This is a genomic window from Arthrobacter sp. YA7-1 (assembly GCF_025960325.1).
In the GTDB taxonomy this organism is placed as follows: Bacteria; Actinomycetota; Actinomycetes; order Actinomycetales; family Micrococcaceae; genus Arthrobacter; species Arthrobacter bambusae_A.
The window spans coordinates 4,001,269-4,112,455 of the sequence record NZ_CP110114.1 but is presented as its reverse complement, the minus strand read 5'-3'; the positions used below and the strand labels follow the sequence as shown (position 1 = coordinate 4,112,455).

Annotated in this window: 112 protein-coding genes, 1 pseudogene and 1 riboswitch (2 of these 114 running past the window's edge); of the genes and pseudogenes, 61 read left to right on the top strand and 52 right to left on the bottom strand. The window is 64.3% G+C overall.

All coding sequences use genetic code 11. From position 1 onward, the window contains the following. On the bottom strand, positions 1-1,118 hold the 5' portion of the coding sequence (locus OIT41_RS19250) for an ABC transporter ATP-binding protein (protein WP_241709768.1). 754 nt of this gene lie to the left of the window's left edge; the window shows 1,118 of its 1,872 coding nt (coding positions 1-1,118); its start codon is at positions 1,116-1,118; the stop codon falls past the left edge of the window. Between the two features lie 100 nt (positions 1,119-1,218). On the opposite strand from OIT41_RS19250, the gene OIT41_RS19245 reads away from it, so the two are divergent. The 5 genes from OIT41_RS19245 (at position 1,219) to OIT41_RS19225 (ending at position 4,338) form a co-directional block, all read left to right on the top strand. After that, positions 1,219-1,650, top strand: a complete 432-nt coding sequence (locus tag OIT41_RS19245; RefSeq protein WP_241709767.1) for a MarR family winged helix-turn-helix transcriptional regulator — start codon at positions 1,219-1,221, stop codon at positions 1,648-1,650. A 52-nt stretch (positions 1,651-1,702) separates the two neighbouring features. After that, the gene (locus tag OIT41_RS19240; RefSeq protein ID WP_264637100.1) at positions 1,703-2,245 is read left to right on the top strand and encodes a hypothetical protein; all 543 of its coding nucleotides are present in this window, start codon (positions 1,703-1,705) and stop codon (positions 2,243-2,245) included. A 113-nt stretch (positions 2,246-2,358) separates the two neighbouring features. Then, positions 2,359-3,084, top strand: a complete 726-nt coding sequence (locus OIT41_RS19235) for an SDR family oxidoreductase (RefSeq protein ID WP_264637099.1) — start codon at positions 2,359-2,361, stop codon at positions 3,082-3,084. A gap of 43 nt (positions 3,085-3,127) precedes the next feature. After that, on the top strand, positions 3,128-4,027 hold the full coding sequence (locus OIT41_RS19230; RefSeq protein ID WP_264637098.1) for a helix-turn-helix transcriptional regulator: 900 nt from the start codon (positions 3,128-3,130) through the stop codon (positions 4,025-4,027). Further along, the gene (locus OIT41_RS19225) at positions 4,024-4,338 is read left to right on the top strand and encodes a carboxymuconolactone decarboxylase family protein (RefSeq protein WP_078107180.1); all 315 of its coding nucleotides are present in this window, start codon (positions 4,024-4,026) and stop codon (positions 4,336-4,338) included. The genes OIT41_RS19230 and OIT41_RS19225 overlap by 4 nt, the downstream gene beginning before the upstream one ends. A 53-nt stretch (positions 4,339-4,391) precedes the next feature. Here the strand turns inward: OIT41_RS19225 and OIT41_RS19220 are convergent, their stop codons facing one another. From OIT41_RS19220 to OIT41_RS19205, 4 genes are all read right to left on the bottom strand, one after another. Beyond that, positions 4,392-4,529: a hypothetical protein gene (locus tag OIT41_RS19220; protein WP_264637097.1), complete on the bottom strand. Its 138-nt coding sequence runs from the start codon at positions 4,527-4,529 to the stop codon at positions 4,392-4,394. Between the two features lie 56 nt (positions 4,530-4,585). Further along, the gene (locus tag OIT41_RS19215) at positions 4,586-5,680 is read right to left on the bottom strand and encodes a hypothetical protein (protein WP_264637096.1); all 1,095 of its coding nucleotides are present in this window, start codon (positions 5,678-5,680) and stop codon (positions 4,586-4,588) included. Positions 5,681-5,861: 181 nt separating this feature from the next. After that, positions 5,862-6,566 carry an alpha/beta fold hydrolase gene (locus tag OIT41_RS19210; RefSeq protein WP_264637095.1) on the bottom strand — a complete coding sequence of 235 codons (705 nt, stop codon included), beginning with the start codon at positions 6,564-6,566 and terminating at the stop codon, positions 5,862-5,864. Positions 6,567-6,638: 72 nt separating this feature from the next. After that, complete coding sequence (locus tag OIT41_RS19205; protein ID WP_264637094.1) at positions 6,639-8,558, bottom strand: FAD-binding monooxygenase; 1,920 nt, start codon at positions 8,556-8,558, stop codon at positions 6,639-6,641. A 197-nt stretch (positions 8,559-8,755) separates the two neighbouring features. On the opposite strand from OIT41_RS19205, the gene OIT41_RS19200 reads away from it, so the two are divergent. From OIT41_RS19200 to OIT41_RS19175, 6 genes are all read left to right on the top strand, one after another. Next, complete coding sequence (locus OIT41_RS19200; RefSeq protein ID WP_264637093.1) at positions 8,756-10,228, top strand: fumarylacetoacetate hydrolase family protein; 1,473 nt, start codon at positions 8,756-8,758, stop codon at positions 10,226-10,228. After that, on the top strand, positions 10,221-10,880 hold the full coding sequence (locus tag OIT41_RS19195) for a GntR family transcriptional regulator (protein ID WP_078107194.1): 660 nt from the start codon (positions 10,221-10,223) through the stop codon (positions 10,878-10,880). Before OIT41_RS19200 ends, OIT41_RS19195 begins: the two co-directional genes overlap by 8 nt. A gap of 32 nt (positions 10,881-10,912) precedes the next feature. After that, positions 10,913-12,427, top strand: a complete 1,515-nt coding sequence (hpaE, locus tag OIT41_RS19190; protein ID WP_264637092.1) for a 5-carboxymethyl-2-hydroxymuconate semialdehyde dehydrogenase — start codon at positions 10,913-10,915, stop codon at positions 12,425-12,427. A gap of 114 nt (positions 12,428-12,541) precedes the next feature. Next, positions 12,542-13,630, top strand: a complete 1,089-nt coding sequence (gene hpaD / locus OIT41_RS19185; RefSeq protein WP_241709758.1) for a 3,4-dihydroxyphenylacetate 2,3-dioxygenase — start codon at positions 12,542-12,544, stop codon at positions 13,628-13,630. Positions 13,631-13,684: 54 nt separating this feature from the next. Continuing rightward, positions 13,685-14,470, top strand: coding sequence for a 2-oxo-hept-4-ene-1,7-dioate hydratase (gene hpaH, locus OIT41_RS19180; protein WP_241709757.1), 786 nt, complete (start codon positions 13,685-13,687; stop codon positions 14,468-14,470). After that, complete coding sequence (locus OIT41_RS19175; protein WP_241709756.1) at positions 14,455-15,303, top strand: HpcH/HpaI aldolase family protein; 849 nt, start codon at positions 14,455-14,457, stop codon at positions 15,301-15,303. The genes hpaH and OIT41_RS19175 overlap by 16 nt, the downstream gene beginning before the upstream one ends. A 655-nt stretch (positions 15,304-15,958) precedes the next feature. On the opposite strand, the gene OIT41_RS19170 is transcribed toward OIT41_RS19175, so the two are convergent. Continuing rightward, entirely contained in the window at positions 15,959-16,495 is a 537-nt protein-coding gene (locus tag OIT41_RS19170; protein WP_241709754.1) for a hypothetical protein, read from the bottom strand. 307 nt (positions 16,496-16,802) lie between these two features. Here OIT41_RS19170 and OIT41_RS19165 point away from each other — a divergent pair, with 307 nt between their 5' ends. Next, positions 16,803-18,011 (top strand): aspartate transaminase, encoded by a 1,209-nt coding sequence (locus OIT41_RS19165; protein WP_241709753.1) that lies wholly within the window; start codon positions 16,803-16,805, stop codon positions 18,009-18,011. Positions 18,012-18,055: 44 nt separating this feature from the next. Then, positions 18,056-18,730 (top strand): 4-carboxy-4-hydroxy-2-oxoadipate aldolase/oxaloacetate decarboxylase, encoded by a 675-nt coding sequence (locus OIT41_RS19160; protein ID WP_059388748.1) that lies wholly within the window; start codon positions 18,056-18,058, stop codon positions 18,728-18,730. 112 nt (positions 18,731-18,842) lie between these two features. Here the strand turns inward: OIT41_RS19160 and OIT41_RS19155 are convergent, their stop codons facing one another. Together OIT41_RS19155 and OIT41_RS19150 are read right to left on the bottom strand one after the other, a co-directional pair. Then, positions 18,843-19,064, bottom strand: coding sequence for a hypothetical protein (locus OIT41_RS19155; RefSeq protein WP_241709752.1), 222 nt, complete (start codon positions 19,062-19,064; stop codon positions 18,843-18,845). Between the two features lie 134 nt (positions 19,065-19,198). After that, positions 19,199-20,131, bottom strand: a complete 933-nt coding sequence (locus tag OIT41_RS19150) for a LysR substrate-binding domain-containing protein (protein ID WP_241709751.1) — start codon at positions 20,129-20,131, stop codon at positions 19,199-19,201. Between the two features lie 537 nt (positions 20,132-20,668). Between OIT41_RS19150 and OIT41_RS19145 the strand changes: the two genes are divergently transcribed. Genes OIT41_RS19145 through OIT41_RS19125 form a run of 5 tightly spaced genes read left to right on the top strand, consistent with a single transcriptional unit; the run spans position 20,669 to position 25,396 of the window. Next, a complete protein-coding gene (locus OIT41_RS19145) occupies positions 20,669-21,457 on the top strand; it encodes a LamB/YcsF family protein (protein ID WP_264637091.1) in 789 nt (262 codons plus the stop codon). Position 21,458: 1 nt separating this feature from the next. After that, positions 21,459-22,181 (top strand): 5-oxoprolinase subunit B family protein, encoded by a 723-nt coding sequence (locus tag OIT41_RS19140; RefSeq protein ID WP_241709749.1) that lies wholly within the window; start codon positions 21,459-21,461, stop codon positions 22,179-22,181. After that, on the top strand, positions 22,178-23,191 hold the full coding sequence (locus tag OIT41_RS19135) for a biotin-dependent carboxyltransferase family protein (protein WP_241709748.1): 1,014 nt from the start codon (positions 22,178-22,180) through the stop codon (positions 23,189-23,191). The genes OIT41_RS19140 and OIT41_RS19135 overlap by 4 nt, the downstream gene beginning before the upstream one ends. A 57-nt stretch (positions 23,192-23,248) precedes the next feature. After that, positions 23,249-24,589 carry an MFS transporter gene (locus OIT41_RS19130; RefSeq protein WP_241709747.1) on the top strand — a complete coding sequence of 447 codons (1,341 nt, stop codon included), beginning with the start codon at positions 23,249-23,251 and terminating at the stop codon, positions 24,587-24,589. 57 nt (positions 24,590-24,646) lie between these two features. Further along, on the top strand, positions 24,647-25,396 hold the full coding sequence (locus OIT41_RS19125) for an SDR family oxidoreductase (protein ID WP_078107213.1): 750 nt from the start codon (positions 24,647-24,649) through the stop codon (positions 25,394-25,396). 40 nt (positions 25,397-25,436) lie between these two features. Here OIT41_RS19125 and OIT41_RS19120 read toward each other — a convergent pair whose 3' ends face one another. Further along, positions 25,437-25,871 (bottom strand): acyl-CoA thioesterase, encoded by a 435-nt coding sequence (locus OIT41_RS19120; RefSeq protein WP_078107214.1) that lies wholly within the window; start codon positions 25,869-25,871, stop codon positions 25,437-25,439. Between the two features lie 226 nt (positions 25,872-26,097). On the opposite strand from OIT41_RS19120, the gene OIT41_RS19115 reads away from it, so the two are divergent. Continuing rightward, positions 26,098-26,991 carry a cytochrome c oxidase assembly protein gene (locus OIT41_RS19115; RefSeq protein ID WP_241709746.1) on the top strand — a complete coding sequence of 298 codons (894 nt, stop codon included), beginning with the start codon at positions 26,098-26,100 and terminating at the stop codon, positions 26,989-26,991. A 47-nt stretch (positions 26,992-27,038) separates the two neighbouring features. Here OIT41_RS19115 and OIT41_RS19110 read toward each other — a convergent pair whose 3' ends face one another. The 3 genes from OIT41_RS19110 to purB form a co-directional block, all read right to left on the bottom strand. Continuing rightward, positions 27,039-27,542, bottom strand: a complete 504-nt coding sequence (locus OIT41_RS19110) for a GNAT family N-acetyltransferase (protein WP_241709745.1) — start codon at positions 27,540-27,542, stop codon at positions 27,039-27,041. Positions 27,543-27,665: 123 nt separating this feature from the next. After that, entirely contained in the window at positions 27,666-28,325 is a 660-nt protein-coding gene (locus tag OIT41_RS19105) for a histidine phosphatase family protein (protein ID WP_241709744.1), read from the bottom strand. A 50-nt stretch (positions 28,326-28,375) separates the two neighbouring features. Continuing rightward, positions 28,376-29,818: an adenylosuccinate lyase gene (gene purB, locus OIT41_RS19100; RefSeq protein WP_241709743.1), complete on the bottom strand. Its 1,443-nt coding sequence runs from the start codon at positions 29,816-29,818 to the stop codon at positions 28,376-28,378. Between the two features lie 192 nt (positions 29,819-30,010). On the opposite strand from purB, the gene OIT41_RS19095 reads away from it, so the two are divergent. Both OIT41_RS19095 and OIT41_RS19090 read left to right on the top strand, forming a co-directional pair. Beyond that, complete coding sequence (locus OIT41_RS19095) at positions 30,011-30,319, top strand: hypothetical protein (protein ID WP_241709742.1); 309 nt, start codon at positions 30,011-30,013, stop codon at positions 30,317-30,319. Continuing rightward, positions 30,319-31,689, top strand: a complete 1,371-nt coding sequence (locus OIT41_RS19090; RefSeq protein ID WP_241709741.1) for a hypothetical protein — start codon at positions 30,319-30,321, stop codon at positions 31,687-31,689. The genes OIT41_RS19095 and OIT41_RS19090 overlap by 1 nt, the downstream gene beginning before the upstream one ends. A gap of 32 nt (positions 31,690-31,721) precedes the next feature. On the opposite strand, the gene OIT41_RS19085 is transcribed toward OIT41_RS19090, so the two are convergent. Beyond that, entirely contained in the window at positions 31,722-32,150 is a 429-nt protein-coding gene (locus tag OIT41_RS19085; protein WP_241709740.1) for a phage holin family protein, read from the bottom strand. A 90-nt stretch (positions 32,151-32,240) separates the two neighbouring features. Between OIT41_RS19085 and OIT41_RS19080 the strand changes: the two genes are divergently transcribed. The 5 genes from OIT41_RS19080 (at position 32,241) to OIT41_RS19060 (ending at position 37,925) form a co-directional block, all read left to right on the top strand. Next, entirely contained in the window at positions 32,241-33,359 is a 1,119-nt protein-coding gene (locus OIT41_RS19080; RefSeq protein ID WP_241709739.1) for a histidinol-phosphate transaminase, read from the top strand. 144 nt (positions 33,360-33,503) lie between these two features. Continuing rightward, positions 33,504-34,712, top strand: coding sequence for a pyruvate dehydrogenase (acetyl-transferring) E1 component subunit alpha (gene pdhA, locus OIT41_RS19075; protein ID WP_241709738.1), 1,209 nt, complete (start codon positions 33,504-33,506; stop codon positions 34,710-34,712). Further along, the gene (locus OIT41_RS19070) at positions 34,712-35,692 is read left to right on the top strand and encodes an alpha-ketoacid dehydrogenase subunit beta (protein WP_241709737.1); all 981 of its coding nucleotides are present in this window, start codon (positions 34,712-34,714) and stop codon (positions 35,690-35,692) included. Before pdhA ends, OIT41_RS19070 begins: the two co-directional genes overlap by 1 nt. Before the next feature lie 57 nt (positions 35,693-35,749). Further along, positions 35,750-37,297 (top strand): dihydrolipoamide acetyltransferase family protein, encoded by a 1,548-nt coding sequence (locus OIT41_RS19065; protein ID WP_241709736.1) that lies wholly within the window; start codon positions 35,750-35,752, stop codon positions 37,295-37,297. After that, positions 37,290-37,925 (top strand): phosphatase PAP2 family protein, encoded by a 636-nt coding sequence (locus OIT41_RS19060; protein WP_241709735.1) that lies wholly within the window; start codon positions 37,290-37,292, stop codon positions 37,923-37,925. Before OIT41_RS19065 ends, OIT41_RS19060 begins: the two co-directional genes overlap by 8 nt. Here OIT41_RS19060 and OIT41_RS19055 read toward each other — a convergent pair. The 3 genes from OIT41_RS19055 to OIT41_RS19045 form a co-directional block, all read right to left on the bottom strand. Beyond that, positions 37,922-38,260, bottom strand: a complete 339-nt coding sequence (locus tag OIT41_RS19055; RefSeq protein ID WP_078107232.1) for a hypothetical protein — start codon at positions 38,258-38,260, stop codon at positions 37,922-37,924. The two genes, OIT41_RS19060 and OIT41_RS19055, sit on opposite strands and share 4 nt — an antisense overlap. Before the next feature lie 133 nt (positions 38,261-38,393). Then, positions 38,394-38,822: a universal stress protein gene (locus OIT41_RS19050; RefSeq protein ID WP_241709734.1), complete on the bottom strand. Its 429-nt coding sequence runs from the start codon at positions 38,820-38,822 to the stop codon at positions 38,394-38,396. Further along, positions 38,819-40,126, bottom strand: coding sequence for a PLP-dependent aminotransferase family protein (locus OIT41_RS19045; RefSeq protein ID WP_241709733.1), 1,308 nt, complete (start codon positions 40,124-40,126; stop codon positions 38,819-38,821). Before OIT41_RS19045 ends, OIT41_RS19050 begins: the two co-directional genes overlap by 4 nt. A gap of 114 nt (positions 40,127-40,240) precedes the next feature. On the opposite strand from OIT41_RS19045, the gene OIT41_RS19040 reads away from it, so the two are divergent. Continuing rightward, entirely contained in the window at positions 40,241-41,068 is an 828-nt protein-coding gene (locus tag OIT41_RS19040) for an isocitrate lyase/PEP mutase family protein (protein WP_241709732.1), read from the top strand. Here the strand turns inward: OIT41_RS19040 and OIT41_RS19035 are convergent. From OIT41_RS19035 to OIT41_RS19025, 3 genes are all read right to left on the bottom strand, one after another. After that, a complete protein-coding gene (locus tag OIT41_RS19035; RefSeq protein WP_241709731.1) occupies positions 41,057-41,788 on the bottom strand; it encodes a GerMN domain-containing protein in 732 nt (243 codons plus the stop codon). The genes OIT41_RS19040 and OIT41_RS19035 overlap by 12 nt on opposite strands. 163 nt (positions 41,789-41,951) lie before the next feature. Next, positions 41,952-42,350, bottom strand: coding sequence for a DUF1801 domain-containing protein (locus tag OIT41_RS19030; RefSeq protein WP_241709730.1), 399 nt, complete (start codon positions 42,348-42,350; stop codon positions 41,952-41,954). 77 nt (positions 42,351-42,427) lie between these two features. Then, positions 42,428-42,991 (bottom strand): NAD(P)H-dependent oxidoreductase, encoded by a 564-nt coding sequence (locus tag OIT41_RS19025; RefSeq protein WP_078107237.1) that lies wholly within the window; start codon positions 42,989-42,991, stop codon positions 42,428-42,430. Positions 42,992-43,114: 123 nt separating this feature from the next. Between OIT41_RS19025 and OIT41_RS19020 the strand changes: the two genes are divergently transcribed. From OIT41_RS19020 to OIT41_RS19000, 5 genes are all read left to right on the top strand, one after another. Continuing rightward, positions 43,115-43,726 carry a TetR/AcrR family transcriptional regulator gene (locus OIT41_RS19020; protein WP_241709729.1) on the top strand — a complete coding sequence of 204 codons (612 nt, stop codon included), beginning with the start codon at positions 43,115-43,117 and terminating at the stop codon, positions 43,724-43,726. 42 nt (positions 43,727-43,768) lie between these two features. Then, on the top strand, positions 43,769-44,815 hold the full coding sequence (locus OIT41_RS19015) for a Gfo/Idh/MocA family oxidoreductase (protein WP_241709728.1): 1,047 nt from the start codon (positions 43,769-43,771) through the stop codon (positions 44,813-44,815). Between the two features lie 136 nt (positions 44,816-44,951). After that, the gene (locus tag OIT41_RS19010; RefSeq protein WP_241709727.1) at positions 44,952-45,623 is read left to right on the top strand and encodes a hypothetical protein; all 672 of its coding nucleotides are present in this window, start codon (positions 44,952-44,954) and stop codon (positions 45,621-45,623) included. A 133-nt stretch (positions 45,624-45,756) separates the two neighbouring features. Beyond that, a complete protein-coding gene (locus OIT41_RS19005; RefSeq protein ID WP_241709781.1) occupies positions 45,757-46,308 on the top strand; it encodes an RNA polymerase sigma factor in 552 nt (183 codons plus the stop codon). Beyond that, on the top strand, positions 46,305-47,063 hold the full coding sequence (locus tag OIT41_RS19000) for a hypothetical protein (RefSeq protein ID WP_241709726.1): 759 nt from the start codon (positions 46,305-46,307) through the stop codon (positions 47,061-47,063). Before OIT41_RS19005 ends, OIT41_RS19000 begins: the two co-directional genes overlap by 4 nt. Before the next feature lie 54 nt (positions 47,064-47,117). Here OIT41_RS19000 and OIT41_RS18995 read toward each other — a convergent pair whose 3' ends face one another. From OIT41_RS18995 to ald, 3 genes are all read right to left on the bottom strand, one after another. After that, positions 47,118-48,347, bottom strand: coding sequence for an IS256 family transposase (locus OIT41_RS18995; protein ID WP_241709780.1), 1,230 nt, complete (start codon positions 48,345-48,347; stop codon positions 47,118-47,120). 84 nt (positions 48,348-48,431) lie between these two features. Next, positions 48,432-49,934, bottom strand: a complete 1,503-nt coding sequence (locus OIT41_RS18990) for an HNH endonuclease (RefSeq protein WP_264637090.1) — start codon at positions 49,932-49,934, stop codon at positions 48,432-48,434. 477 nt (positions 49,935-50,411) lie between these two features. Further along, positions 50,412-51,530 (bottom strand): alanine dehydrogenase, encoded by a 1,119-nt coding sequence (gene ald / locus OIT41_RS18985; RefSeq protein ID WP_241709724.1) that lies wholly within the window; start codon positions 51,528-51,530, stop codon positions 50,412-50,414. 220 nt (positions 51,531-51,750) lie between these two features. Between ald and OIT41_RS18980 the strand changes: the two genes are divergently transcribed. Together OIT41_RS18980 and OIT41_RS18975 are read left to right on the top strand one after the other, a co-directional pair. Beyond that, positions 51,751-52,965, top strand: a complete 1,215-nt coding sequence (locus OIT41_RS18980; RefSeq protein WP_241709723.1) for a PucR family transcriptional regulator — start codon at positions 51,751-51,753, stop codon at positions 52,963-52,965. 228 nt (positions 52,966-53,193) lie between these two features. Continuing rightward, complete coding sequence (locus OIT41_RS18975; protein ID WP_241709722.1) at positions 53,194-54,165, top strand: hypothetical protein; 972 nt, start codon at positions 53,194-53,196, stop codon at positions 54,163-54,165. Between the two features lie 19 nt (positions 54,166-54,184). Then, a riboswitch (cyclic di-AMP (ydaO/yuaA leader) is annotated at positions 54,185-54,335 on the bottom strand. Between the two features lie 262 nt (positions 54,336-54,597). Here the strand turns inward: OIT41_RS18975 and OIT41_RS18970 are convergent. After that, positions 54,598-54,993 carry a helix-turn-helix domain-containing protein gene (locus tag OIT41_RS18970; RefSeq protein WP_241709721.1) on the bottom strand — a complete coding sequence of 132 codons (396 nt, stop codon included), beginning with the start codon at positions 54,991-54,993 and terminating at the stop codon, positions 54,598-54,600. Between the two features lie 60 nt (positions 54,994-55,053). Here OIT41_RS18970 and OIT41_RS18965 point away from each other — a divergent pair, with 60 nt between their 5' ends. Next, positions 55,054-55,830 (top strand): TetR/AcrR family transcriptional regulator, encoded by a 777-nt coding sequence (locus tag OIT41_RS18965; protein ID WP_241709720.1) that lies wholly within the window; start codon positions 55,054-55,056, stop codon positions 55,828-55,830. Positions 55,831-55,929: 99 nt separating this feature from the next. Then, complete coding sequence (locus OIT41_RS18960) at positions 55,930-57,171, top strand: acyl-CoA dehydrogenase family protein (protein ID WP_372489685.1); 1,242 nt, start codon at positions 55,930-55,932, stop codon at positions 57,169-57,171. 108 nt (positions 57,172-57,279) lie between these two features. Here the strand turns inward: OIT41_RS18960 and OIT41_RS18955 are convergent, their stop codons facing one another. The 3 genes from OIT41_RS18955 to ptsP form a co-directional block, all read right to left on the bottom strand. Next, a complete protein-coding gene (locus OIT41_RS18955; protein WP_264637089.1) occupies positions 57,280-58,245 on the bottom strand; it encodes a class I SAM-dependent methyltransferase in 966 nt (321 codons plus the stop codon). Positions 58,246-58,330: 85 nt separating this feature from the next. Continuing rightward, positions 58,331-58,609: an HPr family phosphocarrier protein gene (locus OIT41_RS18950; protein ID WP_264637088.1), complete on the bottom strand. Its 279-nt coding sequence runs from the start codon at positions 58,607-58,609 to the stop codon at positions 58,331-58,333. Between the two features lie 39 nt (positions 58,610-58,648). After that, positions 58,649-60,337 (bottom strand): phosphoenolpyruvate--protein phosphotransferase, encoded by a 1,689-nt coding sequence (gene ptsP, locus OIT41_RS18945; RefSeq protein ID WP_264637087.1) that lies wholly within the window; start codon positions 60,335-60,337, stop codon positions 58,649-58,651. A 117-nt stretch (positions 60,338-60,454) separates the two neighbouring features. On the opposite strand from ptsP, the gene OIT41_RS18940 reads away from it, so the two are divergent. The 3 genes from OIT41_RS18940 (at position 60,455) to OIT41_RS18930 (ending at position 64,350) form a co-directional block, all read left to right on the top strand. After that, positions 60,455-61,177 carry a TetR/AcrR family transcriptional regulator gene (locus OIT41_RS18940; RefSeq protein ID WP_241709717.1) on the top strand — a complete coding sequence of 241 codons (723 nt, stop codon included), beginning with the start codon at positions 60,455-60,457 and terminating at the stop codon, positions 61,175-61,177. A 69-nt stretch (positions 61,178-61,246) separates the two neighbouring features. Then, the gene (locus OIT41_RS18935) at positions 61,247-63,202 is read left to right on the top strand and encodes a PTS mannitol transporter subunit IICBA (RefSeq protein WP_241709716.1); all 1,956 of its coding nucleotides are present in this window, start codon (positions 61,247-61,249) and stop codon (positions 63,200-63,202) included. Beyond that, positions 63,202-64,350 (top strand): mannitol-1-phosphate 5-dehydrogenase, encoded by a 1,149-nt coding sequence (locus OIT41_RS18930; protein WP_241709715.1) that lies wholly within the window; start codon positions 63,202-63,204, stop codon positions 64,348-64,350. The genes OIT41_RS18935 and OIT41_RS18930 overlap by 1 nt, the downstream gene beginning before the upstream one ends. 87 nt (positions 64,351-64,437) lie before the next feature. On the opposite strand, the gene OIT41_RS18925 is transcribed toward OIT41_RS18930, so the two are convergent. Continuing rightward, a complete protein-coding gene (locus OIT41_RS18925) occupies positions 64,438-65,910 on the bottom strand; it encodes an amino acid permease (protein WP_078107267.1) in 1,473 nt (490 codons plus the stop codon). A gap of 158 nt (positions 65,911-66,068) precedes the next feature. Between OIT41_RS18925 and OIT41_RS18920 the strand changes: the two genes are divergently transcribed. The 3 genes from OIT41_RS18920 to OIT41_RS18910 all read left to right on the top strand — a co-directional run bounded on the left by OIT41_RS18920 (position 66,069) and on the right by OIT41_RS18910 (position 68,357). After that, positions 66,069-66,572 (top strand): GNAT family N-acetyltransferase, encoded by a 504-nt coding sequence (locus tag OIT41_RS18920; protein WP_078107268.1) that lies wholly within the window; start codon positions 66,069-66,071, stop codon positions 66,570-66,572. Between the two features lie 69 nt (positions 66,573-66,641). Next, positions 66,642-67,088 carry a MarR family winged helix-turn-helix transcriptional regulator gene (locus OIT41_RS18915; protein WP_241709713.1) on the top strand — a complete coding sequence of 149 codons (447 nt, stop codon included), beginning with the start codon at positions 66,642-66,644 and terminating at the stop codon, positions 67,086-67,088. A 42-nt stretch (positions 67,089-67,130) separates the two neighbouring features. Continuing rightward, a complete protein-coding gene (locus OIT41_RS18910; RefSeq protein ID WP_241709712.1) occupies positions 67,131-68,357 on the top strand; it encodes an MFS transporter in 1,227 nt (408 codons plus the stop codon). 80 nt (positions 68,358-68,437) lie between these two features. Here OIT41_RS18910 and OIT41_RS18905 read toward each other — a convergent pair whose 3' ends face one another. The 3 genes from OIT41_RS18905 to rraA all read right to left on the bottom strand — a co-directional run bounded on the left by OIT41_RS18905 (position 68,438) and on the right by rraA (position 72,405). Next, positions 68,438-69,901 carry a sugar porter family MFS transporter gene (locus tag OIT41_RS18905; protein WP_241709711.1) on the bottom strand — a complete coding sequence of 488 codons (1,464 nt, stop codon included), beginning with the start codon at positions 69,899-69,901 and terminating at the stop codon, positions 68,438-68,440. A 261-nt stretch (positions 69,902-70,162) separates the two neighbouring features. Beyond that, positions 70,163-71,815: an MDR family MFS transporter gene (locus OIT41_RS18900; protein WP_241709710.1), complete on the bottom strand. Its 1,653-nt coding sequence runs from the start codon at positions 71,813-71,815 to the stop codon at positions 70,163-70,165. A 107-nt stretch (positions 71,816-71,922) separates the two neighbouring features. Then, positions 71,923-72,405, bottom strand: coding sequence for a ribonuclease E activity regulator RraA (gene rraA, locus OIT41_RS18895; protein WP_241709709.1), 483 nt, complete (start codon positions 72,403-72,405; stop codon positions 71,923-71,925). 99 nt (positions 72,406-72,504) lie between these two features. Between rraA and OIT41_RS18890 the strand changes: the two genes are divergently transcribed. The 5 genes from OIT41_RS18890 (at position 72,505) to OIT41_RS18870 (ending at position 78,336) form a co-directional block, all read left to right on the top strand. Continuing rightward, positions 72,505-73,833 (top strand): MFS transporter, encoded by a 1,329-nt coding sequence (locus OIT41_RS18890; protein WP_241709708.1) that lies wholly within the window; start codon positions 72,505-72,507, stop codon positions 73,831-73,833. 122 nt (positions 73,834-73,955) lie between these two features. After that, positions 73,956-74,558 (top strand): TetR/AcrR family transcriptional regulator, encoded by a 603-nt coding sequence (locus tag OIT41_RS18885; protein ID WP_241709707.1) that lies wholly within the window; start codon positions 73,956-73,958, stop codon positions 74,556-74,558. Positions 74,559-74,797: 239 nt separating this feature from the next. Then, positions 74,798-75,991 (top strand): NADP-dependent malic enzyme, encoded by a 1,194-nt coding sequence (locus tag OIT41_RS18880; protein WP_241709706.1) that lies wholly within the window; start codon positions 74,798-74,800, stop codon positions 75,989-75,991. A 298-nt stretch (positions 75,992-76,289) separates the two neighbouring features. Next, positions 76,290-77,669, top strand: coding sequence for a sensor histidine kinase (locus OIT41_RS18875; protein WP_264637086.1), 1,380 nt, complete (start codon positions 76,290-76,292; stop codon positions 77,667-77,669). Between the two features lie 58 nt (positions 77,670-77,727). Further along, positions 77,728-78,336 (top strand): response regulator transcription factor, encoded by a 609-nt coding sequence (locus OIT41_RS18870; RefSeq protein WP_242599085.1) that lies wholly within the window; start codon positions 77,728-77,730, stop codon positions 78,334-78,336. Positions 78,337-78,443: 107 nt separating this feature from the next. Here the strand turns inward: OIT41_RS18870 and OIT41_RS18865 are convergent, their stop codons facing one another. Then, complete coding sequence (locus tag OIT41_RS18865; RefSeq protein ID WP_078107278.1) at positions 78,444-78,914, bottom strand: DUF4383 domain-containing protein; 471 nt, start codon at positions 78,912-78,914, stop codon at positions 78,444-78,446. Positions 78,915-79,112: 198 nt separating this feature from the next. On the opposite strand from OIT41_RS18865, the gene OIT41_RS18860 reads away from it, so the two are divergent. Then, positions 79,113-80,111 (top strand): hypothetical protein, encoded by a 999-nt coding sequence (locus tag OIT41_RS18860; RefSeq protein ID WP_264637085.1) that lies wholly within the window; start codon positions 79,113-79,115, stop codon positions 80,109-80,111. Positions 80,112-80,124: 13 nt separating this feature from the next. On the opposite strand, the gene OIT41_RS18855 is transcribed toward OIT41_RS18860, so the two are convergent. Continuing rightward, complete coding sequence (locus tag OIT41_RS18855) at positions 80,125-80,760, bottom strand: LysE family translocator (protein ID WP_264637084.1); 636 nt, start codon at positions 80,758-80,760, stop codon at positions 80,125-80,127. A 103-nt stretch (positions 80,761-80,863) separates the two neighbouring features. Between OIT41_RS18855 and OIT41_RS18850 the strand changes: the two genes are divergently transcribed. Both OIT41_RS18850 and OIT41_RS18845 read left to right on the top strand, forming a co-directional pair. Further along, complete coding sequence (locus OIT41_RS18850; RefSeq protein WP_078107280.1) at positions 80,864-81,319, top strand: Lrp/AsnC family transcriptional regulator; 456 nt, start codon at positions 80,864-80,866, stop codon at positions 81,317-81,319. 39 nt (positions 81,320-81,358) lie between these two features. Then, complete coding sequence (locus OIT41_RS18845) at positions 81,359-83,203, top strand: HNH endonuclease signature motif containing protein (protein WP_264637083.1); 1,845 nt, start codon at positions 81,359-81,361, stop codon at positions 83,201-83,203. On the opposite strand, the gene OIT41_RS18840 is transcribed toward OIT41_RS18845, so the two are convergent. Both OIT41_RS18840 and OIT41_RS18835 read right to left on the bottom strand, forming a co-directional pair. Beyond that, on the bottom strand, positions 83,112-83,570 hold the full coding sequence (locus OIT41_RS18840) for an Lrp/AsnC family transcriptional regulator (RefSeq protein WP_078107285.1): 459 nt from the start codon (positions 83,568-83,570) through the stop codon (positions 83,112-83,114). The two genes, OIT41_RS18845 and OIT41_RS18840, sit on opposite strands and share 92 nt — an antisense overlap. 421 nt (positions 83,571-83,991) lie before the next feature. Beyond that, complete coding sequence (locus OIT41_RS18835; RefSeq protein WP_264637082.1) at positions 83,992-84,201, bottom strand: hypothetical protein; 210 nt, start codon at positions 84,199-84,201, stop codon at positions 83,992-83,994. A 117-nt stretch (positions 84,202-84,318) separates the two neighbouring features. Between OIT41_RS18835 and gluQRS the strand changes: the two genes are divergently transcribed. From gluQRS to OIT41_RS18815, 4 genes are all read left to right on the top strand, one after another. Then, entirely contained in the window at positions 84,319-85,227 is a 909-nt protein-coding gene (gene gluQRS, locus OIT41_RS18830) for a tRNA glutamyl-Q(34) synthetase GluQRS (protein WP_264637081.1), read from the top strand. After that, entirely contained in the window at positions 85,228-86,241 is a 1,014-nt protein-coding gene (locus tag OIT41_RS18825) for an NADP-dependent oxidoreductase (protein WP_264637080.1), read from the top strand. A gap of 67 nt (positions 86,242-86,308) precedes the next feature. Further along, on the top strand, positions 86,309-87,436 hold the full coding sequence (locus OIT41_RS18820; RefSeq protein ID WP_241710313.1) for a serine hydrolase domain-containing protein: 1,128 nt from the start codon (positions 86,309-86,311) through the stop codon (positions 87,434-87,436). 8 nt (positions 87,437-87,444) lie between these two features. After that, a complete protein-coding gene (locus OIT41_RS18815) occupies positions 87,445-87,978 on the top strand; it encodes a phosphohydrolase (protein WP_241710314.1) in 534 nt (177 codons plus the stop codon). Between the two features lie 27 nt (positions 87,979-88,005). Here the strand turns inward: OIT41_RS18815 and OIT41_RS18810 are convergent, their stop codons facing one another. The 11 genes from OIT41_RS18810 to OIT41_RS18760 all read right to left on the bottom strand — a co-directional run bounded on the left by OIT41_RS18810 (position 88,006) and on the right by OIT41_RS18760 (position 98,928). Further along, positions 88,006-88,548: a DUF1003 domain-containing protein gene (locus tag OIT41_RS18810; protein ID WP_264637079.1), complete on the bottom strand. Its 543-nt coding sequence runs from the start codon at positions 88,546-88,548 to the stop codon at positions 88,006-88,008. 182 nt (positions 88,549-88,730) lie between these two features. Continuing rightward, positions 88,731-88,880, bottom strand: coding sequence for a lmo0937 family membrane protein (locus OIT41_RS18805; RefSeq protein WP_139359636.1), 150 nt, complete (start codon positions 88,878-88,880; stop codon positions 88,731-88,733). 171 nt (positions 88,881-89,051) lie between these two features. Continuing rightward, positions 89,052-90,263 (bottom strand): type II toxin-antitoxin system HipA family toxin, encoded by a 1,212-nt coding sequence (locus tag OIT41_RS18800; RefSeq protein WP_241710316.1) that lies wholly within the window; start codon positions 90,261-90,263, stop codon positions 89,052-89,054. Next, positions 90,260-90,493 carry a helix-turn-helix transcriptional regulator gene (locus OIT41_RS18795; RefSeq protein WP_241710317.1) on the bottom strand — a complete coding sequence of 78 codons (234 nt, stop codon included), beginning with the start codon at positions 90,491-90,493 and terminating at the stop codon, positions 90,260-90,262. Before OIT41_RS18795 ends, OIT41_RS18800 begins: the two co-directional genes overlap by 4 nt. Before the next feature lie 276 nt (positions 90,494-90,769). Next, positions 90,770-91,429: a hypothetical protein gene (locus tag OIT41_RS18790; RefSeq protein ID WP_264637078.1), complete on the bottom strand. Its 660-nt coding sequence runs from the start codon at positions 91,427-91,429 to the stop codon at positions 90,770-90,772. Positions 91,430-91,509: 80 nt separating this feature from the next. After that, the gene (locus OIT41_RS18785) at positions 91,510-92,832 is read right to left on the bottom strand and encodes an ATP-binding protein (RefSeq protein ID WP_078107294.1); all 1,323 of its coding nucleotides are present in this window, start codon (positions 92,830-92,832) and stop codon (positions 91,510-91,512) included. Between the two features lie 86 nt (positions 92,833-92,918). Next, a complete protein-coding gene (locus OIT41_RS18780) occupies positions 92,919-93,788 on the bottom strand; it encodes a fumarylacetoacetate hydrolase family protein (RefSeq protein ID WP_264637077.1) in 870 nt (289 codons plus the stop codon). A gap of 194 nt (positions 93,789-93,982) precedes the next feature. Continuing rightward, positions 93,983-95,500 (bottom strand): amino acid permease, encoded by a 1,518-nt coding sequence (locus OIT41_RS18775; RefSeq protein WP_241710320.1) that lies wholly within the window; start codon positions 95,498-95,500, stop codon positions 93,983-93,985. A gap of 124 nt (positions 95,501-95,624) precedes the next feature. Next, positions 95,625-97,049 (bottom strand): aspartate ammonia-lyase, encoded by a 1,425-nt coding sequence (gene aspA, locus OIT41_RS18770; protein WP_264637076.1) that lies wholly within the window; start codon positions 97,047-97,049, stop codon positions 95,625-95,627. Positions 97,050-97,084: 35 nt separating this feature from the next. Beyond that, positions 97,085-98,101, bottom strand: coding sequence for an asparaginase (locus OIT41_RS18765; protein ID WP_264637991.1), 1,017 nt, complete (start codon positions 98,099-98,101; stop codon positions 97,085-97,087). Positions 98,102-98,121: 20 nt separating this feature from the next. After that, on the bottom strand, positions 98,122-98,928 hold the full coding sequence (locus tag OIT41_RS18760; protein WP_264637075.1) for a FadR/GntR family transcriptional regulator: 807 nt from the start codon (positions 98,926-98,928) through the stop codon (positions 98,122-98,124). A gap of 58 nt (positions 98,929-98,986) precedes the next feature. On the opposite strand from OIT41_RS18760, the gene OIT41_RS18755 reads away from it, so the two are divergent. Next, positions 98,987-99,604 (top strand): hypothetical protein, encoded by a 618-nt coding sequence (locus OIT41_RS18755; protein ID WP_264637074.1) that lies wholly within the window; start codon positions 98,987-98,989, stop codon positions 99,602-99,604. A 69-nt stretch (positions 99,605-99,673) separates the two neighbouring features. Here the strand turns inward: OIT41_RS18755 and OIT41_RS18750 are convergent, their stop codons facing one another. Continuing rightward, entirely contained in the window at positions 99,674-100,180 is a 507-nt protein-coding gene (locus tag OIT41_RS18750) for a hypothetical protein (protein ID WP_241710324.1), read from the bottom strand. Positions 100,181-100,291: 111 nt separating this feature from the next. Between OIT41_RS18750 and OIT41_RS18745 the strand changes: the two genes are divergently transcribed. Continuing rightward, on the top strand, positions 100,292-101,329 hold the full coding sequence (locus OIT41_RS18745; protein ID WP_264637073.1) for a glycosyltransferase family 4 protein: 1,038 nt from the start codon (positions 100,292-100,294) through the stop codon (positions 101,327-101,329). Between the two features lie 13 nt (positions 101,330-101,342). Here OIT41_RS18745 and OIT41_RS18740 read toward each other — a convergent pair whose 3' ends face one another. From OIT41_RS18740 to OIT41_RS18730, 3 genes are all read right to left on the bottom strand, one after another. Then, positions 101,343-101,960: a uracil-DNA glycosylase gene (locus tag OIT41_RS18740; RefSeq protein WP_078107301.1), complete on the bottom strand. Its 618-nt coding sequence runs from the start codon at positions 101,958-101,960 to the stop codon at positions 101,343-101,345. 157 nt (positions 101,961-102,117) lie between these two features. Next, complete coding sequence (locus OIT41_RS18735) at positions 102,118-102,513, bottom strand: RNA-binding S4 domain-containing protein (protein ID WP_078107302.1); 396 nt, start codon at positions 102,511-102,513, stop codon at positions 102,118-102,120. Between the two features lie 54 nt (positions 102,514-102,567). Then, positions 102,568-103,602 (bottom strand): aldo/keto reductase, encoded by a 1,035-nt coding sequence (locus tag OIT41_RS18730; protein WP_264637072.1) that lies wholly within the window; start codon positions 103,600-103,602, stop codon positions 102,568-102,570. Positions 103,603-103,847: 245 nt separating this feature from the next. On the opposite strand from OIT41_RS18730, the gene OIT41_RS18725 reads away from it, so the two are divergent. Next, positions 103,848-104,339 carry a flavin reductase family protein gene (locus OIT41_RS18725; RefSeq protein WP_078107304.1) on the top strand — a complete coding sequence of 164 codons (492 nt, stop codon included), beginning with the start codon at positions 103,848-103,850 and terminating at the stop codon, positions 104,337-104,339. A gap of 90 nt (positions 104,340-104,429) precedes the next feature. Here OIT41_RS18725 and OIT41_RS18720 read toward each other — a convergent pair whose 3' ends face one another. Next, the gene (locus OIT41_RS18720; RefSeq protein ID WP_264637071.1) at positions 104,430-105,167 is read right to left on the bottom strand and encodes a hypothetical protein; all 738 of its coding nucleotides are present in this window, start codon (positions 105,165-105,167) and stop codon (positions 104,430-104,432) included. A 192-nt stretch (positions 105,168-105,359) separates the two neighbouring features. Between OIT41_RS18720 and OIT41_RS18715 the strand changes: the two genes are divergently transcribed. Beyond that, positions 105,360-105,764 carry a YchJ family protein gene (locus OIT41_RS18715; protein WP_264637070.1) on the top strand — a complete coding sequence of 135 codons (405 nt, stop codon included), beginning with the start codon at positions 105,360-105,362 and terminating at the stop codon, positions 105,762-105,764. On the opposite strand, the gene OIT41_RS18710 is transcribed toward OIT41_RS18715, so the two are convergent. Together OIT41_RS18710 and OIT41_RS18705 are read right to left on the bottom strand one after the other, a co-directional pair. Further along, the gene (locus OIT41_RS18710) at positions 105,761-107,713 is read right to left on the bottom strand and encodes an acyl-CoA dehydrogenase family protein (RefSeq protein WP_241710329.1); all 1,953 of its coding nucleotides are present in this window, start codon (positions 107,711-107,713) and stop codon (positions 105,761-105,763) included. The two genes, OIT41_RS18715 and OIT41_RS18710, sit on opposite strands and share 4 nt — an antisense overlap. Positions 107,714-107,778: 65 nt before the next feature. After that, positions 107,779-108,081 carry a hypothetical protein gene (locus OIT41_RS18705; protein WP_078107308.1) on the bottom strand — a complete coding sequence of 101 codons (303 nt, stop codon included), beginning with the start codon at positions 108,079-108,081 and terminating at the stop codon, positions 107,779-107,781. A 245-nt stretch (positions 108,082-108,326) separates the two neighbouring features. Between OIT41_RS18705 and OIT41_RS18700 the strand changes: the two genes are divergently transcribed. The 3 genes and pseudogenes from OIT41_RS18700 to OIT41_RS18690 form a co-directional block, all read left to right on the top strand. After that, the gene (locus OIT41_RS18700; protein WP_264637069.1) at positions 108,327-109,784 is read left to right on the top strand and encodes a DUF3375 domain-containing protein; all 1,458 of its coding nucleotides are present in this window, start codon (positions 108,327-108,329) and stop codon (positions 109,782-109,784) included. After that, positions 109,777-110,679, top strand: a pseudogene (locus OIT41_RS18695) (DUF4194 domain-containing protein); the annotation flags it as partial. The gene OIT41_RS18700 and the pseudogene OIT41_RS18695, both read left to right, overlap by 8 nt. Positions 110,680-110,876: 197 nt before the next feature. Then, on the top strand, positions 110,877-111,187 hold the 5' portion of the coding sequence (locus OIT41_RS18690) for an ATP-binding protein (RefSeq protein ID WP_241710331.1). The gene runs 3,154 nt beyond the window's last position; 311 of the gene's 3,465 nt are visible here — the first part of the coding sequence; the start codon lies at positions 110,877-110,879; its stop codon lies off the right edge, out of view.

Genomic DNA, 111,187 nt, shown 5'->3' with positions numbered 1-111,187 from the left:
ACTGCGGCCGGGTCCAGCGGGACGGGCCGCGCAGGGGGAGTGATTTCCGGAGACAGGTCCAGGTACTCAAAGATGCGGCTGAACAGGGCCATCGCCGTGACCCATTGGACGCCGAGATCCAGCAAGCTCATGACCGGGCGGAAGATGGCACCCTGCAGGGCGGTGAACGCCACGAGCGTGCCGATGGTCATGCCTCCGCTGGTGACGGGCAGCCCGGCGGCGAGGTAGATCAGCGCCGGGATGGCCGAGAAGATGATGCCCATGGTGGACATCCGCCAGCGGCCTGCCAGTTGGGAGCGCATCTCCAGGCCGATCAGCCGTTTGGAGCTTTCCGTGTAGCGGTGTGCGTCGCGCTTGGTGGTACCGAGGGTTTTGGAGAGCCGGACGCCGGAGACCGACAGCCCTTCCTCGACCTGCGTGTTCATGGTGGCCAGTTCGCTCTGCAGCGTGGACGTGATGTTGCGCCGGAGCAGGGCCACCCGGCGGGTGAACCAAACGGCTGGCGGGATCACTATCAGGGACAGGAGCGAGAGCCCGGGCGAAATGGCCACCATGGCGATGGCGGTGGCGACGGCCGTCGTCAGGTTGGAGGCAACACCGGTCGCGGTTGAGGTGATGACTTGCTGCAGGCCGGAAATGTCGTTGTTCAACCGCGACTGTACCTCGCCGCTGCGGGTCCGGGTAAAGAATCCCAGTGATTGCTGCTGCAGGTGCGTGAACAAGCGAGTGCGCAGGGTGTGCATGATCTTCTGGCCCATGCCCGTGGTCATCCAGGTCTGCAGCACGCCAATCAGCGCGGTCGCGGCGGCCACGGCGATCAATCCGGCGGCGAGCCACGCGAGAAGCGGCAGATCCTTGCCGGGCAGCGCGACGTCGATGATGTGGCGGACCAGGAACGGCTGCGCCAGGCCGATGATGCTGGAAGCGCTGATGAGAAGTACGACGACGGCGATAGTCGCCTTGTGCGGGGTGAACAGCGCCGCGATCCGCTTGAGGCTCACGGGATGCTGTTGTAGCTGGGTGCGGTCCGCAGGATTGAGGCGGGCGGGGCCGCGGCCGGGACTTCGTGCTCCAGCGCCCGGTCGATGGGGATTTTGGGTGAGGATGTTCTCCGTCATAAGCACCACCTCCAGTGGCGAGCGGGGCGCGGGAGTCGCGCCTACTAATACAGAGGTTACCTCACTATGTGGTTACTGGTCAAATTGTTAGACTGACGGCATGCACTCACAGCCCCCTGATTCGGCCGACCTTGGCGATCTCTTCCATGCCGCTTTCCGGGGGTTGCGCCGGACCTGGGCTGAGCAGCTGTCGCCGTGGGAGCTGACGCCGCACCAATGGCGGGCGCTCATGACACTGATGCGCCCCGCGCCGGGGGATCCGATGCGGTTGAAGGACCTGGCGGAACGGTTGCGCATTGCGCCACGTTCGGCCACGGAAGTGGTGGACCAGCTCGAGGTCAAAGGCCTCGTGCGTCGCGATCCGGACCCCACAGACCGGCGGGCCACCCTTGTCGCCGCCACGGCGGACGGGCAGCAGCTCTTCGCGAAGATCAGCGCCGAACGGCGTGGCAAGTCCTCCGAGTACTTTGCCCGGCTCAGCGCAGAAGATCGCGCCGAACTGGCCCGGATTCTGGGGCAGCTCCGGGATTGAGGCCAACGCCGGCTGCCTGCCAAGTTGCCGCAGAGTAGGTAGAGTCGAAGCCATGACTCGCCGGAAGGTTCCAGTTGCCCTCGTCGCGCTCCCTTTCGCGTTGTGCCTGATGGCACTTGCGCCCGCGGAGACCGCAGGGGCCGAATCCTGCAGTTCGCAGGGCCTCTTAGGTGTGGTTGGCATGTGTTCTCCCAATAGCTCCCAGTCTCCACGGCCGTCGGTCAAACCCACACCGTCCGCCACGGCCAGCCCACCGGTACAACCGCAACCCCAACCGGATCCCGGCGTCGTAGTTCCTCCCGGTGGCGCGTCACCGCCCTCGCTCGCGGTGACCGCGCAGCCGAGCCCCACGCAGGTTGCGCCACCCGCTACAACGGTGGCAACAGTCCCGCCCCCGACCGTTTCCAACCCGGGCCCCTCGGTGCAAACTTCAACCTCGGCGGCGGTCGCGTCCCGGATTGACCCCGGCACCCCGGCCCAGGGCGACCATCCCATCGCTCCAAGCGTCTCGGTCGCTGGAATCCTGTTGGCCTTCGGCGGAACCCTGATTGCCGCGGGCGGAGTGGTTGGCCTCAGAAGATATCCACGGCTCTAACCCGGTCCCCCGAACCATCGGGAAACAGGTAATGGCCGACCCTGCCTCATTCCGAGGTGCGTTCCTAGGATGGAAAGCAAGTCGACAAGCTTTCACTGGAAGAGGGACAAACCATGGCTACTGGACAAGGACGGGTCGCCGTCATCACCGGAGCGTCGTCAGGAATCGGCGCCGCCACGGCGCGGGCCCTGGCCGCCGATGGGTACCGGGTCGCGCTGCTCGCACGGAGGGCCGATCGGATCCGGGCGTTGGCTGAAGAGCTCGGGGATGGTGCTATCGCCATTGAGGCGGATGTCACCGATCGCGGCTCACTAGTGGCCGCTGCGGAGCGGGTCAAGGCCGAGTTCGGCGGGACCGACGTCTTGGTGAACAACGCGGGGATCATGCTGCTCGGTCCGTTCTCTTCGGATCAGCAGGAGGACTACCGCCAGATGATCGAGGTGAACCTCATCGGGGCTATCACCGCGACGGAGGTCTTTTTGGACCAGCTCCGCGACGGCGGCGGGGACCTGGTGAACATCTCTTCCGTCGCGGGCAGGACGGCCCGGCCCGGCAACGGCGTCTATGCCGCGACGAAGTGGGGCATCAACGGCTGGTCGGAATCGCTGCGGCAGGAACTTCAACCGGGGATCCGCGTCACGGTCATCGAACCCGGAGCGGTTGCCACCGAGCTGCCGAGCCACATCACGCATGAGCAGACCAGGGCGGGCGCCGAGGCGATGTACAGCCAAGTGACCGTCACGGCCGAGGACATCGCCGAAGTGATCGCGTTCGCCGTCAGCCGCCCCTCGCGCCTGACCATCAACGAGATCCTGCTCCGTCCCGCCGGCCAGGCCTGAAACACATAGCCGTGTGTCGCCGTCGTCGAAACTAAGGTATGGAATGGACAACAGGACCGAGGTGCAGGACTTCCTGACATCGCGTCGCGCCCGGGTCACCCCGGAACAGGCCGGGATTCCCGTCTACGGGCGTAACCGGCGCGTCAAGGGCCTTCGTCGCGAGGAAGTTGCGATGTTGGCAGGCGTGAGCGTGGATTACTACGTGCGCATGGAGCGTGGCAATCTCTCCGGCGTCTCGGAGAGTATTCTCGACGCGGTTGCGCGCACGCTCCAGCTAAGCGAGGTTGAGCACGCCCATCTCTACGATCTCGCCAACACAGCCAACAGCAACGGGGCCCGCCGCGCGCGCCCGGCGACTCTCCACGTGCGCCCGGCTGTGCAGCGCATACTCGATTCGATCGGCGCACCGGCGTGGGTCAGGAACGGCAAAGCCGATTTCCTTGCCGGCAACCGCCTGGGACGGGCGCTCTATGCGCCGATATTCGTCGATCCCAGACGGCCGGGAAACACCGCCCGGTTCCTCTTCCTGGATCCCCGCGCCGCGGACTTCTATCCCGACTGGCCGGAAATGGCCCGCGGCATGGTCGCAACGCTTCGCACCGAGGCAGGCAAACACCCCTACGACAAAGGCCTTACCGACCTCGTCGGTGAGCTCGCGACCCACAGTGGACCCTTCCGGCAGCTCTGGGCCTCACACGAGGTCCTCGTCCACCGCAACGGCACCAAGCGCCTTCGGCATCCCGTTGTCGGTGATCTGGAGCTCACCTATGAGGCCATGCAGCTGACCACGGATGAAGGCCTGACCTTGCTCATCTATGCCGCCGATCCAGGCTCCCGGTCCGAGGAGGGGCTCCGGCTGCTCAACAGCTGGGCACCCGAGGAGGCCGCTGAAGCCGGACCTTCCGCACCCCTGAACGAATCACTAACGAGGAGAACCCCATGACCGAACAATCCCGTGCCCAGCAACTCGTCGGAGACATCTCACCAAAACTGGCCTCACTTACCGACGACGTCCTCTTCGCTGACGTCTGGGAACGGCCCGAGTTGGCCAAACGGGACCGGAGCCTGATTACCGTTGCCTGTCTCGTGGCAAGCGGCAGCACCGAGCAGCTTTTTGGACACTTGCGGCTTGCGAAGGCCAACGGACTCAGCGAAACCGAATTGAGCGAGGCTATTACGCACCTGGCGTTCTACGCGGGCTGGCCGAAGGCGATGTCCGCCATGGCGGTCGCCAAGCAAGTATTTGCCGAGTAGCCAGGTCCGCGTTTGGGGGCGATTGGCGTTGGTGGCCGGTTCGCTGCCCGGAGTCAGGCCTGCGGTGTTTGGCCTTGGAGTGAGGCGATCTGTGCACGCGCGGCTGCGGTCGCGACGAGCGCGGTGAGCTGTTCGACCAAGACGAGCTGCTTGTCGCGGTTCAAGGCGCCCGTGTTTGTGAGGACCTGCACGCGCACGTAGTTGATAGCTCAGCGGTCATTGGTTGCGCCATCCTTGCACGTCGCTGTCACCGTGTCTTTCTTTGCGCAATCATTTGCGGATCGTCCGGCTTGACGTCCTTGGAAGTGCGGTTCTTCGGCCGGTGCGGCGGGATCGGTTCGGACGCGAAGCGTCGTGGTCCGCTCCACATTGAGGGCGGGGCGTCGATCGCGTAGGCCAGCGCGTACGCGACCTTTTCGTAGTTGACGCGCCAGCCCCTGAAGTGGGGCCAGGCTTGTTCGGCGGTGACCTCTACCGGGTAGTCGACGGTCTGCAGGAGCTCCACGGCCGCTTGAAAGTCTTCGAATTTAACGTCGAGTTCGGAATCGGGATCGGGGTCTTCCTCGACCGGGATACGAATGGCCCGCGCCACTTGGTTCAGGCAGGTGAACCCCATTCGAAGGACCAGCCGTGCCCGGGTGCTCGGGGCAGATCCCGGACTGAGGGAAAGCTGCAACGCGGCCGCGTCCATGACGCTGAGGAGGGAGTTGAGCCAATTCGATTGCGGCGACGGCGAACGGAACCATACCAAGGTGAGGTACGTGCTGTGTGATTCGGCGACGTCCGCGGCCCATCGCTCCCATCTTTGGTAAAGCTCGCTGAGTTCGCTGGTGCTGGTTTGTGCGGCCATGCCGAACCGCGTGCGCACTAGAAGCTCCGGTCCCCATGACGGTGAGCCTGCCCTCGATACCAGGAGCGTTACCTCCGCTTCACGCCTGTTGAAGGCCGAATAGAGCGTCGGCAGATAACCGATCTGCAATGCGATGACGATCAATCCGGTGTAAGCGGCTATGTAGACCAACACCGTGTTGCCGACATTGGATGGGGCAGCGTAGCCGAGGGTGAACATTGCGGAGCCGGCTTCGCTTGAGGCTTGCCAGAAGTCGCCGTCGACGAAGGGAAGGAGCAGCAGACTGAACGACAGATCGAACAGGATCACCCAAACCAGCAGGCGGACGAAGAGCGCCATCGGAGACTGCCAGGCAAGGATCCGATCACGCGCTTCGTATGAAGTGACGGGTTTCGTGATGACAAAGAAGATTTTCGCGGTGACCAAATGGGTCACCCGTGAAAGGTTGCTGTGCAGCGGCCGCGGCACAATCAGCGTTCCGATCACACTCATCCAGTTCAGGAGCAACCCAAGCAGCCCGACTGAAAAACACGCCCACACGATTACTGTCAATGCGCTCTTTCGACATTGTTAGACACCAATACAGCTATTGACCACCGGTGGGGACAAAGCTGGTGAGGCTCGTATCATTCATTCCACCATCGGACCTTGTCAAGGGTGGTGGGTTCCGCGGCTACCCCCTCCGCTCAACCGCCGCAAGAATGGCCTCGCCGAGTTCAAGCGGCTTGGTGAACTGGGGCCAGTGCCCGGTGGGCAGATCCATGAATTCGACGTCGTTGATGCGCGCGAGCTCAGCGACGAAGGGGTGGCCGGATTCGATCCATTCGCCGAGCAGGCTGGAGGGGAACTCGCACGCGATGATGGTGGCCGGGACGTCGTAGCGGCGCACATCGTGCAAGCGCTGTTTATCGCTCGTCACGTTCTTTGGCTCCGGGATGGCGCGTGCGCGGAAGGCCGCCCGCAGCTCCTCGTTGAGGTCCACGAGATCCTCATTTTCGAAAAGCTCCCATGGTGGCAAGGGCACGGCATCGCCTTCGACCGGCAGTTCGTCGTTGATGACACCGCCCTCGCCCAGCGGGCCGCTATCTACGTAGACCGCCCGGACCACGCGGTCCGGGCGGGCGTCGACGGCGCCGTGGATGATGGCACCTCCGCCGGAGTGGCCGACCAGTACTACCGGATTGCCAACGGCGTCGACCGCCGCCACTACTGCTTCGATGTGATCCCTGAGGCCGATCCCTGACCTCGGGGCGTCAACAGCTTCCAGCCCAGGCAGCGTGAGCGGGTGGATCGTATGCCCTGCAGCAACGAGCGGCGGGGTGACCTCCGACCATGAAGAAGCGTCCAACCAGAATCCGGGAACCATGATGATATCCATGCCGGTACCCTACGACGGGCCACCGACAGAATGAACCCTTGAGTTGGTCCCGCACGCCGGAACGCCAACAGCTCACACTGCCGCGGTCCGTCCCGTTCGAAGGAGGGGCGCGAAGAACGCGGCGAGTTCCGCCGTCGCGGTCAAGGGCAACACGTTCGCCACGTACTGGTCCGGCCGCACCACCACCACGACGCCGCCGCGGTGGAGGCCGCGCAGCTCGAAGATGTCGGCCGAAGGATCGGTGCCGTAGACGTTCTCGAGGTAGGTGAGCTTGAACGGTCCGACCTGCGGCTTGAACGCTTCCGGCACCGCTCCGATGTCGACGCTCGTGTGCTCCTGCTGGTAGATCACCTTCACGTCGAACCACGCGTCCCGGTCAGCGCCCGACGGCGTTGCGGCCAAAGGCGAGTCCGGCGAGTTCGCGATCCACTCGGCAAAGTCGACGACCGGCGACGTTCCCCCTTGTGCCGTTCCGGCAGCTTCGCTTGCGTCCGCGAAGACATAGATGCGCCACCGTCCATCCGCCTTGGCCTGGTGGCCGAGCTGGAGCGGGTTGGTATCGCAGATCCGCACCACGGGAGCGGACTTGAAACGCTTCCCGATGGTGAATCCCGTGGCCAGGTCTTGATGCGTAGGCTCGGCGATGAGCGGTGAGGGAGCGTAGTGGGTCATGAAGCCGGCAGGGAACTCCGCGGTGCTCACGTAGAAGTTCTCCAGCTCGGTGGGATCCTCGAATTCTTCGGGCTTCTTCGCCATGAGCGTGGACCACTCTTTGTCGAAGTCGATGAGGTTCTTGGCAATGACCTGGCGTTCGGCGGAGTACGTGGACAGCAAGCTCTCTGGGCTGCGGCCTTCGAGTACGTGTCCGAGCTTCCAGGCAAGGTTGAAGCCGTCCTGCATGGAGACGTTCATGCCTTGGCCGGCTTTGGCGCTGTGGGTGTGGCATGCGTCGCCGGCAATGAACACACGCGGAGTGCGGGTGCCGCGCTCGTTCGGCAGGACGTCGTCGAACCTGTCCGTGAGGCGGTGGCCCACTTCGTAGACGCTGTGCCACGCGACGTTGCGGACATCGAGCGTGTAGGGATGGAGGATTTCGTTGGCCTTGGCGATGATCTCGTCGATGGTGGTGTTGCGCACGGAGCGGTTGTCGTTCCGGTTCACTTCGCCGAGGTCGACGTACATGCGGAAGAGGTGGCCGCCTTCGCGTGGGATCAAAAGGATGCTGCCGCCAGTGCCGGACTGGATGGCGCATTTCGTGCGGATGTCGGGGAAGTCCGTGACGGCAAGGACGTCCATGACGCCCCAGGCGTGGTTGGCCTGGTCGCCGGCCAGGGTGCAGCCGATCGACTCCCGCACTTTGCTCCGCGCGCCATCGGCCCCTAGGACGTACTTGGCCCGGACAACGCGCTCCTGGCCTTCGTTGGGTCCTGCTGTGTGGAGGAGGGTGACGGTGACGGGGTAGTCGCCTTCGCCGGTGACCTCAAGACCGCGGAACTCGTATCCGTAATCGGGGGACATGCGGGCAGGGGAGTTCGCCATGAATTCGGCGAAGTAGTCCAGCACGCGCGCCTGGTTGACGATCAGGTGCGGGAATTCGCTGATGTCTCCTGTGGGATCGTCCAGGGCGCGGGCGGTCCGGATGATGCGGGAGGGATCCGAGGGGTCCGGCTTCCAGAATGCCATCTCGGTGATCCGGTACGCCTCGGCAATAATCCGTTCGGCGAATCCGAAGGCCTGGAACGTTTCCACGCTCCGTGCCTGGATACCGTCGGCCTGGCCGATCGCGAGCCTTCCGGGGCGGCGCTCCACGATCCGGGTTGTGACTCCCGGGAACTGGGACAACTGCGCGGCGGCGAGCATGCCTGCGGGGCCGCTGCCCACAATGAGCACGTCGACCTCGTCGGGAAGGTCGGCCGGCCGATTGAGCCCGACGCCGGCAGCCGCCTGGACTCGCGGGTCACCGGACACGTAACCGTGGTGGTGGAACTGCATGGGAATCCTCACTTCGTCGTGTGGTTGTTCAATTATAGAACTGTAAATTCTCTATCTGAACCCAGAATTGGATACAAACTGTACGGCAGGCGTGGGTGGGGGACAAGGCCTTTGCGGCGGGATGCAGGGGGTTGACGTTCCGAAACTCCCAGGCCATAGTTATCGTATACGATTTCGTACTCGATGAGGAGTAAATCTTGGAACAGGTCACCGACCACATCCTGGCCGCGGCCCGCAAGGTCATCGCGGTGCATATCAACTACCCCAGCCGGGCGGCCCAGCGCGGCCGCACGCCGGAGCAGCCGTCGTACTTCCTGAAGCCATCGACTTCCCTTGCGCTCAGTGGCTCTGCGGTAGAGCGTCCGGCTGGCTGCGAACTCCTCGGCTACGAGGGCGAGATCGCGCTGGTCATCGGCAAGCCTGCCCGCCGCGTAAGCATGGAGGACGCGTGGAGCCACGTAGAGTGGGTGACCGCCAGCAACGACCTCGGCGTCTATGACCTCCGCTACGCCGACAAGGGCTCCAACCTCCGGTCAAAGGGCGGGGACGGCTTCACCCCGGTAGGTCCCGCGCTCATCCCGGCCGCCGACGTCGACCCCTCCGGGTTGCGGATCCGCACTTGGCACAACGGTGAACTTGTCCAGGACGACACCACCGAAGACCTTTTGTTTCCCTTCGTGCGCCTCGTTGCCGATCTCTCCCAGCTCCTGACGCTCGAAACCGGCGATATCATCCTGACCGGTACCCCGGCCGGCGCCTCGGTCGCCAAGCCGGGCGACGTCGTCGAGGTTGAAGTCACCGCCGGTGATTTCAGTAGCGGCCGCCTCACCACCACAGTCACGGAGGGTACGACGGCGTTCGCGGACTTCGGTGCCTGGCCCAAGACCGATGACACCCAGCGGGAGGAGGCATACGGTTCCCGCGAAGCCGCGGGCCTCGCCCCCGTCGTGCCTGCCGCCGTCGTCCCCGTCCTCACGCCGGAGCTGAAGAAGAAACTCGAGTCCGTCGCGACCGCCACCCTGTCCAGCCAATTGCGCAAGCGCGGGCTGAACAATGTGAGTATCGACGGGTTGCAGGCCACGCGCCCGGACCGCCGGGTCGTGGGGCTCGCCCGGACGCTGCGTTATGTCCCCAACCGCGAGGACCTCTTCACAACCCACGGAGGCGGTTTCAACGCGCAGAAGCGCGCCATCGATTCCGTCAACGAAGGCGAGATCCTGGTCATGGAGGCCCGCGGCGAAAAGGGCACAGGGACCGTGGGGGACATCCTCGCGATGCGTGCCCAGATGCGCGGTGCCGCGGCGATCATCACCGACGGCGGGGTGCGCGACTATTCCGCGGTGGCAGGACTGGACATGCCCACCTATTTCGCTAACCCGCACCCGGCCGTGCTGGGCCGGAGGCACATCCCGTGGGACACGGACATCACCATCGCCTGCGGAGGGGCCACGGTCCAGCCCGGGGACATCATCGTGGCCGACTCGGACGGGATCCTGGTGATCCCGCCGGCCATCGCGGGGGAACTCGTGGAGGAGTGCATCGAGCAGGAGAAGGAAGAGGCCTTCATCTTCGAGATGGTCAAGCAGGGCAACAGCGTGGACGGTTTGTATCCGATGAACGCCCGGTGGCGTGCCCGCTACCAGGAGTGGGAAGGAGCCCAAGGTGACTGAAACCGCCGTCGGGAGCAAGTCCGAGCAGGCCTATGCGGCCGTCAAGGCGCGGATCGTGGAGGGCACCTACACGCCGGGTTACCGGCTGGTGCTGGCGAAGATCGCCGAGGACCTGGGCGTGAGCGTGGTCCCGGTCCGGGAGGCGATCCGCCGCCTGGAGGCCGAAGGGCTCGTGAAGTTCGAGCGCAACGTCGGCGCCACGGTCTCCGGGATCGATCCGACCGAGTACCTCTACACGATGCAGACCCTGAGCATCATCGAGGGGGCCGCGACGGCGTTGTCCGCACCGCTGATCGATTCCGTGGCGATCGCGCGGGCCCGTGCGGTGAACGAGGAGATGCGTGACTGCCTGGAGCATTTCGATCCGGTCCGCTTCACGGCGTTGAACCAGGATTTCCACAGCGTGCTCTTTGAACACTGTCCCAATCCGCACATCCTGGACCTCGTGCACCGGGGCTGGAACCGGCTCGCGTCGATCCGCGCCTCGACATTCCGCTTCGTCCCCGGCCGTGCGCAGGAATCCGTCAAGGAGCACGAGGCACTGCTCCAGCTCATTGAAAGCAACGCCGACGCCGACACCATCGAACAAGCCGCCCGCCGCCACCGCAGCGCCACCTTGGATGCCTACCTCGCACAAGCAAAAAGCATCTGACAATCCTTCAAGGCAGAAAAGGAAGAGAAACAATGACGTTCACTGCACCAGAAACCACCACCCACTACGTCCCGAAGGACCTTCCCACCCACATCCAGCACTTCATCAACGGCCGGTTCGTTGACTCGGTGTCCGGGAAGACCTTCGACGTCCTGGACCCGGTATCCAACTCCAACTACGCCACCGCCGCGGCCGGGCAGAAGGAAGACATCGACCTTGCCGTGGCCGCCGCCCGCGAAGCGTTCGTGAGCGGTCCGTGGCCGAAGATGAAGCCACGCGAGCGTGCCCGCGTGCTGAACAAGATCGCCGACGCCGTTGAAGCCCAGGAGGAGCGCCTCGCCGAACTGGAGACCTTCGACACCGGCCTGCCGATCACCCAGGCCAAGGGCCAGGCGTTGCGCGCGGCCGAGAACTTCCGGTTCTTCGCGGACCTGATCGTGGCCCAGTTCGACGACGCCATGAAGGTCCCGGGCTCCCAGATCAATTACGTCAACCGCAAGCCGATCGGCGTCGCGGGCCTGATCACGCCGTGGAACACCCCGTTCATGCTCGAGTCCTGGAAGCTCGCCCCGGCCTTGGCCACCGGCAACACCGTGGTCCTGAAACCGGCCGAGTTCACCCCGCTCTCGGCCTCGCTCTGGGCGCAGATCTTCAAGGACGCCGGACTGCCCGACGGCGTGTTCAACCTGGTCAACGGCCTCGGCGAGGAAGCCGGCGACGCCCTCGTGAAGCACCCGGACGTGCCGCTGATCTCCTTCACCGGGGAGACCACTACGGGCCAGACGATCTTCCGCAACGCCGCAGCCAACCTCAAGGGCCTGTCCATGGAACTCGGCGGCAAGTCTCCGTGCGTCGTGTTTGCCGACGCCGATCTGGATGTCGCGATCGATTCGGCCCTGTTCGGGGTCTTCTCCCTCAACGGGGAACGCTGCACCGCCGGCTCGCGCATCCTCGTCGAACGCGCCATCTACGACGAGTTCTGCGAAAAGTACGCGGCCCGCGCGAAGAACATCGTCGTCGGGGACCCGCACGACCCCAAGACCCAGGTCGGCGCCCTTGTCCACCCCGAGCACTACGAAAAGGTCGCCTCGTATGTGGAGATCGGCAAGTCCGAAGGCCGGCTGTTGGCCGGCGGCGGGCGCCCGGCTCACCTCCCGGAAGGCAACTACATCGCGCCCACCGTGTTCGCCGACGTCGCACCCGACGCCCGGATCTTCCAGGAGGAGATCTTCGGACCCGTCGTCGCGATCACCCCCTTCGAGAGCGACGACGAAGCCCTCGCCCTCGCGAACAACACCAAATACGGCCTGGCGGCCTACATCTGGACCCAGAACCTGACCCGCGCGCACAACTTCGCCCAGAACGTCGAGGCCGGCATGGTGTGGCTCAACAGCCACAACGTCCGGGACCTGCGCACCCCGTTCGGCGGCGTGAAGGCCTCGGGCCTGGGCCACGAAGGCGGCTACCGCTCGATCGATTTCTACACCGACCAGCAAGCCGTCCACATCACCCTCGGCACCGTGCACACCCCCAAGTTCGGCGCCTAACCCGCCAACGCCCATCCAGCCCAACTGACTCGCACTTGTTGTCGTTATGAGGCTCCAAAACGACACTTACTGCGAGTCAGTTGGGTGACACCCTTTCAAAGAAGAGAGAATCCCATGAGCAACTTCGTTCCCACCCCCACCGTCCCGGCGCCGGATATTGTCCGCTGCGCCTACCTCGAACTCGTCGTCACGGACCTCGCCAAATCCCGTGAGTTCTACGTGGACCTGCTCGGCCTGCACGTGACCGAGGAAGACGAGGACACCATCTACCTGCGCTCCTTCGAGGAGTTCATCCACCACAACCTGGTCCTGCGCAAGGGACCGGTCGCTGCCGCGGCCGCGTTCGCGTACCGGGTGAAGTCCCCGGCCGAGGTGGACGCCGCCGAGGCCTACTACCGCGAGCTCGGCTGCCGGGTGGAACGCCGCAAGGACGGCTTCACCAAGGGCGTTGGCGACTCCGTCCGCGTCGAGGACCCCCTGGGCTTCCCGTACGAGTTCTTCTACGAGACCGAGCACGTGGAACGCCTCACCCAGCGCTACGACCTCTACTCCGCCGGCGAGCTCGTCCGCCTGGACCACTTCAACCAGGTCACCCCCGACGTCCCCAGGGGCCGGGCCTACCTCGAGGACCTCGGCTTCCGGGTCTCGGAAGACATCAAGGACTCCGACGGCGTCACCTACGCCGCGTGGATGCACCGCAAGCAGACTGTGCACGACACCGCCCTGACCGGCGGCAACGGACCCCGCCTGCACCACATCGCGTTCTCGACGCACGAGAAGCACAACATCATCCAGATCTGCGACAAGATGGGCGCCCTGCGCATCAGCGACCGGATCGAACGCGGCCCCGGCCGGCACGGCGTGTCCAACGCGTTCTACCTGTACATCCTGGACCCGGACGGGCACCGCATCGAGATCTACACCCAGGACTACTACACGGGCGATCCCGACAACCCCACCGTCACCTGGGACGTGCACGACAACCAGCGCCGCGACTGGTGGGGCAACCCCGTCGTCCCGTCCTGGTACACCGAGGCCTCCCTCGTCCTGGACCTGGACGGCAACCCCCAGCCGGTCGTCGTCCGCGAGGAAAAGAGCGAAATGGCGGTCACGGTCGGTGCCGACGGGTTCTCCTACACCCGCCAGCCCGATGGCGGCCCCGCGGGGGAAAAGATGGGTTTCAAGGTCGGCTCGCAGCTCTAGGCCCTCAGCCCTCAACGTATGCTGACCGCAGGATGGCCGAAACGGAGTGTGGAGATGCTTGACCCGAAGACGATAGAAACCATTGCCGATGAACTGTTGGAAGCCGGCCGGTCCCGGACCCCGGTGCCGCGGCTGACTGCCCGCTACCCGGAGATGACGGTGGAGGATTCCTATGCGGTGCAGCAGTTGTGGCGGCGCCGCAACGAGGAAGCTGGCCGGAGGCTGGTGGGCCGCAAGATCGGGCTGACGTCCAAGGCCATGCAGGCTGCCACGGGCATCACTGAACCGGACTATGGCGCGATCTTCGACGACATGGTCCTGGAAACCGGCTGCTCCGTGGCGTGGGACCAGTACACCCACCCGCGCGTCGAGGTGGAACTGGCGTTCGTGCTCAAGGACGGGCTCAAGGGCCCGGGTTGTACGATCTTCGACGTCCTGAACGCCACCGATTACGTGGTTCCGGCCCTTGAGATCCTGGATTCCAGGATCGAGATGGAGGGCCGGACCATCGTGGACACCATCTCGGACAACGCGGCCATGGGTGCCATGGTGGTGGGCGGGCGTCCGGTCCGCCCGGACGCCGTCGACCTCCGCTGGGTATCGGCGATCCTGTACAAGAACCAGACCGTCGAGGAAACCGGCGTCGCCGCGGGCGTCCTGGACCACCCCGCCAACGGCGTGCACTGGCTCGCCAACAAGATCGCCCCGCACGGCGACGGGCTGAAAGCCGGGGAGATCATCCTCGCCGGCTCCTTCACCCGCCCCCTGTGGGTGTACAAAGGCGATACCGTCCACGCCGACTACGGACCCTTGGGAGTGGTCACATGCCGGTTCGAGTAGAACCAGACCGCACGTTCCGCGACGCCCTGCGGAACCAAGCCGGCCCTGCCGGCCGGCCCCTCGTCGGGATGTGGGTGTGCTCGGGCAGCCCGCTCATCGCCGAACTGTGCGCCGGGGCCGGGCTGGACTGGCTCCTGATCGATGCCGAACACAGCCCCAACGGCCTCGAATCCATCCTCGCCCAGCTCCAGGCCGTCCGCGGCTACCCCGTCCAGGCCGTCGTCCGACCGCCGGTCAACGACACCGTGCTGCTCAAGCAATACCTGGACCTGGGCGTGCAGGACCTGCTGATCCCCATGGTCAACTCCGCCGCGGAAGCAAAGGCCGCCGTCGCGGCCGTGCGCTACCCGCCGCACGGGGTCCGGGGGGTCGGCTCGGCCCTGGCGCGGGCCTCGCGCTGGAACCGCATCCCGGACTACCTCGCCCGGTCCGCCGGAACCATCAGCGTCACGGTCCAGATCGAAACCGACGCCGCCGTCGCCGCGGTCGAGGAGATCCTTGCGGTCGACGGCGTCGACGCCATCTTCCTCGGACCCTCCGACCTCGCCGCGTCCATGGGCCTGCTCGGCGAGCAGGAACACCCCAAGGTGCGTGCCGCCGTCGAGCACTGCATCACCGCGGCGAAGACCGCGGGCAAGCCCGCCGGCGTGAACGCCTTCAACGAAGCCACAGCGCGTGCGTACATGGACGCCGGGGCGTCGTTCGTGCTGGTCGGCGCCGATGTCGCGCTGCTGGCGCGCGGCACCGAAGCGCTCGCGGACAAGTTCATCCCAACAGCGCCCGACGGCGGAGCTCCCCTTGGCGGGACAGGTGACGCGCCGTCGAGCTACTGAACTAGGTAGGTAGTCGGCACTCTTCCCGAGGTCCTTGGACGGAGCTACATTGGATATCCCGAGGCCGCTCGGGGGCGGTCGAGGAGGGGGTCGGCCGCAATTTCAATGGAGCATGCCGTGGTCCCGCAACCAGATCTCAGTCGTCAACAATCTGCAGTCACCGCCCAACCGCCGGCTGAAAGGCGTTCAGGCCCTGTGGAGTACGATCTTCGGGCGGTTTACGTCCCGCAGTCGGGATTGTTCCTGGACGATGAGGGACACGAATTCTTCGTAACCGCCGTGGAATTCTGGGAGCACGCGACGGTGGTCAGTCTGTGCTGGAAACGCAGGCCCATGGCAGGGCAGGGAAGTCCACCCTTGGTCGCCACGGATGAGCACGACCGGGTGCTGGGCGTAATGCGCATCTGGAACGTTGGTGCGCGATCAATCCAACATTTTGAACCGATTTCTCCGTCAGCCCGCGCATTGACGGTGCTCATCGCCAGGAAAACAGGAACACAGGAACTGTTCAGCTGCAGGACGCCGCCCGCAAAGAAAGAGTGAACGAAGTAAGCACTCCCAACTAACTCGCAGTTGTTGTCGTTTTGACGCCTCATAACGACAACAACTGTCAGTCAGTTGGGTTAGGGGCGCCGTCTGGGCTGGCCCGTGGAAGCTAGGCGGAGCGCGCGATGCCCCGCGTTGACCTGCGGATATGGTCGGGCGTGAGGCCGGTCAGCGAAGCAAGTTCAAGTTCATCGCAAGCTTGGGTGCGGAGCGCAGTGACAATCAACGCTTCCCGCTGATTAACGATCTGGTCGCGGTGCCTTTCGGCTGCTTTGAGTTGCTCGCTTTTCGCCTTCAGGCCATCCACGTGCGCGCCTCGCGGAAGCTCGCTCGGGTGAAGGTCGTCATAAGCCAAACCGATAGTTCGGACGGCCCGAATATTTTCCCCGGTCAGCGCGGAAATTGTGGCCAAGGTGAGCCCGTCTTCAAGGGCCTGGGCGATCATCTCGTTCCGGGCAGCGGTCAATGCCCGGATGGCGCTTGTCGCTTGAGATAGGAGTTGCTTATGGGCTGTGAGCGAATGGATGAGCTTGTTGTGTTCACCGGTGGCCGGCGCGCGGTCTTCACGCTCCACTGGCGCCTTGGCGCGGTAGGTGTACCTGCCGGTTGTCGAGCGGCGGGGAGTGGACCCTGGTTGAGCTTGCATGTACTCCCTTTCCGACCCGGTCCCGATGGATCACGGCTTCCCTGATCTGAAGAATCTAGGCCCCGTTCGCAGGGCTGCGGAAATACCAATACCGCGTGAACCCATAAGGAAAGTGCATAGAAGATTCCCCATATGGGACACAAAATTCCCGAATGGTGCGTGGAATTCCCATACGGGACAGGGGGTCATAAGACTCTCTTATTGATCCACGCACATTAGGTCTTATCCACGGCGCCCGGCAGTGCCTAGTCTCGAAATTGGGGATTCGACACCCGAATCCTGAGTTTCACGATTCTGGAGAAGACAAATGTCCGAGTACCTGCCGGCGTCGAGGGTCACACGCATCAAGTCCTCAGCGAGCGTTGCGGCCGCCGCCCGCGTCCGTGAACTACGAGCCGAAGGCATCCCGATCATCGACCTGACCGTCGGCGAGCCGGACTTCGACACCCCTGACCACATCAAGGCGGCCGCTATCGAAGCGATCAACGCCGGCCAGACCAAATACACCTCGGTGACTGGGACGCCCGAGCTGCAGGCCGCCATCCTCCGTCGGATTGAAAGCCACACCGGCGTGCATTACGCAGCGAACCAGCTGACCATCGGCGGCGGCGCCAAGCAAGTCATCTACGTTGCGCTCATGGCATCGCTCAACGACGGCGACGAGGTCATCGTCCCGGCACCGTACTGGGTGTCGTACCCGGACATGGTCCTCGCCAACGACGGCACGCCCGTGATCGTCGCTTGCGGAGAAGACACCGGCTTCAAACTCACCCCGGGCGTCCTCCGCGAAGCCATCACTGCCAAGACCAAGTGGCTCATCCTCAACGCTCCGTCCAACCCGACGGGCGCGGTGTACTCACGCGAAGAACTGCAGGCGCTCGGCTCCGTCCTTGAGGAATTCCCGAACGTCTACGTCCTCACCGATGAGATCTATGACGAAATCCACTTCGGGGACGGCCGGGTGACGAGCCTCGTCACTGCCGTTCCGTCCCTCCGCGACCGCATCCTCCTGGTCAACGGCGTCTCCAAGGCCTATGCCATGACCGGTTGGCGCCTTGGCTACGGTGTGGGTCCGGCGCCTTTGATCGCAGCGATGAACAAGCTGCAGTCGCAGACCTCCTCCTGCCCGTCGTCGGTCAGCCAAGCAGCGGCGGCAGCCGCGCTGAACGGGGACCAGTCGTTCGTCCGGGACAGCGTGGAGGTGTACCGCAAGCGCCGGGATGTCGCCGTCGAAGGCCTCAACGCCATCGAGGGACTTTCCGTTGCGCCCGCCGAGGGCGCCTTCTACGCCTACGTGAACTGCAGCGGCGTCATCGGCAAGACAGCTCCGGACGGCACGGTCATCGAGAACGACCAGGACTTCACGATGTACCTCCTCAACGCGGCCGCGGTCGCCGTCATCCAGGGCTCGGCGTATGGCCTTGGCCCTTACTTCCGGATCTCCTTCGCCACATCGCTGGAGACCATCAACGCCGGCGTGGACTCGATCCACAAGGCAGTCAGCGCCCTCAACTAAGCCCTACAGGCACCCCAGAGCCAGCCAAGAGAAAGATTCAGGAAATGATCCACGTCAAGACAAAGTTCCAGAGGCCGGACGCCGACGTCGTCAGCCGCCTCGCGGCGTTCTCCTCCGCGACCATCCACGAAGCCCAGGGCCGCCGCGGCGCCTTGAGCTCGAAGATCAAGCCGATCGACCGCTCCATGTCCTTCTGCGGGCCGGCCGTGACCGTGGCCTGCGCACCGCAGGACAACCTCATGCTGCAGGTCGCCATCCACTACGCCCAGGCCGGCGATGTGGTCCTGGTCGGTGCGCAGGAATTCTCCGACGCCGGAACCTTCGGCGACGTCTTGGGCAACGCCATGAAGGCCAAGGGGATCGCGGCCATGGTGACGGATTCCGGTGTGCGTGACACCCAGGACCTCATCGAACTGGGCCTCCCGGTGTTCTCAGGCAGCGTCTGCATCAAAGGCACGGTCAAGGAAACCCTTGGGCCGATCAACCACCCCCTCGTTTTCGGTGATGAAATCATCTACCCGGGCGACATCCTCCGCGGTGACGCTGACGGCGTCGTAGTGGTGCGCCGTGAGGAAGCCGAGGAGGTCATCGCGCTCTCCCAGGCCCGGGACGACGCCGAACGCGAGCTCATCAAGGCCTACCACGCCGGAGGCACCACCATTGAGTTGTGCGGGCTGACGGAAAAGCTGAAGGCAAAGGGGCTCCTGGTCGAAGACTGATTGGCACGCTCAGGCCGGTCACCGGATGCGGTGGCCGGCCATTTGCGTGCCCGATTCCGGGCACGCAGAAGGCGCCCTGCCTGGGGCAAGGCGCCTTGGGTGGAAAGCCGGGTCAGTCCAGTCCGGGGTGTCCTGGCCGGGCGTCGACCAGGTGCCACTCGATGCTGTGTCCGGCGTGAGCCGGCATGAGGCTTCCTTCGAAGACGAAGAGGGGTTCGCCCACCCCGCCCAAGGGACGCCAGAAACCATTCCTTGGGCAGTGGAATCCGGTCCGTGCGCTGATCGTTCCGAGGGTTGGATTCGAAGCCCACCGGGTCTGGCTGATCTTTTTCACCGCTGTTCCTTTGATTGGGCTCACGGAATCCGCGAACCGCTTTCGAATTGCTTGCTAATTCGATATTAGGAAATAAAAATGCCCGTGAATAAGACCAAAGATGTCTGTCCGGATAAGGCAATGTTATGGATGGATCAAGCCCCGGATGGATCGGCCGCGTACTTGTTGATCAGCTGCTGCTGCAGCATCTCCTTGACCAGGATGAGCACGGCAGAGGCGGCTTCGGACAGCGGCTCATGGTCGGGGGTGCACAGGGCAATCTTGCTCTGCAGGGCCGGTTCGACGATCCGCAGGACCTTGAAGTTCTCCTCGGGGAAGAGCGCATCAGCGGCGGATTTGGGAAGCACGGTGGCCCCGAGGTTTGCGCGGATGAGCCGGACCAGGGAGGGAACCGACTCCACTTCTCCTACGAGCCGCAGCGGCAAGCCTTGATCGGCCAGACCCTTCTCGATGATCTGGCGCAAGGTGTGGTTCTTTTCGGGGAGGAATAGTCCAAGGGTGCTGGCTTCTTCAAGAGTGACAGTAGAGCGTCCCTGCGCCACATCGACGTCTTCATGGGTCACCAGGTGCAGGTCTTCCACAATCATGGTGGTGAACTGCACTCCACGGATCTTGCCCGGCTCGTAGATCAGGGCCATGTCGAGGCGGCCGTTCTTGATTGCCTCGCTCAGCACCCCGCCGAAGATCTCGGTCAGGTGGACCACGATGTCCGGGTATCGCCGGCCGACCTCGCGGATGATCTGCGGTGTCAGGCTGGAAGCCATGCTGTACGGCGCGATAGCGATGGACACCCTGCCCGACGGCGCCGCCCCGGATGCCGCCACGTCCAGCCTGGCTTGTTCCACGAGCCGCAGGATGGTCTGGGCGTGGCGATAGAGGGTGTGTCCCGCGGCGGTTGGCTCGACTCCTTGCTTACTGCGGATCAGGAGTCGCTGCTTCAAATCGCTTTCCAGCGCCGACACCTGCTGGCTGAGGGCAGGCTGGGCGACATGGAGCGCAGCGGCCGCCTTGGTGATGCTCCCCGAATCGACGATCTTTACAAAATACGAGAGCTTCCGCGTGTCCATGGGTCTGCCTTCCTCCAAGCCCTCATTGGGGCCAGGATGCCATAAGGAAATTCTATGTAGGGACACACAATCCGTCTTTGTGTGACCTGTCTCTCAGCTACTAAATTTGAGACCCACATCCCCATGGTGGCGTTCCCCAAGCATTACTTGGCAGTTCGTTGACTCCCCATCAACCGAATTGTCCCGATACCCAAATATAGACGCACTTGGCGCGCTGCCCCGCAAATCGATCGTCACGTAAAGAGCACCCTATGAGACTTTCGGGCATATCGCCCACCGCCCGCGGCGGCAAGCGGTCCCTGCCGGCGACAGGTGTGCCGTAGGTCATAACCGGAGGCTATCCCGTGATAGCGAATAGGTCTTTGTGCCCGAACTTCTTGGGTGCGAGACTTCTATCACCAAAGAATTACCGCAGTACCTCTGATTGAAGAATTTCAGCTAAACACTTCCAATCGGGCGGGCAGCTCAATTCTTCCGATATTCCACCCGCTCGTATGGAATTACCGGCCCAATGCAGAACCACGGAAAGAGAACCACGTGAATCCGATAATTGATCTTGTAGCGGATCTTGGAGAGGGATTCGGTGCCTACACCATAGGCAGCGACACCGATCTTCTGGAGATCGTTTCAAGCGCCAATATCGCTTGCGGGTTCCACGCGGGCGATCCCGACATCATGGACGCCACCGTCGCTGAATGCGTTCGCCGTGGAGTGGGTATCGGAGCCCATCCGAGCTTCCCCGACCTGCGTGGTTTCGGGCGCCGGGACATGGGCCTGACTGCCAACGAGGTGCGTGCGGACGTGCTCTACCAGTTGGGAGCCCTGAATGGCTTCGCCGCCTTCCATGGAACCAAGGTGACCCACCTTGCGCCGCACGGCCGGCTGGGAAATCTCGTCGCCGTCCGTGAGGACTACGCTGCGGCCGTGGCCGAAGCGGCCGCCCGCGTGGACAACGAACTCATCGTGGTCGCGCAGGAGGGCGAGTTGGCCAAGGCCGCACGTTCCGCCGGCCTCGACGTGGCCATCGTGGGCATCGTTGATCGCGCCTACCAGGAAGACGGGACGCTGGTCCCGCGCAGCCAGCCCGGCGCCGTGCTGCACGACCCCTCGGCCATTGTCGAGCGGACCGTGCGCATGGTGTGCGAAGGAAAGATCCGGTGCGCGAACGGCACTGACATCGACATCTCCACGGACACTGTCCTGCTTCACGGAGACAACCCCGGCGCCGTCGGGCTCGCCCGGCTCATCCGCTCGGAGCTCATTTCGGCAGGCGTGCGCATCGCCCCGTTGACCGAAGTCGTGGATGCCAAGAGGAAGGCGGCCTGACATGTCCGTTCTCACGGCGGCTCCCACCGAGATCTACGAATCCGGAGACTCCGCATTGCGCGTCGTCGCACTTGCCGAAGCAAGCGAGGACAACTGGCTCACGGTCCACCGTCTTGCCGACTGGCTGGAAAGCTGCGGTGCCGAGGGACTTCACGGCGCGGTACCCACCTACGACTCCGTGCTCGTGGAATTCGACCCTGTGCTGGTGTCTGCCCGTCAGGTGCGCGCGTTCGTGAAGCTGGGACTCCTCGAAATGGGCCGGTCAGACGGCAGCGCAGCGGCACCCCGTGCGTTTGATGTTCCCGTGGTGTACGGCGGCGAATTCGGCCCCGACCTGGAGAATGTCGCCGCTTATCAGGGCATCTCCACCGAAGAAGTCATCCGGCTCCACACTGAAAAGACCTACACCGTCCGCTGCCTCGGCGCGCCGGCCGGCTCGCCGATGATGGATGGCCCCGCGTTCCCGAAGCCCGTGCCGCGCCTCAAGGATCCCCGGCTCAGCGTCCCGGCAGGAGCCGTGGCTGTGGCCGGACGCCAAGCCGTCATCGCACCAGCGTCAGCGCCCGGTGGCTGGTGCGTGATCGGTCAGACTCCCTTGACCGTCCTTAATATTCGCCGCGAACCACTGGTGCCTTACAAGCCAGGCGACATTCTCCGTTTCCGCAGTATCGAGGCCGGAGAGTTCGACTCTTACGTCGGCCAGGAACTGGAACCAAGGCCATGAGCGGGCACATTTTCATCCAGCAACCCGGGAACGCCGTGGTCACAGACCTTGGCCGGTTCCGTGGACCGCGCTTCGGACTTCCCGTGAACGGGGCCCTGGACCAGTACTCGGCCCGGGCCGCCAACATCCTGGCCGGCAACCTGGACAACGATCCCCTGGTGGAGATCACGGCCCTCGACTTCAGGATGAAAGCGAACTCGGACATCCTCATCGCAGTCACTGGCGCTCCGCTGACGCTCACCGTCGGAGGGCGTCCTTGCACCCAGTGGGAACCGGTTTCGGTCCGCGCGGGCGAGACGGTGGCCATCCGGGGAATCAACCGGGGCCTTCGTGCCTACCTGGCCATCCACGGCTCCGTGGAGGCGCCGATGCTGTTGGGCAGTTGTGCTCCGGACACCGTTGTGGGCTTCGGCCTGCAGCTCAAGGAAGGAACCACACTCCTGACCCGCCGCAGCGTGGGCCCTGTTCGCCAACCGTACTTCGACCTTCCGCTCTTCCGGCTTGGCCTGGAACGGCCGAGCATGGGGCAGCAACTGATGGTCGATGTGACTGATGGGCCGGATGTCGCCGAATTCGGCGGTTCCGCCGAGCTGCTCTTCACCTCGGAATACGCCGTGAGTGGTCGGAGCAATCACATCGGCCTGAGGCTCGGCGGCGAACTCCCCGAAAGAACCTCAAGCGGTGAAGTGCTTTCGCGCGGCGTCCCGGTAGGCGCCGTCGAAGTTCCTTCCCGGGAAGAGTTGCTGGTGCTGCATCGGGGACGCGGCGTCACTGCCGGCTATCCAGTCCTCGCAGTGGTTACCAGTAATGGCCTGGACGTCCTTGCGCAAGCCCGCCCGGGCGACAAGGTCCACTTCAGGAAAACAACAGTGGCGGAGGCAACTTCCGCCCACCGGCGTTCGCGGGCGCAGCTTGAAACCCTCCGCGAATCCGTCAACACAGTCTTCGGACTACTTGGCATTGGATGCCGACCCCAGTGGCAGGACCTCCCGGTTGCGGCATGCAGCTAAAAACCTGTCGTCAAAACCAATAGGCGTTGCTACGCTCAACATCAAGAAGGAAATGTCATGACCGCAAACACCAACGCTGCGCAAGTGCAGCATGAACGGCTCACAGGCCGTCAAACGCGCAAGGTTGTCACCGCAGGCTGCGTTGGCATCTTCGTGGAACTCTATGACAACGGCATCTTCGCCTTCATGGCCGGAACGCTTGCCTTGGTGTTCCTTGCCCCGGGCAACCCGGACAACGCCCTGTTGTTCGTGTTCGCCGGCTACGCAGTCTCGTTCTTCGTCCGGCCCCTTGGCGCAGTTGTTTGTGGCTACTTGGGTGACCGGATCGGCCGGCAAAAGCTACTGGTCTTCGTCATTCTGCTGATCAGCGTCGCCACCGCAGGTATCGGAATCCTGCCCACCTACGCGGCCATCGGCATCGCAGCTCCCATCCTGCTGGTCCTGCTGCGGCTCCTGCAAGGCTTCTCAGTCGGTGGCGAGGCCGCCGGCGCCATGACCTTCCTCGCTGAACACGCCCCCGAAGGCAAGCGCGGCATCATCACCTCCTACGCACAGATCGCGTCGTTCGCAGCACTGCTCACCGGCACCCTCGTGGCGTTCTCCATGTCTCCTTGGCTCACCCAGTCGGCGATCGACGGCGGTGGCTTCGGCTCCTTCGCATGGCGCATTCCGTTCCTGGTCGCCATTCCCATGGGCATCATCGGTTGGTACATCCGCAAGGCCATCGCGGACACCCCCAACTTCACAAAGCTCAAGGAAGAGGGCGGCCTGTCCAAGAACCCGCTCAAGGAAGCCTTCCAGTCCGCTGAGCACCGCCGGGCCATGGTTCTGGCCCTCTTCATCCCGCTCATGAACGGCTCCGGCTACTACGTCCTGTTCTCTTACATGCCCACGTTCCTCAAGGGCAAGCAGCTCAACTTCACCATCGGCGAGGCGCTGTTCATCACCGCCTGCAGCCTGGTTGTCATCTGCATCGCCATTCCTTTCATGGGCGCCCTCTCCGACCGCATCGGCCGCAAGAAGGTCATCGCCGGCTCCGCCATCGCCATGACCATCCTGGGCATCCCGTCCTACGCCCTCATCGCAACGGGCAACATGGGCCTGGCCATCCTTGGTGCCTCCATCATGGCCATCGTCTTCGCGGGCCACACGGCCGTCATCCACATCCTGATCGTTGAGCTGTTCCCCACCCGGGTTCGGTACTCCGCCTACGGCCTCGGCTACAACATTTCCTCCGCGCTCTTCGGTGGAACTGCTCCGTTGCTGATGACCTGGCTTATCAGCAGCACTGGCAACATCTACATGCCGGCCTTCTACGCGGTCATCACGGCCCTCGGCACGCTTGCAGCCGTGAGCACGGTCAAGGACCGGGCACACGAACCCCTGCGCGACGCTTAGTCGCCGCTGACCTCCGGGCACAGCTTGTGCCTTCCAGTCCCACCTTTTGGAGAACAGATGTCTTTTTCCGACTACAACACCGCCCTCGTCACCGGAGCGTCAACCGGTATGGGTGCCGCGATCACCGAGCGGCTGGCCAAGAGGGGCCTGACTGTTCACGCAGTTGCCCGCAACGAGGAACGCCTCAGCGAACTCGCCGATCGTACGGGTGCCATCCCGCACGTTGTGGACCTGACCGACACGGCGGCCCTGACCGCCGTCGTGAGCGAGCTGAAGGTCGATGTCCTGGTCAACTGCGCCGGAGTTTCCCGGCCCGGCAACCTCCTGGACTCGTCCGAACAGGACATCGACGAGCTCATTGACGTCAACCTTCGAGGCCTGCTCCAGCTCACGCGGCTGGTCCTGCCGGGCATGGTGGAGCGCGACCTTGGCCACATCATCAACATCAGCTCGATCGCAGGCGTCTACAACTTCTACGGCCACACGGTGTACCACGCCACGAAGGCCGCCGTGCACCAGATCTCCCGCCAGCTCCGGAACGACACCGTCGGCAAGCGCATCCGCGTGACGGAGATCTGCCCGGGCCGGGTGGAAACCGAGATCTTCGGCCGGAACATGGGCGGCACGCCCGAAGCCATGGAAGAAGCATGGAAGACGTACTACGAGGGCTACGAGTCGCTGACCACTGACGACATCGTCAACGCGCTCGACTACGCCATCGAAACCCCGCGCCACGTCAATGTGGGCATGCTGGAACTCATGCCGACGTTCCAGGTCCCGGGTGGCCTCACCTTCGACAGGCGCTGACCGCAACAAGCTGGCGGCCGCGAATCTCGCGGCCGCCAGCTCAGTCCTCTTGGAGCGCTTGCGTCAAGTGGTGCGTGGGGATGCGGTCGCGGTCGTAGGTGATTTCCGTGTAGCCGTGCGGTTCCGGCCGGCCGTCGTGCCCGAGGTTGACGAACACGATCTCCTCGATGGTCAGGATGCTGTCGCGGGTGATCATGTTGCGCACTTCCGCACGCATGGTCAGTGACGTCCGGCCGAAACGGACAGCCGTGAGGCCCATTTCCACCAGATCGCCTTGGACGGCCGAGCTGACGAAGTTGATTTCGGAGATGTACTTGGTGACGGCCCGACCGTTTCCAAGTTGGAGGATGGCGTAGATTGCCGCTTCCTCGTCGATCCATTTCAACAGGCTTCCACCGAACAGCGTGCCGTTGGCGTTGAGGTCCTCCGGACGTATCCACTTGCGGGTCCGGAACGTGATGTCAGCCTTTTCCATAATGCGAGATTAGCGGAGGCCAGGCGCCCGCGTCTCCTGCGGCGTGCCATGCTGGGCGGGACTCCGTAACATGGATACGGTGCACCCGGTTCAGGGCACAACACGAAACGCCGATTCGCGCACCATGCGGCACACCGGGAATGCGCTGGAGGAACACCATGAAGATCGACAAAACCCACCGTAGCGCCGGGCTGAGCGCCCTGCCTTCCGGCAGGGGCCGCTGACCATGCCACCGCTGGATGCCGTGCTGGGCGCGTGGTCAATGAACTGGCCCGCCCTGGTCATTCTTGTAGCCGCGGTCGCCCTGTATTTAAAGGGCCTGATGGGCGCCAAGCGCCGGGATATCCGCTGGCCCCTGTGGAACTCGTTTGCCTTCTTCGTCCTCGGCCTGGGCAGTTTCGCGGCACTGAGCTTCGGATTCCCGGGAACCTACAGCCACGATCTGCGGTGGGCCTTCACCCTCAAAGTGACGTCCTATCTCTTTGTGGTTCCGCTGTTGATCGGCCTGGGCAAGCCGCTAACACTTGCACGGCAGACCCTTGGCCCCGTGGGGGCGGCAAGGCTGGAAGCCGTCCTGCGGCACCGGCTTGTCCGCATGCTCAGCAACACGCTCGTGGCGGCGCTTCTGGGCCTCGCCATGTTCACGCTTTTCCTGACCCCGTTCTTCTACGTGCTCCGGACCAACCCCGCCGCCGACGTCATCCTGACCCTGCTGGTGCCCGTCATGGGACTCCTCATGACCGTGCCGATCATGGAAGACGGCGCAGGACGCACCGGATCGCTCATTGTGGTCGAATTCATTTTTGTATTCATTGAGCTGCTCGCCGACGCAGTGCCCGGGGTCCTGATGCGGCTCAGTCCGGGAATCCTCGACGGCGCCACGTCGGTTTTGGGCAATCAGCCAGCCTGGTTCCCCTCACCGTTGCGCGACCAGCAACTCGCCGGAGACTTGATGTGGTTCCTGGCTGAGACCGTGGATCTGCCCCTCATCATCCTGATGTTCGTCCGGTTCTCCCGGAGCGACAAACACGAGGCCAAGAGCTTCGACGACCTGAGCGATGAAGAAATCGAAGCCATGAATCGAGCTCACCTGGGACAGGGCGGACGCAGCCTGGATTGATCCGGTGACGGTTGCATCCAGAGGGCGGCCCGGTGCGGGCCTGTCCGCTAGGCCATCGCCGTGTGCGATGCGCTGTGCGAATCGATCGGCTTGGCGTAGCACTGCGAGTGGCTGACACCAATGTAGGGCCCGAAATTGGGTATGGCCGAGAAGCCGGCGCTCTCGTAGAAGCTGCGACCGTCCGATTGGGCCGACCCGGCTTCCGCAGTGATCACGCTGAAACCGTGGGCATGTGCCTGCGCCTCAAGCGCAGCGAGGATGGAACTGGCCACTCCTGAGCCCCGGGCGTACGGGACGACGTATAGCCGCTTGATTTCCGCGGTTTCGGCGTCCAGAATCCGGAGCCCTCCGCAGCCCAAAGGCTGGCCCGAGCACTTTTCGTACGCGACGACGAAGACCGCCGTGTCAGCTTCCGACGGCGCGGGCCCGGGCTCGTGGTCTGAATTGCCGAAACGTGCGTCCAATTCCGCTTGTTGCGCCGCGCGGAGATCTGCACCCACCGGATTGGCCCACGTGACCTGTCTGATGTTGAGCCGCGGATTGGTCTGCATCGGAACCTCTTTCGCCGGAGGGGGTTATGCAAATCAAGCCTAAGAAGCGGGGGTTACCGTGGTGTTTCCTCCGCGTAAGCGTCCGGAGAAATACCCGGTGTTGGGGTCGGCCCTAGGCAGCCGTCATTCGACGGCGTCGCCGGTCGGGTCCTCGACCGTCTGGTCGGCAAAGGCAAGCCCGCCGACCGGGCTTTGATCCCAGTGCAGCAGGCGCCAGCCGGTCTCCGGGTCGCCCTCGAGCACCACGATTCCGGTGTTCTGCAGCTGGTGGGTGGCGGCGAACTCGCGGCCGACATCCGCGGCACGGCGGCCTGCCCAGCAGCGGATCGCGGCACCATGGCTGACCACGACGGCGGTCTGGTCGCCTGCCGCTGCCACCTTGGCAATGGCGGCGTCGTAGCGGGCGAAGAACTCGTGTCCGTCACCGGCTCCCGGCATGCGGACATCCAGTTCACCGTCGGTCCAGGCGAAAACAGTGCTCATGTACCGGTGGTGCGATTCGTGGTCGGTGAGCTTCTCCAAAGCCCCGGCCTCAATCTCCTGCAGGCCGTGCAGTACGGTGGCCTCGAGCCCGAGGGCTTTTGCGAGCGGGGCGGCCGTCAGCTGGGTGCGGACCAGCGTGGATGCATAGATGGCCGTGATGTCCTCGTTCGCAAGTGACGCGGGGAGCGCGGCGGCCTGACGTTCGCCGAGATCAGTCAGTCCCGGACCGGGAAACGCCGTGTCCAACTGGCCCAGGACGTTTCCGGGGGTTTGCCCGTGACGGATAAGCAAGAGCCTCATGCTGACACAGTTCCTTACATCGATTCGGAAACGCAGGGTCCATGTTGCCTCTACTTCAGGTGGTCCACCAACTGATCCGCGATGCCGGTGTACTTGCCTGGAGTAAGTGCCAGGAGGCGTGCCTCGGCATCGGGAGACAGGCCCAGTCCCGAGACGAATTCCTGCATGCGGACGGCATCGACGCGCTGGCCGCGGGTGAGATCCTTGAGCCGCTCGTACGGGTTCTCCATGCCTTCGACGCCGGCGATGGCTTCGGCGCGCATGACCATCTGGATCGCTTCGCCCAGGACTTCCCAATTGGTGTCGAGATCGGCTGCCAATACCTCCTCGGCGACGTCAAGGGCCTTCAGCCCCTTGGCGACATTCGAGATTGCAAGGAGCGAGTGCCCGAATGCGACGCCGATGTTGCGCTGCGAGGAAGAGTCGGTGAGGTCCCGCTGCCAACGGGAGGTGACCAGCGTGGCGCCCAGCGTGTCCAGCAGTCCGTTGGAAATCTCCAGGTTGGCCTCGGCGTTTTCGAAGCGGATCGGGTTGACCTTGTGCGGCATGGTAGAGGAACCGGTGGCGCCGGCGACAGGGATCTGGCGGAAGTAGCCAATGGAGATGTAGCTCCAGATGTCCGTGCAGACGTTGTGCAGGATGCGGTTGAAGCGGGCGACGTCCGCGTAGAGTTCGGCCTGCCAGTCGTGGCTTTCGATCTGGGTGGTCAGCGGGTTCCACGTGAGTCCGAGGCCTTCGACGAAGGAACGGGATACGGCCTGCCAATCGGCGCCGGGAACGGAAGCGACGTGTGCGGCATACGTGCCGGTAGCGCCGTTGATCTTGCCCAAGTACTGGGTCTTGGAAACGCGGTCCAGCTGGCGGCTCAGGCGGTGCGTGATGACTGCCAATTCCTTGCCGAGGGTGGTGGGAGTTGCCGGCTGGCCGTGCGTGCGGGAAAGCATCGGGACGGCGCGGTTCTCCTCGGCCATCGCTTCGATCTGCTTCACCAAGGCCCTTGCGGCAGGGAGCCAGACATCTTCTACGGCACCCTTGACGCCCAAGGCGTATGAAAGGTTGTTGATGTCTTCCGACGTGCAGCCGAAGTGCACCATCGCGGTGAGGTTCTCGATGCCGATCGCGGGGAGGCGGCGACCGATGTAGTACTCAACGGCCTTGACGTCGTGGACCGTGACGGCTTCGATGTCAGCGAGTTCCGTGACCGAAGCGGCATCGAACTCGGTGACGATGGCGCGCAGCTTCTCCTGCTGTTCGGCGGTCAAGGGACCGGCGCCTGGAAGTACGTTGTTGCTGGTCAAGTGGATGAGCCACTCGACCTCGACGGCCACGCGGTCGCGGTTGAGCGCGGCCTCGGACAAGTAGTCGACCAAGGGAGCGACGGCGGACTGGTACCGGCCGTCCAGGGGGCCCAGTGCGATCGGCTCCGGCGACGCGGCGAGAGCAACGCGTCCAGAGGGCGTACGGGTAACAGCGGCGGCGACGGTTTCAGGCATGAGGCAATTCTTTCATGAACTCGGCTCACGCCATTAAGCCGGACTTCTCTATGTGCAAAACACTTTGACTTCCCCTTCACCCCGGCGTTTCCGGCAGGTTATCCACATAGCCGACAACATCGGTTCCGTGCCACCGGAGCGCAACGTAGCGTCAATGCCACAACATCAATGGACACAGAGGAGGGCAACATCTTGAGCGGCATTCTTATGGCGGCCGGGGGAACGGATCTGGATTCGCCGCAATGTATTTCACGAGGCGCGGAAATCCAGAAGCTCGGATGGCGGATGAGCGTTTGCGCGGACCAAGCCGACGCAGCCCTTGCAAGGCTGGCTCAGTTGCAACTCGAGCAATGGGAGTCGCCGGCCGGCCGCGCCTATCGGACCACGCTGGCATTACAGGCCGCATCCCTTCGAAGGGGGCGTGACGCCTTGCGCGAGGCCGCTGCGGTGACCCTCCGCCATTCCCGGAATGTGGCGTCGAAACTCCAGCCGGGCCTCTGATGGCCGAGGTTGCTCCCGTCGGCGCGGGCGGAACTCCCCAGCCTCGAACACCCGAGCCGGATGGCAGCTTGCGGATACGCGGCGGAGTGGGCGGAATCCGCTTCCAATTTGAAGAGCTGCTCGCCGGCGCAGCCGCGCTGGACGGGCTCGTGCTCCAACTGCAGGCGATTGAAGTGGAAGCTGAAGCGGTCAAAGTGGCCCTCTTCCCACACCAGGAATCGTCGTACGCGAGCGGGAGCAGCGCAATCATCGCGGTCGGGGAGAGTGGCCGGGAGATTGGGCGGGTCCGCGAACAGCTTCAGCGGATCGGCAAAGGTGTCAGGGCAAGCCACCGTGAATACGGGTTTGCTGAATCACACGCTGCGATCAGGCTGCGAATGGGCATGGGGGTGCCGATCCTCGGGACCGGCCTAAATGCCTTGGACCTTGGCCTGAGGGACGCAACAGAAGGAGCTGTCCGCGATCTGAGCCGGATATTGGAGCAGATGATGGGGCTACCCCCGGCAGCGGCCAACCTTGCAGGGGCGATCGTCGGGCCCACTGATGTCGGCGCCGTCTTGAGGGCAATCGCGGCGGCCCCCGCATTGTCTTTCCTCAGGCCTCGTCCCATTTCAGTCAGCCAGACAGAGACCACCACCAAGAGCGTGGACCTGTCCGCAGCAGGAATGCTCCGGGAACTGGATCACGTCAGTGCCACTTCAGAAGGCGAAATAGAAGTGGTGCGGATAGATAAGGGCGAAGGCAAGGCATGGGTGGTCTTGATTCCGGGCACCCAGCCGGGCAATCCGCCCGGAGGCAACAATCCATTGGACGAGGCCGGGATCGCAGAAGCGCTCGGCTACAACTCGGCGGAAACCAGCAAGGCCATCCGCCAGGCCTTGCTCGAGGCAGGAGCCGCAGCCGGCGAAACGGTGGTGGCAGTGGGCCACAGCCAAGGCGGAATCCATGCCATGAACCTGAGTCAGGACAAAGCCTTCCTCGCCGAGTTTGACCTCAAGTTCGTGGTGACCGCCGGATCACCCGTTGGCGGGATCACCCCTCAGGCCGGGATCGGGAGCCTGCACCTCGAGCACCAACAGGATTGGGTTCCCGGGGCGGACGGCAAAGCGAATCCGGATACCAAAGACCGGGTCACGGTGACCATGACCAATCCGGTGAGCCTGGCACCCGGCGAAGACCAGGGTATCGGCCCGGCGCACAAGCTCTCACGCTACGAGGAAGGGGCAAAACAGGTGCAGCTCAGTTCCGATCCGTCACTCGCGGCCTCCACCGCCACTCTGGGCGGGATACTTGGCGTTGGCGGAGTGGCCAAGGTGAGCCGGTTCAAGCTGAGCCGCGAAGCGACGACGGCCCCGCGGGGAGGGCGATGAGGAAGTGGCCGTGCTTGCTCGCCTCGGGCGCCTTACCGCCTGCTACCGCCCGGAATCCAACTGGCCACCATGGAGATCAGGCTGATGATGATCGCGGCGAGAACCGCTGTCCAGAAGAAACGGTCGATGGTCAGGTGTACCGGCGTGTAGCTGCTGAGCCACGCCGTCAGGGACAGCATGGCCGCGTTGATGACAATCGTGAAGAGCCCGAGGGTGAGGGTAGTGATCGGGAGGGAGAGCAGCCGGACCAAAGGCCGGACCAAGGCATTGACGATCCCGAAAATGAGCCCTATGAAGAGATAGGCAAGTACCACGCCCACGGTGTCGCCGCCCTGGGTGACCCCCGCGTTGCTTACGGCGTTGGTAGTTGCAGAGGTCGAGATATTGAACCCGGGCAGAATCCAGCTGGCAACCCAGAGGGCCAGCCCGTTGATCAGGACACGCACAATGAATGAACCCATACGCCCATGCTTTCACATGCGCCGGCCTTCGCATGCGCCGGCCGGAGAGCTTCCCAGCATGGCCCGGAGGCCTGCAAGTAGGCTGGTGCCATGAATTCTTCTGACAACGCACCGGAGGGCGTGCGTCCCCGCCCGGTTGTGGACAGGCTCCCCAAATATGCTGCAGGCAAGCCTCCCGTAGCGATCGATGGCCTGACCAGTTACAAACTGTCATCCAATGAAAACCCGCTACCCCCGATTCCCGCTGTGCTCGAGGCGATTGCTGACCAGTCGGACATCAACCGATACCCGGACCCGCTGTCCACCAAGCTGCGCACGGCGCTCGCCGACTTCCTGGGTGTCCCCGCTGACGACGTCGTCACAGGTGCCGGAAGCCTCGGAGCCCTGAACCAGATCCTTTCCACCTTTGCCGGGCAGAACCACGACGGCAAATCAGATGAGGTCATCTATGCGTGGCGCTCGTTCGAGGCCTACCCGATCAGCGTAGGGCTGGCAGGGGCTGAGAGCGTCCAGATTCCATTGCTTTCCGACGGCCGCCACGACCTCGAGGCCATGGCGGCCGCTGTCACCGTCCGTACCAAGGTGATTTTGCTCTGCACGCCGAACAACCCCACGGGTCCCATCCTCACCGCCGAGGAAACCGAACGGTTCATCCAGTCAGTGCCGGAGGGCGTCGTGGTTGTCATCGACGAGGCATATCAGGAGTTCGTCCGGAACGAGAACGCCGTGGACGGCATCAAGCTGTACCGCAAGTACCCCAACGTCGTGGTCCTCCGCACCTTCTCCAAGGCGCATGGCCTTGCGGGGCTGCGCGTTGGCTACAGCATTTCCGGCCCGGATCTCACCCAGTACCTGCGCGTCACGGCAACGCCGTTTGCCGTCTCGCAGATCGCCGAACGCGCCGCCATTACTTCGTTGGAGTATTTCGACCAAGTTGTTGAAAGGGTACAAAGCCTGGTCGATGAGCGGGACCGGGTGACCGCAGGACTCCGGGAGCTGGGATGGTTCGTGCCCGAGGCTCAAGGGAACTTCGTGTGGCTGAACCTTGGAGAGAATAGTGCCGAATTTGCCGGACTGGCAGGCGAACGGGCATTGTCCGTGCGGGCCTTCGGCAACGAGGGCGTCCGGGTCAGCATCGGAGAAGTCGAGGCCAATACCCGATTCCTGGAACTCTGTGCGTCCTATACAAAAGCGCCGCAGCCTTCCTAGCGGTTAACAAATGCCCCTGCGTCCCTTACTGCGGATAAAGTAAGGGACGAAAGCCAAGATATGCCGATTCCGGAATGCATTCCGGAATCGGCATATATCAGCGAATATTGCTCAGCATCGGGCTGCGGCAGGCAAGGAGACGGAATGGGCGCAACTCAATTGCCCACCCCCGGGATCAACGGAACGGGACTCGATCGGCAGTCTCCCGTGGGAGGCGCTTCAAGCGATCCCGCTGCCGAGATGATCCAGCTGCTCGGGCCGGACGGCAAGCTAGGTACGGATCCGGTCTTCTCGGACTACGCCAAGCGCCTTGATCCTGAGCAACTCCGGGGCTTCTACGCCGACATGGCCAAGGTGCGCCGCTTCGACCAGGAGGCCACGGCCCTCCAGCGTCAAGGTGAGTTGGCCCTTTGGGTTCCCCTGACGGGCCAGGAAGCCGCCCAGATCGGATCCGGACGCGCCACTCAGCGGCAGGACTACATCTTCCCCACCTACCGGGAACATGGCGTTGCACTGACCCGGGATGTGGATCTGGCGGAGCTCCTGAAGCTGTTCCGCGGAATTTCGAATGGTGGCTGGGATCCCACCGAGAACAACTTCCACCTCTATACCCTCGTGCTTGCGGCGCAGACCCTGCATTCCGTTGGGTACGCCATGGGAATCCAGCGCGACCAGAAACTCGCGGAAGCCAATGGTTCCAACGAGCCGAAGGCTGCCGTTGTGGCCTACTTCGGCGACGGCGCCAGTTCCGAGGGCGACGTCCATGAATCCATGGTCTTCGCGGCGTCCTACAACGCTCCCGTGGTGTTCTTCTGCCAGAACAACCACTGGGCCATCTCAGTCCCCACCGAGGTCCAGACAAAGGTCCCCCTGTTCAACCGGGCCAAGGGATACGGCTTCCCGGGCATCCGAGTGGACGGCAACGACGTCATCGCAGTCCACGCAGTCACGGAGTGGGCGCTTGAACACGCCCGCGAAGGCCGCGGTCCGGTGCTCATTGAGGCCTATACGTACCGTGTTGGCGCGCACACCACGGCGGACGACCCCACGAAGTACCGCGAATCCGCCGAAGAAACCGCCTGGCGGGGCAAGGATCCTTTGGATCGCCTGGAGAAATACCTTCGCAACGAGGGCCTGGCCGACGAAGCTTTCTTTGAGCAAGTCAGGGCTGACGGCGATGAACTCGCTGCCCATGTCCGTAGCACCACCCAAAATCTCCAGGGCCCCCACTTCCGCGAGTCATTCGCCGGGGTCTATGCCGAGCCGCACCCCCTGGTAGCCGAGGAACTTGCTTGGTTCGAGGAATACTCCGCCGGATTCGAAGGCGACGAGGAAGAAGGGGCGGGCAACTGATGACCACCATGACCATTGCCAAGGCCATCAATGAAGGCCTGCGCGCGTCGCTCACCAATAACCCGAAGTCCTTGCTCATGGGCGAAGACATCGGGCCGCTGGGTGGGGTCTATCGCGTGACCGACGGACTGATCAAGGAGTTCGGCGCGGACCGGGTTGTGGATACTCCGCTCGCCGAGTCCGGCATCGTCGGCACGGCCATCGGCCTGGCCTTGCGCGGCTACCGTCCCGTTTGCGAAATCCAGTTCGATGGCTTTGTGTTCCCGGGCTTCAACCAGATCACCACGCAACTGGCCAAGATGCACTCGCGCAGCGGCGGCAAGCTGACTGTTCCCGTGGTCATCCGCATTCCCTACGGTGGCGGGATCGGCTCGATCGAGCATCACTCGGAATCGCCGGAAGCGCTGTTCGCCCACACTGCCGGCCTCCGCATCATCACTCCGTCCAATGCCCACGACGCCTTCTGGATGATCCAGCAGGCCGTTGATTGCACGGACCCGGTCATCTTCTTCGAGCCCAAGCGCCGCTACTGGCTCAAGGGCGAGGTGGACACCGAAAACCCGGGACCGGCGTCGGACCCGTTCAAGGCGCACGTCCTCCGCGAAGGTTCCGACGCAACGATCGTGGCTTACGGGCCGCTGGTACCGGTGGCGCTGGCCGCCGCGGCGGCCGCGGAAGAGGACGGGCGCAGCATCGAGGTGATCGACCTACGCTCGATTTCCCCCATCGACTTCGACACCGTCACCGCTTCGGTCAAGAAGACCGGCCGTCTGATCGTGGCGCACGAAGCCCCGACGTTCGGGGGAATCGGTGGCGAGATCGCTGCGAGGATCAGTGAGCGCGCCTTCCTGCACCTGGAGGCTCCGGTCATCCGTGTGGGCGGTTTCCACATGCCGTATCCCGTGGCGAAGGTGGAAGAGGACTACTTGCCGGACATCGACAAGATCCTCGAAGCCCTGGACCGTTCCCTGGCCTACTAGCCGCCCCTGATTGCACCCGCCCCAACGCGGACGGGCCAGCCGAGATCGAGGACCTAAGTGACTGTTAAGAAATTCAACCTGCCGGATGTCGGCGAAGGCCTGACCGAGGCAGAAATCGTCTCCTGGAAGGTCAAGCCCGGCGACACCGTTGCCATCAACGACGTCATCTGCGAGATCGAGACGGCCAAGTCCCTCGTGGAATTGCCGTCCCCGTATGCCGGCACCGTGGCGGAATTGCTCGTTGCCGAAGGCATCACGGTTGAAGTGGGAACGGCGATTATCGGCATTTCGGACAATGCGCCGGGCGAGACAGCGTCCACGTCAGCCCTTGCTGCGCCGCTCGCCGAACAGCCTGCGGCTCCGAGCGCGGCCGTACCGGCCCCAACCGCCGCGCCTGCGGCGGAACAGGTCTTCGAAGCCTCGATGTACGGCAAGTTGCCCGCCGACGCAGGAACGTCCGACGCCGGAACGTCCGACGGCGGTCCCGCTGGCGGTCCGCTGGTTGGCTCCGGTCCGAAGGCCGACGCCGTCAAGCGCCGCCCGCGCAAGCGCCCGGAAGGCGCTACCGCCGTCCCTGCGGCCGCGGCGAACACGGCACCCGCCGCCGTCGAACGTGTCGCCGTTGAGCCCGCAGTCGAACCCACTGCTCCGGCAAACCAGACACCGGGTCTCGCCGGCCTCGGCGCCACGGTCAGCGGCATCGTCAACCGGGTGTTGGCCAAGCCTCCAGTGCGCAAGATCGCCCGCGACCTGGGGATTGACCTGGCCGACGTCGTTCCCACGGGAGCCCGTGGCGAAGTGACCCGCGAGGACTTGGTCAGCTACCAGTCGCAGCGCGATGCCGAGGTGGACCAAGCGGACAAGTTCTGGGGTGCATCCAAGAAGCCGCAGGATCAGCGGGTGGAACGGATTCCCGTGAAGGGCGTCCGCAAGGCCACCGCCAAGGCCATGGTCGAGTCGGCCTTCACGGCACCGCACGTGAGCATCTTCGTTGACGTCGATGCCAGCCGCACGATGGAATTCGTCAAGCGGCTCAAAGCCTCCAGGGACTTTGAAGGCATCAAGGTATCCCCGCTGCTGATTCTCTCCAAGGCCGTGATTTGGGCTGCGGCGCGCAATCCGAGTGTCAACGCGACCTGGGTGGACAATGCCGACGGCAACGGAAATGCAGAGATCCTCGTCAAGCACTACATGAACCTCGGCATTGCCGCGGCAACCCCGCGCGGGCTCATGGTTCCGAACATCAAGGATGCCCAGGACCTTTCCCTCAAGGAGCTGGCGCTCGCGCTCAATGAGCTAGCCAGCACGGCACGGGCGGGCAAGACCCAGCCTTCGCAAATGCAGGGGGGCTCGCTGACCATCACGAACATCGGCGCCCTGGGCATCGACACTGGAACGCCCATCATCAACCCCGGTGAGGTGGCAATCGTCGCGTTCGGCACCATCAAGCAAAAGCCTTGGGTGCTCGACGGCGAGGTCATCCCCCGCTGGATCACAACGCTCGGCGGTTCGTTCGATCACAGGGTTGTGGACGGGGACCTCTCTGCCCGTTTCATGGCTGACGTCGCGTCAATCCTCGAAGAGCCGGCGCTGCTGCTTGACTGAGCAAATCGGTATCAAGGAAGGGCGGATCGGCGTCAGGGGAGAGCGGCGCCGGGTTGCCCGGACCCTGACGGAAGTCTTCCAGCCGCCCGCCGTCGTATCCGTCCTGCTGCTTATCAGCCCTGCGGTGCAACCGGGTTTCCCGGGGACAATTTGGTTCGGCGTCCTGGGTGCGTTCTTTGTGTGCGTGCTGCCGTTTGCCTACGTCTTGATCATGGTGAGGCTCGGAAAACTCAGCGACCACCACGTCAGCGATCGCGAGGAACGTGCGCCCTTGCTGATGCTTGCGCTCGTGTCCGTGGTTGTGGGGTTGTTGGTCCTCAATCTCATCAACGCTCCAACGAGCGTCTCAGAGATGATCCTTGCACTGATTGGCGGCATCGCTGTGTTGGCCGCCGTCAGCCTCGTGTGGAAAATAAGCGGCCATGCCTCGGCAATTTCCGCGGCCGCAGTGATTGCGGCTCTCATGTTCGGTCCGGCGTGGTTGCCGCTGTTGCTTCTGGTCCCGGCCGTCGGCTGGTCCCGCGTCGTCCTACGGGCACATACTCCCGCCCAGGTCATCGCCGGATCGTTGTTCGGCGGCGTGGTCATCGCGGGACTTTGGTGGGCCCTGCGCGGATGGCTTGGCTAGTAGGACGTGTAGCTGAGCGCGAGGTCGTGCAGTTGCTGGTCGTTCATGCTGCCGATCATTCCAAACGACAACACCATGGCCAGGGCTCCGACTGCGAGCATGGCGGAGGCGACCACAAACAACAATTTCCAGTCGGAGCGAAGGATGCTGCGGAAGGTCTCCGGCATCTGGAGCAGCGGGGAAATCAAGTTCGGGGCACTGTCTACCGAGCCGTCGTCGAGAAGTGCCACGACGCGGTCATTTGTCCGGTCGAAGCGCATGGAACTGATGTGGTTGCCGTGGCGCGCGAGCAGAATGTCGTGTCCGACGCGTTGGCGCGGCTGCAGAGTAAGCAAAAGGGATCCCCTACGGGTTGTTGTGATGGGCGGCTCGCACCCTTGGGGGCCACTTCAATTTTACCGGCGGCATCATAGCCGCCCGGCCTAAATCGGGGTGAGACCGCCCACCACAACGCGTGATCCTGACGACTTACGGTTCGTCCGTCTTGGCGATGTAGACGTCGCACGGCGCGTTGTGCGCCACCGTGTTGGCAACGCTGCCGAGGACCCTGGCCAGTCCCTGCATGCGGCGGTTGCCTACCACGATCACTTGGGCACCCACACGTTCTGCTTCCTTGACGAGGGCCTCTCCGGCTTTGCCGAAGACGGCTCCGTAGCTGGTGGTCAGCTGGTCGGAGGCGAGTTCGGCAGCCACCTTGGCGGCTACCTTTTCCGCAGCGTCGGCGTCGGAGAGGATCCATTTGTCGCCGCCGCTTTCGACGACCTCCACGTGGGCGCCTTCAAAAGCAGTGATGACGCGCAGTTCCGCGCCCAGTGCGGTTGCCAAATTCTTTGCCGAATCGGCTGCCCGCCTTGCTGTTGCGCTACCGTCGACTCCGACGAGGACTATTCCGCTCATATATCTGCTCCTTTGCTGATGACATCGATGGCTTCTTGCAAAACCGGCGCCAATCGGCGGACGCCTTCGGCGATGGACTCCGGTGGCACTGCGCTGAAAGCCAACCTCAGTTTGTTGGATGGTTGGTCGGAGTGCGTGAACGCCGCGCCGGGGATGAACACGACCCCTGCCTCGATGGCCTTCTTGAGCAGCGGATACGTGTCCACGCCATCGGGCAGGGTCACCCAGACGAAGAAGCCACCCTCGGGCCTGGTCCAGCTAAGGCCGGAAGGCATGTGCTCTTCCAGCGCCACCAACAGGGCATTGCAGCGTTCCTCGTACAGGGCCCGATAGGTGTCAATCTGCCCGCGCCAGTCGTAGTCGCGGAGATATGCCGAGATGATCATCTGGTTCAGGGTGGGAGGGCACAACGTCACGGCTTCCGACGCCAGGTAGAAACGCCGCTGCAAGTGCTCGGGTACCAAGGCCCATCCGATACGCAGTCCCGGGGCAAAGATCTTCGAGAACGAGCCCATGTAGATGACGTCGTGTTCATTCGCGGCCCGCATTGGCTCCAGCGGCTTGCCGTCGAAGCGCAAGAGACCGTAGGGGTTGTCCTCGAGCACCAGGATATTCGCATTGCGGCATATATCGACGATGCGCTGACGCCTCGCCGGAGCAAGCGTGATGCCGGAGGGGTTGTTGAAGTTGGGGATCGTGTACAGGAACTTGATGGTTTTGCCCTGGGCCTGAAGGGCCGCGATCTTGGCTTCGAGGAGTTCCGGAACCAGTCCGTCGTCGTCCATGTCCACTGTCTCAACCTGGACCTGGTACGCCTCGAAGGTGTTCAGCGCGCCCACGTAGGTGGGGTTTTCCACGAGGACAACGTCGCCCGGATTGCAGAAGACCTTCGTAGCCACGTCCTGCGCCGACTGGGAACCGGCGGTGATGATCACGTTCTCCGGCCGGGCGTCCAAGATGCCCTCGGCGGCCATGATTTCGCAAATCTGCGTGCGTAGTTCCTCGGTGCCTTGTCCGCCGCCATACTGAAGCGCCGTCATACCGTCTTCCGCAATGATGCGGGCGGCGGTTTGGCCGAGCTTCTCGAGGGGGAGGGACTGCAGATAGGGGTTTCCGCCAGCGAGGGACACGAGTCCCGGCCGCATTGAGATGTCGAAGACGTCACGCACGGCGGACTGCTTGATGTTGGCGGCGCGCTCCGAGAAAAGATCCTCGTGGCGGTGGGCGGCAGTTGCTGCTCGCTCTATTGCGTCGATTGCTTCCGCGGGCAACTCGGGCCCGGCATCCAATGTTTCGTGGGTCACAGTGAAAGGATACTCCCCGGAGTTGCCAACTGAGCAACGGATGTTTCATCTCGAATTTGCGATTCCCGGTGCGAAGCGCTTTACGTCCGGACGCAGGAAGGCTGGAATAGAGCCATGACGACGCATCCCGAACTCGAATCCAAGGCGCTCCGCTTCCACGAGCTGCACGCCGTGCCTCATGCGCCGTTGGTGCTGGTGAATGCGTGGGATGCGGCATCTGCGCTGATGGTTGAGGAAGCGGGAGCGGCGGCGGTGGCCACCTCCAGCTCGGCCGTCTCCTGGAGCTTGGGGTACCGGGACGGCGACCACCTTCCACGGCAACTCGCGATGGAAGCGCTGTCGCGAATCGCCCGGGCCACCCGCTTGCCTGTGACCGCGGATATCGAGACTGGCTACGGGCGTACTGACGAGGAACTCCAGGCCACGGTTCGAGCGGTGCTGGACGCGGGCGCCGTCGGGATCAATATCGAGGACTCGGCGGACGAACCGCTGAGCGAGATCGCCGAACAGTCCAGGCGCATCGCGCTGATCAGGCAGACCGCCGAGGATGCGGGTGTCGGGCTGTTCATCAACGCGCGCACGGACACATATTGGTCCGGAAAGTTTCCGGATAGCGCATATGAGGAAACGCTACGTCGTGCGGATGCCTATCAGCGAGCAGGGGCGGACGGAATATTCGTGCCCGGGCTGGCGGATCTCCATATTCTTCACGAACTTTCCCGGCGGATCAGCGTGCCGCTCAATGCGCTGGCAGGCTTGGGTTCGCCGTCGCCCGGAGAATTGCACGACGTCGGTGTGCGGCGAATCAGCATTGGCGGCAGCACTGCCAGGGCCGCGTACGCGAAGGTCTCGAGGCTTGCCCGGGAGGTCCTTGGGGACGGAAACTGGTCGGGCCTCGCCGGCACACGGAGCTACGCAGACATGGATGCGCTATTCGAGTGATTGGCCGCCTGGGCGCAAACTCAGGACGTCCGCGAGGGTGTTCCCGTCAATGTAGATGGCGGCCTGGGATGCTCCCGTGGCCTCCACTGCGGTCTGCGCGAGTTGGGTTTCGATCCGCGTTTGCTCGCACAAGCCTTCGGGGCGAAGCGACCCACTCAGGTTCACGACGGCGGTGGTGCCGTCGAGGTAGCCCGAAACGTAGTGCAGCGCGGAGCCCGAGAGTGCGTTGTACAAGCCTGCCCGGGACGCGGTGTCGTCGGGCGCCAGAAGTTGCCCCATGGCCACGGCGAGCGGGTCGCTGCCGGAAGGGGAGGTGACTTGGATGGCCACGAGGCTGTCGTCGCAACCGAACCGCGCACCGTGGTTGCCGCCGTCGCCGATAGCCACGAAAAACACGGTGGTTCCGGTCGATTCGCCGACGCTTGGGAGGGGCGCGGGAACCGGCCCTGTTGCCGGTTCCTGCGGGCTCGCCTTGGTTGGCAGCGACGCCGCGGGTGGCGGGTTGAAATACGGGGGAGGGGCGGGGAGGGGGGCGGGAACCGGGCCGATGACCGGTTTTTGCGTCCCGTGGACGAAGCCGGGTGAGGCCGGTTGCGCGGAGCCTGACCCGACCGTAGTGCCGCCGTCGGGGGAAGCGCAGCCAGCCAGGCAGAGCGCGAGCGACAGGCACAGCGCAGCGATCGCCGTCGTCGTGCCTTTCGCGCCGCGCCTGACCCCCATGACAGCCCCGCTCCTGCCCTGATCACTTCTGGTGCTTGTAAGTCAACGTTACGGCTGGCCGCCCAGGCGTGGGCCGCTCCGCCCATGACGGTTCGGCCTCAGCTCCGTCACGGAATGGTAGCGGCGCGGTGACGCTTTTGCTTGGGTGGCGAAGCCGTTCCAGCTAGTCCGTTCCCTTGATCTTTCTCCAGCCACCTGTGCGGTTGTTCGCCGCGATCTGCCGCAGCATGGTGATGAGGGGCGCACGCGGAATCGGCTCGTGCCGGTGGAAGGTGATCATCCGGGCGGTCTTGTTGTCGTGTCCCGAGGTGATGATGTTGTCCGGGTCGGGGACGATTGCGCCGTCGTACAGGAACAGGTTGACGTGGTCCTTGGCTGCCAGCAGCGCGCAAACGTTGCCGTCGAGGACGAAATAAGGCCGGGTGCGACGCTTGATCGTTTCGACGATGCCGGGCTCGGCTTCATGGATGAGGTCCCGTAGTTGCTCGGCAATGTCGCGTTGCCAATCCGGGAGGGCCTCAAGGTAGGCGTCGACCTCGGCATGGCGGTTGTAATCGGCCATGCCGACATCGTATCGACAAAGAATGCCCCCGCCCACGCATCAACGGCGGGACGGGGCATTCTTGGGATATCGGAGGACTAGGCTGCCACTTCTTCCTGGACGGCGGTCAGCGGCTCGAAGATGGCCTTGATCTGCTCGACAACTTCGGCGTCGTCCTTCGGGTGCAGTTCAGCGAAGCGGATCATGGAGCCGGGAACGGCAAGCTTGACGTCTTCGAGGACCTTGGCGCCGGCGATGCCGGCTGCCTTGCGGGCCTCGTCCTGCGCCCAGACGCCGCCGAACTGGCCGAACGCGGTGCCGACGACGGCGGTGGGCTTGCCTGCCAGCGCACCGGCGCCGAATGGGCGGGACAGCCAGTCGATGGCGTTCTTGAGCGATGCCGGCATGGTGCCGTTGTGTTCCGGCGTGACCAAGAGGATCGCGTCAGCTTCGGCAGCCGCAGCGCGGAGGGCCGCGGCTTCGGCGGGAACCTGGCCTTCGACGTCGATGTCTTCGTTGTAGAACGGGATGTTGCCGAGGGAGCCGTGGATCTGTACTTCGACGTTTTCGGGGGCGTTGAGCTGGATGGCTTCGGCGAGCTTGCGGTTATGGGAATCGGCGCGGAGGCTGCCAACAAGGGCGAGAACGGTGTTCTTGGACATGGGAACTCCTTGGGTCTGGCCGCGGACGGTGCCGCAGGCGCTCGGTTGTGGAGGCTTTTGCTGCCTTCGTAGATTCTAAACGGACTGCGGTCCGCTTAATATTCCCAAGGCTAGAATGTTTTTGTGAGCCTCATCCCCATCCGGCCCGGTTCGCCTTTCGGGACACAGCCGGAGCGCAGTGACGCCGCGCGTAACCGCGAACGGCTCCTTCGAGCTGCCAGGGACCTAGTGGCCGAACATGGAGTGGATGCCGTCACGATGGACATGCTCGCGTGCCGGGCCGACGTCGGGAAGGGAACGGTCTTCCGCCGGTTCGGCAGCCGCGCGGGACTCATGATGACCCTCCTGAGCGACGCCGAAGCGGAATTCCAGCGCGAGTTCATCTTCGGTCCACCGCCGCTCGGCCCCGGAGCGCCCCCATGTGAACGCCTCATTGCCTTCGGCGAAGCGCGCATCAAGTATGTCGAAGAATACGGAGAGCTGGCCCGTGCCGCGGCCGAGCATTCCCCGCAAAACCGGCACGACGCGCCGCCGGTCGTGTTGTGGCACCGGCACATCGAGATGCTGCTGAGGGAAGCGGGCCTGGACCGCGATCCTTGGCTTCTGGCTCTTTCGCTCGGCGCCACCCTCGATCCTGAGCGGATCCTCCACGCCCTCCGCGCGCATGGAGTCCCGGCGGAGCGACTGGCGGCATCGTGGCGGGAACTCGTCACGCGCCTGCTGAAAGACTGCTGACATAACCTTCGCCCGACTACCTTGGCCCGGTAGCGTAGCGGCATGACCCTCACACCGATCCGCACCGCCGTCGTCGGCTATGGCCTTTCCGGCAGCGTCTTCCACGCGCCGTTCATCGCGGCCAATCCCGCGTATTCGCTCGAGGTGATCGCGACTTCGGACGCGGGCCGTCAGGCCAAAGCCCAGGAGCGGCATCCCGGCACGAGGATCGTGAACGGCCCGGAGGACGTCTTGGCGCTCGCCGGCGAACTGGACCTCGTGGTGCTCGGCACTCCGCCCGCGACCCATCATCCGCTCGCGAAGGCCGCGCTGGAAGCCGGGCTCGACGTCGTCGTGGACAAGCCGTTTGCCGTGACCAGCACGCAAGGGCACGAGCTGATCGAGCTGGCCGCGCGGCTGGGCCGCGTGCTTACTGTCTATCAAAACCGCCGCTGGGACGGCGACGCCCTCACCGTGAAGAAGCTGCTCGACGCCGGGACGCTGGGCGAGGTGATGCGCTGCGAAGCTTCGATGGAGCGTTGGGCGCCCGAAATCAGCAAGGCGTGGAAGGCTGGTGCCACAGCCGACGACGGTGGTGGGCTGCTCTTCGACCTCGGAACCCACCTGCTGGACCTGGCTGTGCAGATGTTCGGGCCTGCTGAAGTCATCCATGCCGAAATCCTGGCCCGAAGGCCTCAGGAAAAAGCCGATGACGACGTCTTCCTGGTCCTCAAGCATGCTTCCGGCGTGATCAGCCACGTCGCCATGAACGTCAACAGCCAGCTTCACGCTCCGCGCTTCCGCGTCCTGGGCAGCAAGGGCGGCTTCGTGAAGTTCGGGATCGATCCGCAGGAACCGTTCATCGTGTCGGGCGGCCGGCCCACGGACGGCGCCTACGGCGTCGACGATCCGCACCACTACGGAACCCTGGAAATCGACGGCGTGCGGAGCACGGTACCCACCGAGCGCGGCGCCTACCAGGAGTTCTACCGGATCCTTGGGGAGAAGATCGCCGACGGCGGTGCCGCCTCCGCCTTGCCGCTCCCCGTGGATCCGGCTGGCCCAGTCGAGGTACTCAAGCTGATTGAGCAGGCCAGGACACTGGCCTGAAAGTTTTTTTGAATCGGGCGTAACCTCGCCGGGACCGTCAGCGATGTAAGGGGAGTGTGGGCAACGTCCGCACTGATCATCCAGTAGCGACACGACCGCTGCCGGAGCAGTCCCAAAACGTTTGTCGGAGGGTTTCATGTCCTTGTTCACTGTCCTTGCCACCAGCAAAATCGCCGCCGGCGTCCTTGCCGCCGGAGCTGTAGCGGTTGGCGGAACCGGCGTCGCAGCCTTCAACGGAGCGCTTCCCAACGATATGCAGAAGAGCGCCCACGAGCTGCTCGGAGCCCCGGCTCCGACCGCGTCAAAAGCAGCCGATTCCGCAGAGTCCAAGACGGCCGACGCGTCACAGATGGCAACGTCCAAGGCCACTGACGCTGCTGCCGACGCCAAGTCCAAGGCCACGGACGCCGTCGATGATGCAAAGTCCAAGGCTGCCGCAGCAGCTGCGTCTGCCAAGGCCACCTCGCCGGACGCGTTCGGTCTTTGCACCGCTCTCCTCAACGGCGGCGTGAAGGCCGACACCAAGGTGCCTGGCTACTCGTCACTCGTCGTTGCAGCTGGCGGAGAGGCCAACGTCAACGCACACTGCGCCACTGTGGTGAGCGAAGGCAAGGCTGCCGGCTTGAAGGCTGACGGATCCGCTTCCGCCAAGGTCGACGCAAATGGAAACGCCGCATTGCCTGCTGTGCCTGCTGTTCCCGCAGTTCCGTCTGCACCGGCCGTCCCCGCTGTACCGGCCGTCCCGGCTGTGCCGTCCCACGTTCCGACCGCACCGGTGCACGTGCCGTCCGATTCTGTCAGCCCGTAACACTGCGGCTACGCTTGAACGGCGGGGCTCCTTGGCTAAATGACAAGGAGCCCCGCGACGCAACAGACTGCGGCGGTGGTCGTTTCCCAGGCCAGGGACGATGACCCCGCTGCGTGGGATGGAGGGGTCGCGGGTGCTTGACCCTTTGGCTGATGAATACTTGCAGGCGGATGAAGAAGATCCCGCACTGCTCTTCACGGCTGCCTACAACGAGTTTTCCGGACCGGTATTTGGATACCTGCGCGCCCGCGGCGTAGACGATCCGGAAGCAGTTACCCAGGACGTGTTCCTGGCTCTCTATCCCAAACTGGATTCCCTCCGAGGAGGACTCCAGGGGGCCAGGACCTTGCTCTTCTCCATAGCGCACGCGCGAATGGTGGATCACTACCGCAAGCGTGAACGCACACCTGATTCCGCCCCGTATGAAGCCGACCTGGATGCGCGAAGCGCGCCTTCGGCCGAGGACCAGGCATTCGGGCACGGGGAAGGCCTGGGAGTGACGGAGCTCCTGGCCGACCTCAACCCCGACTACCGGGAGGTCCTTGCACTACGGGTCGTTGCCGACCTGTCGTTGGAAGAAACAGCGGCCATCATGGGCAAGTCCCAAGGAGCCGTGAAGCAGTTGCAGCGCAGGGCATTGAGTGCACTAAGAGAACGTGCACTACTAAGGAATGGCACATCATGAGCGAAAAATCCGCATCCTTCGGGGAGCAAGGCGTTGACCGCCTGCTCGCTGAAGCCGGGCTCGACGAAGCATACGAGATCCGGACAGAGCTGCTGGAACTGCGCGCCCTGGCGAGCACCCGGCCGCAGCCATCGGCAGCTGTGCAAGCCTTGATGGCTCCCGGCCGCGTGGCGATCATGCCTGTCTCCGATGCCGGGGCGGCCGAGGCCGTTACCTCTGGAGAGACGGCTTCCGGCGCCGCGGCTGCTCCTGTAGATGAACTGGCCGCTCGTCGCCGCAAAAAGGGCCGTTTGACCTTCGCCGCCGTTGCCGTTGCGGCTTCCCTCGCCGCCGGGGCTACCGCCGCGGCTGCGTCCGAGGGCGGCATTCCAGGAACGATTGAACACTTGGGCGCCGTGGTGGGGTCGGTCGTCGCCCAGCTCACCCCTGGATCGGGCGGGAACGCTCCGCAACAGCAGGGAACGCGCCCGGAGCCAGGTCCTGTGCCTACCCGGGGGGCGGGCAATCCTGCGTCGCCTTCCCCGGAGTCGTCCAGCCCTGATGTACAAGGCAACAACACGCATCCATCGCCACGCGCGACTCCCAGCCATATCGCTTCAGGGTCCGACTCGGATCCGCGCAAGGGACTGCAAGACGTCGCCAAAGGCCGCTCCGGACCCATCACGATCCCGACGCCGGTGGTCCCATCGCCGACGCTGCCGTTGCCTCAGCCCGTTCCCTCCGAGATCCTCCCGGGCAACCCGGTCAAGCCGTAGCCGGCGGCGCGCGCGCCGGGACTGTCCGTTTAACGGTGGATTCGGGATTGGCATTTAGTTGATTCTTCCTTCGAAGGTGATGGCGAAGGCGTTGAGGGCCGGCTTCCATCGCATGGCCCATCGTGCCCTGCCTTTGCCGGCCGGGTCCAGTGCCCGGGTTGCCAGGTAAAGGCACTTCAGGGCTGCCTGCTCCGTCGGGAAGTGACCTCTGGCCCGGACCGCGCGCCGGTAGCGGGCGTTGAGCGATTCGATCGCGTTCGTGCTGCAAATGACCCGCCGGATTTCGACGTCATAGTCCAGGAACGGCACGAATTCACTCCACGTGTTCTCCCACAGCCGGGTGATCGCCGGGTACTGCCGACCCCATTTGGCGGAGAACTCCACGAAACGTTCCTTGGCTGCGGCCTCGGACGGTGCCGTGTAGACCGGGCGCAGGTCACGTGCCACTTCGTCCCGGTACTGCCGGGCCGCGAAGCGGAAGGTGTTGCGGATCAGATGGACAATGCAGGTCTGGACCACGGCCCGCTCCCAGACGGTGTTGATGGCCTCGGGCAGGCCTTTGAGCCCGTCGCAGACGCTGATGCAGACATCCTCTACGCCCCGGTTCTTGATCTCAGTCAGCACGGAGAGCCAGAACTTGGCGCCTTCCCCGCCGTCGCCTGCCCACAGGCCCAGGATGTCCCGCTCACCGCCGGTGCTCACCCCGATCGCGACATAGACCGGGCGGTTCGTGACCTGCCCGTCGCGGATCTTGACGTGAATCGCGTCAATGAACACCACCGGGTAGACCCGGTCCAGGGGCCGGTTCTGCCACTCGACCATCTCGGCAATGACCTTTTCAGTGATCCGGGAGATCGTGTCCTTCGAAACTCTCGCGCCGTAGACATCATCGAAGTGGGCGGCGATTTCCCCGGTCGTGAGCCCCTTCGCGCTCAGCGACAACACGATCTCGTCCACCCCGGTCAGGCGCCGCTGCCGTTTCTTGATGATCTGCGGCTCGAACGTCGAACCGGTGTCCCTCGGCACATCGATCTCTACCGGCCCGATCTCCGTCAGCACCGTCTTCGTGCGTGTGCCGTTGCGGGAATTTCCGCTCCCGCGCCCGGCTACATCGTGCTTCTCGTAACCCAGGTGGTCCTCCATCTCCGCCTCCAGGGCGGTTTCAAGGACGTTTTTCGTTAGTCGGTTCAACAGCCCGTCGGGTCCGACGAGCTCAATTCCCTGCTCCTTGGCCTGGGCCAGAAGCTGCTGCGCCAACTCGTGCTGATCCACATCAGTCGCCATGGGATCCAGTGTTTCGCTCACAGTCAGTCCTCCCCGCCAGGCACGCTGCCCGGCGTGTCAGGCCAACCCTGAATCCACCGTTATTCAGACACTCCCCGCGCGCCTGAGCCGCTCAGGGGCGTTTAGTTCGGTGACGTGGGCGTACTTCAGTGCCTTTGCTTGGTGTCGTAGCCGGCGTCGGTGGCGTCCGGAATGCGGAGGGTTTGTGCCTTGTATCCCGATTCCTGGCAGGGGCGGGGCTGTTGATTGGTAGGTATGACCGGTGGGGGTGCGGATGTCGAGGACATGCCGCTTCCCGATACCGGTTGTTGCTGTCCAGCCGTTGAGTTCTTTGGTGTGGTTGCAGGCTTCGCAGAGTCCTGCCCCGTTGGTCAGGTTGGTGGTGCCGCCGTGGTGCCAGGGGATGATGTGGTCGATGTGTCTGATGGGTGCGTCGCAGTAGGGGGTGCGGCAGGTGTCGTCGCGGGCCTGGATGAAGCGCCGCAGCCCGGGCGGGAAGAGCCGGGCGCGGGAGTCGACGCCGACCAGTTCCCCGGTTGCGGGTGCGGTGTAGAGGCGCCGGAGCCAGACCTTCAATTCGTGATTGTGGCCGGGACCTGTTTGGCCGTCCTCGGTCTGACCTGGAGCGGACGTTCCATGGCCGCTGCTGTCGTTGAGGAGTTTCCGTGCCCAGCCGGCGGGGACGATGCCGTAGCCGGGGAGCCGGGCTGGTTCGGCGTCGCTTTGGAAGAGGGTGCGGTCGGTCATGACGAGCTGGACCTCGACCCCGCTGATCCCTGCGGGGGTGCCGGTGGTGCGTTCGACCAAGGTGTCGGCCATGATCTGTCCCCGGGTGCGGGTGTCCTCTCCGGCGTTGCGGAGGGTGTCGGCGTGCCGGGACAGGGCAGCGTGCACGGCCACTCCTTGGGCGACGGGAAGCAGCGCGGTCAGGTAGGTCATGGTGTCCGGTGCCGGGCGGAGGCTGACGTGCCGTTCGGTGGCGGCGTGGCTGGCGCGTTGGGTGACGGTGCGGGGGTCCCGCCGGTAGGCCGCGGCCCGGGCGGCCGCGAGGATGGCTTTGTCTCCGGCGCCGTCGAAGGTGCCGGTGTCGGCGGCGAGTTCCTCGTCCACGGCGCAGCGGTCCTCGGCGGACAGGCAGGCTGTTTCCTTCACGAGCAGGGTGGCGCGCCACTCGTTCAACTGCCCGGTATTCAAGGCTGCGAGGGTGCGCGGCATTTCGGTGACCAGCGCCTTCGCGAGTCCGAGGAGCCGGGATCCTTTGGCGGGGGATTCCCGCCGGGCCAAAGCCACCTGGGCTGCGACGCCGCGTCCGCGTTCGTCGGCCGGGACACCGGCCGCGGCGTCGGCGCTGCGCTGGACGGCATCGAACGCCACCGCGATCCTCGCCTGCGCGGCCGCTGCCGCGGACTTCAAGTCTTCCAGGGCACGCAACTGGTTGATCAATTCGGCGCGGTCGGAACCTGGCCGAAGCGAAGCAACGGCGCCGATCAGCTCGTGCACGCGGACGCCCGGCACGGCAGCCTCCGGACCCGCACCGCCCGAAGGCGCACCCGATCCGATCAGCTGCGTTCCCCGAATACCGACCATAACCAAAGCATTTCAGGGACCTCCGACATTTTTAGGCCGAAAAGACCCGTCCAAGCGAAAGAACCGAAAAAATTTTGAAAATTTTTGGGAAGGGCAAAGAAAGTGCCACCGACGTTAGCTGCATCCCTTCTTGATCTTCCGGAGCGCAGGACAACGGCGTCAAATGGGGCGAAAGAACGTCGATGAGGCAACCCATGGCTGCGAACTCCTGGGCTAGCGGACTCAAGCCGTCCGTTCCGTCCTTCCCAGTAGGTCACATTATCGGTCCCGTCAGGCAAGGGGAACCATACGGTCTCGGTCGCTACCGTTGGGTCCGGCCATGGCTCCAACAGCCCGGCGCGCTTGTGGCTAACCAGGCTTGGATGAAGCCGATATTCGTCCGTCTCCACAAAAACTACAACGGCGGGGTGCCGCTTCCCATGGAAGCCGCACCCCGCCGTCGGGCCCGTTAAGCCGCCCCTTGGAGGCGGAGAGAAACTATGCCGAGACCAGGTTGTGCCAGTCGGCGACGAGGGGCAGGTTGTGCGCCTCGGAAACCGAGTGGTGAGCCACGTGGCCTCCCGCGATGTTGAGGCCGGCGGCCAGGGCAGGGTCGCGGTCGAATGCGGCCCTGACGCCCAGGTTGGCCAGCGACACTGCGTAGCGCAGGGTGACGTTGGTCAGGGCGTAGGTGGAGGTGTTCGGAACGGCGCCGGGCATGTTGGCGACGCAGTAGAAGATCGTGTTGTGGACCTTGTACGTGGGTTCCTGGTGCGTGGTGGGGTGCGTGTCCTCGAAGCAGCCGCCCTGGTCCACCGCGATGTCCACTAGCACGGAGCCGGCCTTCATGCGGGAAACCAGCTCGTTGGTGACCAGCTTGGGGGCCTTGGCGCCCGGGATCAGCACGGAACCGATGACGAGGTCGGCGTCAACCACTGACTTCTCGATCTCGTACGCGTTGGATGCGACCGTCTTCAGGCGGCCCTGGTAGAGGGCATCCAGTTCGCGGAGGCGGTTGATGTTGATGTCGAGGATGGTGACCTCGGCGCCCAAGCCAAGAGCCATCGCGGCAGCATTGGTACCGGCAACACCGGCGCCGAGGACAACGACCTTGGCCGGACGGACGCCCGGGACGCCACCCAGCAACACGCCCTTGCCACCGGCTGGAGCCATGAGGGAGGAAGCGCCGACGACGACCGACAGGCGGCCTGCGACCTCGGACATCGGTGCCAGCAAGGGCAGAGCGCGGCCGTCCTGGACGGTTTCGTAAGCGATGGCCGTGACGCCGGAGTTGATGAGTTCCTGGGTCAGCTCGGGCTCTGCGGCCAGGTGCAGGTAGGTGAAGAGGATCAGGCCCTTGCGGAAGCGGTGGTACTCGGCGCTGATGGGTTCCTTGACCTTCATGACCATGTCGGCGCGTGCCCAGACGTCGTCGGCTTCGGCCACGATCTCCGCGCCGGCAACCGCGTATTCCTCATCCGTGATACCGGAGCCCAGGCCTGCTCCCCGTTCCACCAGCACGGTGTGGCCGTGGGTGCGGAATTCGTGAACGCCCGCGGCCGTGATGGCAACGCGGAATTCGTTGTTCTTGATCTCTTTGGGGACACCGATGATCATTTTGGGCTCCATCTTCGAAAGGCTTCGACGGCCTTTTTCGCTGCGGGGGACTGTGATTCCAGAATAAATCCGCTGTGAGCCAGGCGACAGCAAAGGCGATCGTCACGGATGCTGGCTTCCCCGGAATTCCGGGGTTTTTACCGCTCGCGGCTCGACATTTGTCGATATTGAGAGCGTCAGGTGTCGCCTGATGTTCGTCCGGCAAAGTAGTGTTTTCTCCATGCAACAAGACGTGGAGAAAATCGTCGAGGATGTCGCACTCAAGTTGGGCCGCGGCCTCTCCCTGGAGGACCTCGACGGCGTGTTGCTCGCCTACAGCTCCAACCAGTCCCACGCCGACCGGGTGCGCGTGAACTTCCTCCTGAGCAAGCGTGTCCCGGTGGACGTCAGTGCCTGGCAGCTCTCGCACGGCATCGCTACCGCAGTGCGTCCCGTCGTCGTGCCCGCCAATGCGGACCTCGGGATGGTGGGGCGCGTCTGCGTCCCGCTGCTGGTGCGCGGATTCCGCGTCGGGTACCTCTGGGTCCAGCAGGATCTTGACGAGCAGACCGCGACGGCGATACTCGCCGAATTGCCGGGCGTCCGGGACGAGTTGGACCTCCTCGCCGGGTTGCTGCTCGATTCCAACACGGCCGAGTCGGAGTTCCGGCGTCGACGTGAGCAGGAATTCCTCGCCGCATGCCAGGGCGAGTCCAACGCGGTGGCCGCCGTGGCGGGATGGAAGGAAATCCAGGGCAGGGGACCATGGCAGCTGGTCACCGTCCTCGACGCGGCGGACAGTGGAGGGGTCTCGGATCCAATCGCGGCGACCCTGACGCACCGTTCCGCCGCGCTGCAGGCTACTATCGGGGTCGATTCCGTGCTATTCAGCGCCGGCACCGAGACTCACTCGGTCCTGTTGTTCCGCGAAACCGGCGGGCGGGCAGAACACGCCCAGGTCCTGGTCCACTATCAGCTGGAACTCGCCAAGCGCGCCGGCCGGAAAGTGGACCGCGTCATTCTGGGCATCAGCGAGCCGTTTTCAGTCATCCGCCAGCTGGGCAGGGCCTACCGGCAGTCGAAGCTCGCGGCCCAGGCTGCCGCCGTCGACCCTCCGCTGGGCGAGCTGGTGGACAGCAGTTCGGCCGGTATCTACCAATTGTTCGAACGGCTTCAGGCGCCCGGTGGCTGGGACGATTCGGGCTCGGCACATTTCCAAGAGGTCGAGGATGCCGATCGAAACGGAGAGCTCCTGCCCGTGCTCGAACTGCTCTACGACAGCGACGGCTCTGTGCAGGACGTGGCCGCGAAGCTCCACTTGCACCGCAGCAGCATCTACAACCGGCTGGCGAGGGTTCGCCAGCTCATCGGCGCCGATCCGCTGAATGGTGCCACCCGGCTCGAACTCCACGCAGCGCTCAAAGCGCGCCGTTGGGCGGGCCGTCCGCGGATTTGACGCCGCTAGGCCCGAAGCCGCCCTGGCCTACTTGTTGAACTGCCTCGACTGAATGCTGCAGCGCCAGCGGTCCGGGCGGTACTGAAGCATCTGCGTACGGTTGCTTTGGCAGCATCGCCCATGCCACTCGACGGCAGGTGTTCGATGCTGTCCCATCCTCATTGCAGGACCCCGGTTGCAGCATCCAAAATCGACCCAAGATCAACGCCTGATTGGGTGGGTTGCGGCGTGGGAGCAGGACTGGGACTGGCCGGGGTCCGTGGCCTCCAAGAACCTGTTGGCGCGGGGGACGGCGTGTCAGTCTGCGTTGGAGTCGGGGCGGGGGTGGTCGGCCCGCCGGGAGCCGGGCTGGGCACAGGGGCAGGCTGGGCCGGAACCGGAACGGAAGGAACGGGCACCGGCGCGAGGCTCGGGGGCAATGCCGACGGGATCGCGGACGGGACCTGGACCGAAATCGATGGTCCCGGGACGCCCGACGGTTGGGCTGGGGCGGGTCCTTGCGGCGAATGTTGGGCGGGGTCCGCGGTGGTCTGGCCGGCCTTGGCGCTTGGGGTAGATGCCGAAGGTGATGCTGCGGCGCTGGGGGAAGCACTCGCCGTCGTGGAAGGGGCGCCGGACGGCGCGGAACCCTGGCTGTCCGTACTGGAAGCATCCTGCGCGCGGGATTCCTGGCCGAAAAAGGGCAGCTCAAGGGCTTGGCCCAGGGACCCGGCGGTCAACAAGATGCCTACGGCGCCTGCAACCACTGCCATGCGGTTGCTCATCGTCCGGATGCTGGCAGCTTTCTTGAGGACGGCGTGCGGTTCGTGGCTGAATGACGAGCCGGTAAACGAGGCCGGGCCGACGCCGGCGCGGGCTGCCGCCGGGAGTGCCGTTGTAGCTGCGCTCTCGGTCTTGGCTGGCTCGGCAGTCGAGGCGGCTGCTGTTGCGGCGGCCGCGGTCGCTGCAGCGATCGTCGCAGGAGCTACCGTCGGAATCGCTGCGGTTTCGTTGGCTTGGGCAGCGCGCTCGCGTTCGGCCGCGCGGGCGGCCGCACGCGTGGTGGGCACCGCCGTCGTCGGGGTTGCCGCGGGGGTGGGCTCCGGCGTCGAACTCAAAGGTTCAGAAGCGGGTGCCGCAACGAACGGTCCGCCGTCTTTGGCCCGACGACGTCCGGTTGGCTTGGTGCTCTCGCTCGGCACTTGGGCACGGCGAGGCTGATCCATGGTTGGGGACATGGTGATTGCCTCTCAACGCCTTCGAGGTTAGCTGTCGGGTTCGGACGAGGCCGTCCGGCCGCGCTTGGCGGCTTCACCCCAAGGGCCTGTGGAGAAATAGGCCCGGAGACTCTGGGTCCCCCGTCTCTGCCGCGGGTCTGGCGGATTCCGGGTTGCGGCAGAGCTCGGCGTCAACCCGGAAGCGGCCCGGTGGGGACTGGGTCGCCCCTCGACGGTACAACAGCCGGCATGCAAAGTCACATTTGGATAACGGGCTGGGTGACCGGTTTTTGTCGGCTCCGCCCCGCGATGAGTCCCGCGACGTCTTCGGCGACGCGCCCGACCCCGCCCACGAAGAACAGCCCCGTTCCACGGCGCCCGGCAGGTGAGCGGCCGGCCGTCCTCGTCCGCGGGAAGGCGCCCCTCGCCTAGCTTTCTACTTGTTGCTTTCCTCTTCTGCTGTGGCGGTCTTCTTCTGGGTTTCCAGCCACGCCATGATGTCCGCGAGCCTGATGCGGCGATGCGTGCCGCGGTATTCGACCGGGATTTCGCCACGGTCGGTCATGTTCCGCAGGTAGGTGTGCGATATTCCCGCGAGCTCAGCCGCCCGCGACGTCGTGAGCATTTCCTCGACGCTGCTGACGGTCACCGCTTCGCCCCGGCCGAGCCTGCCAAGGAGGTCGACGACGGCGTCCCTCGCCTCGTCCGGAAGGCGGTGGACTGTGCCGTCGACGAAGACGGTGATGTCGTTGCTGTCTTGGAGGGAGCGCGCCAGGTTCCGGGCGTCGTCCGCGGTCAAGCCAGGCGTCACGCGGGGAGCTATCAATGCCATGGCAGAAGCCTAGCCGCGCTCGGGGCCGTGCGGTTACGCCGCCGTGTTAGATTCACGCCTATGGTCAACTACCCCGCCAATCCGGATCCCGGCCCCGCCGTGTCCGCGGCAATCGAACTGCTGGTGCGGCAGGGCTACGACGCGACGTCCGTGGACGACCTCGCCGAAGCCGCCGGGATCAGCCGGAGCACGTTTTTCCGCAAGTTCGGTTCCAAAGAGGACATCGTTTTCGCCGATCACGACCGTATTCTCGCGCGGGTCCAGGAGTTCCTATCCGGAACGACGGCGGATCCGTTCCGTGCCGTCGTGGACGCGGCTCTCCTTGTCTTCAACCACCACGTGGGTAGTCGGGAAACTTCCCTGGCGCGTTACGAACTCCTCCATCGAGTGCCGGCCCTCCGTGACCGCGAACTGGTGATGACGCATCGCTATCAGCGGGCTTTTCGGGATCATCTTCTTTCCGCGTTGCCCGAAGGCGAAAGCCGGGAGGCCATGGCTGTGGCCTTTGCTGCTTCGGTGGTCGCGGTGCACAACAGCGTCCTGCGCCAATGGCTGCGGGCGGTTTCTGCCGGAGAACGCGCGGCGGGTGCGGAGCGCGTCGGGAGCGTGCAGCGCGAGGCGCGGGAAGCTGAGGCCCCCGGGTTGGCCGCCCGGCTCGGGCGCGAATTGGGTGCCTTGGCCGATACCTTTGCTCGTGCTTCAGCCGCCGAGACTGGTGGAGGGCCTGTCGGTGCGCCGCCCGCGGCAAGTGGGCGCCCCGCCGTCGTGGTTGCTGTCCTGGATCCGGCAGCGGGCACGGAAGAAATCCTTCAAGCGGTCCGGGATGCCCTGGCTTGATTCTTCCCTCGCTGACATCGAGTTCCTTGACATGAAACTGAGTGTCAGTGCATGCTGGGAGTCGCAGATCGCAGTCCAAAGCGAGGATTCCCCATGACGATGATGTCCGATAGCACTTCCGAGGAACTGGATGCTGGGTTCCCGGCCGGCACCATGGAGCCCGAATATGTCCTGAACGAATCCCTGGACCCGGATCCTGCCTCCGTTTTCAAGGACGTCAGCGGCGAAGACCGCGCTTACTGGAACCGTGCGCGGACTTTTGTGCAGGACGAAGTGCTCCCGGTCATCGCGGGGTACTGGGAGCGCGCTGAGTATCCGCTGCACCTGGTGAAGCGTCTCGGTGAGCTTGACCTCCTGCGCGATGGAATCGACGTCGACGGGTTCCCGGCCATGAGCAAAACCGCCGCCGGACTCGTCACGATGGAACTGAGCCGCGGGGACGGCTCCATCGGCACGGTGGTCGCGGTCCAGGGCGGATTGGCATTGCGGTCCGTGGCCGAATGCGGTTCCCCCGAGCAGCAGGCCCGTTGGCTTCCCGCGCTTTCCCGGGCCGAGGAATACGGCGCCTTCGCCCTGACCGAGCCGGCCCACGGCTCCGACTCTGTGGGACTCGAGGCGACAGCAACGGCCGTCGAGGGCGGCTTTGTGCTCAACGGTGAAAAGAAATGGATCGGCAACGGCTCGATCGGAGGCCTGACCGTCGTCTGGGCCCGTGGTGATGATGGGCAAGTTCACGGATACCTTGTCCCGCAGGATTCGCCCGGATATTCCGCCACGACCATCGACGGCAAGCTCTCACTCCGGGCCATCTGGCAGGCACACATCCGCCTCGAGAATGTCTTCGTCCCGACGGAAAACGTGCTCCCGGGCGCCCGGAGTTTCAAGGACACGGCCCGGGTGCTCCTGGCGACCCGGCTCGGAGTGGCTTGGTCCGCCGTCGGGCATGCCACTGCCTGCTACGAAACGGCGGTGCAGTATGCCGCCCAACGCCGGCAGTTCGGCCGCCCGCTGGCCGCTTCGCAGATTGTGCAGGAGCGCCTTGCCCGCATGCACTCCGAGCTTGCCACCATGCAGCTCATGGTCATGCAGATGACCAGGCTGGACGAGGAGGGCGTGCTGACTCCAGCACAGGCGGCGCTCGCGAAATTCACGTGCACCCGCACTGCCCGCAGCATCGCCTCGAACGCCCGCGATTTGCTCGGTGGCAACGGGATCTTGTTGGCCAACCGCGTGGCCCGGCATTTCGCCGACATCGAGGGCATCCATACCTACGAAGGCACAGAGACGGTTCAAGCGTTGATCATCGGGCGCTCGATCACGGGCATCTCCGCCTTCGCGTAGAGCGGCGTCCCGCACCGCGCCTCCTGAGACGCTCGCTCACCTATATGGCCAAAATCCCAGACGCGCGCTCGGATATGAGCCCAATCGGCGGAACGCCCGCTCAGATCATTACTCCACCACGGCGATCGCGAAGCCGCCCCACGCGCGTTTCTCGCGACCAAGTCCACGCTGTTCGAGGAGAGCCAACCCGTTGGACCGGAGAAGTTCGGCCAGGCGCTCCCGCGAAGGCGGTGTCCTGTCCACGCCGAACCTCAATGGCTCGCCCGCTGCGGTGGCCGCCGCCCGCCCGAATCGCCAATATGGCGTTCTCGATTCAAGGGCCTCGGTTGTGAAGTAGTCGAAGGCGAGCAAGCTCCCCGTGGCGCAACTCGCGACCTTCCGGAGCGTGTCCTCGATCGCGTTCCGGTCGAGGTACATCGTGACACCCTCCCAGAGGAAAAGCGCCGGACGCCCGACGTCGAACCCGGCGTCGACGAGTTTGGCGAGCCAATCATCCTTCTCGAAGTCCGCGGACACGAACGCTACCTTGTGCGTGTCGATTCCTGCCCTGTCGAGTATTTCGCGCTTGACCGCCTGCGTCCTTGCGGCATCTACCTCGAAGGAACTGACGGGCGTGTCCGGCGCGAGGCGGTACGGGCGTGTGTCGAAACCCGCGCCGAGGATGACCAACTGGTCGATCCCGGGAAGGGTGCGGTCTACCGCGTTGTCGAAGAACGTGACCCTCGCCGATGCCTCCGCTTGTGGAGGTATCTCGCCCTCAAAGGGGTAGCGGAACGTCTTCGGGACGAAACCCGTGACGCGGTGCGCGAAGACGGTCGGCCAGAATGCCAAACGCATGCCCAACCAGGGAACGCCGGGAAGCAGGGGCAACAACCGGTTGGCGGCCTGGTCTTCGCGCACGCCGAATTTGTGCATCGCCCACCTCGCGGAGAGCGGGGCCTGCGCACTTGTCGACACGCCAGAAGGTCTCGCAGACAAAAGCTTTCCCACCCAGATCACATAGCCGAGTAGCGACACCGGGAGCAGCGCAATGCTGAGCGCATAGAACGCGACGGCGGGATCGGGCTTGCGCATTTTCGTTCCCTTTCGGCTCATCGACGGTGAGCGGGCGTTCGGCGGGAGGCGCTCATAGGTGAGCGGGCGTTGGAAAAGAGGCCGCCTACTCGGCGTCGAGGTCCGTTTCCAGGAGTGTCACCAGGGAATCGAGGGCAGCGTCGGCGCCGTCGCCCTCCGCGCGAAGCACCACGACGTCGCCCTTGGCCGCGCCGAGCGTCATGAGGGAAAGGATGCTGGCGGCGTCGAGCGCGTCGTCGGCAGCCGAACCGGCCATAGCGATGGTCACTTCAACCGGCGATTCTCCCGCGGCTTCGGCAAAAATTGCCGCGGGGCGGGCGTGCAATCCGGAGCGGCTGGCGATGGTGGCGGTGCGTTCGGGCATGGTTTCTCCTTGTGTTCAGGTAGGACAGTGCAGCCGGGCTCAGAGCCCGAGTTCCTCGAGGATCGGCAGTTTGGCACGGACCCAGGCCTTTGCGTCGAGCGCATCCGGTGCGCTGAGCGCCAGCCGGGCCAGCTCCTGCGCCTGTTCCAACGTCACCGTTTTGAGCACGGTTCCGACGGCGGCAAGCGACCGCGCGGTCATGGACAGCGTGGACACGCCCAGGCCAACAAGCACGACGGCGAGGGCCGGGTCCGCGGCAGCCTCACCGCAGACGCCAACGGGTTTGCCGCTGCCCTCTTCGACCGAGCCAGCCACGGTCAGCTGGACGAGGCGCAGGACGGCGGGCTGCCACGGGGTGTTGAGTTCGGCGAGGGGCCCGAGTTGCCGGTCGGCCGCCATGGCGTACTGCGTGAGGTCATTGGTGCCGAGGGACGCGAAACCCACGTGGCGCAGGACCGACGCCGAGGTCAATGCCGCCGAGGGAACTTCCACCATCACGCCGGGTTTTTTGATGCCCGCGGCATCGCACATCGACGCGAAATGGGCAGCCTCGGCCGCAGTCGAGATCATGGGCGCCATGACCCACACCTCGGCCTCTGTTTCGTCGGCCGCTATGGCGATTGCCTCGAGCTGGCGGTCCAAAACACCGGGTGTGGTGAAGTCGGTGCGGTAACCGCGCACGCCGAGGGCCGGGTTGGGTTCGGTGGCGTCGGTGAGGAAGGGAAGGGGCTTGTCGGCGCCCGCGTCGAGGGTCCGGAGCACCACTTTCTTGCCCGGGAACGCGTCGAATACGCCCCTGTACGCGGCGGCCTGTTCCAGCACGGTCGGTTCGGTGTCGCGTTCCAGGAAGCAGAATTCGGTGCGGAAAAGGCCCACGCCCTGGGAGCCCAGCGCCGCGGCCGCGGCAGCGTCCTTGGCTCCGCCGACGTTGGCGAGGAGGGGCACCAAGTGGCCGTCCGCCGTCGTGCCGTTTCCGTCAAAAGCCGCAAGGGTGGCGGCATTTTCGACCCACGCGAGGGCGGCCGCGCGCTGTTCTTCGCTGGGTTCGAGGGAGAGTGAGCCGGCTGCGCCGTCCACGAAGACTTCGGCGCCGTCAGGAATTTCGTCCACTCCGCGGGCCGCGACGACTGCGGGCAAGCCGAGCGAGCGCGCGATGATCGCGGTGTGGGACTGCGGTCCGCCGCCCGAGGTGACCAGTGCAGTCACGACGGCGGGGTCCAGCGTTGCGGTGTCGGCGGGTGCGAGGTCTTCGGCCACCAGGATGAACGGAGTGTCCGACGCCGGGATCCCCGGGGCGGGGACTCCGCGGAGTTCGGCGACGATCCGCGCGCGGACGTCCAGGACGTCGGTGGCGCGTTCGGCCATGTATCCGCCCAGGTTGTGGAGCATTTCGGAGACGGAGGCTCCGGCTTCCCAGATGGCGCGTTCGGCGGAGCTGCCGTTGTTGTTGATGAGCTTGGTGGCCGACTTCAGGAGCATGGTGTCCTTGGCCATGAGCGCCGTGGCTTCGAGCACCGCCTTGCCGTCGCCGCTGGCCTTGTCAGCCCGTGCTTTGAGCTCGTCGTGGACCGATTGGGCCGCCGCTTTCAGGCCAGCGACGGCGTCTTCCGCAGTGGTGGATGCGGCTAGCTGTTCGCCCGACGGCGGTTCGCTGACTGGTTTGGGCATCTGACGGATAGTGCCAATGACGCGGCCCGGGCTAACGCCTACTCCTTGGAAATTCTGCACTGAAATCCTCTGTTCCTGCTCTCGGATCGGACCCACCGGCTGCGGCGCCTCGGGGTCCGAAAAAATCTCCTGTGACTCACTTCATATAGCGTTGCTATAGGTGCTAGGGTAGCGGCTATGAGTTTCGATGACCAGCTTCCGCCCAAAACTCGGCTGCTCCGTGCAGCTGCCGAGTTGCTGGCGAATTCGGACGGGTCACCGGTCTCTACGCGCCAAATCACCAAACTTGCCGGCGTCACGGCGCCCACGCTTTACCACCACTTCGGCGACAAGGAGGGGCTGTTCGATGCCGTCGTTTCAGCCGGCTTCGAGGAGTACGTGGCGGGAGAGCGGGACTTCGCACCCTCTGGGGAACCCCTGGAGGACGTCCGCCGGATGTGGGACAACCACGTCCAGTTCGGACTTACCCAACCGCACCTTTACCTGGTGATGTTCGGCAACATCCGTCCGGAAAGCAGGCCGGCCATCGTGGCTGATGCCGAGTCGCTTCTGGAGGAGATGCTGAGCAAGGCGGCCATTGCCGGGCAGATCAACGTACCCCCGCGCGAGGCGGCCAGGAGCATCCTGGCGGCCAACGTCGGCGTCACGCTCATGCTCATTGCAGAGCCTTTGGAAGACCGGAACCTCGAACTTTCCACCATGACCCGGGATTCCATGATTTTCGCCGTGTCCACGGAAATTGCCCGTGGCGCCGCAGCAGACGACTCCGGCAAGTCGTCCGTTGTTGTTGCGGCAATCGCGCTGAATGCGGCACTCCAAGCCTCGCATTCAGACCAGCTATCCAGTTCGGAACTGAAGCTCTTCCTTGAATGGCTTCACCGTATCTCCAGCAGCTCCTAGAGCTGTCCTCCTTCGATAGATATCGACTGATCCCGCACTGATGCGGGGCTCACGTTAGGAATTCACACAATGGCAACAGCGTCAGTTGCGAAACCGCGCACCAGCGTGCGCGTTGGTGTCCAAAAGTTCGGAACGTTCCTATCGGGCATGATCATGCCCAACATCGGGGCCTTTATTGCATGGGGCATCATCACGGCCCTGTTCATCCCGGCAGGCTTCTTGCCCAATGCGGACCTGGCCAAACTCGTGGGCCCCATGATCACGTACCTGTTGCCGCTCTTGATTGGCTACACGGGCGGCCGGGCCGTTCACGGCATCCGCGGCGGCGTGGTGGGAGCCGTCGCCACCATGGGTGTGATTGTGGGTACGGATATCCCGATGTTCATCGGCGCCATGCTCATGGGCCCGCTCACGGCCTGGATCATGAAGAAGCTCGACAAGGTATGGGAAGGCCGGGTCAAGCCGGGCTTCGAGATGCTGATCGACAACTTCTCGGCAGGCATCGTCGGTGCCGCCCTGGCCATCTTCGGCATGCTGGTGATCGGTCCGGTAGTGAAGGCCTTCAGCGACGGTGCGAGCAACGTCGTCGAATTCCTGGTCCACAACGGACTCCTGCCGTTGACCAGCATCTTCATCGAACCCGCCAAGGTCCTTTTCCTCAACAACGCCGTCAACCACGGCATCCTCACTCCGCTCGGCACGGAACAAGCACTGCAAAACGGCAAGTCCATCCTGTTTCTGCTTGAGGCCAACCCCGGCCCGGGCGTCGGCGTCCTGCTCGCGTACATGATCTTCGGCAAGGGCCTGGCACGCGCTTCTGCTCCTGGCGCTGCGCTTATCCAGTTTGTCGGCGGCATCCACGAGATCTACTTCCCGTACATCCTCATGAAGCCGATCCTGATCCTCGCCACGATCGCAGGCGGCATGACCGGTATCTTCACCTTGGTGGTCACCGGTGCGGGCTTGCGCTCACCTGCAGCCCCGGGCAGCATCCTCGCGGTCTTTGCCGCAACAGCGAAAGACAGCTACTTCGGTGTGGCGCTCTCCGTCCTCCTCGCAGCCACGGTATCTTTCCTGATCGCCTCGGTGATCCTGCGGACCAGCAAGACCACCGATGTGGACGCGTTGGGCCAGGCAACGTCCAGGATGGAAGAGCTCAAGGGCAAGAAGAGTTCCGTTTCCTCCGCCCTCCTGGGCGCCGGTGGCGGTACCGCCGTCCTGACCCGTCCTATCCAGAACATCGTGTTCGCGTGCGACGCCGGCATGGGCTCCAGCGCCATGGGGGCCTCGGTCCTGCGCAACAAGATCAAGGCAGCCGGGTTCCCGGACGTCAAGGTCACTAATTCGGCCATTGCCAACCTCAGCGACACGTATGACGTCGTGGTCACGCACCAGGACCTGACAGAACGCGCCCGGCCGGTCACCTCCAGTGCCGTGCACGTCTCCGTGGACAACTTCATGAACAGTCCCCGGTACGAGGAGATCGTGGAACTGGTCAAGAGCAGCAACGCTGAGCCCGGGACTGAAGATTCGACGGCGGTTGCCGAACCGGCCGCCGGTGCCCACGCCGCCCAGCCTGCCGCCGCCGAGGGCAAAGATGTCCTGCTCCCCCAAAGCGTGATCCTCAATGGTTCCGCGACGGACCGTGACTCGGCCATCGACGAAGCCGGCAAGCTCCTGCTGGACCGCGGCTCCGTGGACATGGGCTACATTCACGCGATGCACGAGCGCGAGGAATCCGTGTCCACGTACATGGGCAGCTTCCTGGCCATCCCGCACGGCACCAATGCTGCCAAGGACCACATCCTGCACTCCGGTGTGTCGATCGTCCGCTACCCCGAGGGCATCGACTGGGGCGGCAAGCAGGTCAAGTTCGTCGTCGGCGTCGCCGGCATCAACAACGAGCACCTCCACATCCTGTCCTCCATCGCCAAGATCTTCACGGACAAGGCGCAAGTGGCCCAGCTCGAGCAGGCCACGTCGGTGCAGGAAGTGCTGGATCTGTTCGGAAAGGTCAACGCATAGTGAAGGCAGTCCATTTCGGGGCAGGGAACATCGGACGCGGATTCGTCGGCTTGCTGCTGCACGAGGCCGGATATGAGGTGGTCTTCGCCGATGTCGCGGAGGCCTTGATCAGCCAGCTCGCCTCCGCATCCTCCTATGAGGTCCACGAGGTCGGCGAGAACGCCGCCGTCAAGACCGTGTCCGGTTTCCGGGCCCTGAATTCGGGCACCGAAGAGGCTGCCGTCGTCGCGGAAATCGCGACGGCGGACCTCGTCACCACTGCAGTGGGGCCCCACATCCTCAAGTTCGTGGCACCGGTGATCGCGCGGGGCGTCGCCGGCCGCTCGCCGTTGTTGGCTCCGCTCCAGGTCATGGCCTGCGAGAACGCGATCAACGCCACGGACCTCCTGCACTCCGAAGTGGAAGCCGCGTGGGACGGTGCCGCCGGTGACCTTTCCTCCGCTGCTGTGTTTGCGAACACGGCGGTGGACAGGATTGTCCCCAACCAAGCGCCGGGCCAAGGCCTGGACGTGACTGTGGAGACCTTCTACGAGTGGGTGATCGACCGCACGCCCTTCGCCGGGGAGGCGCCGGTGATCCCGGGCGCGACCTTCGTGGACGAACTCGCTCCGTATATCGAACGGAAGCTGTTCACGGTCAACACGGGACATGCCTCGGCAGCGTACTTCGGCTATAGCGCCGGCTTGGAGAAGATCTCCGACGCCATGGCCGACGCCACCGTGGCCGCCCGGGTGCGGGCCGTGTTGGAGGAGACCAAGCAGCTTCTCGTGGCCAAACATGAGTTCGTCGAAGCAGAGCAGGAAGCGTACGTGCAGAAGATCCTGTCCCGCTTCACCAACCCGTACTTGCCGGACACGGTGAACCGGGTGGGCCGTGCTCCGCTCCGGAAGTTGGGCCGGCACGAACGGTTCATCGGGCCGGCCGCGGAACTCGCGGAGCGCGGAGTCACGCCGGTTGCCCTCCTCGATGCGATGGCCGCAGCCCTGCGTTTCGACGACGGCGCCGACGACGAAGCCGTGGAACTCTCCCGGATGCTTTCCGAGATGGACGCCGCCGAGGCGGTCGAGCGCATTACCGACCTGCCGCCGTCGCATCCGTTGTTCCCGCAGGTGCTGAAGCTGATCGAAGACCGCAAGGCCGAGTCCTAGGCTTTTCCCGGACGCTCGCTCACCCTCCTTCACATGAATGATGTGAAGGAGGGTTTCGGGTTTTGCCGTTATATGTGAGCGGGCGTCCTAGCGGGCGGCGGTGTCGACGGCGGTCGTCTCGGATTCGGCCATGGCTTTCCACTCTGCCACGCGGGCCTGGTGCAGCGGCGACTTCCGGACCAGGGCGTAGGCCACGGCGAGGATCGCGAACCAGATGGGCGTGACGAGCAGGGCCGTGAGGGTGTCCGGCTGGGTCGTCAGGGCCCAAACCAGGAAGCCGAAGAAGGCGAAGACCACCCACACCATCACGATCCCGCCGGGCATCTTGAAGGTCGATGCCTCGTGCAGCTGGGGCCGGCGCTTCCGGAAAACGAGGTAGCTCGCCAGGATGATGGACCATACGAACATGAAGCAGACCGCGGAGACCGTGGTGACCATGTCGAAGGCTGCTCCAATGTCCTTGCCCGCGTAGAGCAGGGCGACGCCGCCAAGGAGCAGCACGCAGGACAGAAACAGGGCGTTCTGCGGGACTTTGCGGCTCGAGAGGCGGCCGAACAATTTGGGGGCATCGCCGTCGTTGGCTAGGCCAAACACCATGCGCGACGTCGAGTAGATACCCGAGTTGGCCGAGGACATGGCAGAGGTCAGCACCACGAGGTTCACCACGGTGGCCGCGATGCCCAGTCCGGCCAGGGAGAACATGGCGATGAACGGGCTGTGGCCGGCCTTGAATTCCGTCCACGGGATGACGGACATCAGGATGATGAGCGCGCCGACATAGAACAGCATGACGCGGACCGGGATGGCGTTGATGGCGCGGGGCAGGTTGTGCTCCGGGTTTTTGGTCTCGGCCGCGGCGGTGCCCACCAGTTCGATGCCGACGAACGCGAAGACCGCGATCTGGAAGCCGGCAACGAACCCCATGAATTCCTTGGGGAAGAAGCCGCCGTGGCTCCAGAGATTGGTCAAGCTGGCGGCTCCGGCGTCGGACGTGAAGCCGGTGGAGATCATGACGATACCCACGATGATCAAAGCGGCGATGGCAACGATCTTGATGAGGGCGAACCAGAACTCAGTCTCGCCGAAGGCCTTCACCGTGGGGAGGTTCAGGAGGAGCAGGATGGCGATGGTCGCGAGGCCCGGAATCCAGAGCGGCACCCCCGGCCAGAGCTCATTTGCGTAGCCCGCGATGGCGATTACATCGGCCACTCCGGTTACCACCCAGCAGAACCAATAGGTCCAGCCGGTGAAGAAGCCCGCCCAAGGACCAAGCAGGTCGCCGGCGAAGTCGCTGAAGGACTTGTAGTTCAGGTTGGACAGCAGGAGCTGGCCCATGGCGCGCATGACGAAGAACAGCATGAAGCCGATGATCATGTACACGAAGATCACTGACGGGCCGGCGACGGAGATGGTCTTTCCGGAGCCCATGAACAGGCCCGTGCCGATGGCGCCGCCGATGGCAAGCAACTGGATGTGGCGGTTGCTCAGTGAGCGCGCCAGATGCGGCTCGCTGTCTTTGCTGGAGGCTGTGCGGTGCCCCGTTGTTGTCTGGTGAGACATATCTGTATCCTTCGGGTGATTCGCCGCATGGTGACGTGGCTAACAAATCTGCTAGTCCAAAGTAACTTGAAGCATCCAATAATTTGTGATTGATCGTTTCACCCAGAATTCATGAAAGCGCGTAAAACGAATCTTCCAGCTTGTGTCAGGCTGGTGCTATGAGTCACACAAATCCAGGGGTGAAGCCGCTGTTGAGCATGGTTCTGGACGAAGGAGTCTTCACGCTCCGCCGGGCACACTGGGAGGACCTGCCCGCCATTCTCAGATTGCTCGCCGCGGATCAGTTGGGCAGCTCCCGTGAAAATGCCGACGATGTCGGACCCTATCTGCAGGCGTTTCAGCAGATCAATGAGGATCCGGCCCAACTGTTGGTGGTCGGCCATTTGAATGGCGCTTGCGTGGCGACTTTCCAGCTGAGTTTCATCCCGGGTTTGGCTCGGAAGGGCTCATTGCGCTGCCAGATCGAGGCCGTGCGCGTCGCCGCAGAGTTGCGGGACCATGGCGTCGGGGCGGCCATGATGCAGTGGGCCATCGAAGAGGCTCGGAACCGCGGCTGCACCCTGGTCCAGCTCACCAGCGACAAGTCCCGCACGGATGCCCACCGCTTCTATGAGCGGCTTGGTTTCGTGGCCAGTCACGAGGGAATGAAGCTCGCGCTGTAGCGCCGGAGAGCGCAAAGGGAAATGCTTATCCTTGATATTTAGGTAACCTAACTGTTAGGATACCTAAGTATGAACGACAATCAAGCTGACGAAGCGCTCCTCGCCCTCGCCCAATCATTCCGGGAAGCCTTGCGGCAGAGCGTCTATGTGATGCGCCGCCTCGATTCCGAGGAGCAACTCAGCTCCGCCCAGCTTGGCGTCCTCAAGATGGCGCTCGACGGCGCTGCCCGCGTCGGAGGGATCGCCCGGAACCTGGGGGTCAAGGTCCCCAGCGCCACCGAGCAGATCATCAAGCTTGAGCGCGCGGGCCTCGTCAAACGGGAAGCGGATCCGGACGACTCCCGTGCCGTCCGCGTCGCCGCGACCGCGGCGGGACGTGCCGCCGTCGAGAACGCAGACCGCCGCCGCAACGAATTCATCGCCGGGATCCTCGGAACGCTGAGCGAAGCAGAACGCCACGCCGTGGAAGCCGCACTTCCGGTGTTCGACAAGATCAACCACTCAGTCCAGTACTGAACAAACCCAACTGAAGAAGCCCAAGAACTAGGAGAGCAGTCCATGAAAGGCCAGCTCGCAGAGCAACTGCAGCCAGCGGAAGAAACCCTCGAGGCCGAGAAGGCTTCGTTCCTCAAGCAACCCAAAGCTGTCTGGGCCACGGCGATTGCCGCCGTCTTCGCCTTCATGGGTATCGGCCTGGTGGACCCGATCCTGCCGGCCATCGCCAAGAACCTCCAGGCCAGCCCCAGCCAGGTGTCGTTGCTCTTCACGAGCTACTTCCTGGTGACCGCGGTCGCGATGCTCGTGACCGGTTTCGTCTCGTCGCGGATCGGCGGCAAAAAGACGCTGATGATCGGCCTGGCCCTGATTGTCGTTTTCGCCTCGCTGTCCGGCTTGTCCGGAAGCGTGGGTGAGCTGGTCGGATTCCGCGCTGGTTGGGGACTTGGCAACGCTCTCTTCGTGGCCACCGCGCTCGCAGTGATTGTCGGCGTCGCAAGCGGTGGAACCGGAACCGCGATTATTCTTTACGAAGCCGCCCTTGGCCTGGGCATTTCCCTCGGCCCCTTGCTCGGCGCGCTGCTCGGCGGCTGGCAGTGGCGCGCACCGTTCTTCGGCACCGCGGTCCTCATGGCCGTCTCCTTCATCGCCTTGCTGGCCCTGCTGCCCAAGACGCCGAAGCCGGCCACGAAGGCCCGTTTGCGTGACCCGCTCCTCGCCCTGGGCCACAAAGGCCTTCGCACCACTGCGGCCAGTGCCCTGTTCTACAACTACGGCTTCTTCACGATCCTTGCCTTCACGCCCTTCATCCTGGGAATGGACGCCTACGGTATCGGTGCCGTGTTCTTCGGTTGGGGCGTAGCCGTGGCCGTGTTCTCGGTCTTCGTCGCACCCCTGCTGCAGCGTCGCTTCGGCACCACCAACGTCCTGGTCGGCACACTCGGGGCGCTTTTGCTGGACCTCGTAGGGCTGGGACTGGCTGCGGGGCACTCGGTGACTGCCGTCGTCGTGCTCGTCATTGTGGCGGGCGCCCTGCTGGGCATCAACAACACGCTGTACACCGAACTGGCCATGGAGGTCTCCGATTCGCCGCGTCCCGTGGCCTCGGCCGGGTACAACTTTGTGCGCTGGATGGGCGGCGCGCTGGCTCCGTTTGTCGCTGCGCAGCTGGGCGAGCACTTCGGTCCCCAGGTCCCGTTCTTCGCTGCCGCCGTCGCCCTCGGGTTCGCGATCCTCGTAGCCGCAAGTGGCCGCCGATACCTGAAGTCGCACGAACCGCACCTCGTGTAGGCGGCCCCAATCAGCTCGCAGTTGTTGTCGTTATGAGCCTCCAAAACGACAACAACTGCGAGTCACTTGGGCCCGGGAGGCTACTTGGGTTCCGTGACCGCGAACTCCGCGGGCTTGGAGCCCTTCGGGACGAACAAGGTGTCGGCCTGCTCGAGGGACATGCCGTTCGTTTCGGGCACCTTGAACATGACAAAGAAGAACGACGCCGCGGCGAACAGTGCGTACATGCCGTAAGTCAGCGGCAGCGAACCGGCCGCCATGACCGGGAAGCTCAAAGTGACCGCGAAGTTGGCGATCCACTGGGCTGCAGCGGCCAGGCCCAGCGCGCGGGCACGGATGCGTGAGGGGAAGATCTCTCCCAGGAGCACCCACACCAACGGTCCCCACGAAGCTCCGAAGCTCACCACGAACACGTTGGCTGCTACCAGGGCAACCGGACCCCAGGCTCCGGTCAAGGACACCGAGGATCCCGACCCGGTGGCGGAGGAGAAGGCCAACGCCATGGCGCCAAGGGACACGGCCATCCCGATCGAGCCCGCGAGCAGGATGGGCCGCCGGCCGATGCGGTCCACGAGTGCGATGGCCACGAGGGTCACCAGGATGTTGGTGACGGACGTTGCCACCGAGATGGTCAGGGAGTCCTGCTCGTGGAAGCCGACTGCTTTCCACAGGGTGGTGGAGTAGTAGAAGATCACGTTGATGCCGACGAATTGCTGCAGCACGGACAGGATGATGCCGATCCACACCACGGGTTGCAGGCCGAAGGCCTTTCCACGCAGCGAGCCCTTCTTGGTGGAGAGCTCGTCCTCCTTGATCGAGTCGCGGATCTCGCGGATGTGGCGTTCGGTGTCGTCGCCGGGCATCAGGGTGTCGAAGATTTTGCGTGCGGTATCTTCCTTGCCGTTGAGGACCAGGAAGCGCGGGGACTCAGGCAGCCGGAAGGCGATCACGCCGTATACCGCGGCGGGCACGGCGCAGGCGATGAACATCCAGCGCCACGCCTCAATGCCGAGCCACAACGCATGGTGGGCGCTTCCCGCAGAGTTTGCCAGGACGGCGTCGGACAGCAGGGCCGCGAAAATACCGGTGGTGATCGCTAGCTGCTGCAACGATGCGAGCCGGCCACGGACCCGGCGCGGGGAGATTTCAGAGATGTAGGCCGGCGCGATCACGGAGGCGAGGCCGATGCCGAGGCCGCCAACCAAGCGCCAGAAGACCAGGTCCCAGATGCCGAAAGCCAAGCCCGTCCCGATGGAACTGACCAGGAAGAGAGCGGCGCCCAGCTTCATGGCGGGGATGCGGCCGTATCGGTCGGCCACCTTGCCCGCGAGATAGGCCCCTGCTGCACAGCCGAGCAACGCGACCGCCACAGCGAGGCCAGTGACGGCCTCGCTCAGCATGAATTCGTCCTTCATCGCATCGACGGCCCCATTGACGACGGAGGAATCGAAGCCGAAGAGGAAACCGCCTACCGCCCCGGCAACGGCCAGGCCGATTACCTTGCGTGGGACGCCGGAGCGGCTGTCTGAGCTGGAATCGGGCATGGCTCTCCCTTGGGAAAATTTGTGGACTGTGCGGCGCGGTCCTCGTCGGCGCCTGGTTCCGACGGGGACGTCGGGGCACTCGCGCTACACAGTGTGGCACGCTGCCAGCGTGACTTCCAGTCAACGCGGCCGGCCACGCAGGAGGTGTCACGCCACGCAGACTTTTGCGCCGCCGTCGGACGCTTGCCCGCACGAACACTGGAAACGACAACGGCAGGCAGTCCAAAAGACTGCCTGCCGTGGCGCGGTTCGAGATATTGCCTAGTGGGCCGAAACGGACTCTTTCGCAGCCGTCTTCGGATCCGTCAGCTTCTTGTTCGGCAAAGCGAACGTGATGAGGAACGCGAGGCCGGTGAGGGCCGCGGCGGTCAGCATCACGGTGTCGATCGACTGTGCGAAGCCTTCAAGGATGGGGCGCGTGAGCGCCGGGTTTGCATGGTGCAGCCAGCTGGTGTCGTTCAGCGAATCGTTCGTGGCGCCGTTCTTGAAGAAGTCGTACAGCTTCGCGTTGGCGGGATCCGCAGCAACCGCGGGATCCTTGAGCACCTTGAGGTAATCGGCGCTGCCCATGGCGTCCTTCATGCCCGAGGCGATCTTGTCGGCGGCCAGGCTGAAGAGCATCGAGATGAACACGGCGGTTCCCACGGCACCGCCCATGGAACGGAAGAACGCAGCGGTAGACGTGCCCACGCCCATGTCCTTCGACGGCACGGAGACCTGCATGGCCAGGGTGAGCGGCTGCATGCAGAAGCCCAGGCCCATGCCGAAGAACACGGCGATCAGGCCGGGGACCCAGAGTCCGGTGTCCACGCCGAGGGACAGTCCCATGACGATGGCAGCCGCGGTCAGGATGCCCGTGCCGAGGATCGGGAAGATCCGGAAAACGCCCGACGACGAGATGGTACGGCCCGCTGTAATGGAACCGAAGAGGATGCCCACCGTGAAGGTGATCATCATGAGGCCGGCCTCGGTGGGAGTGAGGCCCTTGACCAGCTGGAGGTACATCGGGAGCATCGCGATGGCCCCGAACATGCCGATACCAATGATGAAGTTCAGGAGGGAAGACAAGCCGAACGTGATGTTCCTGAAGAGCCGCAGGGGGATCAGCGCGTAGTCCCCGGCACGCCGCTCAACCAGCAGGAACGCGATGATGCCGATGACGCCCAGCCCGTAGCAGATCCACGAGTTGCCGGAGGTCCAGCCCCAGCTGCGGCCTTGTTCGGCCACGAGGAGCAGCGGAACGATGGCCAGCGTGATGGCTCCTGCGCCCCAGTAGTCGATCTTCTGCTTGACGTGCTTCGCGGGCAGGTGCAGGTAGAAGAACACCACGGCCAGTGCGGCCAGGCCGATGGGCAGGTTGATGAAGAAGACCCAGCGCCAGCCGTCGAAGCCAAGGATGTTGGCCGAGCCTGCGAAAGCACCGCCGACCACGGGGCCGAGGACCGAGGAAACGCCGAAGACGGACATGAAGTAGCCCTGGTACTTGGCACGATCCTTCAGGGCAACGATGTCGCCGATGATGGTCAGCGCGAGGGCCAGCAGACCGCCGGCGCCCATACCCTGGATGCCGCGGGCGATGGCCAGCTCGGTCATGGAGTGCACGGAACCGGCGTACAAGGAGCCCGCGAGGAAGATCAGGATCGCGGCCAGGTAGAGCGGACGGCGCCCGAAGATGTCGCTGAGCTTGCCGTACAGCGGGGTGGTTACCGTGGATGTGATGAGGTAGGCCGTAGTGGCCCACGCCTGCAGGGACAGGCCGTCGAGGTCGTTGGCGATGGTGTAAATGGACGTGGACACGATGGTCTGGTCCAGGGAGGACAGGAACATGCCGAGCATGAGGCCCACCATGACGGTGAGCGTCTGACGGTGTGTCAGGACCTCTCCGGCGGCCCGCACAGGCGTGGCTTTGGACATTGCTTCTCCAAGGGTGGATGAAAAGGGGACTAAGCAGGATAGTTGCTTTCAGTAACTATCCTAATGGCTCCTCTATTCCCTGTCTTACCCGATTGGAGAGAAATATGTCACCGTTCCACGAGAATCCCGTCGGGATCGCAGTAGATCAGGTTGCCGGGTTCGATGTGAACTCCATCAATCAGCAGCGCGATGTCCACTTCGCCGCGGCCCACTTTGGAGCTCTTCTTGGGGTTGCTCCCGAGGGCCTTGACGCCCAACGGCAGCCTCGCGATCGCCACGCGATCGCGGATGGCACCATTGATCACGACGCCGGACCAGCCGTTCGCGACGGCGCTCTCGGCGATCATGTCCCCCATGAGAGCCGTGCGCAGCGAGCCGTAGCCGTCCACCACCAGCACGGCGCCTTCGCCGGGGGTCGCCAGAACCGCCTTCACCAAGGCATTGTCCTCAAAGCACTTGATGGTGCGAACGGGGCCGTTGAAGTGCGAGACGCCGCCGAGGTCCTGGAACTGCAGTGATATCGACTCAACATCCTCGGCACGCTCGTCGTATAAATCTGCGGTGTTGATGGGGTTCGCTGGGCTGTTCATCGTTGATCCTCCTCGGTCCGTTGGAGTTACCCTAACGTGCGCGGACGTGCCTTGGCGCTAGGCTGAATTCACACGTCCAGACGCCAGGGGAGAACCGTCATGAGCCCGTCCGATCCGCCCGGTTCCCTGCCTGAGGGACCGGTGACGGATCCTGCCCTCGATCCTGCGCGAACACACGGCCCGACGACGGCGCTCGCCGAGCCCGTGGAGCGCGTCCGCTCGCTGTGGGTCACCGGAGTGGTGCTCGTCAATGTGGGCATCAACGCCGCTTTCTTCGGGCCCATCCAGGTGTTGCTCGGACAGCAGGCCATCCACTTTGACGAAGGACAGAAGGAAGCCATCCTTGCGCTTGTCACGGGATGCGGCGCCGCGGTATCGATGGTTGCGAATCCCCTTTTCGGAGCGTTCAGCGATCGCACTACGTCACGCCTTGGGCGACGCGTTCCGTGGGTACTCTTCGGTGCCATCCTCGGCACCGCAGCCTTGGTGGCCCTGGCGGGCGCTCCCAATGTGGCGGTCATGACCATTCTGTGGTGCCTTGTCCAGGCCGGCTGTAACGGAGCCTATGCGGCTATCACAGCTGCTATTCCGGATCGAGTACCAGTTCCTCAGCGCGGCGCGGTCGGCGGGCTCGCGGCTATGGGGCAGACCGTGGGCATTCTCGCGGGCGCGGTGATTGCTTCCGTGGTTTCCGGGAACTTTGCCCTAGGTTACATCGTGTGCGCTGCCGCGCTGCTGGCCGGGGTCGTGCTCTATCTATTCAAGAATGACGACGTGCCTCTCGTTCGGGAGGCCAGGCCACCGTTCAAACTCTGGACATTCGTCAAGGGGTTCTGGATCTCGCCCGTCAAGTACCCGGACTTCGCGTGGGCCTGGCTGACGAGGTTCCTGGTCAATGTCGGCAACCACATGGTCACGTTGTACTTGCTGTTCTTCCTCAAGGATGCCGTGCACCTCGAGGAAGCGCAGGGGATCAAGCCGGAGTTCGGCGTCCTTATCCTGACGGGCCTGTATGCCGTCATGGTGATCATCACCAGCGTGGTGGGCGGTGCCATCAGCGACCGCATGGGCAAACGCAAACCGTTGGTCATTGTCTCGTCCGTCGTCATCTCGATAGCCGCGTTGATCCTCGCGTTCGAACCCACGTGGACAGGGGCCATTGCGGGTGCCGTGGTGCTTGGCGTGGGCTTCGGTGCGTATCTGGCGGTCGACTTCGCCCTCATTACCCAAGTGCTGCCTGCGGCGTTGGACCGGGGCAGAGACCTTGGGGTCATCAACGTGGCCAACTCTTTGCCGCAAGTGATTGCGCCGGCAATTGCCTCCGTCTTCGTTGTGTTCTGGGGTGGCTACGTTTCGCTGTACGTGGCCGCAGCTGTCGTCGGTCTGCTGGGTGCCGTATTCGTTGTGAAGATCAAGGGCGTTGCGTAGCCTCCGGGAATCGGTTCTCAGGGAACTGACAACTTGCTGCCGTATCATTGTCAGGACGCGCTCGGTCTTTGGGGGGCCGCGCAATCTCCCCGAACGAAGCCCAAACCAACAGAACGCCGGAAATGTCCGAACCGAACTCCTTGGAACCGTATTCGCTGGATCTGGCCGCGGGGTTGCCCCAAATGGCGGCTGCTCCCACGACGCCGAGACAGCTATTGCGCTACGCCCGGATACTGAAGACTGCCGCCGGATTCGCCCAGCGCCAGTTCGATACTGTGAGCCTTTCCGACGTCTCCACCAGGGCCCACGTTCCGCTCGGGACGCTCTACCGATACTTTCCGTCCACGGTTCACCTGATGCTTGCCGTCTACCGGCAGCAGCTGCGGGAACTCAACGACTCCAAGCCGGCGTCTTCGAGGTGCAGCCAGCAAGAGCTCACGGGTCTCGGGATGGAGATTTTCCACATGCGGGTCATGCAACCCGCCGTCGAGCATTGCTTGTCCCGCACGTGGGATACCCGCGATGGCGACATCCCCGTGCTCTTGCGGGATATCGAAGCGCTCTCGGCCGAGATGGTGGCTGCTGCGATCGGTGACGCTGGGAGGGCCCGGATTCTGCTCCACGTCGTCAGTGGTCTGGTCCAGTCCGTCAACTGCCGCCGGATCTCACTTTTCGACGCGGAGAAGGACCTCAAGAACGCCTGCAAGTTGATTGCGGACGCGTAGCTTTTACGGGAATCAACGTAATTGGTCTAGACCACTACGACCAAAAGTATGAGTTTATGGCTGGATGTCTCTAGTCTTCCTATCAAGCCCTTGTCTACGAAGACAGGAGCCAAGCGGCTAGCAGCCCATATCCGCAGGAGCTTCACAGCACGGACCAGCCACCCTTGGTCCGGCACCGAAGCCTCTATACCTGCCCGAATTGTGCCGTGGGTTCACGGCTGGCCTGAGGAGACAACGACGTGTCCGTCGAGACCATCACCCCTGAACAGAATCTGACTGCCCTGGCGCTGAGCGAAGAGGAAATCTTCGCCGCCCACGAAGGCGGCAAGCTCTCCGTTTCCAGCACCGTGCCGCTCTTGAACAAGCGGGATCTTTCCATTGCGTACACCCCCGGCGTCGCCGAGGTGAGCCGCGCGATCCACGCCAACCCTGAGCTTGCACGGACGCACACGTGGGCCGAGCGCCTCGTGGTGGTCGTTAGCGACGGTACCGCCGTCCTGGGCCTGGGCGACATCGGACCCAGCGCCTCCCTCCCGGTCATGGAAGGGAAATCGGCGCTGTTCAAGGCCTTCGGCGATCTCGACTCCATCCCCTTGGTCCTCAACACCACCAACGTGGACGAAATCATCGAGACCCTGGTCCGCCTGCGTCCCAGCTTCGGCGCCGTCAACCTCGAAGACATCTCCGCGCCCCGCTGCTTCGAACTCGAAGAGCGCCTCATCGAAGCCCTCGACTGCCCCGTCATGCACGATGACCAGCACGGCACCGCCGTCGTGGTTCTCGCAGCATTGACGAATGCCGCAAAGGTGACCGGCCGCGAACTTGAGGGACTGAAAGTTGTGGTGTCCGGTGCGGGCGCCGCGGGCATCGCCGTCTCCGAGATCCTGCTGACCGCTGGCGTCAAGGACGTCGTCCTTCTGGATTCCAAGGGCGTGATCAACGCGGAGCGCGCGGACCTCGTGGCCGACTCGGGCAGCGTCAAGGCCCGCTTCGCCCAGCGGACCAACCCCCGCGGCCTTTCCGGAGGACCCGCAGAGGCCCTGAACGGCGCCGACGTGTTCATCGGCGTTTCCTCGTCCAAGCTGGCCGAGGAACACTTGAAGCTCATGAACCAGGATTCGATCGTGTTCGCGCTGTCCAACCCGGACCCCGAAGTCCTGCCGGAGGTCGCCGTGAAGTACGCGGCCGTCGTGGCCACTGGCCGCAGCGACTTCCCGAACCAGATCAACAACGTCCTGGCCTTCCCCGGGATTTTCCGCGGAGCCTTGGACGCCGGGGCACGTCGGATCACTCCGGCCATGAAGATCGCCGCGGCCCGCGCCATCGCCGCCCTCGCCGAGGAAGAACTCTCCGCCGATTACATCGTGCCCAGCCCGTTGGACCCCCGCGTCGCTCCTGCAGTCACGGCGGCGGTTGCCGCGGCGGCTGAATAGCGCGCGCGCAATACCCGAAGAGCCGACGACGGCGACGCTTCCGTGCTGGGAAGCGTCGCCGTCGTTTTTTTGTTCCGAAGTGCGGGATATGTGAGCGAGCGTTGGGGATTTTGGCGGGATATGTGAGCGAGGGTTGGTTCCGGCAAACGCTCGCTCACTTATGCCGGCGTTTGAACAAACGCTCGCTCACCTCTCGCGTTGGCTCCGAGGATGAATCCGTTGGCTTCGCGGTGGAGATCGGACGCTGGAGGGCAGATTCGGCGTTCCCGCGTCCTTGACCGTGGATAGGGTGGCGGACATGGAACAGACACTGAAAGTTGTACGGCATTGGGGCGCCCCCGCGGCGGCCGTCATTTTCTTCACGCTGTGGTGCGTGGGCGAGGCGGGAAGGATGGGGCCGTGGCCGGGGCTGAACTATTGGCCCGGCACCTGGATGCTCGTTTTGATGACCTTGGCTATAGCTACAGCGGTGTGGAATCCTTATGTGTCACTCGGGCTGACCGCCATACTTTTGCTCGGTCAATTGATCCATTTCATCCGTGCGCCTTGGCCCAATCATTGGGCAATCTACATCGGTTCGTACATTGCGTTGGCGTTCATTCTGTGGACCGGATCCCGCAGGCAGCGGTCGATCGCAGGAGTAGCCAACCTCGTGTTCACAGCCGTCATAACCTTTTTGATGTTGTCGTGGCGCTACGGGCAGGGCGTTGGCTGGTTCAGGCCACTGTATTCGGGAGACCGGGGCGCCCTGAGTTACTACGGCTGGCAGCTCTTCTCTACCCTGATCTTGATCGCCGCCGGCTGTGCGGCCGTCGGGATCGCCTTGCGCCTTTACGAAGAACGCGGAAGTCTCTTCAACGCCCGGAACCTCGTCCAGGCGAACCTCAAGGAGACCGAGGTCGAGCTGGTCGTGGAGCAGGAGCGCACGCGGATCGCCCGGGACCTCCACGACGTCTTGGCGCACTCGCTCGCAGTGATCGCCGCGCAAGCTGACGGCACCCGGTATCTCAGCCAGGACCAGCCCAAGGCCGTGCTCGACGCCTTGGAGAACATAGCGGTATCCGCCCGCCATGCTCTTGTGGACGCCCAACGGGTCATTGAGGGAGTGCGCGACGACGGTCTGGTGGCCCCGCAGCCCCGGCTCACCGACGTCGGGCCTCTCGTGGAGCGGATGCATCAGGGGAGCCTCAAGGTCCAGCAGAGCGAAACCGGAATTCCGGTGGACCTTGGCGCGGGCCAGCAACTCGCGGTATTCCGGATTGTGCAGGAATGCCTCACGAACGCCCTCAAGCACGGCGGACGCGGCACAGCAGTGCGCCTTCATTTTGACTGGAGCGGCCCGGGGCTGACCATGCACGTCGCTTCGGAATTGCCGGCGTCCGTTTCGACTGGGGGGACGGACGACGACGATGCCGCCGAACGTGTGGGGCGCGGGATCCCCGGAATGCGCGAGCGTGCGCACCTCGCCGGCGGCTGGCTCAGTTCCGGGCCTGACGGCGAGCAGTTCCGTGTGACGGTCTTCATCCCTTATGGCTCTCGCCCGGCGGCGCTCCTTCCGGAAAACGGAGCGGACGAGGATGTTTCGTCCGGCACGGAACCGGAGCAGGAGCCGTCGTTCGCCCTCCAGGCTGCCTCGCCGTCGTCGGGCCCTGAGTGGGAAAGCGTCGGACGTGGCTGAAATACCCATCACGGTTGCTTTGGTGGACGACCAACCACTATTCCGTTCCGGTATCCGCATGCTGGTGCAGAGCCAATCGGACATGGACATGGCCTGGGAGGCCGACGACGGCGAGCAAGCCGTAGCCCTCGCGGCCAAGCAGCGGCCGGACGTCATGCTGATGGACCTTCGGATGCCCGTGCTGGACGGAGTCGAGGCCACGCGGCGCATCACGGAGGAGGCCGATGCAGCCGGCGTGGACAAGCCAAAGATCATCGCGCTGACCACGTTCAACAGGGACCAAGCCGTGGTTGACGCCGTACAGGCGGGTGCGAGCGGCTACCTGCTCAAGAGTGCCGAGCCGGAATTCCTGTTGGCGGCTATCCGGACCGTCTATTCGGGATACTCGGTGATCGCGCCTGGTTCGGTTCACGAGCTCTTCCAGCACGCCGCGAGGACAGTGCCGGTCGCCGGGCCGGACCTCACCGTGATGGACGAGCTGTCTCCACGCGAGCGGGATGTGTTCCTGCTGGCGGCCAAAGGCTTGGGGAACGCCGAGATGGCGCAGAGCCTGTTTGTCTCCGAGGCCACCGTGAAATCCCACCTGCGCAGTGTCCTCAGCAAGCTCGGGCTGCGCACCAGGCTTCAGCTCGTGGCGTTCGCCTACGAACGCAGGCTCCTCGGGTAGGCACCCGGGAACGGTCAGGCCCCGGGCCCCAGGATGCAAAGGCGGCGGCCGCCCGGAAGGAGCGGTCGCCGTCGTGCAACTGCAGAGTGCTGCAGAGTCAGGGTGCGCTACATGGCGCGGCCCTTCGACTCCTCTCTTACATCGCGTCCAAGCCACACGCCAAGGGCAACCATGACAACACCGAGAACCAGGTGCAGCCAGTCGTCCGCGGCGTTCATGGGCACGAAGTCAGCGCTCATGTTCGACAAAGTGATGAGGCCGTAGATCCACAGGACGAGGTAGATTGCGCCGCCACCGATGAGGTAACCACGCGCCATCCTTCCAGTCCTCGCGAAGTACAGGCCTGCCGCGCCGAATAGCAGGTGGACAATGTTATGCAGGATGGATACTTGGAAAACTCCAAGAAGCATGGCGCCCGAGTCATGTCCTGCGAAGGTCATGGCGCCGTAATTGCTGGTGATGCCCGGGATAAATCCCAGGACGCCAACAGCCAGGAAAACCCAGCCCAAACCGAGTGCTGTGTTGTGGAGCGTCAGCCCCATTGCGTGGTGCTGCGCGGGGTGTGAAGCAGTAGTCATAGCTCCTCCCGATCACGATACTAATCCGGCCCTTCAAATGGAGGGCCGCATCGCGGCAAGGAGTCGGAACCCTGCCGACGTGGATATCTTACTCCCGAAAACCCCGGAAATAGAGGGCAAAGGTCGGGACAAGCGCAGCTAGCATGGTTCTGTGATGCCCAATTCTGCGACGCTTTATCCTGCGATGGCAGGGCAACCGTGAGTGAGCCATCGGCTCCCGGAGTCCGCGGAGCGATTTTCGGGGACACCAGGGACATCACGCCGTTCCGGAACGGACATGTCCGCACATCCGTAGGTGGATTGGCTGAGGGCTTGAGCGGAGCGATTTGGGGCGTCCTGAAAGGAAAGGCCGCAGGTCGGATCGACGTGGCCGGGGAAGTTCCGAGGCTCAAACGGCTGGCCGGCAAGACCGCCAAATCGGTCTACGACGCGGTCTTCACGAGCACGGAACCGAACCGCCTCCTCACCCTGGCGCGCAGCTACCCCGGCTGGGCTGGCCTCTGCTATGTGATGGCCGGGCTGCTTGTGTACCAACACGGCGGTTATCTCCGGGCGTCCGAGCTTCTGCAGCGGGGCTTGTCCATACGGATCGACGACGCCGCCAGCCAGTTCTCCTCAAGCTACCTCCGCAGGGTGGTCACGCGGATCGAGGTAGCGGAACGGATTGACGTTCCGGTCCTGTTCAGCGAGGAATCCGTGTTCCTTGCGCTCTCGCATTGCTTCCGGGAGACGGGCCAGACGGCCGAGGCCCTGGACATCCTGGCCAGCTTGCCGCCGTCGTTGCCCTCTGCTTTGGCCCGCTGCACCGCAGCGGCGGCGCTCGACCGGCACGCCGACGTCGTCGCCTGGACCGAGGGGCTCCGCAACACGGACGACCTCTCGGCGGCGCTGCTGCTGATACGTGCGCAGTCCCTCAGGGTATTGGGGGAGCGGGAGGCGGCACAGGCTGCTCTCGTGGAGGTGCTTCGGAGGAAGAAGACAAGCCTCGCCTTGCGCAATGACGCGCTCACGGACCGGGCCTTGTCGAAGCTTGAGGTCAGGCGGCGGCCCAACCCGCGGCTTCCCGTTCCAAGGGTGGTTGTGCGTCGGAAACAAGGCAAACCGGAAGAGGCCGAACTGGACGCCGTCGATGGGATCCGCAAGGACATCGAGGTGCGCCGAATGTGGAACAAGGACTTCGGCGAACCGGACGACTAAGGCCGGCCCCGCGTCACCCGAGCAGCGGAAGTAGCTGTTCGCCCAACAGAACAGCCCCAAGCCCCATCATGATGATGCCGCTGCTGAGGGTGACCACACGTGCGGCGGAAGGCCGGGACTGAAGCAGCTTTCGTGAAGTCAGTGCCACTGCTGTGTAAATGGCTCCCGCCAACAACACGAACGTGAGGCCCAGCACGCCTGACTGTACCGCCACCGGCAAGGACGCCTCGGGGCTCACGAATTGCGGCACCAGCGCGAGGAAGAACAGCAGCCCTTTGGGGTTGATGCCGCTTGTGCCCATGCCTTGCAGGAAGGTGCGCAACTGGTTTCGGGACTGCCCGACGGCGTCATCCGCACCGAAGCTTGCGCCGCGCCACGAGCGCACGGTGCTCACGCCGAGCCAGAGCAAATAGGCTGCGCCCGCGATCGTCAGCCAGCCAAGAAGCCCCGGAACCCCCGTCAGGAGGGCCGCGAGTCCGGCCACCAGGAGGGCCGTGTGCAGCACGTAGCCGCTGCACAGGCCGGCCACGGCGGGGAGGAAGCTGCGCTGCCGCAGGCCTGCGGCAATCGAATACGCCCAATCGACGCCCGGGGTGCACGCCAGGGTGACGGCGACAATGACGAAGGCGAGGAAAAGGTGCGGATTCATGGTGGCTCCTGGCTGGTGGTTACACCATGAACTTTATGGAAAATCGGCCCATAAGTGTTCCCATCTTTAGCCAGACTTGCCGGAATTTAGGTAAGATATTTGCGTGATCGATGGAATAGATAGAACTATTTTGCGCCACCTCAAAGAGGATGGCCGAATGACTGCCACCGCGCTCGCAGCCAAGGTGGGATTGACGGTGGCTCCGTGCCACCGAAGGCTGCGGGATCTTGAGGCGTCGGGCGTGATCCGGGGGTACAGGGCAGACATCGATCCCGGTGCGATTGGCTTGGGTTTCGAAGCGATAGTCTTCGTGACCCTGCGTCAGGCTGACCGCGCCACGATGTCGGAGTTCGAAGACCGTGTCGCGGCCATTCCGAACATCGTCGAAGCCCAGCGGCTCTTCGGCTCGCCGGACTACCTCCTGCGCGTGATCGCAGCCGATCTTCCGGCCTACCAGCGCTTCTACGACGACCAGCTCTCGGCACTTCCCGCCGTCGAGCGCCTCAATTCGACGTTGGTGATGAAGAACTTGAAGTCGAACGCAGGACCGCCGGTCTGAGTTCGGTTAAATGTCGTAGCCTCCTGGCAGAGTGTTTCCATGGAAGCGATCGGATACTTCGACAAGCGGCAGGGCCTTGCGTCCCGCGGGCCTTTCGGAGTGTCCCGTCATGCCGGTCTTCCGCATCTTGCCGGGGTTCCGGGCGCGGTTCCGGGCGGGCTGGCGTTGCTGGATCCTCCCGGCCGGGGCGGCCGGCAGGCCGTGTTGGATGGGGCCGTGGCGGCGCTGAGGTCGCTGGCGGACAAAGCGGCCGACGACGTCGGAGTCACCGGTTTCGAGGAGGCTGTCGCGTTCGCGTCCGGGGTGGAGGAACTTTCCCGGACCCTGGATTATCTCCAACTGGCCGCCGCTGCCGGGCTGGACGCGGTCCGGAACGATGACCCCGCGAGCCCGCCGGGCTGGACCACCGGCTGGGCAGCCGACGCCCAGGCGGCCGCCGACGCGCGGGCGGGCTCCGTCACGGACACGGGTTCCGGCACGGACACGGGTTCCGGCACGGACACGGGTTCCGGGACGGGGGAGGCGGGGAGCGCGCGGGGCGGGGAGTTCAGGTCCACGGCCGAGCACCTGCGGTCGTTGCTGCGGATCAGTGCCGCCGACGCCAGGCGCCGGCTCGCCCTGGCCCGGGAGCTGTTGCCGGGCCGGAGCCTCACCGGGCAAACGGTTCCTGCCCGGCACGGGGAAACCGCCGCGGCGGTGGCGTCCGGGGTGATCGGCTCCGGTGCGGCCGGGATCATCACGATGGCCGTGGCGAAGGTGCGTCCGCTGAGCAGCCCGGAGAAGGCCGCGGAAATGGAACACGCCCTGGCCCGGACCGCGGCGGAAAACGACCAGGACTTCCTGGCCAGGGTGGCCCGGCGCTGGGTCGAGGCGATCGACCAGGACGGCCCGGAACCGTCCGAAGAATCCCTCCGCCACCACCAAGGAGCGTTCCTGCGCCGTCCCAAGCACGGCCTCGCGCACGTGGAAATCTTCGCCACCGCCGAACAATACGAACAGCTGCTCACGGTCATGAACACCGCCGCCAACCCCCGCACCCGCACACCCCAAGGCACCGAACCCCAGAGCACAGCACCCCAAGGCACAGTTCCCGCCTGCACGGTACCCGCCTGGACGGAACCATCCGGCGGTTTCTTCGCCGGTTTCTTCGCCGATTCCTGCGGCGGGGCGCCGGAGAATGCCGGGCCGCTGGACCGGCGTTCGAGGGCGCAGAAGCTCCTGGACGGGTTGGTCGGCGCCTGCCGGCTCGCCCTGGCCGCGGGGTCGCTGCCCGCCGCGGGCGGCCACCGCCCGCAGATCCTGGCCACCATCGACCACCGCGACCTCTTCCCCCAAGCAAGCCGGCAGGGCCGCGCCACCGGGTCCTTCAGCGGCACCGGGTCCTTCACGTTCACCGGGCCCGTCCCGGCCGGGACGTTGCGGAAGGTCGCCTGCGACGCGGACATCATCCCCGTGGTCCTGGGCGGCGAAGGCCAGGTCCTGGACATCGGACGGGCCTCACGGGTCTTCCCGCCGCATATCCGCAACGCGATCACGGCCCGGGACAAGGGCTGCGCTTTTCCCGGATGCACCATGCCGGCCCCGTGGTGCGAGGCCCATCACATCGAGTACTGGTCCCGGGGCGGAGTCACGAGCACCGCGAACGGGACCTTGCTCTGCGGCCATCACCACCATCTGATCCACAAGGAAGACTGGCACATCCAGGTCCGCAACGGCATCCCCTGGTTCATCCCGCCACCCCACACCGACCCGCAGCGAAACCCCGAAGAAACCACTCCTTCCAAATATGAGCTCACGCACCCAGCAGTCCCGTCGTGCGGTATGGAATCACCTCGCGCAGGAACATGCTGGTGGACGTGCGCACGATTCCGGGGCACAGCCTGATCTCTTCGGAGACCCGGTATAGATCGTCGGGGCTCGTGGCGACCACGCGGATGATGAGGTCGGTGTCCCCTGCTGGCGCATGGCATTCAAGCACTTCCGGGATGTCGCGGAGGGCAGCGATCGCCTCGTTCAGCCGGCTCTGATCCAACTCTGCACTCACCGCCGCCGCAACGCCGCGGCCCAGCGCCGAGGGCAGCACCCGGCTGCTGTTCGGACGCAAAGCGCCCGACGCCGACATGCGCTCAAGGCGCGACTGGACGGTCCCGCGCGCCAAGCCCAAGCGCTGGGCGAGGACCATGATCGGCACCCGGGGGTCGTCGTCGAGCGCGGCAAGAATCCGCTTGTCCGTTGAATCCAGTTCCTGCATCGCTGCCGCTTTCTGCCTGGTTGCCGGGAGTTCGGTTGGTCAGAATGTCCAGCCGAAGCTATTCTCCCGCACCCGCCGAACCAACTCCGGCAAAGTGATCATCTCCTGTCCATCTATTGTCAAGAAAATGGTCAGATTGACCAGTAGTGATTGAGTCCGTTGCGCCAGTTGTAATGTTCCTGTTCAAATAGTGGCAACGAAGGGGAAGGCTACCGCCGGACCCCACAGGCTACGGATCCTCCGGTACACCACCCGGCCACCCGAAACACCGTCCCGCAAAGACGCAGCCGCTGATTGACTCTTGTTCACGCATCGTCTTTCCGCACCCCGCTGGCCCAGCGCTGGCACCACCATAAGAGCCCCTGAGCCACCGAACGCGTTGCGGTAGCTGAGGGGCTCTTGTGCTGCCCGGGTTGTGCTCTCAAAGAGGCTGAATCAACACCGCGATAAAGTCGTATTCATCTTGGGAGGCGGCGGTCCATTCGACCTCCACCAGATCGCCTGCATTGAGGGACCTGTATCCGCCTGATTGCTCGATGACCGAGAAATGTCCGAAGCATTTCTTCCCGTCGGGAAGAATAAGTTCACCCCAGCCTTCTTCGGCCTTCCAAAAGGAAGCCGTCGCCTTCATTCGAGGTGAGCTCAACGGGTGTCCTCCCTTTGGCAACTAACGGTACGCAATTCTCCCAGTCTCCCGCACCCTCGCCGGAATCCTGCAGGCATGCCCGGCGACGCATAGTCTTGTGCCATGACTTCCACTGGCCGCTTCGCCCCGAGCCCCTCCGGCGAGCTCCACGTGGGCAATCTGCGCACTGCCATGCTCGCGTGGCTCTTCGCGCGTTCCACGGGCCGGAGCTTCCTGCTGCGCGTCGAAGACCTCGACCGCGCGCGGGCCGGCGCCGAGGAAGTCCAGCTCCGGGAACTTGAAGCTGTCGGCGTGACATGGGACGGCGCCGTCGTTCGCCAGACGGACCGGGCCGGGCTGTACAACGACGCGATCGAGCAGCTCGCTGACGCCGGACTAACGTATGAGTGCTTCTGCACGCGGCGCGAAATCCAGGATGCGCCGTCCGCCCCGCACGCGCCGCAAGGCGCCTACCCTGGCACGTGTAGGAACCTTTCGACGGCGGAGCTCGAGATCCGCCGGGCCTCCCGCCCGGCCGCCATCCGGCTCCGCTCCGAAACGCATGAATGGACGGTGGAAGACAAGCTGCACGGATCCTACACAGGCGTCGTGGACGACTTTGTGCTCCGGCGGAATGACGGCGTCACTGCCTACAATCTGGCCGTGGTGGTGGATGACGCGGAGCAAGGCGTGGACCAAGTGGTCCGCGGGGACGACCTCCTGTCCTCCACACCCCGCCAGGCCTATTTGGCCTCCTTGTTGGGCGTACCCGTTCCGGAATATGCCCACGTCCCCCTGGTACTGAATCGCGACGGCGCCCGGCTGGCCAAGCGCGACGGTGCGGTGACGCTCGGCGAGCTCGCCGCCGTCGGGCTGCCTGCCGGGGAGGTGCGGGACGTGATCCTGGAATCCCTCGGCTTGCCGGGAGGGCCCCTTGGTGAGGCCTTGGGTAGATTTGATCCGGCCCGATTGCCACGCGGGCCATGGATATGGACTGGCATTCAGCAATCGACCCTCCGGAAAGGGGCCTAAGTGCTCGCCTATGTGCTGACCCGCTACGGCGGTGCCGACGCAATGGAGCTGCAGGACGTCCCCAGGCCGATTGCCGGTCCGGGCGAGGTCCTGGTCAGGGTGTTTGCCGCCGGGCTCAACCCCGTGGACTACAAACAGCGCGAAGGTGCAGTCCGGGTGATCACCAGGCCCAGGCTGCCTTTGGTGGCCGGAAGCGAACTGGCCGGGATCGTGGAAGCTGTGGGACCCGGCGTCACCCGCTTTTCCACAGGAGACCGGGTGTTTGCGCGCGTGGACAAGACCCTGCTGGGAGCCTTTGCCGAGCACGCTGCAGTCCACGAGGATCTTGTGGCGCTCATGCCCCGGTCGCTCAGCTACACGGAGGCCGCGAGCCTTCCCTTGGCCGGCCTCACCGCGTTGCAGGCCTTGCGCGACGAGCTCAAGGTCAAGCCCGGGACCAAGCTGTTCATCTCCGGAGGCGCGGGCGGAGTCGGAACCCTTGCCATCCAGCTGGCCAAATACTTTGGTGCCGAGGTGACCACCACTGCGTCCCCGCGCGGAGAAGCGTTGGTGCGGCGGCTCGGGGCGGACGCCGTCGTCGACTACACGAAGGAAAACCTGGGCGAAGTGCTCAGTGGCTTCGACGCTGCGCTGGACCTCGTGGGTGGCGAGACGCTGGGCCAGACGCTCAAGATCCTCAAGCCGGGCGCGAAAGTGGTCAGCATCGCCGGGATGCCCGAACCGCAGACGGCATTGAAGGACCTTGCGGCCCCGGCCTGGATGACCGTGTTGTTCTGGGCGGTCAGCCTCGGAATCCGGAGGCGTGCCCGTGAGGCCAACGTCCGGTACCGCTACCTTTTCATGCACCCCAGCGGCGAGGACCTGAAGTTCTTGGCACGCCTTGTATCCGAGGGGAAACTGCAACCCGTGGTGGACAGCAGCTATCCGCTCGAAAAGATCGCCGATGCTTTCGCCACCCTGGAGCAGGGACGCGCCAAGGGCAAGATCGTGGTGACCATGGACACTCGCGGCTAGGCCCACTCTGCCGGGTCCCTGGCCGAACGTAGCGAGGTTAGGGGGCAGAAGGGATTAGGCTGTCCGGGTGGATGCACAGACGATTGCCCCTGGATTCGAACCGGTAGCCGAACTCTTTGGCCGTTTCCTCAACGAGGACCCGGAATATTCAGCCCAGCTCGCGGCCTACCACCGCGGCGTCAAGGTGTTGGACATCAGCGGCGGCCCGCACCGCCGACCGGATTCCGTCACCGGTGTCTTCTCATGCTCGAAGGGAGTAGCCGGGCTGGTCATCGCGCTGCTGGTCCAGGACGGCTTCCTGGACCTCGACGCCGAGGTGGTCAAGTACTGGCCGGAATTCGGCGCCGAAGGAAAGGCCGCGATTACCGTGGCCCAGCTGCTCTCCCACCAGGCCGGACTTCTGGGAGTCGAAGGCGGACTCGCCCTCGCGGAATACAACAACTCGGAGCTGGCCGCCGCCAAACTCGCTCAAATGCGGCCGCTGTGGAAGCCCGGGACAGCCTTCGGGTACCACGCCCTGACCATCGGTGTCTTCATGGAGGAGCTCTGCCGCAGGATCACAGGGTCCACCCTCCAGGAAATCTACGAACAGCGGATCCGCTCAGTCACCGGCGCCCATTTCTTCCTGGGACTTCCGGAGTCCGAGGAGCGCCGCTACGCCACCCTTCGTTGGGCCACAGACCCCTCCCAGCCGTGGATTGATCCCGCCAGCCACCTTGGCCTTTCGGTAAACTCATCGGTCGGGGAGATCCTCGACCTGCCCAACATCCGCGAGGTCCGCGCAGCCGGCCTGAGTTCCGCCGCCGGGGTCGCCAGCGCCGAAGGCATGGCCCGCGTTTACGCTGCGGCACTCACGGGACTGGCCGCCGACGGCGACCGACCCGCCGTCGCGCCCCTCCTCAGCGAGGGGACCATCCAGGCCGTCTCGGCCGAGCAGGTCTTCGGCGTCGACCGCGTTTTCGGCGAGACCAGCTGCTTTGGCACCGTGTTCATGAAATCGCATGCCCGCTCGCCGTACGGCAGCTACCGGGCGTTCGGGCACGACGGCGCCAGCGCCTCTTTGGGGTTCGCCGACCCTGTGTACGAACTCGCCTTCGGATACGTGCCGCAGCAGGCCGAGCCAGGGGGAGCCGGATGCCGCAACCTCGAACTGAGCGCCGCCGTGCGGAAAGCGGTCACCGAACTGGCTCAGTAGGATGAAGCATGACCGAACCGAGATTCACCGTTGAAACAGCCATGGTCCTTGCCGAAGTGGCGCACAATCGCCAGAAGGACAAGCTGAAGCGGCCCTATCGCGAGCACGTGCTCGCAGTAGGGGATGCGCTCGCCGATTTCGATGACGACATCCGGATCGCAGGCTACCTGCACGACATCGCCAAGGACACGCCCATTACCAAGCAGGCGTTGCTCGACATGGGTGTTTCAGAGCGTGCCGTGGCCATCATCGAACGCGTAACGCGCCGTTTCCAGGACGACTCTGACAACGACGAAGCCGTCATGCTGCACATCGCGCAGGACCATGACGCCACCCTCGTCAAGATCGCATGCAACGCCCACAACTCCGTGCCGGAGCGGGTGCGGGCGCTCGCCGAGAAATGGCCGGACAAGGCGCCCACCACGCGCTACGCAGACGCCCGGCAAGTGCTCTACAAGGCGGTCCCACGGGGCGAAATCCACTTGGTCCTGCAGCGCATCAACCCGGATCTGCTCTCCGAGATGGACCGGCTGGCGGACTAGCAGTTCGGCCCGGCAGGTCCCGCCGGCCTACGGTTTGGCCGGGTCATCCAGACCCGGGTTGGTGGCGGCAGCAGCCTTCCGGGTAATGGATGCCGTGACTTCCGCCAGGACCCGCTGGTGGATCTCGGCGGTGAGCTCGTGGATCGCACGGGTCAGGTCGGTGTTCTCCTCGAGCAGGTGCTCCTGGGCGTTGTAGTCATGGTCCGCCTTCACCTGCTGGAAGGCCGCTTGGCGGTTCTGTCCGATCATGACGAAGGTCGAGAGGAAGATCGCTTCGAGCGAGACGATCAGCGTCAACGTCGGCCACGGACTCTGCTCGAACACGAGCATCCACACAGCGAAGAGCAATATATGCAGGTAGACGAAGTTCATCGATCCGGCGAAGGCCGTGATTGCATCCGCTACTCGAAGCTGAATGCTTGCCGCCCGGCGCTCGGCCTCTGCCAGGACCGATGGGTGAAGCTTTTCCCGCTCGCTTTGAGAGAGCAATCGTGTGGGTCTCAGATAGGAGCGCGGATGCGGAAGAGCGCCTTTGGTGGGTGTCGATTGCTTTCCGGCCTGCTGTGCCATACGTTCAATCCCTTGGGTCGCGGCGAGCCCATCTCGCCTCTGAGAGCGAGCCTAGCGTTGCCATGCGCGCGAACCTAGGATCCAACGCTCGTGCAAGATGAGCCGAGTCGGGGCAGGGCAGGGTAGTGCCGGGGCAAGGGGTGCCCTGTCCCGGCGCCCGCGTGGTGGAAGGCGGTTCGTGCTTATACGCGGGATGATCTTCCACGAAGGAAGTGGAAGATCAGGACGATCACGGCAATAACCAAGAGCAGGTGAATGAACCCGCCGCCGATGTTGCCGATAAAGCCGAGAAGCCAGAGGACCGCGATAATGATGGCTATCCAAAGCAACATAAGAGTCTCCCTTTTGTGTACAAATGGAACTGCTGATTCTGCGCCCCACAGCTCTGCGACCTGCGCAGATACCGCGTGGTGCCCTCACCTTATGTCAGGATCGGGTCCCTGTTAACGGGTAAGCAATAAGCGATAGCAGGGTTCCGGTTTGGGAGCCCGAAGCAGGGAAAACTACCCGCTCATCAACCTTCGCCGATGCTTGAGCTCCTTGACCCAGTCCCTCGTCTGCACCGGCCCGAATGGCAAGGTGCCGGCATCGAGCTCTGCGATGAGCGGCCCCGAAGCCTTGAGTGCGAGTTCCAGAACCCCCTCCGCCGCGCGCTCGGTCAGCCCGAGCTTCCCGGCCCAGGCAAGGAAGTGCTTCCGGGAGATTCCGCTCTTCTTGCCGCCGATTCCCAGCGCGAGGGTCTTGTCCCCGTAGACCACTGTGGAGGGGATGTCGTAAACCGGCGCGATGGTGTACTCGCCCTGCGGCGACTGCACCCCTGCCTGCGACTGCACCATCGACACGTTCTTCGCGTGGAGGTCGCCGTTGCCGCTGAGCCAGGCGAACGCGAGCTGGATAGCCAGGTTCCGCAAGGCCGGAAGGGGCGCGGAACAGTGGGCCGCCAACGCCGCGCAAACCTCGCCGAACGGAACGCTGTACTTGTCCGCGGGATAGAGTCCCAGCACTTGGGCCCCGTCCTCGACGGCGAGACGTACCGCGGCGCCGTCGGCTCCGGTGAGGCGATCGAAACGCTCCACGAGAAGCCCGGCCCGCCCACCGACGTCGTGCACCAATTGCACGCTGCTCACCGGGATCCGCAGCTTGCGCGCATAACGGAACATGAGGAACTCGTTTTCCACGACAAACGGGAACTCCGGCGCATTGAGTTTGAGGATGAAGCGCTTGCCCGCTTGCGCCACCGGGAGTGAGATCATCCCGGCCGACAACTTGTCCTGCACACCCGCCAGAGCCACGGGATCGATCAGTCCCGAATCGCCCAGCAGCGCATCGAAGTCGAGCGGCAGCTTCGAATCGAGGACGACGGCGGAGCCTCCCTCCGTGGGCGGCTCACCGTGGGGGACGGTCTGGACATCTCCCACCGCATCGCCGCCCGCGCCCATGAGGAGCGCGAGCTCGTCGTCGGCGCTGGCCTTGACCGCGCGGCGCAGGGAATTCAGGCGGCGGCCTTCCGGGAGGAGGCCCGTGAAGTAGGGCGGAACCGCGCCGCTCGGTGTGAACACTGCTTCTTTCGTCAGCGGGAGCGTCGTGGCGACAGCCGGCCCGCCCGAGTCGAGGTACCGCGGCAAGTAGCTGAACTTGGTGCCGCCTTCATGCCGCTCGATGCGCGCGGCCAGGACGCCCTGCTTGTAGACGTCGGCGATGCGGTGGAAGGTCATGACAGCTTGGATTGCTTGCCCGCGGCTTGCACCGTGAGCTCAAGGCCTAGCGTGCCGAGGACCGCGAGGAGTGGTTCCAATTGGACGGTGGTCTTCCCCTGCTCCACAAAGCGGATGAATCGTTCCGAGACTCCTGCGAGGTCCGCGAGGTCGGACTGGCTCAGGCTGAGGGAACCGCGGCGGGCACGGACCGTGGTGCCCAGGGACTCGGTGAATTCCTTGGGGGACATGTCCATCCTTCAGGGTCTTTTGCGGGCATGCGCGTTGTGCGTCTCCGGCACGTTCGTGCCGGTTTCACCATTTTCCGCCTACCTGGGAGGTGAATCAAGGGTTCGCCGCCGGGAATCGGCACGTTCGTGCCGGTCTCTTTCTAAGCGGCCGGGTGTGCCCTCAGCTTTTCGAGCGCCGCTTCCCGACGTGCGGCGCGTGGCGGTGCGATTCAGCTCCAGGGGATCGCGCCCGCCCATGCGCGACAATGCATGGCGCAATGGATACATGGACATGGTTCAGGGTACCGCCGGGAGGCCCCCTGGGTCCCGGGTCCTGGTGAGGGCTCCCGGGTTCCTTTTGGCCCACAACAGCAGCCCGATGTAGGTCAGGTCGAAAATGCTGCACAGGCCGCCAACGCCCAGGATGAACAGTGAATTCTCAAGCACCCCGAAGGTGATGGTGGGCGCCAGGGTCCCGATCCATTTCGCCACTGCGATCACCATGGATTGGCCCCGCACGCCGCGCCGGGCCGCGAACATGGCGATGAAAAGCCCGGACATCAGGAGGTTCTGCAGGAAAGCCGCGTACCGGGAGGCCGGATCCCAATCGAACTCGGCGATGAAAAGCCACTGCACGGCGAACGACGCCAGGCCCAGCAGAACCGCCCATCCGATGAACAGAGGCCGTGTGACAAATCCGGGAAGCTCCCGCCGGCCAAACGCGAAGAATGTGTACACAATCGCGATGTCGGCCAATGCCCAGGCAATGTTGATGACGCCCTGCACGGAGAGTCTCGTGCTGAGCGAATGCACGGAGTAGATGACCTCCCACGCGAAGTTCAGACCCAGTGCCGCTGCCGGGATGGCGTACGTCCTGTCGCGGAACCCGATCCGGATCGCGCAAATGTAGACCGTCGTCCAGGCGACGCCGCTCAGGATGGTCAGAAACAGGTTCACGGTTCCTCCTTCTTCCAACGCGGGGTCACTTAGCGCCCATCCGGGGCCCCGACATGGGCCGTAAGTGACCCCGCCTTGCTCTAAACCCGGCCCAGTGCGTCGATGTCCTCGAGGAAGTCTTGGTGGACTTCGTCGCTGACGGTGGTGCGGGTGTCGGCGATGGCGTCGAGGTAGTCCTGGGTGACCGGCCCCTTGCGGGCGTTCGACGCCGGTGCGGCGCCTTCGGTAGGTGACGCGCCGGGAGCGCCGGCTGTGTAGACGGCCTTTTCCAACGCGCGCTGGGAGGCGCTGCGTGCCGCGTACTCAATGTCCGCGGGGGAGAAACCCTCCGTCCGTGACACCAGCAGCGCCACGTCCACGGAGTCCACCACGCTGGCGGGGATGAAGCGCTGCCACATGGCCTCGCGGGCGTGGACGTCGGGCAGGCCGATGGGGATGACGTAGTCGAAGCGGCCGTGGCGCAGGAAGGCAGTGTCCAGGGCGCGGATGAAGTTCGTCGCGCACACCAGCAGGCGGCCGGGCTGTTCGCGGAAGGCCGGGATGATCTTGAGGAGCTCGTTGGTGACGCCCTGCAGCGGGGACGGCGGCTCGCCGGAGCGCTGGGACGCGATCTCCTCGACCTCGTCGATGAAGACGACCGCGTGCTCCAGTTCGGCGATTTCCAGGAACGTCTCGCGCAGCGCCCCGGCCAGTCCCTTGGGATCGGAGGCCAGACGGGAGGGGAAGACCTCCACGAAGGGCCACTCGAGCCGGGACGCTATGGCCTTGGCGAACGTGGTCTTGCCGGTCCCGGGCGGGCCGAAGAGCACGACGGCGCGCGGCGGCACCACACCGTATTGATCGGCGAGGTCGGCTTCGGCCAGGGGCAGGACCAGGCGGCGTTCAAGGAGTTCCTTTTCGCGGCGCATGCCGGCGACGTTTTCCCAGAGGTCCCGGGCCAGGATGCGGCCGCCGAGTTGGCTCAACGGTTCGAGTTCCTGGCGCTGGACCGGGATGGTCCGTTCAAAATAGTGCAGGTTTTGCTTGAGTAGGAAGCCGCGGCCCAGGAACGCCTCGACACGGGTTTCGGACTCGGGCATGAGTGCCGAGAGCTTGTTGAGCCCGTGCGGGGTCATCCGGTTCTCGACGGCGGCCAGCAGCGAGGTGCCGATCCCGCGGCCGCGGAACTCGGGCAGCGTGGCCAGGAAAACGATCCAGCCCTGGTCATGGGCCGCACGTCCGACGGCGGCACCCACCACCTGCTCTCCCTGCACTGCCACCACGGCGTGGTCCTTCTCGCACGACGCGAGGACCTCGGAGAGTGCATAGACAGGGTCCACGTTGTCCGCTTTGAGCGACTCCCACAGGTGCAGGATGCCGTCCATGTCAGACGAGTGGAAGTCCCTGATGCGCCAATTGCTCATGCCCTGCTCCTTGGTGGATCGCCATCGATTGCCTGGTGTTGAGCATAGGCGAACCGGTGGTGGAGAGGGGTTGCGCGGGCGTTGCGTTACGTGGCTGGATGGAACTCTTTGCGCTGGCGGCCGAGTCCTTCTATTTCAATCTCTACAATGTCCCCGGTCTGGATATACGGGAAGCGGCCGGACAATGCCACGCCTTCGGGCGTACCCGTAATAATGACGTCTCCGGGCTCCAGCACCATGTGCTGGCTCAAGTGGTGGACAAGCGTGGCGGGATCGAAAATCAGGTCCGCGGTGGAGGAGTCTTGGCGAGCCTCGCCATTCACCCAGGTGCGTAGCCGTAGTGCGCTTGCATCTATCTCGTCGGCGGGAACCAGCCACGGCCCTAGTGGAGTGGATTGCGGGAGGGTCTTGCCTTTGGTCCATTGCCCGGCAGCGCCGGGGAGCTGCAGATCACGCTCGGACAGGTCGTTGGCCAGAACGTAGCCTGCGATGCACGCTGCAGCCTCGTCTAGGTCTGCCAAATAGGTGGCTTCCCGTCCGACGACAATTCCGAGTTCCACTTCCCAGTCGTATTTTTCCGACGAAGGCGGAATGGGGGCGGCGTCGAATGGTCCCGCGACGGTGTTGGAAGGCTTGAGGAAGACGACGGGCACTTCCGGCGGTGTGGCTCCAGACTCCGCCGCGTGCGCGGCATAGTTCAGCCCGATCCCGACGACGGTGCCTGGCCGGGCAATCGGGGCGCCGACTCGCAGTCCTTCGGTGTGAACGGCGGGCAACCTTCCGGCGTCGAGCGCATCCTGCGTGGCGGCGATACCGCCGCCGGCGAGGAACGCGCCGTCGATGTCGGCAGTCAGCGGGCGCAGGTCGAAGAACTTTTCCAGGCCTTCGGAATCTGTGGCGATGACCACCGGCTGCTCGTGGCCGGCCGGTCCTAAACGGGCAAATTTCACGTGCATTCTCTCCTTTGAGCTGCGGGGTGTCCTTCATCCATAGTGCCACCGGCCTTCAAATCGGCCTGGTCACATTTCGCGGGAATCAGGTGACGAAGCGCCGCACAGCTTCAGGCACCCAACCAACTCGCATTTGTTGTCGTTATCAGGCCCCAAAACGACAACAAATGCGAGTCAGTTGGGCAATAACGCCAAGGGGACTAGATCTTGTCCTCTGAGCCGGCAACCGGCAGGTTGGCGATCACGGGGGAGCTGCCGGTGAAGCCGTCCCGGGCTGCGGCAATCTCGTGGATTTGCTTGCGGCACAGGTACCAACCAACCACAATGAGCGCACAGGCGATGGCCGTGACCAGCATGGTGAGCGGAGAGTCGATGAACACCATCACCAGCACACCCACGAGGAACAGCAACGAAAGATAGCCGGTGTACGGGGCGCCGAACATCCGGAAGGACGGACGCTTCAGCCAGCCTTTGTCCGCCCAGCGCTTGAGCTGAATCTGGCACAGGACGATCGTGGCCCACGTGACGATGATGCCCACGGAGGCGACGTTGAGGACGATCTCGAACGCGTCGGACGGTACGAGGTAGTTCAGCGGGACACCGAGCAGGGAGACGCCGGCCGTGATCGCGATCCCGCCGTAGGGGACGCCGGCTTTGTTCATGCGCTGGGCGAACTTTGGAGCGGAACCCGCAACGGACATGGAGCGCAGGATGCGGCCCGTCGAGTACAGGCCGGCATTCAGGGAAGACAGGGCAGCGGTGAGGACCACAAGGTTCATGATCACGTCCACGCCCTGCACGCCGATGTGGCCGAAGAAGGTCACGAACGGGCTGACACCCTTGACGTACGAGGTGTACGGCAGCAGCAGCGCCAAGAGGATAACGGAACCGACGTAGAAGACGGCGATGCGGAAGACCACGGAGTTGATGGCCTTGGGCATGATCTTCTCGGGGTTCTCCGTCTCACCAGCTGCGGTACCCACGAGTTCAATCGAGGCGTAGGCGAACAGCACACCCTGCATGAGGATGATCATGGGCAGGATCCCGTTGGGGAAGATCCCGCCATGGTCTGTGAGGAGGCTGAAGCCGACTTCCTGGCCCGGTACCGGCGTGCCGAAGATGACGAAGAAGGTGCCGACCAACAGGAAAGCAACCAGCGCGGCCACCTTGATGAGCGCGAAGTAGAACTCCATTTCGCCGAAGACCTTGACCGAGACCAGATTCAGGCAAAGCACCACCAGAAGCGCGATCAGTGCCCAGGCCCACTGCGGAACGACGCCGATCCAAGGGACATATTTGCCGAAGAAGTTCATGTAGAGGGCCGCCGCGGTGGTGTCCACGATGGTGGTGGTTGCCCAGTTGATCCAGTAGAACCAGCCGGAGACAAACGCGGCCTTCTCGCCGTAGAACTCGCGGGCGTAGGAGACGAAGGAGCCCGACGACGGTCGGTGCAGCACGAGTTCGCCGAGCGCGCGCAGGATCAGGAAGGCAAAGAAGCCGCAGACTGCGTAAGCGATGACGAGGGAAGGGCCCGCCGCATTGAGGCGGCCTCCGGCACCCAGGAACAGGCCGGTGCCGATGGCACCGCCGATGGCGATCATCTGGATCTGACGCGGCTTCAGGCTCTTGTGATAGCCCGAGTCCTCGGCGTGGAGGAGCTTTTCAGTGGAGTGCGCCTGTGATGGGACCGTGTGGTCCGTGATGGGTGCATTGGTCATGGGAATCCTTAGGGGGTGTCCTGTTGGGGGTCCGGATCTCGCCGTCCGGCCGGTCTGTCCGTGCGTTCAGGCCCGACGGCGGCACGTGACTGCCGCCGTCGTCGAACGTTCTGCCCTGCTCAGCCTAGTTGCTGAGGTTGGCCAGGCGTTCGGGGCGGAGGAGCTCATCGAGCTGCTCCGAGGTCAGCAAGCCGTGTTCGAGAACGAGCTCGGCGACGCCCTTGCCGCTTGCCAGCGCTTCTTGGGCGATGGCGGTGGCGGAGGCGTAGCCGATGTGCGGATTGAGTGCCGTGACGAGTCCGATCGACTGCTCTACCGTGAGGCGCAGGCGTTCGGTATTCGCGGTGATGCCCCGGATGCAGCGCGACGTGAGTGTGCGGCACGCGGCTTCCAGGTGGGAGATGCTCTTGTGGAGGCTGTGGACGATAATCGGCTCGAAGGCGTTCAGCTGGAGCTGTCCCGCTTCGGCTGCCATGGTGACCGTGACATCGTTGCCGATGACTTCATAGGCCACTTGGCTGACCACTTCCGGGATCACCGGATTGATCTTGCCTGGCATGATGGACGATCCCGACTGCACAGCCGGGAGGTTGATCTCGCCCAGTCCCGCACGCGGTCCGGAGGACAGCAAGCGGAGGTCGTTGCAAATCTTGGAAAGCTTGACGGCGACGCGCTTGAGCACGCCGGAGAGGTGGACGAACGCTCCCACGTCCTGGGTGGCCTCGATGAGGTCGACCGATGTGACGAGCGGCAGGCCCGTGATCTCGGCCAGGTGCCGGCAGGCTGCGGCGGCGTACCCGACGGGGGCATTCAGGCCGGTTCCGATGGCGGTGGCGCCGAGGTTGATCTCGTGGATGAGCAGCTGGGACTCGGCCAGTCGAGCGCGGTCCTCGCCCACGGTCACGGCGTAGCCGCCGAATTCCTGGCCGAGGGTCATAGGGACGGCGTCCTGCAACTGCGTGCGGCCCATCTTGACCACGGCGCGGAATTCCTGGCCTTTCTCCGCGAAGGCGACCTGGAGTTCCTGAAGAGCCGCAAGAAGTCCCTGGACCGAGAAAATGGTGGCCAGGTTGACGGCGGTCGGGTAGACGTCGTTGGTGGACTGGCTCAAGTTGACGTGGTCGTTCGGGTGCAGCCTGGCGTAATCGCCCTTGGGGTGGCCGAGGATTTCAAGGGCGCGGTTGGCAATGACCTCGTTGGCGTTCATGTTGGAGCTGGTGCCGGCACCGCCTTGGATCACGTCCACCATGAACTGCTCGTGGAGCTTGCCGTCCAGGATGTCCTGGCACGCCTGCTCGATGGCGTCCGCCCGCTCGTCATCCAGGAGGCCGAGCTCGCGGTTGGTGCGGGCCGCGGCGAGCTTGACAGCGGCGAGGCCCTTGACGAGGTTGGCGTTGCTGGCCAAAGGGTGGCCGGTGATGGGGAAGTTCTCGATGGCGCGCAGCGTGTGCACGCCCCAATAGGCATCGGCAGGGACGTCGCGGTCACCGAGCAGATCGTGTTCCGAGCGGAACCCTGGAATTGTCATGGAGTGCACGGCAGATGTCATTGCTGTCCTTTGGTCTTTGCGCTTGTTTGGCTGCGTCAGTTGGATGCGAGGAAGTTTGCGGCACGGAGTACGCCGACAGGGTGGCCGCCGCCCAACACTGGTGGGCTGGCAAGGGCGGCGAGCTGGCCGCCGTCGAGCCCTAGTTCCTCAAGGACCCGGACGGTGACGGGCATTCGTGCGCGGTCGCCGCCGTCGGAAATCTTGATTGCGACCCCGGTGCCGTTCCGCAGGCCGATGAGCTGGAGTCCTTCGAAGCCGTCCTTGGCGAGCAACCCGGGAACCGTACGCATGATCGCTGTGACGTCGCGACCCTCGCCGGCCACCATCTCGGGGAAGGCGCGCATGGCATGGGCTACCTGGCCTTCTGCCTCCGCGCTGTCCGCAGCCGCCATACGGCCGTAGGCCCTGGCCATCCCGCGCAGGCTGTGGGCAAAGAGCGGGGTGCCGCAACCGTCTGTGCTGATGGCCGCTGCGTCTTCGCCCGTGAGTTCGGTGATGGTGTCCTTGACGAGCACCTGGAGGGGATGCCCGGGATGAAGGTAGCCCTGGACAGGCCAACCGTTGATGACGCACGTTGCGGCCATGGAAGCGTGCTTCCCGGAACAGTTCTGTGCGAGCTGGGTGGGCTTGCCGCCCGCGCGGAGCCATTCCTCGCGCTCGGCGGTGCCGTAAGGGAGGTCGGTGCTGTTTTCCAGGGCACTTTTGTCCAGGCCGTGCATTTCGAGGATGCGTGCGGCACCGTCGAGGTGCATCGCGGCGCCGGAGTGGCTTGCCGCGGTGAGGGCGAGGAGGTTCCCGGGAAGCTTGAGTCCAGCGCGGACCATGGCGACCGCTTGCAGCGGCTTGAGGGAGGACCGCGGGTAGAACGCGGCGTCGGGCTCGCCCGCTTCGAGGAGCGTTTCGCCGTCCGGCCCGACGGCGATCAGGGAGCCGTAGTGGATGCTCTCCACCAGGCCGTCTCGGGTCTGCTCCGCCAAGGGAACGTGGCGTGGGGTGGTTGCCGCAGGGGTGGGTGCGGGCATGGCGGTGTGCGTTGCATGCGGGGTGGGCATGACTTCCTTCAGTTGGTGGATCATTTGCTGAGGATGGTGTCCAACGCAACGCTGACGGCGCTGAGATGGTCGGCCATGGCGGCTTCGGCGGCGGGAGCGTCGCCGGATTCGATGGCCTCGACGATGCGGAGGTGTTCATCGTCTGAAGCATGCTGGCGGTCGGCCACCATGTTCAAGGTTTCGGATTGATGGGCCAGGGCTTCGCGGATGTCTGCGACAACGCTTTCGAAAACCTTGTTGCCGCTTGCGCGGGCGATGGCAGAATGGAAACTGGCGTCGAGGCTGACCCAGGTCTCAGGGTCGGTCTCGGCGGCCATTGAACCGACGATTTCCTTCAGGTGTTCGAGTTCTTCCTGGCTGCGGCGTTTCGCCGCCAGGCCGGCTGCCGGGACTTCGATATGCGGGCGTGCCTCGTTGAGGTCGCGTGCCGAGTATTGACCGAGCGTGAGGTCATTGGCTACCCGGTCCGCGACGACGAACGTACCCTTGCCGGTCTTGGTGACCGTCAGTCCGAGCGCAGTGCAGGAGCGGAGTGCCTCACGGATCACCGAGCGGCTTACCCCATAGTGTGCTGCCAGAGTGGCTTCGGAGCTGAGTTTGGCCCCCACTTCCACGGTTCCGTCTTCAATGTCGTGGCGGATGGCGCTGAACACGGCTTCCGCAGCACTGAAGCGGGCGAGGGGCCGGGGGCTTGATAGCCTGGCCGCTTGGGCCGGCCGGGGGACGGCGCCGCTTGTGGCGGTGCGCTGGCCAGCCGCAGCTTTCTGGCTGACGGCTGGCTGTCCAGTGGCGGCCTGTCCGGCTGTCCGGCTGTCTGACAGGTTCACCCTACGAATATGGCACGGGTCACAGGGCGGTGTCAATGTTGGGAGCATAATTACTCCCATGGCCAACCATCGGCGCGGGGGAGGGGATTCAACGACGCAGGTAACACCGCCCATCACGGTGGAGGTGCCGGTGGTCGGTATCGGGGCGGGGCCTTCGGACTATGAAGAGTTGGCGCGCTACGTGTTTGCCCTGCGCAGGCCGCAGGGATTGCACATGACGCTGTTGCACTTGGGTGCCCTGGATGACTTCTGCTGGGACGTGGCCGGTTGGACCAAAGGCAACACCAGCACGGAGTCAGCCTTGCTCAAGACTGTTGCGTGGCTTGAGGCTCTGCCGGTGCTGGACGGCTTCTCCGGGACCGCCGGCAGGCTCATTGTCCTCGGCAGCGGCGGAGTGTGCGGGCTGGAAATAGAGGTGCCCGCCTCGGTGCGTGACTTTCAGGTCTCCCTCGTGCACGCCCTTCACGGGCTACTGGATGAACTGCTTGTCGACAATATCGACGACTTCATCCTCAGCTCCCCTGCCCTTGGGTTCCGTTCGCCTCGCTGGGTACCCCATGTGGCAGTGGGCAAGCCATTGCACAGGGGCCGCGGGCCTTGGGAGATTGGCCGGGTGGGAGTTGAGTTCGGCGAATCCCGGATCAGGAACCGCCAAACCTTCCCTCAGTTGCCATAGTGGTACCTGCAAGCGGCGATTAGCACTTCGACGCCATCGTCAGTTTCGACGGACGTGTATCCGGAATTCCTATCCGTTGCTTCTGAGCCGGATCGTCCGGGCATGGTGGATGGCGGCCAAGGCAACCGCGCTGGCCGTGAGCCTGAGGGCGTGGACCCTGTACCAGCGCTTCAACAGGGGCCTGCGGCGCGTCTCTTCGAGCGGATAGGGGCTGAAGAAAAGCTTGGGGTTGACGGACCGAAGCAGGTACGCCGTAGCTGCGGCTCCCGTTGCGGAGCTGGCCGCACCCACCATCAGCCAAGCCTTGTTGTCGGAATGCTTCCAGCCGGCGACGAGGGCAGCGACGGCGGCAGGGGCACTGAGGGGCGCGATCGGCGCGTAGTAGCGCCCGGGGCTTCCAGAGCCAAACGGGGTTCGAGGGAGATCGCTGCTCGGTGCCGAGGCCGCGACCCGGTCCGGGATTTTGACGACGGCCTCATAGAGGTTGCCGAAGAACCAGTGTGCGTGCGTGAATTCCGCGACACCCAAGAGCCAATCAGCGAGCACATCCCGGCGGTCTGAAGAAGTCTGTCCCATGCCCACAATCTACCGCCGATGCTCGGTGCCGGACATGTGGTTCGCCTTCCACGTCAGCCGCCCGGCCTATATGGTCAGCACCATGGTCCGAGCACAGAAGGGCCAAACGACGTGAGCGATGGAGGGGAGCAGCCCTTGGTCAAGATCCGCATGATTTTGCCCGCGAATGTCCGACATCGTTCCGGGGGAAACATCTACAACGCGAGGCTGGCTGAAGCCCTCCGCGCCCAGGGCGCAGAGGTCTCGATCTGCACGCTCGACGGCGGCTGGCCTTCGGGAACTGCCGGAGACCGAAGCCGCTTTGCCGCCGCCCTTGCCGGAGAGGGACAGGCTATCTACATTGTCGACGGACTGATTGCCTCGGGAGCTCCCACGGAAATCGAGACCGCAATCACTGCCGGGCGTCGTGTCTGGGTGTTGCTCCACGTGCCCCCGTCCGCGGATGACCCACTTGGGACGAGGGCGCTACGCGCCGCGACAGGTCTTCTCTGCACTGGCTCGCGTACCGCCGAAGCGGCCAGAAGCCTTGGGTTGGGCGACGTGCACCTGGCGACCCCGGGGGTAGATCGCCCAACACGCCCAGGTCCGCGAGGCGCTGCGGCGGCAGCGCACTTCATCATGGTGGGCGCACTGCTCCCCAATAAGGACCAGATTTTTTTCGTCGACGCTCTGGCCCGGATCAAGGACCTGGCGTGGACAGCGGCGCTTGTTGGCTCCACCAAAGCAGACCCCTCGTACGCCGCGGCAGTGCAGGAGCGCATCCTTCGGAATGGACTGGAAAAACGGGTGAAAACAACAGGCGAGCTCTCCGGCCCGGCCCTGGAAGACCAGTGGAACCGGGCTGACCTTAGTCTGTTGATCTCACACTCGGAGTCCTTCGGCATGGTGGTCCAAGAGTCCCTGGCCCACGGCATACCGGTAGTGGTCCGAAAAGGAACCGGCGCCGTCGAAGCGCTCGGTGCCCACGGTGCCGGTGAAGCGATCGATCTCAGCGCAGGAATCGGATCGTTGGAGAAGTTCCTGCGGAGATGGCTCAGCGACGCTGCCCTACGCGAGGGCTGGCAGTCAGCAGCCGAGGCAGCGAGCAGTGTGTTGCCGCGATGGGAAGACACGGCACGGGAAGTCCTCCGCGCCGTCGTGGCGTCCTAAAGGCTTCCCCGCCCTACAGGTGCTGAATGCCCGCCCTCTGCATCGCGTCCCTGTAGGTTTCGATGTTCTTGGCCAGGAGTTCCTGCTGCTTCGCCTCGGACAGGGCAAAAGCCCGGCCACCGAGTGCGCTGGCCTTGTAGACCTTGATCCCGTGCTGCCGGAGCGGCGAGTGGTAGGTCTTCTCGAAGAGTGCCAGGAAAGCGGCGGCCTCCGCGCCGTGCGCGACGACAGCGGAAACCCTCTTGTTGATCTTGAGGAACTGGCGGAACGGGCGGAGACCGTCGGTCTTCTCTTGTGCGCTCAGTGCCGGGGGCAGTTCGGGGTCGCGGACCCATGGGTAGCAGTTCCACGGCATGACATAACGGACGTCCAAGTCGGCTGAGTCATAGATCAGCTGCGCACGTCGGGCGGCGTCGTCGTCATTGAGGTGCGATACGAAACCTGAGGTGGGGGCCCGCCCCGGGCTGGTCTGGAGGGTGACGATCCGGCACTCATCTTCGTCATGCACCGGATCGATGTAAGGCACGGAAGAACCAGGCCTTTTGGCCATCAGTTCGTCGCACAGCTGCGTTACGGCAGCAATGTTGGGCTCCTGTAGCAAGGCCCTTTTTTCGTCCCAGTCAATGGTCACGTTCTCTCCTTCGGCAGCGCGGCGTCCAGAATCGGCGTCCCTTGCCACTTTACGCCGTCGCTTTGCGCGTCGCTCACGCTCCTGCTGAGCCGAGGGACAAAACTGCCCGACGCCGGTCGGCGCGGCGAGCTTCCCGCCCGGCCATTAGTGCGGGTTACTACTGTCCCTTGAGCTTTTGCATGTCGCGCCGGTCCTTCTTCGTGGGCCGTCCTGCGCCGCGGTCGCGTTGAGGCAGCCCGAGTGCCGGCGCGGCGGGGCGCTCGGGGGTGTGGTCGGTGAAGCAATGGGACGCTGCTTCGGCGCCAACCCTTTTCGCAATGAGCCCGCGGACCTCAAGGATGCGCTCGAAGCCGGGCTGCCGTACACGGATGGTGTCGCCGATAATCACAGACTGGGACGCTTTGACCGGGTTCCCGTTGATTCGCACGTGCCCCGCCCTGCACGCGGTTGTGGCTGCGGAGCGTGTCTTGTAAGCACGGATGGCCCAAAGCCAGGCGTCAATGCGCACATTGCCGCTTTTTGATGTTTGGGCGGAGGTCGGAAGGCTAGTCATGATTGCGAACGAGTATAGTCGGCGCGCGGCCTGGACTATTGTCCGCGCGGCCGATTACCGGCGTCGAAGTTCCGCGTATTCAAGGTGCGGGACGACCGTACCCGCGTCGCGTTCCAGGAAGTTGGTACCGGGCGCGACGATATCGTCAATGGCATCCAGGACCGCTTCGTTCAGGACAACATCCGCGCCCTTGAGGTAATCGACCAGATGGTCCTCCGAGCGCGGACCGATGACCACGCTGCTGACTGCAGGATGATTCAATGCGAAACCGACAGCAAGCTGGATGAGGGTCAGTCCATGCCGTTCGGCAACGCGCCCCAAGGCATCGGCTGCGAGGAGTTTGTTCCTGTTGAACGGCGCCGAGACGTCGAAGCGCCCGGGAACGGCCGACGCGCGGGAGCTTTCGGGCTGGGGAACACCCACGCGGTAGTTCCCGGAGAGCCAGCCGCCGTCGAGCGGTCCATAGCTGAGCACGCCAAGGTTGTACTGCTGCGTGATCGCGAAGACGTCGCGCTCATTCGCGCGGACCAGCAAGGAATAGGGCACCTGGTCCACCACGGGCGGTATGAGGTGGTTCGTTGTGGCGATCCACTGGGCCTCCACAAGCTGCGACGGCGTGAACACCGACGTTCCGTAGTAGAGGATCTTGCCCTGCCGGATGAGGTCGTTGAGGGCCGTGATGGTTTCCAGGACGTCGGTGTTGTAGTCCGGACGGTGCGCCTGGTAAAGGTCGATCCGGTCTGTCTGCAAACGATTCAGGCTGCCCTCTACTGCTTTCATGATCCAGCGCCGGGAATTCCCCGCATGCGCGGGATTCGGCCCCATTTGCCCGTGGAACTTCGTGGAAAGGAAAACGTCATCACGCCTGCCATGAAGGGCCCGGCCAACAATAGCCTCTGCCCCGCCTTGGGAATAGATGTCGGCGGTGTCGACGCTGGTGATGCCGCCGTCGAGCGCCGCATGGATGATGCGGATGCTTTCTTCGGCGCCCGTGGGCGCCGAACCCGTCCCGAGGTTGAGGGTTCCCAGGGTAAGGGGGCTGATCAGGGCGCCTGTGCGTCCCAGGGTTCGAAGCTCGTTGAGGCTCATCTCCGGCTTCCTCCGTGAAAAATCAAGGCTGTGCAATGGATTGACACGACGCTACACATGTCGTGGCCGGCGCACTCGGAAAACGTACAAATTCTTCGCTTTTCGTATTGCGGGGTAATGAAAACAGCGCATGACGAATTAAGAATTGACTTCAATCGACACGTGAATACACAAATATTGCCGTTATCGGCATCGAGTGAATTAGTAGAAAGGCAGGCACGAAACTACAGAGGAAGGAACCCGCCATGACCCAGGCGACGGTGGATGGAGCCGCTTCGATCAAGCAGGCATTCGCGCAATTTCCCTCAGGCGTGGCGGCCTTCAGTGCCCTGGTCGGCTTTGCGCCCGAGGTCTTGGTGGCATCGAGCTTCACCGTGGGAGTCTCGCTCGAACCACCCCTGGTCATGTTTGCGGTGCAGAACTCCTCCACGACGTGGCCCAAGCTCCGGCGCGCCCCTCGACTGGGTGTTTCCATCCTTGCCCAGGGCCAGGAAGCCGTGTGCCTGCAGCTCTCTTCGCGGACCCAGGACCGGTTCTCGGGCCTCACGACGTCAACGAGCGACGCCGGTGCGGTGTCGATCGACGGCGCGGCGCTGGTGCTTGAATGCGAAGTGGTCTCAGAAACCCCTGCGGGCGACCACGCGATCGTCGTCCTCGAAGTGAAGTCCGTGGAGATCAATCATGACGCCGAGCCCCTCATCTACCACGGGGCAGGGTTCAGGCAATTGGCCGCCTGAGCTTGGGTCCGGCCCCAACTAGCTCGCATTTGTTGTCGTTTTGGCACGTCAAAACGACACCTAGTGCGAGTCAGTTGGGCGCTGCGGACGCTAGGCCCTGGGGCGCGCCCCAGCTGAGGCCGTCACGCGGCCGGACGAGACAGGCTTGCCGCCATGGGGGTCTTCCCGGTGTTCGCGCACCGGCGCGGACGTCTCGGACGACTCCGCGGCGTTCCCTCCGGCGGGTTCGCCGGAAGCTGGCGGTTCGTTGTCAGAAGCTCCCGCCTCCTGCGCCCGTTCAGCTTCGCGGGCCGCGGCCCTGGCGTCAGCCTCGGCGACGGCGGCGGCCCATTCGCTGTTCATGGCCAGAGGATCCTGCTTCACCGCAACCACAAAGGGATGTTCTTTGGCCTGGGTTGTGGCTGCGGCCGTGATTCCGGCCTTGACCTGGGCGGGTTTAGGCCACGTCCGGGGGTTGACGAGCGACTTCCAGGGGACGTTCCGGACAGCAGACCACAGCAACCTGACGGTCGCAATCATTCCAGGACGCGATTTCCGAGGGACTAAAAGCCCCGCGTCCAGTAAGTCTTCCGCCGTCGCCGATTCCTCGGAATCCGCCAGCGCGGAGGGGGTGCGCCGGGGCCTCGGGGGCAGGTGTACCACCGGTTCGGCATGGCGTTTCGGGAAGATCCCCACCATGGCGAGCAGGATGATCCAAACCAGCTTCGCGACGCCGGCAAGCACCAAGGTGACCACGATCAGCAGGCCCAAACCAAGGGACATCAGCAAAGCCACCCCGAGAGTTCCGAAAAAAGTCAGATTGAGGCCAAGTGTTGTTGGATCCTCCACGTAGCCTCCTCAAGCCAGAGTTGTGGGGTGGACGCCGCAACCGAAGGTCTGCGGGCATGTCTTCTAGCCTAAGGGCGAAATCGTAAGGAATCATCAGCCAAACTCCGGCTCGCCGAGGTTGTTTCGAAGCTGTTATCTGCTGTGACAAAATTTGTTACCTAGCTCTCATGTTCTCTTCCAGATAGGGCTTCAATGCCAGTCGATCCGGCCCGCCTCCGCCTAGGCGCTTGCCCTTGTTTGTCGGGGGAGCAGTACACCGAATGCTGTGGACGCTTCCACCGCGGAGACGCCGATGCGCCAACGGCGGAACAGCTCATGCGTTCGCGCTACTCGGCCTTTGTGGTCCTCGATGGCGATTACCTTCTGCGCACTTGGCACCCTGACACGAGGCCCGTCGCCCTGGACCTGGACCCGGATATTGAATGGCGCCGGCTGGACATCTTGGCGACGCGCCGGGGCGGTCCCCTGGACACCGACGGGACCGTCGAGTTCGCGGCGCACTACAGGTCCGACGGCGAACGCGGAGTCCAGCGCGAAAACAGCCGCTTTAAGCGGATCGGGCGTCGTTGGTACTATCTCGACGGCGACATCGGCTAGCGGTACTTCCGGTGCAGGCTCTCCTTCGGCGAGGCGCCCGGGGTGGCGTCGGCGATCCATGGGCCCGTTCCTTCTGATTGGTCAAGGATTCCGGCCTCAAGCCAGGCGTAGTCGCCCGCGAGCACGTTCGAGGACAACTCGTGATCGACGTCGTCGGTGTTCCGCCACAACTGATCGAAGTATCCATCCACGCGAATCCGGGCCTGCTCGCAGTAGGCCTCTGCAAGTTCGTACGCCGCCGCGCCTCGCTCCGGTGCGGTCTGAAGCAGCATCTCGGCCCTTGAGCAGCACGCTGCCATGGCAAACAACTCAGCTCCGATATCCACGATCCTGCCGAGGAACGCTTGTTTGTATTCGAGCCTCGCCTGCCAGCGGCCCATCCCGTAGAACGTCTGTCTGGCGAGCCTCCGCGAAGCCCGCTCCACATACCTCAGTTGCTTCGCGAGACGCCCGAACTCACCGTAGGACCGGGGATCCAGGCCCGCCCCGGCCACCAGCTTGGGGAGCCATTTGGCATAGAAACCCGAGGCGCCGACGGCGGCACGCGCCTTTTCCTGAAGCGTCGCGTCCGCGGAAGCGAGCTCGCCCGCGGCCGAAAGGTGGGCGTCGACGGCTTCGCGGGCAATGAGGAGCCGCATGATCTCGGACGAGCCTTCGAAGATCCGGTTGATGCGCATGTCCCTCAGCAATTGCTCGGCGGCCACGGCACGCTCCCCGCGGGCCTCCAAGGAGTCCGCCGTCTCAAAGCCGCGGCCACCACGGATCTGCACCAACTCATCGGCCACCGTGTAGCTCAGCTCAGTGGACCAAAGCTTGGCCAGCGCGGCCTCGATCCGCACATCCTTCTGGCCGGCATCGGCCATCTCGGCGGAAAGTTCAAAGACGGCTTCCAGCGCAAAGGTGGTGGCGGCGATGAACGCGATCTTCTTGCCGACGGCTTCGTGCTTTCCGACCGGACGGCCCCATTGCGTGCGGGCGTTGGACCATTCGCGGGCGATCTTCAACGACCACTTGCCCGCCGCCACGCAGAGGCCGGGGATGGAGAGACGGCCAGTGTTGAGGGTAGTGAGCGCTATCTTGAGTCCCTGGCCTTCGCGGCCCAGACGGTTGGCTGCCGGCACGCGGACTTGGTGGAAGCGGGTCACGCCGTTCTCGATGCCGCGCAGGCCCATGAAGGCGTTGCGGTTCTCCACCGTGATGCCGGGGGAGTCCATTTCCACGACGAACGCCGTGATGCCGCCCTTGAGCACCGTGCCATCGGGAGCAGTGCGGGAAGGAACAACCGCCATGACCACTACCAGTTCGGCGATCACGCCGTTGGTGGTCCAAAGTTTGACGCCGTCCAAAACGTAAGACTCGCCGTCGTCGCTTGGCACTGCGGTGCAGCCCATCCGGGCGGGGTCGCTGCCGACGTCGGGCTCTGTCAGCAGGAAGGCCGTGACGGCGCCCGCGGCGCACCGCGGCAAGTATTCCTGCTTTTGTTCGGGCGTGCCGAAGACTTTGACCGGCTCCGGGACGCCGATGGACTGGTGGGCCGACAGCAGAGCGCCAAGGCTGGGATGGACTGATCCCAACAGCGCCAACGCCCGGCCGTAATAGACAAGCGACAGGCCCAGGCCACCGTACTCGCGCGGAATTTTCATGCCGAAAACGCCTAACGCGGTGAGGCCTGCAAGGTAATCGTCCGGGATCCTGGCATCGCGTTCGATCACGCGGCCGGACATCGTGCCGCAGAACTCCGTCAGCTTCGCCATGAACTCTTCGCCGCGCTCGACGTCCTCGGCTTTTGCCTGGGGCCATGGATGGATTAGTCCCAGGTCGAAGTCGCCCAGATACAGCCCCTTGGCGAAACTCGGACGGTTCCATTCGGTGTCGCGGGCGGCCTCGGCGACTGCGCGGGCTTCTGCGGCCGTGACGCCGTTGCTCTTGTTGTCGGTGGCGGAGGTCATGGGAGGACTCCTCTTGCCGGTTGTGCCGGTTTCGAGCCCAGGATCCGCCTCGGGTGGTGGACCCTTCAGCTGTCCCTCAATGCTACTCGCGGGTAGGTACCTGTGCTAGGGGCGGTTTGGGTTGGGAAATCGACCGGAAGTTCAACCTTTCCGGCCTGGTGGACAAGCTGGTCCCACGCAAAATTGATGCCGTGGACCAGCCCGCCGAGCACGTTCTTCACGGTGTACCAGGCGAGGCTTCCGGCTCCGACCAACGCGAGCGTGGCCATGGCGGCTACCGCGATGAAGGCTGCCAGAACCAGGCCAAGGATTAGTGTTCCCACGAAGACATAAGTGCTGGTGTCTAAGGTCGTCAAGTCGAACTGCATTGGGTCCCCTCCGCAACGCTGCCAAAGTCGACGTCGGTGTGTCGGCGTCGTTGGTGTAGACACTAGGGTCGGCATCGGCGGTTCAGCCAGCAACGACACCGGCGTCGCGCCGGTTGATACGCGATCGAAACCCTACCGGGAGGTAGATCACGGAAGGGTTGCGACGCACCCTGCGTTAACCTTGTACGGGGCAGTTTTCGGGATTTCCGCTGCCAGAAGGTTCCGCGGCAGCTGAAGGAGAGTAAGTGTCCCGCTCAGCAATGTCCTCCGCCGATGCCATCAGCGCACGGCTCAGAGACCTCGAACTCCTGACCAAAGGCCCCGCGTGGGCCCTCACCCGCTCGGCGCCCTGGGTCATCGCGGTGCTCCAGGCATCCTTCACCCGAACGAGGCCGCAGCTTCCGCTCGAGGAGTTCCACGCCGACGTCGACGCTTTCCTGGATCAGCTCCGCAGGCAGGATCCCGGGCTGGGCGGGCAGGGGAGTGGCAAGGCTTTTGCCGACGAATGGACCCGCAAGCAGTTCCTGACCCGTCGCAGCCAGTCCGGCCAGATCGTCTACGAAGTCACCGAGGCCGCCGCGCGCGTCCTGGCATTCCTGGACAGCCTGTCCAGCGAACGGTCCACCCTCAACGGTTCCCGCCTCGGGACGCTCTTGGGCGACGTCGAAAAGCTCGCCAACGAGACGAACCCGGACCAAAGCGCCCGCTTGGAATCCCTCGAAGAGGAGATCCAGGAGCGCCAGCAACTGATCGAAGACATCAGTTCCGGCGACTTCGACGGTCTTTTGGACGATGAGGAAGCCGTGGAAGCCGCCGGGAACATCCTGGACCTTGCGGCGAGCCTGCCTGCCGACTACAAGAAGATGCGTGACCGCATCGAAGAACTGGTGGGCGAGCTCCGCAACCAGATCATCGAGGAGTCGCTCAGCAAGGGTGCCACGATGGCGCAGGTGCTGGAGGCGGATAAGCGCTTGCGGCAGAGTCCCGAAGGCCGCACGTTCCGCTCCTTCACGGCATTCCTTGAGGACCCGCAGCAACAGTTGCGCTTCCGGTCGGCGATCGGCGACGTGTTGAGCCGACAATTCGCGGATGACCTCAGCCATGAGGACCGCGAAACCCTCAAGAACCTCGTGGCGGAACTGCGTACCCAGCACAGCCAGATCCAGCGCATCTACGGCCGGCTGTCCGAAAGCCTCAACAACTACATCCAGAGCGACGACATCCGCCAGTCCGTCCGGCTCCGGCAGGTCCTGCGCGAAGCCGAACAGGCTATCCGGTCCATGCCCTACGAGCGCGACCGTCCCGGCCTGGTCCGCGGCCCGGTGTTGTTCAATGCGGGATTCGAATCGCTCGCCATGGTCAAGCTCTTCGATCCGGACGAGTTCGCTGCGCCGCCGAAGCTCGCCGACCCGATCGCCTTCAGCGATTCGGACCGGGTCCGTTCGCTGCGTTCCGCGAAGGCAAGGCCCGCCGTCGTCCGCTCTGCCCTGGCGGGCGCCTCCACACTGGCCGGGGCCTGGGCGAACCTCCCGGAGGAAGAACGGCACATCAACACCGTCCGGGCACTCCTGTCCGAAGCGCTGCACGGTGGCGCGGCGTTCGACCGGGGCGCCTGGGAAAACATCGACTTCGAACAAATCGATGGCAGCACGCGCACCGCGTACCTGCCGCTCGTGACGCTGACTAAGGATTCCGATGACTGACGCCCACCCCACCGAGCATGCCCCCTCTTCGGAGCAAGGGGTGGACATAACGCAGCATGTCCGCTCCGAGACTTCCCAGGATGGACATGCGCATTCCTTGACTGGGGCGGAAGACGGGCATGCTCGTCGGGATGTGCCCACCGATGGACATGTCCACCCGGACCCGTTCCGGGTCACGCCCCGCGACACGTTCGTCGACGGCGCTGCGCTGTTCCCGGGCGACACCGGCGTGCTGCCCATGAAGGTCCGGCAGGCCCTCGTGCGGCTACTCAAGGGCCCCTACGTCGACGGTGGTCGCGACGAAAAGCTCTGGACCACCCTGCTGGACAACCAAGTGATCCTCCGCAGCAGGCTTTCCGAGCTTTTCCTGAACCTGCAACTGGACCACGAGCGCAAGATCGCGGTGCTCCGACCCGTCGATCCCGAAGCCATCGGAGGAAGCACCCGTTCGAGCATCCTGCGCCAACAGCGCGCGTTGAGCCGGGTGGAAACCATCGTGCTTCTGCGTTTGAGGCTCCTCCTCGACCGCCACGTCACGGCCCAGACGGACCCTGTGATCACCCGCGAAGAAATCGCCGAACTCGTGGCGCACTACCAGCCATCCGGCCAACAAGACGCCCTCCGCGACACCGACGTCGTGAACCGCACGGTCACGAAGCTCCTGGCCCGCCAACTCCTCCTGCCCACGGGCATCGAAGATACCTTCGCGATCTCCAGGGCCCTCCCGCTAGCCCTCCCCTTCGAAAACATCGGCGACATCCCGGCCCAAATCGAAGCGCTGATCGCAGTAGCCGCCGACGAATCAGGTACGGAACCCCTGATCGAACTACCAGACGCGGACGACGACGGTGAGTCACCCGACGACGCTGACGAGGTGGATGCCGCCGATGGTGACCCTGACAACGCCGCAGCAGCCGGAGCCGCCCAGGGAGTGGCATCGGGCCTATCGGAGCCGGACGGCCTGCTGCTTGCAGCAGTGCCGGCCGGCGAAGGGGCGGGGGCGGCATCGGCTGCGGAGGCAGAGGCGACCACGACTGACGCGACCACAAAGAACGCGACCACAACAGCGAAGACCACCAGTGAGGCAGCCAAGTGACCATAGCGACGATGCTTCCGATCGGCGAACTCACGAACCCGGGCCAGATGCGCCTCGCCTTGGTCCAGGTGGTCAACTGGGGCACGTTCCATGGCGCCCACACGATGCACGTGGACCGCAACGGCACCCTACTCACGGGCAATTCGGGCGTCGGCAAGTCGACGTTGTTCGATGCCATGCTGCGTGTCTTCGATGCCCGTCCGCGCTCCAACGAGGCTGCTGCACAGCGGGCCGGCGGGGCTGTGGAGGACAAGAGGACCACGTTCACGTACATGCGTGGAAAAGTGGGCGACAAAGCCGTGGGCGA

Bases quoted from the DNA above. Each gene is read 5' to 3' on its own strand.
- OIT41_RS18990 (WP_264637090.1), bottom strand. From the start codon at position 49,934: ATGGTCGGTATTCGGGGAACGCAGCTGATCGGATCGGGTGCGCCTTCG.
- OIT41_RS19000 (WP_241709726.1), top strand. From the start codon at position 46,305: ATGAGCGAAAAATCCGCATCCTTCGGGGAGCAAGGCGTTGACCGCCTG.
- OIT41_RS19035 (WP_241709731.1), bottom strand. From the start codon at position 41,788: ATGGGGGTCAGGCGCGGCGCGAAAGGCACGACGACGGCGATCGCTGCG.
- gluQRS (WP_264637081.1), top strand. From the start codon at position 84,319: ATGACTTCCACTGGCCGCTTCGCCCCGAGCCCCTCCGGCGAGCTCCAC.
- OIT41_RS18935 (WP_241709716.1), top strand. From the start codon at position 61,247: ATGGCAACAGCGTCAGTTGCGAAACCGCGCACCAGCGTGCGCGTTGGT.
- OIT41_RS19210 (WP_264637095.1), bottom strand. From the start codon at position 6,566: ATGGATATCATCATGGTTCCCGGATTCTGGTTGGACGCTTCTTCATGG.
- OIT41_RS19110 (WP_241709745.1), bottom strand. From the start codon at position 27,542: ATGCAGACCAATCCGCGGCTCAACATCAGACAGGTCACGTGGGCCAAT.
- OIT41_RS18865 (WP_078107278.1), bottom strand. From the start codon at position 78,914: ATGACTACTGCTTCACACCCCGCGCAGCACCACGCAATGGGGCTGACG.
- OIT41_RS19205 (WP_264637094.1), bottom strand. From the start codon at position 8,558: ATGCAGTTCCACCACCACGGTTACGTGTCCGGTGACCCGCGAGTCCAG.
- OIT41_RS18905 (WP_241709711.1), bottom strand. From the start codon at position 69,901: ATGCCCGATTCCAGCTCAGACAGCCGCTCCGGCGTCCCACGCAAGGTA.
- OIT41_RS19040 (WP_241709732.1), top strand. From the start codon at position 40,241: ATGACGACGCATCCCGAACTCGAATCCAAGGCGCTCCGCTTCCACGAG.
- OIT41_RS19030 (WP_241709730.1), bottom strand. From the start codon at position 42,350: ATGGCCGATTACAACCGCCATGCCGAGGTCGACGCCTACCTTGAGGCC.
- OIT41_RS18875 (WP_264637086.1), top strand. From the start codon at position 76,290: ATGGAACAGACACTGAAAGTTGTACGGCATTGGGGCGCCCCCGCGGCG.
- OIT41_RS18835 (WP_264637082.1), bottom strand. From the start codon at position 84,201: ATGAAGGCGACGGCTTCCTTTTGGAAGGCCGAAGAAGGCTGGGGTGAA.
- OIT41_RS18980 (WP_241709723.1), top strand. From the start codon at position 51,751: ATGCAACAAGACGTGGAGAAAATCGTCGAGGATGTCGCACTCAAGTTG.
- OIT41_RS18940 (WP_241709717.1), top strand. From the start codon at position 60,455: ATGAGTTTCGATGACCAGCTTCCGCCCAAAACTCGGCTGCTCCGTGCA.
- OIT41_RS18950 (WP_264637088.1), bottom strand. From the start codon at position 58,609: ATGCCCGAACGCACCGCCACCATCGCCAGCCGCTCCGGATTGCACGCC.
- OIT41_RS19085 (WP_241709740.1), bottom strand. From the start codon at position 32,150: ATGGGTTCATTCATTGTGCGTGTCCTGATCAACGGGCTGGCCCTCTGG.
- OIT41_RS19025 (WP_078107237.1), bottom strand. From the start codon at position 42,991: ATGTCCAAGAACACCGTTCTCGCCCTTGTTGGCAGCCTCCGCGCCGAT.
- OIT41_RS18775 (WP_241710320.1), bottom strand. From the start codon at position 95,500: ATGACCAATGCACCCATCACGGACCACACGGTCCCATCACAGGCGCAC.
- OIT41_RS18925 (WP_078107267.1), bottom strand. From the start codon at position 65,910: ATGTCTCACCAGACAACAACGGGGCACCGCACAGCCTCCAGCAAAGAC.
- OIT41_RS18955 (WP_264637089.1), bottom strand. From the start codon at position 58,245: ATGCGCAAGCCCGATCCCGCCGTCGCGTTCTATGCGCTCAGCATTGCG.
- ald (WP_241709724.1), bottom strand. From the start codon at position 51,530: ATGATCATCGGTGTCCCCAAAGAGATCAAGAACAACGAATTCCGCGTT.
- OIT41_RS18885 (WP_241709707.1), top strand. From the start codon at position 73,956: ATGTCCGAACCGAACTCCTTGGAACCGTATTCGCTGGATCTGGCCGCG.
- OIT41_RS18715 (WP_264637070.1), top strand. From the start codon at position 105,360: ATGCCAGTCGATCCGGCCCGCCTCCGCCTAGGCGCTTGCCCTTGTTTG.
- OIT41_RS18965 (WP_241709720.1), top strand. From the start codon at position 55,054: ATGGTCAACTACCCCGCCAATCCGGATCCCGGCCCCGCCGTGTCCGCG.
- OIT41_RS18970 (WP_241709721.1), bottom strand. From the start codon at position 54,993: ATGGCATTGATAGCTCCCCGCGTGACGCCTGGCTTGACCGCGGACGAC.
- OIT41_RS18910 (WP_241709712.1), top strand. From the start codon at position 67,131: ATGAAAGGCCAGCTCGCAGAGCAACTGCAGCCAGCGGAAGAAACCCTC.
- OIT41_RS19225 (WP_078107180.1), top strand. From the start codon at position 4,024: ATGACCGAACAATCCCGTGCCCAGCAACTCGTCGGAGACATCTCACCA.
- OIT41_RS18840 (WP_078107285.1), bottom strand. From the start codon at position 83,570: ATGCAGGAACTGGATTCAACGGACAAGCGGATTCTTGCCGCGCTCGAC.
- OIT41_RS19240 (WP_264637100.1), top strand. From the start codon at position 1,703: ATGACTCGCCGGAAGGTTCCAGTTGCCCTCGTCGCGCTCCCTTTCGCG.
- OIT41_RS18750 (WP_241710324.1), bottom strand. From the start codon at position 100,180: ATGGGACAGACTTCTTCAGACCGCCGGGATGTGCTCGCTGATTGGCTC.
- hpaE (WP_264637092.1), top strand. From the start codon at position 10,913: ATGACGTTCACTGCACCAGAAACCACCACCCACTACGTCCCGAAGGAC.
- OIT41_RS19115 (WP_241709746.1), top strand. From the start codon at position 26,098: ATGCCACCGCTGGATGCCGTGCTGGGCGCGTGGTCAATGAACTGGCCC.
- purB (WP_241709743.1), bottom strand. From the start codon at position 29,818: ATGCCTGAAACCGTCGCCGCCGCTGTTACCCGTACGCCCTCTGGACGC.
- OIT41_RS18730 (WP_264637072.1), bottom strand. From the start codon at position 103,602: ATGAGCCTCAACGAGCTTCGAACCCTGGGACGCACAGGCGCCCTGATC.
- OIT41_RS19090 (WP_241709741.1), top strand. From the start codon at position 30,319: ATGGCCGAGGTTGCTCCCGTCGGCGCGGGCGGAACTCCCCAGCCTCGA.
- OIT41_RS19245 (WP_241709767.1), top strand. From the start codon at position 1,219: ATGCACTCACAGCCCCCTGATTCGGCCGACCTTGGCGATCTCTTCCAT.
- OIT41_RS19105 (WP_241709744.1), bottom strand. From the start codon at position 28,325: ATGAGGCTCTTGCTTATCCGTCACGGGCAAACCCCCGGAAACGTCCTG.
- OIT41_RS18900 (WP_241709710.1), bottom strand. From the start codon at position 71,815: ATGTCCAAAGCCACGCCTGTGCGGGCCGCCGGAGAGGTCCTGACACAC.
- OIT41_RS19120 (WP_078107214.1), bottom strand. From the start codon at position 25,871: ATGGAAAAGGCTGACATCACGTTCCGGACCCGCAAGTGGATACGTCCG.
- pdhA (WP_241709738.1), top strand. From the start codon at position 33,504: ATGGGCGCAACTCAATTGCCCACCCCCGGGATCAACGGAACGGGACTC.
- OIT41_RS18915 (WP_241709713.1), top strand. From the start codon at position 66,642: ATGAACGACAATCAAGCTGACGAAGCGCTCCTCGCCCTCGCCCAATCA.
- OIT41_RS18995 (WP_241709780.1), bottom strand. From the start codon at position 48,347: ATGGCGACTGATGTGGATCAGCACGAGTTGGCGCAGCAGCTTCTGGCC.
- OIT41_RS18855 (WP_264637084.1), bottom strand. From the start codon at position 80,760: ATGAATCCGCACCTTTTCCTCGCCTTCGTCATTGTCGCCGTCACCCTG.
- OIT41_RS19165 (WP_241709753.1), top strand. From the start codon at position 16,803: ATGTCCGAGTACCTGCCGGCGTCGAGGGTCACACGCATCAAGTCCTCA.
- OIT41_RS18960 (WP_372489685.1), top strand. From the start codon at position 55,930: ATGATGTCCGATAGCACTTCCGAGGAACTGGATGCTGGGTTCCCGGCC.
- OIT41_RS19160 (WP_059388748.1), top strand. From the start codon at position 18,056: ATGATCCACGTCAAGACAAAGTTCCAGAGGCCGGACGCCGACGTCGTC.
- OIT41_RS19135 (WP_241709748.1), top strand. From the start codon at position 22,178: ATGAGCGGGCACATTTTCATCCAGCAACCCGGGAACGCCGTGGTCACA.
- OIT41_RS19015 (WP_241709728.1), top strand. From the start codon at position 43,769: ATGACCCTCACACCGATCCGCACCGCCGTCGTCGGCTATGGCCTTTCC.
- OIT41_RS18780 (WP_264637077.1), bottom strand. From the start codon at position 93,788: ATGCACGTGAAATTTGCCCGTTTAGGACCGGCCGGCCACGAGCAGCCG.
- OIT41_RS18755 (WP_264637074.1), top strand. From the start codon at position 98,987: ATGGCCAACCATCGGCGCGGGGGAGGGGATTCAACGACGCAGGTAACA.
- OIT41_RS19010 (WP_241709727.1), top strand. From the start codon at position 44,952: ATGTCCTTGTTCACTGTCCTTGCCACCAGCAAAATCGCCGCCGGCGTC.
- OIT41_RS18890 (WP_241709708.1), top strand. From the start codon at position 72,505: ATGAGCCCGTCCGATCCGCCCGGTTCCCTGCCTGAGGGACCGGTGACG.
- OIT41_RS19130 (WP_241709747.1), top strand. From the start codon at position 23,249: ATGACCGCAAACACCAACGCTGCGCAAGTGCAGCATGAACGGCTCACA.
- OIT41_RS19150 (WP_241709751.1), bottom strand. From the start codon at position 20,131: ATGGACACGCGGAAGCTCTCGTATTTTGTAAAGATCGTCGATTCGGGG.
- OIT41_RS18725 (WP_078107304.1), top strand. From the start codon at position 103,848: ATGACCCAGGCGACGGTGGATGGAGCCGCTTCGATCAAGCAGGCATTC.
- OIT41_RS19215 (WP_264637096.1), bottom strand. From the start codon at position 5,680: ATGAGTGTGATCGGAACGCTGATTGTGCCGCGGCCGCTGCACAGCAAC.
- hpaH (WP_241709757.1), top strand. From the start codon at position 13,685: ATGCTTGACCCGAAGACGATAGAAACCATTGCCGATGAACTGTTGGAA.
- OIT41_RS18795 (WP_241710317.1), bottom strand. From the start codon at position 90,493: ATGTCCCCCAAGGAATTCACCGAGTCCCTGGGCACCACGGTCCGTGCC.
- rraA (WP_241709709.1), bottom strand. From the start codon at position 72,405: ATGAACAGCCCAGCGAACCCCATCAACACCGCAGATTTATACGACGAG.
- OIT41_RS19080 (WP_241709739.1), top strand. From the start codon at position 32,241: ATGAATTCTTCTGACAACGCACCGGAGGGCGTGCGTCCCCGCCCGGTT.
- OIT41_RS18705 (WP_078107308.1), bottom strand. From the start codon at position 108,081: ATGCAGTTCGACTTGACGACCTTAGACACCAGCACTTATGTCTTCGTG.
- OIT41_RS19230 (WP_264637098.1), top strand. From the start codon at position 3,128: ATGGACAACAGGACCGAGGTGCAGGACTTCCTGACATCGCGTCGCGCC.
- OIT41_RS18805 (WP_139359636.1), bottom strand. From the start codon at position 88,880: ATGTTGCTTTGGATAGCCATCATTATCGCGGTCCTCTGGCTTCTCGGC.
- OIT41_RS18920 (WP_078107268.1), top strand. From the start codon at position 66,069: ATGAGTCACACAAATCCAGGGGTGAAGCCGCTGTTGAGCATGGTTCTG.
- OIT41_RS18710 (WP_241710329.1), bottom strand. From the start codon at position 107,713: ATGACCTCCGCCACCGACAACAAGAGCAACGGCGTCACGGCCGCAGAA.
- OIT41_RS19125 (WP_078107213.1), top strand. From the start codon at position 24,647: ATGTCTTTTTCCGACTACAACACCGCCCTCGTCACCGGAGCGTCAACC.
- OIT41_RS19050 (WP_241709734.1), bottom strand. From the start codon at position 38,822: ATGAGCGGAATAGTCCTCGTCGGAGTCGACGGTAGCGCAACAGCAAGG.
- OIT41_RS18785 (WP_078107294.1), bottom strand. From the start codon at position 92,832: ATGAGCAATTGGCGCATCAGGGACTTCCACTCGTCTGACATGGACGGC.
- OIT41_RS18765 (WP_264637991.1), bottom strand. From the start codon at position 98,101: ATGCCCACCCCGCATGCAACGCACACCGCCATGCCCGCACCCACCCCT.
- OIT41_RS19170 (WP_241709754.1), bottom strand. From the start codon at position 16,495: ATGCAAGCTCAACCAGGGTCCACTCCCCGCCGCTCGACAACCGGCAGG.
- OIT41_RS18800 (WP_241710316.1), bottom strand. From the start codon at position 90,263: ATGACCTTCCACCGCATCGCCGACGTCTACAAGCAGGGCGTCCTGGCC.
- OIT41_RS18810 (WP_264637079.1), bottom strand. From the start codon at position 88,548: ATGGCACAGCAGGCCGGAAAGCAATCGACACCCACCAAAGGCGCTCTT.
- OIT41_RS19235 (WP_264637099.1), top strand. From the start codon at position 2,359: ATGGCTACTGGACAAGGACGGGTCGCCGTCATCACCGGAGCGTCGTCA.
- OIT41_RS18735 (WP_078107302.1), bottom strand. From the start codon at position 102,513: ATGACTAGCCTTCCGACCTCCGCCCAAACATCAAAAAGCGGCAATGTG.
- OIT41_RS19175 (WP_241709756.1), top strand. From the start codon at position 14,455: ATGCCGGTTCGAGTAGAACCAGACCGCACGTTCCGCGACGCCCTGCGG.
- OIT41_RS18845 (WP_264637083.1), top strand. From the start codon at position 81,359: ATGGAAGCGATCGGATACTTCGACAAGCGGCAGGGCCTTGCGTCCCGC.
- hpaD (WP_241709758.1), top strand. From the start codon at position 12,542: ATGAGCAACTTCGTTCCCACCCCCACCGTCCCGGCGCCGGATATTGTC.
- OIT41_RS18870 (WP_242599085.1), top strand. From the start codon at position 77,728: ATGCTGGTGCAGAGCCAATCGGACATGGACATGGCCTGGGAGGCCGAC.
- OIT41_RS19140 (WP_241709749.1), top strand. From the start codon at position 21,459: ATGTCCGTTCTCACGGCGGCTCCCACCGAGATCTACGAATCCGGAGAC.
- OIT41_RS18815 (WP_241710314.1), top strand. From the start codon at position 87,445: ATGACCGAACCGAGATTCACCGTTGAAACAGCCATGGTCCTTGCCGAA.
- OIT41_RS19070 (WP_241709737.1), top strand. From the start codon at position 34,712: ATGACCACCATGACCATTGCCAAGGCCATCAATGAAGGCCTGCGCGCG.
- aspA (WP_264637076.1), bottom strand. From the start codon at position 97,049: ATGACATCTGCCGTGCACTCCATGACAATTCCAGGGTTCCGCTCGGAA.